Source organism: Paenibacillus montanisoli, assembly GCF_003268025.1.
Classification (GTDB): domain Bacteria; phylum Bacillota; class Bacilli; order Paenibacillales; family Paenibacillaceae; genus Paenibacillus_Z; species Paenibacillus_Z montanisoli.
In genome coordinates, this window is the sequence record NZ_QLUW01000001.1 from 1,267,343 (window position 1) to 1,382,685 (window position 115,343).

The 115,343-nt window shown below is 53.6% G+C and carries 109 protein-coding genes and 1 tRNA gene (2 of these 110 running past the window's edge); 97 read left to right on the plus strand and 13 right to left on the minus strand.

The window, feature by feature from the left end; translation table 11 throughout:
* The 14 genes from DL346_RS05570 to DL346_RS05635 all read left to right on the plus strand — a co-directional run.
* Window positions 1-546, plus strand: partial view of an NAD(P)-dependent oxidoreductase gene (locus tag DL346_RS05570; protein WP_112881048.1) — the 3' portion only. 489 nt of this gene lie to the left of the window's left edge; 546 of the gene's 1,035 nt are visible here — the last part of the coding sequence; the start codon falls outside the window, past its left edge; it ends in the stop codon at window positions 544-546.
* A 27-nt stretch (window positions 547-573) separates the two neighbouring features.
* Window positions 574-1,368, plus strand: a complete 795-nt coding sequence (locus DL346_RS05575; protein ID WP_112881049.1) for an HpcH/HpaI aldolase family protein — start codon at window positions 574-576, stop codon at window positions 1,366-1,368.
* Window positions 1,369-1,405: 37 nt separating this feature from the next.
* Window positions 1,406-2,872, plus strand: coding sequence for a DUF6298 domain-containing protein (locus DL346_RS05580; protein WP_165822382.1), 1,467 nt, complete (start codon window positions 1,406-1,408; stop codon window positions 2,870-2,872).
* A gap of 22 nt (window positions 2,873-2,894) precedes the next feature.
* Entirely contained in the window at window positions 2,895-3,656 is a 762-nt protein-coding gene (locus tag DL346_RS05585; protein WP_206098474.1) for a phytanoyl-CoA dioxygenase family protein, read from the plus strand.
* Between the two features lie 34 nt (window positions 3,657-3,690).
* A complete protein-coding gene (locus DL346_RS05590) occupies window positions 3,691-4,962 on the plus strand; it encodes an alpha-amylase family glycosyl hydrolase (protein WP_112881052.1) in 1,272 nt (423 codons plus the stop codon).
* Window positions 4,963-4,989: 27 nt separating this feature from the next.
* Complete coding sequence (locus DL346_RS05595) at window positions 4,990-6,183, plus strand: mandelate racemase/muconate lactonizing enzyme family protein (protein WP_112881053.1); 1,194 nt, start codon at window positions 4,990-4,992, stop codon at window positions 6,181-6,183.
* Window positions 6,184-6,235: 52 nt separating this feature from the next.
* Window positions 6,236-8,698, plus strand: coding sequence for a glucosidase family protein (locus DL346_RS05600; RefSeq protein ID WP_112881054.1), 2,463 nt, complete (start codon window positions 6,236-6,238; stop codon window positions 8,696-8,698).
* A 56-nt stretch (window positions 8,699-8,754) separates the two neighbouring features.
* Window positions 8,755-11,439, plus strand: a complete 2,685-nt coding sequence (locus DL346_RS05605; RefSeq protein WP_165822383.1) for a glycoside hydrolase family 38 N-terminal domain-containing protein — start codon at window positions 8,755-8,757, stop codon at window positions 11,437-11,439.
* Window positions 11,440-11,490: 51 nt separating this feature from the next.
* The gene (locus DL346_RS05610) at window positions 11,491-12,678 is read left to right on the plus strand and encodes an AGE family epimerase/isomerase (protein ID WP_112881056.1); all 1,188 of its coding nucleotides are present in this window, start codon (window positions 11,491-11,493) and stop codon (window positions 12,676-12,678) included.
* Window positions 12,679-12,798: 120 nt separating this feature from the next.
* The gene (locus DL346_RS05615; RefSeq protein WP_165822384.1) at window positions 12,799-14,091 is read left to right on the plus strand and encodes an MFS transporter; all 1,293 of its coding nucleotides are present in this window, start codon (window positions 12,799-12,801) and stop codon (window positions 14,089-14,091) included.
* 40 nt (window positions 14,092-14,131) lie between these two features.
* Window positions 14,132-15,508 carry a Sapep family Mn(2+)-dependent dipeptidase gene (locus tag DL346_RS05620; protein ID WP_112881058.1) on the plus strand — a complete coding sequence of 459 codons (1,377 nt, stop codon included), beginning with the start codon at window positions 14,132-14,134 and terminating at the stop codon, window positions 15,506-15,508.
* A gap of 57 nt (window positions 15,509-15,565) precedes the next feature.
* Window positions 15,566-16,408: an NAD-dependent epimerase/dehydratase family protein gene (locus DL346_RS05625; RefSeq protein WP_112881059.1), complete on the plus strand. Its 843-nt coding sequence runs from the start codon at window positions 15,566-15,568 to the stop codon at window positions 16,406-16,408.
* Window positions 16,409-16,447: 39 nt separating this feature from the next.
* The gene (locus DL346_RS05630; RefSeq protein WP_206098475.1) at window positions 16,448-17,443 is read left to right on the plus strand and encodes a mannonate dehydratase; all 996 of its coding nucleotides are present in this window, start codon (window positions 16,448-16,450) and stop codon (window positions 17,441-17,443) included.
* Between the two features lie 157 nt (window positions 17,444-17,600).
* Window positions 17,601-18,461 (plus strand): DUF421 domain-containing protein, encoded by an 861-nt coding sequence (locus tag DL346_RS05635; protein ID WP_112881061.1) that lies wholly within the window; start codon window positions 17,601-17,603, stop codon window positions 18,459-18,461.
* A gap of 57 nt (window positions 18,462-18,518) precedes the next feature.
* On the opposite strand, the gene DL346_RS05640 is transcribed toward DL346_RS05635, so the two are convergent.
* Both DL346_RS05640 and DL346_RS05645 read right to left on the minus strand, forming a co-directional pair.
* Entirely contained in the window at window positions 18,519-19,385 is an 867-nt protein-coding gene (locus DL346_RS05640) for a phosphatase PAP2 family protein (protein WP_112881062.1), read from the minus strand.
* Between the two features lie 108 nt (window positions 19,386-19,493).
* Entirely contained in the window at window positions 19,494-19,895 is a 402-nt protein-coding gene (locus tag DL346_RS05645; protein WP_112881063.1) for a TIGR04086 family membrane protein, read from the minus strand.
* Between the two features lie 254 nt (window positions 19,896-20,149).
* Here DL346_RS05645 and DL346_RS05650 point away from each other — a divergent pair, with 254 nt between their 5' ends.
* Window positions 20,150-20,833, plus strand: a complete 684-nt coding sequence (locus DL346_RS05650) for a YetF domain-containing protein (protein ID WP_420849537.1) — start codon at window positions 20,150-20,152, stop codon at window positions 20,831-20,833.
* A 42-nt stretch (window positions 20,834-20,875) separates the two neighbouring features.
* Here the strand turns inward: DL346_RS05650 and spoVB are convergent, their stop codons facing one another.
* Window positions 20,876-22,483: a stage V sporulation protein B gene (gene spoVB, locus DL346_RS05655; RefSeq protein WP_112881065.1), complete on the minus strand. Its 1,608-nt coding sequence runs from the start codon at window positions 22,481-22,483 to the stop codon at window positions 20,876-20,878.
* Between the two features lie 174 nt (window positions 22,484-22,657).
* Here spoVB and DL346_RS05660 point away from each other — a divergent pair, with 174 nt between their 5' ends.
* The 16 genes from DL346_RS05660 to DL346_RS05730 all read left to right on the plus strand — a co-directional run bounded on the left by DL346_RS05660 (window position 22,658) and on the right by DL346_RS05730 (window position 42,838).
* Window positions 22,658-22,918 carry a post-transcriptional regulator gene (locus tag DL346_RS05660; protein WP_112881066.1) on the plus strand — a complete coding sequence of 87 codons (261 nt, stop codon included), beginning with the start codon at window positions 22,658-22,660 and terminating at the stop codon, window positions 22,916-22,918.
* Between the two features lie 88 nt (window positions 22,919-23,006).
* Window positions 23,007-24,269, plus strand: coding sequence for a protein translocase subunit SecD (gene secD / locus DL346_RS05665; RefSeq protein ID WP_112881067.1), 1,263 nt, complete (start codon window positions 23,007-23,009; stop codon window positions 24,267-24,269).
* Window positions 24,259-25,191: a protein translocase subunit SecF gene (secF, locus tag DL346_RS05670; protein ID WP_112881068.1), complete on the plus strand. Its 933-nt coding sequence runs from the start codon at window positions 24,259-24,261 to the stop codon at window positions 25,189-25,191. Before secD ends, secF begins: the two co-directional genes overlap by 11 nt.
* Before the next feature lie 79 nt (window positions 25,192-25,270).
* A complete protein-coding gene (locus DL346_RS05675) occupies window positions 25,271-26,182 on the plus strand; it encodes a cation diffusion facilitator family transporter (RefSeq protein WP_112881069.1) in 912 nt (303 codons plus the stop codon).
* Window positions 26,183-26,222: 40 nt separating this feature from the next.
* Entirely contained in the window at window positions 26,223-28,634 is a 2,412-nt protein-coding gene (recJ, locus tag DL346_RS05680) for a single-stranded-DNA-specific exonuclease RecJ (protein WP_112881070.1), read from the plus strand.
* The gene (locus DL346_RS05685) at window positions 28,631-29,143 is read left to right on the plus strand and encodes an adenine phosphoribosyltransferase (protein WP_112881071.1); all 513 of its coding nucleotides are present in this window, start codon (window positions 28,631-28,633) and stop codon (window positions 29,141-29,143) included. The genes recJ and DL346_RS05685 overlap by 4 nt, the downstream gene beginning before the upstream one ends.
* A gap of 212 nt (window positions 29,144-29,355) precedes the next feature.
* Window positions 29,356-31,542, plus strand: coding sequence for a RelA/SpoT family protein (locus DL346_RS05690; RefSeq protein ID WP_112881072.1), 2,187 nt, complete (start codon window positions 29,356-29,358; stop codon window positions 31,540-31,542).
* Between the two features lie 56 nt (window positions 31,543-31,598).
* Window positions 31,599-32,042 (plus strand): D-aminoacyl-tRNA deacylase, encoded by a 444-nt coding sequence (gene dtd, locus DL346_RS05695; protein ID WP_112881073.1) that lies wholly within the window; start codon window positions 31,599-31,601, stop codon window positions 32,040-32,042.
* Between the two features lie 117 nt (window positions 32,043-32,159).
* The gene (locus DL346_RS28945) at window positions 32,160-32,333 is read left to right on the plus strand and encodes a hypothetical protein (RefSeq protein WP_165822385.1); all 174 of its coding nucleotides are present in this window, start codon (window positions 32,160-32,162) and stop codon (window positions 32,331-32,333) included.
* Between the two features lie 1,308 nt (window positions 32,334-33,641).
* Entirely contained in the window at window positions 33,642-34,889 is a 1,248-nt protein-coding gene (gene hisS / locus DL346_RS05700; RefSeq protein ID WP_112881074.1) for a histidine--tRNA ligase, read from the plus strand.
* Window positions 34,890-34,934: 45 nt separating this feature from the next.
* A complete protein-coding gene (gene aspS, locus DL346_RS05705) occupies window positions 34,935-36,752 on the plus strand; it encodes an aspartate--tRNA ligase (protein WP_112881075.1) in 1,818 nt (605 codons plus the stop codon).
* Between the two features lie 103 nt (window positions 36,753-36,855).
* Window positions 36,856-37,611 (plus strand): tRNA threonylcarbamoyladenosine dehydratase, encoded by a 756-nt coding sequence (locus DL346_RS05710; protein WP_112881076.1) that lies wholly within the window; start codon window positions 36,856-36,858, stop codon window positions 37,609-37,611.
* Window positions 37,608-38,270, plus strand: a complete 663-nt coding sequence (locus DL346_RS05715; RefSeq protein ID WP_112881077.1) for a YdeI/OmpD-associated family protein — start codon at window positions 37,608-37,610, stop codon at window positions 38,268-38,270. The genes DL346_RS05710 and DL346_RS05715 overlap by 4 nt, the downstream gene beginning before the upstream one ends.
* A gap of 197 nt (window positions 38,271-38,467) precedes the next feature.
* Entirely contained in the window at window positions 38,468-39,814 is a 1,347-nt protein-coding gene (locus tag DL346_RS05720; RefSeq protein ID WP_112881078.1) for an Nramp family divalent metal transporter, read from the plus strand.
* Window positions 39,815-39,945: 131 nt separating this feature from the next.
* The gene (locus tag DL346_RS05725) at window positions 39,946-41,250 is read left to right on the plus strand and encodes a replication-associated recombination protein A (protein ID WP_112881079.1); all 1,305 of its coding nucleotides are present in this window, start codon (window positions 39,946-39,948) and stop codon (window positions 41,248-41,250) included.
* Window positions 41,251-41,488: 238 nt separating this feature from the next.
* Window positions 41,489-42,838, plus strand: a complete 1,350-nt coding sequence (locus DL346_RS05730; RefSeq protein WP_112881080.1) for a hemolysin family protein — start codon at window positions 41,489-41,491, stop codon at window positions 42,836-42,838.
* A gap of 50 nt (window positions 42,839-42,888) precedes the next feature.
* On the opposite strand, the gene mnmA is transcribed toward DL346_RS05730, so the two are convergent.
* Window positions 42,889-43,989 carry a tRNA 2-thiouridine(34) synthase MnmA gene (gene mnmA / locus DL346_RS05735; RefSeq protein WP_112881799.1) on the minus strand — a complete coding sequence of 367 codons (1,101 nt, stop codon included), beginning with the start codon at window positions 43,987-43,989 and terminating at the stop codon, window positions 42,889-42,891.
* 245 nt (window positions 43,990-44,234) lie between these two features.
* Between mnmA and cymR the strand changes: the two genes are divergently transcribed.
* The 14 genes from cymR to DL346_RS05805 all read left to right on the plus strand — a co-directional run bounded on the left by cymR (window position 44,235) and on the right by DL346_RS05805 (window position 58,041).
* Window positions 44,235-44,654 carry a cysteine metabolism transcriptional regulator CymR gene (cymR, locus tag DL346_RS05740; RefSeq protein WP_112881081.1) on the plus strand — a complete coding sequence of 140 codons (420 nt, stop codon included), beginning with the start codon at window positions 44,235-44,237 and terminating at the stop codon, window positions 44,652-44,654.
* Window positions 44,655-44,667: 13 nt separating this feature from the next.
* Complete coding sequence (locus DL346_RS05745; protein WP_112881082.1) at window positions 44,668-45,822, plus strand: cysteine desulfurase family protein; 1,155 nt, start codon at window positions 44,668-44,670, stop codon at window positions 45,820-45,822.
* A gap of 15 nt (window positions 45,823-45,837) precedes the next feature.
* Complete coding sequence (locus tag DL346_RS05750) at window positions 45,838-46,389, plus strand: PRC-barrel domain-containing protein (protein WP_112881083.1); 552 nt, start codon at window positions 45,838-45,840, stop codon at window positions 46,387-46,389.
* Complete coding sequence (locus DL346_RS05755; protein WP_112881084.1) at window positions 46,386-46,580, plus strand: hypothetical protein; 195 nt, start codon at window positions 46,386-46,388, stop codon at window positions 46,578-46,580. The genes DL346_RS05750 and DL346_RS05755 overlap by 4 nt, the downstream gene beginning before the upstream one ends.
* Window positions 46,581-46,750: 170 nt before the next feature.
* Window positions 46,751-47,821: an AI-2E family transporter gene (locus DL346_RS05760; protein ID WP_112881085.1), complete on the plus strand. Its 1,071-nt coding sequence runs from the start codon at window positions 46,751-46,753 to the stop codon at window positions 47,819-47,821.
* A gap of 358 nt (window positions 47,822-48,179) precedes the next feature.
* Entirely contained in the window at window positions 48,180-50,816 is a 2,637-nt protein-coding gene (alaS, locus tag DL346_RS05765; protein WP_112881086.1) for an alanine--tRNA ligase, read from the plus strand.
* Between the two features lie 49 nt (window positions 50,817-50,865).
* Entirely contained in the window at window positions 50,866-51,129 is a 264-nt protein-coding gene (locus DL346_RS05770; protein ID WP_090983162.1) for an IreB family regulatory phosphoprotein, read from the plus strand.
* A gap of 30 nt (window positions 51,130-51,159) precedes the next feature.
* A complete protein-coding gene (gene ruvX, locus DL346_RS05775; protein WP_112881087.1) occupies window positions 51,160-51,576 on the plus strand; it encodes a Holliday junction resolvase RuvX in 417 nt (138 codons plus the stop codon).
* An 8-nt stretch (window positions 51,577-51,584) separates the two neighbouring features.
* A complete protein-coding gene (locus DL346_RS05780) occupies window positions 51,585-51,896 on the plus strand; it encodes a DUF1292 domain-containing protein (RefSeq protein WP_112881088.1) in 312 nt (103 codons plus the stop codon).
* Window positions 51,897-51,935: 39 nt separating this feature from the next.
* Window positions 51,936-52,235 carry a DUF1292 domain-containing protein gene (locus DL346_RS05785; RefSeq protein WP_240633037.1) on the plus strand — a complete coding sequence of 100 codons (300 nt, stop codon included), beginning with the start codon at window positions 51,936-51,938 and terminating at the stop codon, window positions 52,233-52,235.
* A gap of 110 nt (window positions 52,236-52,345) precedes the next feature.
* On the plus strand, window positions 52,346-53,467 hold the full coding sequence (mltG, locus tag DL346_RS05790) for an endolytic transglycosylase MltG (RefSeq protein ID WP_240633038.1): 1,122 nt from the start codon (window positions 52,346-52,348) through the stop codon (window positions 53,465-53,467).
* 11 nt (window positions 53,468-53,478) lie between these two features.
* Window positions 53,479-54,423 (plus strand): peptidase U32 family protein, encoded by a 945-nt coding sequence (locus tag DL346_RS05795; RefSeq protein WP_112881089.1) that lies wholly within the window; start codon window positions 53,479-53,481, stop codon window positions 54,421-54,423.
* A 34-nt stretch (window positions 54,424-54,457) separates the two neighbouring features.
* Entirely contained in the window at window positions 54,458-55,708 is a 1,251-nt protein-coding gene (locus DL346_RS05800; RefSeq protein ID WP_165822386.1) for a peptidase U32 family protein, read from the plus strand.
* Between the two features lie 257 nt (window positions 55,709-55,965).
* Window positions 55,966-58,041 (plus strand): methyl-accepting chemotaxis protein, encoded by a 2,076-nt coding sequence (locus DL346_RS05805; protein ID WP_112881091.1) that lies wholly within the window; start codon window positions 55,966-55,968, stop codon window positions 58,039-58,041.
* A gap of 98 nt (window positions 58,042-58,139) precedes the next feature.
* Here DL346_RS05805 and DL346_RS05810 read toward each other — a convergent pair whose 3' ends face one another.
* Window positions 58,140-58,820, minus strand: a complete 681-nt coding sequence (locus DL346_RS05810; protein ID WP_112881092.1) for a zinc metallopeptidase — start codon at window positions 58,818-58,820, stop codon at window positions 58,140-58,142.
* Between the two features lie 28 nt (window positions 58,821-58,848).
* Window positions 58,849-59,289, minus strand: coding sequence for a MerR family transcriptional regulator (locus tag DL346_RS05815; protein ID WP_112881093.1), 441 nt, complete (start codon window positions 59,287-59,289; stop codon window positions 58,849-58,851).
* Between the two features lie 399 nt (window positions 59,290-59,688).
* Here DL346_RS05815 and DL346_RS05820 point away from each other — a divergent pair, with 399 nt between their 5' ends.
* From DL346_RS05820 to DL346_RS05830, 3 genes are all read left to right on the plus strand, one after another.
* Window positions 59,689-61,059, plus strand: coding sequence for an ammonium transporter (locus tag DL346_RS05820; RefSeq protein ID WP_240633039.1), 1,371 nt, complete (start codon window positions 59,689-59,691; stop codon window positions 61,057-61,059).
* Between the two features lie 144 nt (window positions 61,060-61,203).
* Window positions 61,204-62,274 carry a DUF294 nucleotidyltransferase-like domain-containing protein gene (locus tag DL346_RS05825; protein WP_112881094.1) on the plus strand — a complete coding sequence of 357 codons (1,071 nt, stop codon included), beginning with the start codon at window positions 61,204-61,206 and terminating at the stop codon, window positions 62,272-62,274.
* A 20-nt stretch (window positions 62,275-62,294) separates the two neighbouring features.
* A complete protein-coding gene (locus tag DL346_RS05830) occupies window positions 62,295-63,029 on the plus strand; it encodes a 3'-5' exonuclease (RefSeq protein ID WP_112881095.1) in 735 nt (244 codons plus the stop codon).
* Here DL346_RS05830 and DL346_RS05835 read toward each other — a convergent pair.
* Window positions 63,003-63,494: a M67 family metallopeptidase gene (locus DL346_RS05835; protein WP_165822387.1), complete on the minus strand. Its 492-nt coding sequence runs from the start codon at window positions 63,492-63,494 to the stop codon at window positions 63,003-63,005. The genes DL346_RS05830 and DL346_RS05835 overlap by 27 nt on opposite strands.
* Before the next feature lie 87 nt (window positions 63,495-63,581).
* The gene (locus tag DL346_RS05840; protein WP_112881097.1) at window positions 63,582-64,877 is read right to left on the minus strand and encodes an MFS transporter; all 1,296 of its coding nucleotides are present in this window, start codon (window positions 64,875-64,877) and stop codon (window positions 63,582-63,584) included.
* A 136-nt stretch (window positions 64,878-65,013) separates the two neighbouring features.
* On the opposite strand from DL346_RS05840, the gene DL346_RS05845 reads away from it, so the two are divergent.
* The gene (locus DL346_RS05845) at window positions 65,014-65,574 is read left to right on the plus strand and encodes a TlpA family protein disulfide reductase (RefSeq protein ID WP_112881098.1); all 561 of its coding nucleotides are present in this window, start codon (window positions 65,014-65,016) and stop codon (window positions 65,572-65,574) included.
* 54 nt (window positions 65,575-65,628) lie between these two features.
* Here DL346_RS05845 and cimA read toward each other — a convergent pair whose 3' ends face one another.
* On the minus strand, window positions 65,629-67,242 hold the full coding sequence (gene cimA / locus DL346_RS05850) for a citramalate synthase (protein WP_112881099.1): 1,614 nt from the start codon (window positions 67,240-67,242) through the stop codon (window positions 65,629-65,631).
* A gap of 184 nt (window positions 67,243-67,426) precedes the next feature.
* Here cimA and DL346_RS05855 point away from each other — a divergent pair, with 184 nt between their 5' ends.
* The 10 genes from DL346_RS05855 to DL346_RS05900 all read left to right on the plus strand — a co-directional run bounded on the left by DL346_RS05855 (window position 67,427) and on the right by DL346_RS05900 (window position 76,426).
* Window positions 67,427-68,701, plus strand: coding sequence for a DNA polymerase IV (locus tag DL346_RS05855; protein WP_276311509.1), 1,275 nt, complete (start codon window positions 67,427-67,429; stop codon window positions 68,699-68,701).
* Between the two features lie 66 nt (window positions 68,702-68,767).
* Window positions 68,768-69,004: a ferredoxin gene (locus tag DL346_RS05860; RefSeq protein ID WP_112881100.1), complete on the plus strand. Its 237-nt coding sequence runs from the start codon at window positions 68,768-68,770 to the stop codon at window positions 69,002-69,004.
* A gap of 620 nt (window positions 69,005-69,624) precedes the next feature.
* A complete protein-coding gene (locus tag DL346_RS05865) occupies window positions 69,625-70,725 on the plus strand; it encodes a quinone-dependent dihydroorotate dehydrogenase (protein WP_112881101.1) in 1,101 nt (366 codons plus the stop codon).
* Window positions 70,726-70,740: 15 nt separating this feature from the next.
* Window positions 70,741-71,547, plus strand: coding sequence for a GTP diphosphokinase (gene yjbM, locus DL346_RS05870; RefSeq protein ID WP_112881102.1), 807 nt, complete (start codon window positions 70,741-70,743; stop codon window positions 71,545-71,547).
* Entirely contained in the window at window positions 71,548-72,006 is a 459-nt protein-coding gene (locus DL346_RS05875; protein WP_240633040.1) for a DUF309 domain-containing protein, read from the plus strand. It begins immediately after the preceding gene.
* Window positions 72,007-72,009: 3 nt separating this feature from the next.
* Window positions 72,010-73,044: an ABC transporter ATP-binding protein gene (locus DL346_RS05880; RefSeq protein ID WP_112881103.1), complete on the plus strand. Its 1,035-nt coding sequence runs from the start codon at window positions 72,010-72,012 to the stop codon at window positions 73,042-73,044.
* Window positions 73,041-73,859 carry an ABC transporter permease gene (locus tag DL346_RS05885; protein ID WP_112881104.1) on the plus strand — a complete coding sequence of 273 codons (819 nt, stop codon included), beginning with the start codon at window positions 73,041-73,043 and terminating at the stop codon, window positions 73,857-73,859. Before DL346_RS05880 ends, DL346_RS05885 begins: the two co-directional genes overlap by 4 nt.
* Before the next feature lie 6 nt (window positions 73,860-73,865).
* Window positions 73,866-74,654, plus strand: a complete 789-nt coding sequence (locus tag DL346_RS05890) for an ABC transporter permease (protein ID WP_112881105.1) — start codon at window positions 73,866-73,868, stop codon at window positions 74,652-74,654.
* A 153-nt stretch (window positions 74,655-74,807) separates the two neighbouring features.
* Entirely contained in the window at window positions 74,808-75,560 is a 753-nt protein-coding gene (locus tag DL346_RS05895; protein ID WP_112881106.1) for a pseudouridine synthase, read from the plus strand.
* A 38-nt stretch (window positions 75,561-75,598) separates the two neighbouring features.
* A complete protein-coding gene (locus DL346_RS05900) occupies window positions 75,599-76,426 on the plus strand; it encodes a Cof-type HAD-IIB family hydrolase (protein WP_165822388.1) in 828 nt (275 codons plus the stop codon).
* A gap of 47 nt (window positions 76,427-76,473) precedes the next feature.
* Here DL346_RS05900 and DL346_RS05905 read toward each other — a convergent pair whose 3' ends face one another.
* Complete coding sequence (locus DL346_RS05905; RefSeq protein ID WP_112881107.1) at window positions 76,474-76,566, minus strand: dihydroorotate dehydrogenase; 93 nt, start codon at window positions 76,564-76,566, stop codon at window positions 76,474-76,476.
* 271 nt (window positions 76,567-76,837) lie between these two features.
* Between DL346_RS05905 and DL346_RS05910 the strand changes: the two genes are divergently transcribed.
* From DL346_RS05910 to queC, 23 genes are all read left to right on the plus strand, one after another.
* Entirely contained in the window at window positions 76,838-77,251 is a 414-nt protein-coding gene (locus DL346_RS05910; protein ID WP_112881108.1) for a GNAT family N-acetyltransferase, read from the plus strand.
* A 17-nt stretch (window positions 77,252-77,268) separates the two neighbouring features.
* Window positions 77,269-77,784, plus strand: coding sequence for a GNAT family N-acetyltransferase (locus DL346_RS05915; RefSeq protein WP_112881109.1), 516 nt, complete (start codon window positions 77,269-77,271; stop codon window positions 77,782-77,784).
* 28 nt (window positions 77,785-77,812) lie between these two features.
* Window positions 77,813-78,292 (plus strand): SRPBCC family protein, encoded by a 480-nt coding sequence (locus DL346_RS05920; RefSeq protein WP_112881110.1) that lies wholly within the window; start codon window positions 77,813-77,815, stop codon window positions 78,290-78,292.
* Complete coding sequence (locus tag DL346_RS05925) at window positions 78,276-79,022, plus strand: alpha/beta fold hydrolase (RefSeq protein WP_112881111.1); 747 nt, start codon at window positions 78,276-78,278, stop codon at window positions 79,020-79,022. Before DL346_RS05920 ends, DL346_RS05925 begins: the two co-directional genes overlap by 17 nt.
* A gap of 9 nt (window positions 79,023-79,031) precedes the next feature.
* Entirely contained in the window at window positions 79,032-79,595 is a 564-nt protein-coding gene (locus DL346_RS05930; protein ID WP_112881112.1) for a pyridoxamine 5'-phosphate oxidase family protein, read from the plus strand.
* A complete protein-coding gene (locus DL346_RS05935; protein WP_112881113.1) occupies window positions 79,585-80,145 on the plus strand; it encodes a nucleotidyltransferase family protein in 561 nt (186 codons plus the stop codon). The genes DL346_RS05930 and DL346_RS05935 overlap by 11 nt, the downstream gene beginning before the upstream one ends.
* Before the next feature lie 27 nt (window positions 80,146-80,172).
* Window positions 80,173-80,784 carry a LysE family translocator gene (locus DL346_RS05940; protein ID WP_112881114.1) on the plus strand — a complete coding sequence of 204 codons (612 nt, stop codon included), beginning with the start codon at window positions 80,173-80,175 and terminating at the stop codon, window positions 80,782-80,784.
* Between the two features lie 22 nt (window positions 80,785-80,806).
* Window positions 80,807-81,382 (plus strand): GNAT family N-acetyltransferase, encoded by a 576-nt coding sequence (locus DL346_RS05945; protein WP_240633041.1) that lies wholly within the window; start codon window positions 80,807-80,809, stop codon window positions 81,380-81,382.
* A gap of 60 nt (window positions 81,383-81,442) precedes the next feature.
* Complete coding sequence (locus tag DL346_RS05950; protein WP_112881115.1) at window positions 81,443-81,916, plus strand: GNAT family N-acetyltransferase; 474 nt, start codon at window positions 81,443-81,445, stop codon at window positions 81,914-81,916.
* A gap of 41 nt (window positions 81,917-81,957) precedes the next feature.
* Window positions 81,958-82,434: a TcaA NTF2-like domain-containing protein gene (locus DL346_RS05955; protein WP_112881116.1), complete on the plus strand. Its 477-nt coding sequence runs from the start codon at window positions 81,958-81,960 to the stop codon at window positions 82,432-82,434.
* A gap of 33 nt (window positions 82,435-82,467) precedes the next feature.
* Window positions 82,468-82,965 carry a GNAT family N-acetyltransferase gene (locus DL346_RS05960; RefSeq protein ID WP_112881117.1) on the plus strand — a complete coding sequence of 166 codons (498 nt, stop codon included), beginning with the start codon at window positions 82,468-82,470 and terminating at the stop codon, window positions 82,963-82,965.
* Between the two features lie 32 nt (window positions 82,966-82,997).
* Entirely contained in the window at window positions 82,998-83,597 is a 600-nt protein-coding gene (locus DL346_RS05965) for a hypothetical protein (RefSeq protein ID WP_112881118.1), read from the plus strand.
* A gap of 13 nt (window positions 83,598-83,610) precedes the next feature.
* Complete coding sequence (locus DL346_RS05970; RefSeq protein WP_165822389.1) at window positions 83,611-84,030, plus strand: VanZ family protein; 420 nt, start codon at window positions 83,611-83,613, stop codon at window positions 84,028-84,030.
* Window positions 84,031-84,086: 56 nt separating this feature from the next.
* The gene (gene hisA, locus DL346_RS05975) at window positions 84,087-84,839 is read left to right on the plus strand and encodes a phosphoribosylformimino-5-aminoimidazole carboxamide ribotide isomerase (RefSeq protein WP_112881120.1); all 753 of its coding nucleotides are present in this window, start codon (window positions 84,087-84,089) and stop codon (window positions 84,837-84,839) included.
* Window positions 84,840-84,887: 48 nt separating this feature from the next.
* Window positions 84,888-85,289 carry a DUF2500 domain-containing protein gene (locus DL346_RS05980; protein ID WP_112881121.1) on the plus strand — a complete coding sequence of 134 codons (402 nt, stop codon included), beginning with the start codon at window positions 84,888-84,890 and terminating at the stop codon, window positions 85,287-85,289.
* Window positions 85,290-85,387: 98 nt separating this feature from the next.
* The gene (locus DL346_RS05985) at window positions 85,388-86,161 is read left to right on the plus strand and encodes an aminoglycoside adenylyltransferase domain-containing protein (protein ID WP_112881122.1); all 774 of its coding nucleotides are present in this window, start codon (window positions 85,388-85,390) and stop codon (window positions 86,159-86,161) included.
* 92 nt (window positions 86,162-86,253) lie between these two features.
* Complete coding sequence (fdhA, locus tag DL346_RS05990; protein ID WP_112881123.1) at window positions 86,254-87,471, plus strand: formaldehyde dehydrogenase, glutathione-independent; 1,218 nt, start codon at window positions 86,254-86,256, stop codon at window positions 87,469-87,471.
* A gap of 160 nt (window positions 87,472-87,631) precedes the next feature.
* On the plus strand, window positions 87,632-88,084 hold the full coding sequence (locus DL346_RS05995) for a GyrI-like domain-containing protein (protein WP_112881124.1): 453 nt from the start codon (window positions 87,632-87,634) through the stop codon (window positions 88,082-88,084).
* A gap of 52 nt (window positions 88,085-88,136) precedes the next feature.
* Window positions 88,137-89,081: a DMT family transporter gene (locus DL346_RS06000; protein WP_112881125.1), complete on the plus strand. Its 945-nt coding sequence runs from the start codon at window positions 88,137-88,139 to the stop codon at window positions 89,079-89,081.
* A gap of 26 nt (window positions 89,082-89,107) precedes the next feature.
* On the plus strand, window positions 89,108-89,908 hold the full coding sequence (locus DL346_RS06005) for a PhzF family phenazine biosynthesis protein (protein WP_112881126.1): 801 nt from the start codon (window positions 89,108-89,110) through the stop codon (window positions 89,906-89,908).
* Window positions 89,909-89,991: 83 nt separating this feature from the next.
* Complete coding sequence (queD, locus tag DL346_RS06010) at window positions 89,992-90,474, plus strand: 6-carboxytetrahydropterin synthase QueD (RefSeq protein WP_112881127.1); 483 nt, start codon at window positions 89,992-89,994, stop codon at window positions 90,472-90,474.
* Window positions 90,464-91,174, plus strand: coding sequence for a 7-carboxy-7-deazaguanine synthase QueE (locus tag DL346_RS06015; RefSeq protein WP_112881128.1), 711 nt, complete (start codon window positions 90,464-90,466; stop codon window positions 91,172-91,174). The genes queD and DL346_RS06015 overlap by 11 nt, the downstream gene beginning before the upstream one ends.
* 4 nt (window positions 91,175-91,178) lie before the next feature.
* Entirely contained in the window at window positions 91,179-91,871 is a 693-nt protein-coding gene (gene queC / locus DL346_RS06020) for a 7-cyano-7-deazaguanine synthase QueC (protein WP_112881129.1), read from the plus strand.
* A gap of 77 nt (window positions 91,872-91,948) precedes the next feature.
* On the opposite strand, the gene DL346_RS06025 is transcribed toward queC, so the two are convergent.
* A complete protein-coding gene (locus tag DL346_RS06025; protein ID WP_112881130.1) occupies window positions 91,949-93,154 on the minus strand; it encodes a GGDEF domain-containing protein in 1,206 nt (401 codons plus the stop codon).
* A 151-nt stretch (window positions 93,155-93,305) separates the two neighbouring features.
* On the opposite strand from DL346_RS06025, the gene DL346_RS06030 reads away from it, so the two are divergent.
* From DL346_RS06030 to DL346_RS06040, 3 genes are read left to right on the plus strand one after another with little or no spacing between them, the layout of a single operon-like run.
* Entirely contained in the window at window positions 93,306-94,448 is a 1,143-nt protein-coding gene (locus DL346_RS06030; protein ID WP_112881131.1) for a glycosyltransferase family 4 protein, read from the plus strand.
* A 12-nt stretch (window positions 94,449-94,460) separates the two neighbouring features.
* On the plus strand, window positions 94,461-95,840 hold the full coding sequence (locus DL346_RS06035; RefSeq protein ID WP_112881132.1) for a metallophosphoesterase family protein: 1,380 nt from the start codon (window positions 94,461-94,463) through the stop codon (window positions 95,838-95,840).
* A complete protein-coding gene (locus DL346_RS06040; RefSeq protein ID WP_112881133.1) occupies window positions 95,837-99,175 on the plus strand; it encodes an AAA family ATPase in 3,339 nt (1,112 codons plus the stop codon). The genes DL346_RS06035 and DL346_RS06040 overlap by 4 nt, the downstream gene beginning before the upstream one ends.
* Before the next feature lie 32 nt (window positions 99,176-99,207).
* On the opposite strand, the gene DL346_RS06045 is transcribed toward DL346_RS06040, so the two are convergent.
* Window positions 99,208-100,230, minus strand: a complete 1,023-nt coding sequence (locus tag DL346_RS06045) for a YkvI family membrane protein (protein ID WP_240633042.1) — start codon at window positions 100,228-100,230, stop codon at window positions 99,208-99,210.
* Window positions 100,231-100,361: 131 nt separating this feature from the next.
* On the opposite strand from DL346_RS06045, the gene DL346_RS06050 reads away from it, so the two are divergent.
* Entirely contained in the window at window positions 100,362-101,648 is a 1,287-nt protein-coding gene (locus DL346_RS06050; protein WP_112881135.1) for an ArsB/NhaD family transporter, read from the plus strand.
* On the opposite strand, the gene DL346_RS06055 is transcribed toward DL346_RS06050, so the two are convergent.
* On the minus strand, window positions 101,640-102,350 hold the full coding sequence (locus DL346_RS06055; RefSeq protein WP_112881136.1) for a hypothetical protein: 711 nt from the start codon (window positions 102,348-102,350) through the stop codon (window positions 101,640-101,642). The genes DL346_RS06050 and DL346_RS06055 overlap by 9 nt on opposite strands.
* Before the next feature lie 163 nt (window positions 102,351-102,513).
* On the opposite strand from DL346_RS06055, the gene DL346_RS06060 reads away from it, so the two are divergent.
* The 11 genes from DL346_RS06060 to DL346_RS06110 all read left to right on the plus strand — a co-directional run.
* Entirely contained in the window at window positions 102,514-103,083 is a 570-nt protein-coding gene (locus DL346_RS06060) for a xanthine phosphoribosyltransferase (RefSeq protein WP_112881137.1), read from the plus strand.
* 90 nt (window positions 103,084-103,173) lie between these two features.
* Window positions 103,174-103,494, plus strand: a complete 321-nt coding sequence (locus DL346_RS06065; protein WP_112881138.1) for a hypothetical protein — start codon at window positions 103,174-103,176, stop codon at window positions 103,492-103,494.
* Between the two features lie 82 nt (window positions 103,495-103,576).
* Entirely contained in the window at window positions 103,577-103,786 is a 210-nt protein-coding gene (locus DL346_RS06070; RefSeq protein ID WP_112881139.1) for a hypothetical protein, read from the plus strand.
* A gap of 74 nt (window positions 103,787-103,860) precedes the next feature.
* Window positions 103,861-104,220 (plus strand): TFIIB-type zinc ribbon-containing protein, encoded by a 360-nt coding sequence (locus tag DL346_RS06075; protein ID WP_112881140.1) that lies wholly within the window; start codon window positions 103,861-103,863, stop codon window positions 104,218-104,220.
* Between the two features lie 140 nt (window positions 104,221-104,360).
* A tRNA-Leu gene (locus DL346_RS06080) sits at window positions 104,361-104,447 on the plus strand.
* A gap of 1,205 nt (window positions 104,448-105,652) precedes the next feature.
* A complete protein-coding gene (locus DL346_RS06085) occupies window positions 105,653-107,083 on the plus strand; it encodes an ABC transporter substrate-binding protein (protein ID WP_112881141.1) in 1,431 nt (476 codons plus the stop codon).
* A 94-nt stretch (window positions 107,084-107,177) separates the two neighbouring features.
* Window positions 107,178-110,129, plus strand: a complete 2,952-nt coding sequence (locus DL346_RS06090; protein WP_112881142.1) for an extracellular solute-binding protein — start codon at window positions 107,178-107,180, stop codon at window positions 110,127-110,129.
* Window positions 110,130-110,140: 11 nt separating this feature from the next.
* A complete protein-coding gene (locus DL346_RS06095) occupies window positions 110,141-111,058 on the plus strand; it encodes a carbohydrate ABC transporter permease (RefSeq protein ID WP_240633043.1) in 918 nt (305 codons plus the stop codon).
* Between the two features lie 22 nt (window positions 111,059-111,080).
* A complete protein-coding gene (locus tag DL346_RS06100) occupies window positions 111,081-111,935 on the plus strand; it encodes a carbohydrate ABC transporter permease (protein WP_112881807.1) in 855 nt (284 codons plus the stop codon).
* Between the two features lie 19 nt (window positions 111,936-111,954).
* Window positions 111,955-114,024, plus strand: a complete 2,070-nt coding sequence (locus tag DL346_RS06105; protein ID WP_240633044.1) for a YIP1 family protein — start codon at window positions 111,955-111,957, stop codon at window positions 114,022-114,024.
* 43 nt (window positions 114,025-114,067) lie between these two features.
* Window positions 114,068-115,343 carry the 5' end (the start) of a DUF5696 domain-containing protein gene (locus tag DL346_RS06110; RefSeq protein WP_112881144.1) on the plus strand. Its footprint extends 1,322 nt past the window's final position, so only the first 1,276 of its 2,598 coding nucleotides appear in the window; it begins with the start codon at window positions 114,068-114,070; its stop codon lies beyond the right edge, outside the window.

Sequence of the window (115,343 nt, forward strand, 5' to 3'; positions counted from 1 at the left end):
GCGCGAGAGATGTTTCATATGACCGCGGGGTTCGAAATGCGGAGGCTGGCTTACGATCCGTATATCGATCCGAAAATCGCGAAGGACATCGGCGTCGAGCTCGTTTCGCTGGAGGAATTGTTCGAACGGTCCGACTATATTGCGGTGAACTGCTTCCTCTCCAAAGAAACGTACCATCTAGTGTCCGACGCTCTGCTCGGTCTGATGAAGCCGACAGCTTATATTATCAATACGGCACGCGGGGGCATAATCGACGAAGCGGCGCTGATTCGCGCGCTAGAGGGCGGCAAGCTGGCAGGCGCGGCTCTGGACGTGTTCGAAGAGGAGCCGTTCGTAGCGGATTCGCCGCTGAAGCATATGGACAACGTCATTCTGACGCCGCACAGTCTGTGTTGGACGGATGAATTATATCAGGGCATGTGGGCGGATAGCATCGCGTCAGTCTCCTCGTTCGCGAAAAGGCTCCCGACAAGCAACGTCGTTAATAAAGAAGTGCTTCAAAAAAATAGCTTTTTAAACAAAATGAAGCGGCTCTGTTACGAATAAGAGATCTGCGTGCCGGAGGGGAAAAAGATGGAGAAGAACACGGCCAGAAATCATTTGCGCAGAAAATGGCAAGAGGGCAAGCAAACCGCAGGTTTATGGGTGACGATGGACGACCCGTCGATTACGGAAATCGCCGTTACGCTTGGACTGGACTGGGTTACCATCGACATGGAGCACGGCCATCTCGATTTCAAAGATGTCATGGGGCACATCAGAGTCGTCCGCGATTCGGAAACGGCCGTGCTTGTTCGCGTTCACGATATCGAGCAAGGACTGATTAAGCGGGCGCTTGACATGGGAGCGCACGGGGTTCTCCTCCCGCTCGTGCGCGAAAAGCAAGATCTGGAAGCCGGATTCCTTTTCGGTCGGTATCCGCATCAGGGGGTAAGGGGAATCGGCGGCGAGCGAAACGTAAAATGGGGACTCGGAATGGAAGAGTACCTGAGTTATGCGAATGAGGAAACGCTGATCATTCCGCTGATCGAAACCCGCGAGGCCGCCGAGAACATCGATGACATCCTCGGCGTGCCCGGGTTGGAAGCTATTTTCTTCGGTCCCGCGGATCTATCGGCAAGTCACGGTTTTCTTGGGCAGTGGGAAGGACCCGGCATGGCCGAGCTTATCGTGGACATTCGAGATAAGGCTAAAGCGAAGGGCATTAGCGCGGGCGTCATGACGATTGACGCCGCCGATGCGGTAAAGCGGCGCGAGCAGGGTTTCGATATGATCGGCCTCGGCTCCGACGGCGGCTTGATGATTCGTTCCGTACGCCATTCGCTCGGAGCGATGAAGGTGGAAGCAAAAACACATGCTTGGTTTTAAGAAAAAATCATGACCTTGAATGGTCAAGGAGCCTGTCATGACAACAACCATCCGAATCCACCCGGACAATCCGAAATTATTCGAGTTTCGAGGCAAGCCTCTAGTGCTGGTCTGCGCGACAGAGCATTACGGGGCTGTAATGAACCGTCCCTTTCAGTTCGAACGATACTTGCTGGATGCCTATGAGAAGAAACAGACGCTGACTCGTCTGTTCGTCTTGTTCCGCGAGCAGCAAAGTCCGTTTAATCCATACTCCACATGCAAGCCGGAATCGCCGGACTTTATTGCGCCTTTCGCTCGAACCGGAAAAGGCAAAGCGCTTGATTGGCAGACGTTGTACGATCTCGAACAGTGGAATCCCGAATTTTTCGAACGTCTGCACCGGTTTCTATCACTCGCCTCTACATATGGCATCATTGTTGAGCTGACCCTGCTAAGCAACACGTACGGTCCGGATGTATGGGCGCTAAACCCGCTAAATAGCAAAAACAACGTCAATAACCTCGAGGAGATCAATTGGCCCGAGTATATGTCCCTTCGCCATCCGAAACTGCTCGAATGGCAGCTTCGCCATGTTCGAAAAATCGTCGAGGAGACAAATGGCTACGATAATTTGATCTACGAGATTTGCAACGAACCCGGAGGCGGTTTCGCGGCCGACCCTCGGAATCCGACCCCGAGCGAAGTAAACGAATGGCAAGCGGTTATTGCGCGAACGATTCGCGAGACGGAAGCTGCGCTGCCCAACAAACACCTCATCGTGGGGCAGGAGGCGTTCACTTACGAGCCGTGGGAGCAGACGTCGGATCTGTCATTCCGGGATGAGTTGTTCGATGCCGTCAATATTCACCCGCTCCCGAACACGACTTATGCCGGAACGGCTTATGAGCTTGGCGAATTCATGTCCAAACAATTGAAGCTGCGTTCGTTCCGCAACTACTGTTTAGCCGTTTATGATGAGCGAAAACCGCTGAATATGGACGAAGATAACATCGCCAGTCAGTATAAAGACCCGGACGGCTGGACGATACACCGTAAGCGGGCATGGACGGCGCTGCTTAGCGGAGCGCATTATGACGTCATCGATTTTTCGATCATCAATTATTGCGAAACCGGGACACCGCAATCGCAAAAGCATCTCCGCACCTGGATGAGAATCCTTTCCGAGTTCGTCCATTCGATCGATCTTATCCATGCGAAACCTCTGCCGTCATTTGTAACCGCCGTTTCCGCTCCTTTGCTGGATGCTGCGTTTGGGGTCGTAGGCAAGGAAATCCATATTTATCTTGCGGACGAACGCGAGCTGGCAGAAGGATCCGGCGAGTCGATCCGGCACGCAGAAATCTCGTTTAAACTTCCGGCCGGTGCATGTAGAGTGTCTTACTTCTCGCCGGTGTCGGGGCTGCCTTCTCCGTCCATAACCGTACAGGGCGGCGGTGAAGTTTGCCTAAAGCTGCCCGAGTTCCGGCATGATCTGCTTGTTCGAGTTACTTCTGAAGAGTAGTCCATGAATGGAGGCAGTTGCAGTGACCTATGTCGAACAGTTTGAAAAAGACGGTTATGTGGTGATTCCGGACGTATTGGATGCCGAGTTAATGGCTGAATTTCGCAGCCATGTCGAATGGCTCGCGAGGAAATATCCGAATCGCCGCGAAACGCTCGATCATACGCTGGTTCAGTTCGATCCCTTTTGGCTCAGACTTGTTGCGGACCCCCGCTTGCTTGATATTGCGGAGCAATTTATCGGACCCGATATCGCCTTGTTTGCCTCCAGCTACTTCAACAAGAAAGCTTTCGAGGGAGAGGCCGTCTTATGGCATCAGGATGGGGTGTATTGGCCGCTTGAGCCGATGAATGTCGTCACGCTCTGGCTCGCAGTGGACGATTCAACGCCCGAGAACGGATGCTTACGCGTCATTCCCGGATCCCATAAATTGGATTTAAAAGAGTATTTCGTAAATAAAGAAGTTCCGAACGCGCTTGAATCTCAAATTGACTTGAAACATGTCGATGAATCGCAAGCCGTTGATCTTATCCTCAAAGCGGGCAGCGTATCCATACACCATCCAAACATTATCCACGGTTCCAACGCGAATCTATCTCCTCATCGCCGATGCGGATTGACCATCCGCTATATTCCAACTAGCACCCGAATCTCCATACAACCTTGGCCCTGCCAATTCCTATTAAGAGGAAAACCGATTCAAGGAATCAATGAATATATGCCATTCCCCAAATATGCCGAAGGAGCATCGATCCAGTTCCGCGGGATGGAAGCTTGGAAGTGAATCTATTAAAGAAGCTGTTAGGAGGCCAACTGAAATGGCAACGGCTACATCAAAGGAACTAAGGAAATCGCTGATCTATGAATTAAGCGTCGATAAATACGGTTCTTTCCACGAGATTCATGCAGACTTGCCGAGAATCAAGGAACTTGGAGTCGATGTCGTCTGGTTCCAGCCCTTCTATCCCAAGGGGATCAAGGATGCGTTCGGCTCATGCTACTGCATTCGGAATTTCCGGGAGATCGACCCTGCATTCGGCACGCTGGAGGATTTCAGGATATTGGTCGACCGCGTTCATGAATACGGCATGTTATGCATGATCGACATTGTGTTCCACCATGCATCCAAAGATTCGTATTTATTCGAGAATCATCCGGAATTCTTCCTGCGCGGGCCCGACGGATTGCCGATGCGGAAAGAAGAAGGCTGGGCCGACATTTATGACCTGGATTATTCCAATAAAGAGCTGTGGCAGGAACAGATCGATGTGTTGAAACAGTGGATCGGCCTGGGGGTTGACGGGTTCAGGTGCGATGTCGCTCCCATGATGCCGATGGAATTCTGGGAAGAAGCGCGCAGGGAAGTCGATAAGATAAAGAAAAACGTGATATGGCTTGCGGAAAGTCTATTGAATTTTTATGCCCTCAAGTATAGAAAGAACGGCTTTATTACGGCATCGGATTGCGAGACCTACCGTGTGTTCGACATGACCTACCGCTATGACGTTTGGCCCGAATTCATGGATTACTTGCACGGGAAGATCGCCCTCGAAGCTTATGTTGAAAAGATCAGAATGCAAGAATATATCTATCCGGAAAACTATGTGAAAATGAGCTTTATCGAGAATCATGATACGCCTAGAATCAAGGAGTTTATTCCGGATGAAAGACTGCTGAAAATCTGGACGGCTTTCACCTATTTCCAGAAAGGATCGGTTTTGCTTCACATGGGCCAGGAGGCGGCCCACGATCTTAAGACAACCGAAGACAGCCAAGTGAGGCTGGATCTGGATGTTTTGAACGGCAGCTTTTCGGACTATTTGAAAAGGCTTAAAACAATAAAAGAAATGGATATCTTCGCCCACGGTTTCTATGAAGTTAAGAAGCTTTCCACGCTGGGGGTCATCTTCTGCACCTACGAATACAAAGATCGAATTATCGCGGGCATTTTCAATGTTGAAAGCAAGACGGGATTTATTGAAAGCGGTCTTAAGGACGGAACCTATAGCGATTTAATTGAAGGAACCGCCGTTGAAGTCATAGACGGCAAGATCAAGCTTCAAGGCAAAGCGATCATATTCGAGGTATGATTTTCATCCCGGTAGAGGAGTGTTTGTATGAAGATATCCGCAATCGAAACGATCCAGCTGCCCGAGTTTCCTCTTTCCTGTTTTGTCATCGTCGAAACGGACAGCGGCATCATCGGCATGGGAGAAGCCACCAATTTTCCGGATGTCATCTCAGCGGCCATCCACCATGTATTTGCACCCATGCTGATCGGTCAGGATCCGACCTGTATTGAACACCACTCGGCGCAGTTTTACCGTTATTGCAACGGCTCGGGCAGCGCAGGCGGGGAAATGCGAGCGGCAAGCGCGCTAGATATTGCCCTTTGGGACATATTCGGACAAGTGACGAACCAGCCGGTGTACGCGCTCCTTGGCGGAAAAGTGCGCGACAGCGTGAAAATTTACAACACGTGCGGCAGCCACGGCGGGCGCATCACAGGCCGCAGGGATGACGAATGGCATATGGAAGATGCGGGGACTTTGGCGGAGGATTTGCTCAAGAGCAATATAAGGGCGATGAAGATATGGCCTTTTGATTACGCCCATCCAACTTACCAGGGCCAGCATATAACGAAGGACGAAATCAAGAAATATATCGAGCCGGTTAAAAAGATCCACGACGCGGTCGGCGATGAAATGGAAATCGCGATGGAGATGCATTCCTGCTGGAATATCACTTCGGCCGTTCGCATTGCGGAAGCGCTGGAGAAATACAACATCAAGTGGATCGAAGACCCCATTTACGTCGACGATGCGGACAATATGGCGATGTTAAGGGAACAAGTCAAGATTCCTGTCTTGGCAAGCGAACGTCTCTTTAACCGTTCGCAATTTAAATCGTTCTTCGAGAAGCGCGCGGCCGATATCATCATGATTGACTTAGGCTGGACCGGCGGACTGACCGAAGGCAAAAAAATCGCATCGATGTCCGACGCGTACAGGCTGCCGATTACGACCCACAACTGCGGCGGCCCGGTCTTGACGCAAGCCAGCGCCCATTTCTGCATTTCAACTCCTAACGCAATCGAAACCGAGACGCTCCGCGCGATTTACGGGACATTCCCCGAAGTCACCGACGATCTCGTCGATATCAGGGACGGACATATTTATCTGGATTCAAGGCCCGGCCTCGGCGTTAAGCTCGGCAAAAACGTGTTTTTCCGTACCGATACCATCCGCTACCGCACCGACGCGGAGCGGAAATATCTTCGCATCGCAAGCGGCGATCCCTGGAACAGATAAGAAAAATGAGCGGGAAATTGTTCTTGTCAGCAACTATAGGGGAGGGATTTAAATGAATCTGCTGTTGGATTCACAATCGAGTCAATCATTTTGCAAAGCCGTATGGACCAAGCCGGCCGCCTGGGAAGCAGGTGCCCCGGATCAGCGAATCATCCATATCCGGGGAGCGAATTTTACCCGTCCGGCTCGAATTCGCCGGCTCGGATTGCGCCTTGGTCTCGGTTATTTCAAATGCGGCAGTCAGAACGACATCGATTGGGTAACGGATTTCCGGTTGCTTGCCCGTGACGGCATGGAATGGAAGGAAGTACTGGCAACCCAGGGACAGAGCCGGCCTGTTCATAGAAACGTTCGGAACAGCGAGATCAAGGATGAGGAAATCATGTGGTACGATCTGCAAGCCTCGGACATCGTCACAGAGTCTGTCCTGGTAGAAATTCGCCGTTGCGGCATAGACGGATGGTGGACGCCTTGGAATTTGGCGATGACAGGCGTTGTACTCGAGGGGGACGTGGAAGAGCCGCCGACCGAAACGATCCGGACTTCATCGTGGAAGGTGTCCGGGATCGATCTGAGCGGGCTGCCTGTTGGCGTTTCCGCGACAAAAACCGAAACGGGGATACGGTATAAGACCCGTTATCTGGAGGTTGGATTCCGTCTGGATCGTCCCGCGTTCTCCAGCTTGGAGATAGACGATGACGGAAACGGGAATACAGGCACCAACTTGCTGGTGACGGACGAGAATCCCGAGCCGTGGGGCCATAGCTCGGCCGGGGCGGCGGAAGGCTTGAACCGTTTTGCGGCGCAAGGCTTTCAATTGCGTTCCGTCGGCATGCAGGACGTGAACGGCATTCCAACTGAATGCGAGGGAGAAACAAGCGTGGCTGGCAATATCGTCACCTACGAATTTAAAGCCCAGGAGGGCTTGAACTTTAAATTGCAGTGGGTGGTAGAGGAGGATCGCTTGCAGTTGAAGGCGGAGAGAATCGGCGACAAGGCGATTCGCGCCTGGCACAGCAGCGTCTGGCAATTCAGCTTTGACAGCAAGGCAACCCCGACAGGAGTGCTCGGATCCATTACCCGCTTCGGAGAAACCGGTCTCGTGCGTTTGCCGGCGCTGATCCACGCCCCGCGGTTGGGAGATTTGGAGATTCGGACCATCAGCGGATCCGGTCTGCTCCGGTCGGACTCCGTAAGGCCGATTCTCGCGACGACCGCGGAGATCAAAGTCGGCGAAGAGCCTCAGCCGGAAGGCGATTATTTGCTGCTGCCCGGGAAGCACTCGGCCGTCTTCGAATTAAAGGCCGGCCGGCCGCTCCGCGTCATCAGCGACATTCCGCAGGAGAATATGCCGCCGGTTGTTAAGGACGCATTAGTAAGAGCGGTGTTGACTTCGCTTCCGTACCGGCCCGATATGGCGACCTTCGCCAATAATAACAATGCGATGCCCGCCCAGATTTGCATGGACAATTGGTCCGCCCTGTCAACTCGTCTGGGTAGTCTGACCGACGGTTTGTCCGCTTTGGATTTGCTGCGGGATACGCTGGAGCGCTGGCTCGACGGAGGCGTAGGTTATGCCTGCGGGCCTTCGCCGAAGGGCGATCATCTGATGGAAGACGAATATTTGATGACCGGAGTCTCCTGTTTGCTGGGGATAGCGGAATATTTGGAGTCGAGCGAAGACCGGGCGTGGCTCGAACGTTACGGTGCAAAGATCAGGCATCAGCTTAACCTCATGCTGGCTCGGGATTTGGATGGAGACGGACTGATCGAAAGCAAATACCGGCTCGGGATAAGCGGACAATTTCAATGGAGCACGAACTTCATGGACGTCATCTCATTCGGGTGGAAGGATGCCTTCACGAATGCCTTGTTATATTCTTGCCTGCGCAATCTCGCTGAGGTTCTACCCCGTCTCGGGCGGCCGGACCTGGCTGAAGGACTGGCGGAATGGGCGGATACACTTCAAGCCCAATATATCCCTGCCTTCTTCAATCCGGAAACGGGCTGGGTGGCCGGTTGGCGCTGCAAAGAAGACAAACTGCATGATTACGGCTTCTTGTATGTGAACAGCGCTGCCGTTTGCGGCGGACTCATAGATGATACCCTCAGCCGCGATATAATCGGGAAGTTGTGGGGGGAGCTGGGGAAGGCGGGATTAAAAGAGTTTCATCTCGGGCTCCCCGGCAATGTATGGTGCATTCCCGACAGCGATATGGCCACGTATCAGCACAATCAGTCCTATGGATATTACGCTAACGGAGGATTGTCACTTACCCAGTCCCGCCACTTCGTGAACGCTCTATATAAGGTAGGCATGATTGAGGAAGGGGATCGAATCCTGCAAGGCATCTGCCAAAGTCTTTCCAACGGCACCGCTTACGGAGGGGTAGGGTCAGGGGTCGATTGGCGCAGGTGGGACGGCACGCCGACAGGCTATGAAGGCTTGCTGTGCGACCAGCTCGGAATCGTGCAGACGATCGTGGACCGTTATACCGTCTATCAATATGCATAGCGCATTGTCTCTATCAGAAGATATGGCGATCAGAGCCTATGTATTGGAGTGTTGAAATGGAAATGGATAATCGGAAGAAGACCATCTATTATTTCTCAAGCACCCACTGGGACCGCGAATGGTGCCAAAGCTTTCAAGGCTTTCGCAACCGCCTGGTCACAATGATGAACGAAATGATCGAAGTGATGGAACAGAATCCGAATTTTCGGCTGTTCCATCTGGATGGCCAAACCGTCATGCTCGAGGACTATTTGGAAATCGAACCCGATCGAAAGTGGAGACTTGCCGAGCTCATCGGCGATCAGCGGCTGCTGATCGGACCGTGGTATGTCATGCCGGATGAATTGCTGCTCTCGGGCGAAAGCCTGATCCGCAATCTCATGACGGGTGCCCGAATTTGCAGAGACTGGGATACGACGCCATGGAAGTACGGCTACGTGTGCGATATGTTCGGCCATATCGCTCAAATGCCGCAAATCTTCAACGGGTTCGACATCCATTACGCCGTGCTGGGCCGGGGAACCAACGAGCATACCCATCAAGCGCATTTGAGATGGAGGTCTCCGGACGGAAGCGAATGCATCACCTTTAAACTGAACGATCTTGGCGGCTACAGCAGCTTCTCCTTTGGCGTCGGCTATGAAATGGAGCAAAAGAACCTTTCGATCCGGGAAATCGAACCGCTAGTCAAATCGTTGATCGATTATGAGCTGGCCCGGTCGCCCGTACCGATTACCGTCATCATGGACGGAATGGATCATCAACCCATCCGCAAAGCTACGCCGGAGATCATAGAGCTGATCAGAAGACTATATCCGGATGCGGAGGTCAAGCACGTCAACCTGGAGGAAATGGGGCGGCAGCTCGAGAGTTACCGGGATCAGCTGCCGATTCATCAAGGCGAAATATACGATACGGCCAAGGCAAGCGTGCCCTACAATCATGTCATCCGGCATACGCTGTCAAGCCGCTACCCGCTCAAGAAGGCCAACGACGAGATTCAATGCCTGCTGGAAAAATGGGCGGAGCCTCTGGCGGCCCTTGCGGACTTAAAGGGCTATTCCGTTCAACCGTCCTATGTGAATTTGGCCTATAAGCATTTGCTGCTGAACCACCCCCATGATTCGATCTGCGGCTGCTCGATCGATCAGGTTCACAAGGACATGGAGTACCGTTTCGATCAGGCAAGAATGCTAGGCGAAAATGTCGTATCCGACATTATGGCGTTCGAGAAAGCCGTTTATCGAATCGATAAGACGAGCCGGAATCTGCTTCTGGCCATCTGGAACCCGCTGCCCTATCCGCGCAAAGAAGTGGCAACGCTCGATATCGATTTCCCGCTTCAATACCCGTCACGTTATTCCGAACCATTCGGATACGAATCCATCAACAGCTTCAAAATTTACGACGCTGGCGAAAAAGAGATTCCGTACGGGTTGAAGTCCATTAGAAAAAATCACGTTGTCAAAGTGTACAATCAGACCGGAACCGAAACCGTCGACCGGTATACGTTGTCCATGGAAATCGAGCTTCCGGCGATGGGGAAGGCCGAATACAGCATTGTCCCTTTCAGCGCGTCTTCCCGTTATTTGGACCGATTGTCCCAGCATGAAAGCGAGGCGGAGAACGAATCCATCAAGCTGAAAATCAATCCCAACGGAACCTTGCGGATTACGGACAAGAGATCGAACAAGGTCTATGACAATATGCTCAGCTACATGGACGACGGTGAAATCGGGGACGGCTGGTATCACGCCAATCCGGCGGAGGACCGGTTAATCAGCAGCTTGGGCTCCGAGTGCCGGATTGAACGGGTTGAGAACGGACCGTCGAGAACGGTCTTCCGCATTACTCACCGCATGATGGTACCGGAATCCATGAACTGGGATTCTCACGGAATCCGCCGTTCGGAGGAATTGGTACCGCTGCAAATCATCTCGCAGATCGGGCTCTCAAGAGGCGCGTCCTGCGTCGATGTTGAATCGAAGATCGTCAATCGGGCGAAGGATCATCGTCTTCGGTTAAAATTGCCCGCCGGAATCGAAGGCAATCATTATTTCGTGAACCAGCCGTTCGCATTCGTGGAACGCAAAACCGGAATCGACCTGACGACACAGGAATGGCGGGAATACGACGTGCCGGAGAAACAAATGGGTGGAATTGTCGGCAAGCGGGCTGCGGACGGCACCGGACTGGCGTTTGTCTCGGCTTATGGTTTGCATGAATGCTCTGCCTTGGACGATGAAGAGCAAACGATAACCGTCACGATGTTCCGGGGGTTTCGGACGACAATCATGACGAATGGAGAAGAGGGAGGGCAAATTGTCGGCGATCTGCAATTCAAGTATTGCCTTGCCTTGATGGAGGCGGATACGAGCTTTGCGGATTTAGCGAAGCTGCAAGAACGTCTGCAAACGAACGTTTATGCAGCTGCTTGGCCAATCGAAGAGACCTATAAGCCGGAAGATCCCGTCAGCTACTTCGAGCTTTCCGAATCGTCGATCTGCATGAGCGTCATCAAAAGGCCGGAGAATAGAAAGAAAAACAGCGTCGTCGTCAGATTGTACAACATGTCAGATAAGCATGACGCTTGCCGGTTGACTTGCTTCAAGGAAATCGCGGAAGCCCATATCCTTGGCCTCGATGAAGATATAATCGCCTCATACCCGCATCATGAGAAATCGCTGGACGTACAACTCGCGCCTTGGAAAATCATGACTTATCAATTGATTTTCAAATAGCGTTTTCAAGCTTCAACCATTCATTTTTTATGCACGTACGGGGGGCGGATTATGGATATACCAACGTGGAAATCGCGCATTGAGAGAGAATTGAAGGAAAACATCCTAGGTTATTGGGCGGCCAACACCGTTGATCATGAGAATGGCGGCTTTTACGGTAAAGTGGCGGATGATCGTCTTGCCGTGAAGGAGTCGCCGAAATCGCTGGTTCTGAATACGCGCATTCTATGGACGTTTGCCAAGGCGTACCGAAGTTATGGAGATCCGCTATATTTGGCGTTGGCACAACGAGCCAGCGACTATTTAAGCAATCATTTTCTGGACCCGCGGCATGGGGGCTATTACTGGATGGTAGACAGCGAAGGACGGGCGCTGAATCGGAACAAGCAAATCTATGGGCAAGCATTCGCCGTCTATGCATTCGCCGAGCATTATCTGGCAACCGGCGATGCCGGCAGTCTGCAGCAGGCCATCGATGTGTTCCGCTTCATGCGCGAGCACGCCTATGACCCGGAAAACAATGGGTATCGGGAGGTTTGCTCGGAAGACTGGGCGGCATCGGATCAATCCGGATTAGGCCCGGACATTCCCGGGATGAAGAAGGGAATGAATACTTCACTGCACGTTCTGGAAGCTTTCACGAATCTGTACCGTGCCTGGAAGTCTGAAGAGATACGTTATGCCTTGAAGGAAATGATTGAAACGATGTTGGAACGAATCATTGATCCGGCCACCTGCCGCTTTCAACTCTATTTTGACGAAGCCTGGAATTCGCTGCGCCCGAATCTATCCTCTTCCGGCCATGATATCGAGGGGAGCTGGCTCCTGTACGAGGCCGCGCATGTACTGGACGACGAATTGCTGCTGCAGGCTGCGAAGAGGACCGCGATCGGGATGGCGCAAGCGATTTACGAAAAAGGGATTGCACCGGACGGCGGCATTATCGAGGAATCCGACGAGCATGGACCGGTCACAACCGATAAAACGTGGTGGCCGCAAGCGGAAGGCGTCGTAGGCTTCGTGAACGCCTATCAGATGACGGGGCAGCCGCATTTCATGGATGCGGCGGTCGCCTGCTGGCGGTACATTGAAGAACGGTTCAGCGACCGCCTAAACGGCGAATGGTTCGCCATGGTGGCGGCGGATGGCAGGACCGACCGGAGCTTGCCCAAAGTCGACGCCTGGAAATGCCCCTATCATAATGCAAGGGCCTGCTTTGAACTCGTAGAGCGTTTATAGGCAGCCGCAGCCGAATCCGGAATTCCGCCGTCGAGGAGTAGACTTATGCTTTACGGAAGGTGGTCAAACCCTATTTTCAGTCAACTCCGCAAGTTAAACGGCAAAACGGAGGAAAGACCCATGAGACGGCTGCTCGGCACGATCCGGTTCGGCGAGGTGAAAAGCCGGATGCCGAACAAGAAGAGGTCCGTATTCCGGGAAGGCATGGTAAACGCTCACTATGAGGCCGTCAGCTCCACGATATTCATGAATTTGATCGCCGGTCCCTATTTAACCGGATACTTGCTGTTTCTGGGCGCAGATGCAAGCCAGCTCGGTCTGATCCTTTCGATACCGCTTTTGGCCAACGCGATCGTCGTTATTTTGTCTGCTTATCTGATGGAGTACTACCCGAACCGTTACCGGACTACTCTTATTTCGATTTTATTCCACCGCATTTTTCTGCTTGGGACCGGCCTCATTCCTTTTGTTTGGCCGAAGGCGGATTGGGTTCCAGTGTTTATTGTCCTCTTCGTCATCGGGTGTATGTCAGGGTCGTTGTCGGCAACTCCTTCGGTGACGCTGCTGGCTGATTTGGTGCCGAGAAAATTCAGGGCTAACTATTTCGGGATCCGCTTTACGCTCGGGGGAATCGCCGCATCCGTTACGCTGCTGACAATCGGCTGGGGGCTCGACCGGTTGCCCATGTCAACCGGCTTCGCTCTCCTGTATTGCTGCGGACTCGCGGTGTCGCTGCTTAACATGGTTCATTACGGGAGGTATCCGAATCTTCTCTATTCGAGCGCAGGCAACAGCTTGTCATGGAAATTTATGTTCGAGCCCTTGCGCGATCGAAGCTTTTTCAAAGCCGTTCTGTTCGTCTCGTTTTGGCTTATGGCACAGGGCGCAACGATTTCGCTCTTCAGCTATGTCATGCTGGAGCTGATGAAGACTAATTATGCGTGGATGGGCATCTCCAATACCCTTCTGACGGTTGTTTCCATCGGCGCGACCTTCATTTGGGGCAGGCTGAACATGAAATGGAGCACAAGAAAATTATTGTTGTGGGTATTCCCCCTGAATGCCATCGCGGTGTTGTTCTGGGGGCTGCAAGCTTTCCTGCCGGATACGTTGATGCTGATTATCGTCTATACGATGCTCGGGATCAGCCTTTCCGGGTTCAATCTGCTGACGTTCCAATACGTTATCAGCGACACCCCCAAAGAAGGCCGGTCCATGTATTACGCAGTCTGGGTCTCCATAACATCCCTGTTCGGATTCTTTGGCCCGCTTGTCGGCGGAAAGCTGTTGAATTCGCTTAAGTCATGGCCGTTCTGGTTTCAGGAATACGGGCTGTTCGTCTGCATAGGCGCTTTGATGCTGGCTGCTTCCCTATCGATATCGTTTATCGTATTTAGCGCCAAACAACGATAAGAGGAAGACTAAAAAGGTGCTAAGCTGAGGAGGGATAACCTTGTTGATCGGTCATCACATGGCCCGGTATCGAGAAGAAATCGTTCATCACATTGCCGAATTGGTTCGAATCAGAAGCGTTAGGGAGGAAGGAGAACCCGGCAAGCCGTATGGTCCGGGGATAGACCGGGCACTCCACTATATGCTGTCCTTGGGCGAAGAGATGGGCTTTCGCACGGCCAACATCGACGGTTACGCCGGTCATGCGGAATACGGCGAGGGGGAAGAGCTCGTAGCCATCCTCGTTCATCTGGACACCGTTCACGAGGGCGAAGGGTGGACCTTTCCTCCGTTCGGAGGCGAGATTCATGACGGCTCCATTATCGGCCGGGGCGCTTCCGACAATAAGGGGCCGGCCGTTGTTGCCTTATATGCGCTTAAGGCCATTCGTGAACTCGGGATTCCGCTGCATAAACGAATACGGATCATCTTCGGAACGAACGAGGAAAACGATATGTCGGATATGGATGTTTATTTTTCCAGGGAGCCCTTGCCGGACCAGGCGTTTATGCCCGATGCCTGCTATCCGCTCTTTAACGTCGAGATGGGGAATGTAAATGTATTGCTGTCTCAAACGTTGGACCGAAATACGGAGCCGGAGTCGCTCCGTATCGTGGAATTATCCGGCGGAACCCCGCGCATGCTTGTGGCTGAAACCTGTATGGCCCGAATCTCGGCGGATCCTTCCGTATGCGGCGACATCGAAAGGCTTCAGGCATCCCGGCACAATCTGAAGGCGGAGCGGCTGGCCCCTGATCAAGTTGCATTAACCGCGAACGGCACCCTGTCGAATCCGCCGGTAAACGCGATCGCCGAGATGGCGGGATGGATCAGCGGTCTGCAATGCTCTACCAATGCAGACGGACTTCTTGCTTTTCTGAAGGATAAGATCGGACACGAAACGAACGGCGAATCGCTCGGCATCCGTTACAGTGATGAATATTCGGGAGAAACGCTCGTGTTTCTGCGGCAAATCGTCACAGAGCAGGACACCGTAACCGCGACCGTCGGTATTCGATATCCCGTCACGTATAACGGGGATGAGATTATATCCTTTGTAGAAGAACAAGCCCGTTGTTATGGCGTTCGTTTGGACTTGGGCCGGCATTTTCGCCCCGTCTATTTCCCTCCCGATCATCCGCTCGTATGCAAGCTCGGGCTGGCCTATGAGAAAATGACGGGAGAAAAGCCGTTCCTTCTCCAAATGAGCGCGAGCACCTACGCACGCAAGCTGGGGAACAGAGGTCTTGCCTTTGGAGCAAGCCTTCACGGCGGCGTTGACAACAATGTCCACCGCGCAGATGAGTTTGTCCGAATTGACGATATGATGAAGCATGCGGAAATCTGCTTGCAAGGCTTGTACGAACTCATTATTTGACGGACGGATATGCTGCAATAGTACCAATGACTCCATTGCGGGAGGAAGAATATTAAAATGGGGAATGTTGTTGTAACCGGAGGCAGCGGAAGGCTTGGTTACTGGGCGATTCGCGAATTATTGCAAGAAGGGCATCATGTGATCAGCGGCGATCAAGCGGCTCCGAAGCATTCACTTTGTCCTTCCGTTCTTGTGGACTTAAATCAGATGGAACAAGTATTAAGACTGCTTGAACAGGCTGACGAAGTCATTCATTTGGCTGCGATACCGGCTCCGGGTATTTTGTCGAACGAGGAAACGTACCGGAACAATACGATTTCTAGCTATAACGTGTTGGAAGCCGCTGACCAACTAGGAATACGGAAAGTTGTAATCGGTTCCAGCGCATCCATTTATGGATTCGCTTATGCCAAACATCCTTTCTTGCCCGATTATTTTCCTGTCGATGAGAATCACCCTCTGCTGCCTCAAGAATGTTACGGTTTATCCAAGATTGTCAATGAACAAACGGCTGCGATGTTCAATCGACGCTCCGATATGCAAATTGTATCTTTACGCATGTCTTGCATCCTTTCAGAGGATGTCTACTTCGATTTCTGCAACCGTCCAGACTTGGAGAAGATCATGTATCCGCTCTTTTGGTCATATGTCGATGTCCGGGATGCCGCTCGCGCTTGCAGACTAGGCATTGAAGCCAGCGGTCTGGGAGCGATGCCGCTTGAAATTTGCGCCAACGACACGCTTTCCCGTGAAAAAACGAAAGATCTTTACTCTAAGTACTACAGTCAGGTGACTGATATTCGAACCACATTGGAAGGGCATACGTCGCTAAGCAGCAATCAAAAAGCAAGACAAAGCTTGAATTGGCAGCCTCAATTTAGTTGGCGTATGTACGTGTAATAGCGTGATTCCAAATAAGAAATTGGACGGTGATTAGGAGTGAAGCAGAACATGCGAATCGCCCTAGGTCAAATGCAAGAACTGACTCATGAAACAATGACTTTTGCCAAGCAATTAGGCGTATCGAGTATCCAACTCAACACCCCGAATATTCCAGGAGAACATTGTTGGGACTATGAAGATTTGCTTACTATTAAGAAGACTTGCGATGAAAATGGTTTGTTCTTGGAATCGATCGAGAATGTCCCTATTCGTTTCTACGATAAAATTATGCTCGGCTTACCCGGCAGGGACGAGCAAATCGAAAATTATTGCACGATTATACGCAATATGGGGCGCGCAGGAATTCCGATATTGGGTCACCATTTCATGCCGAACTTTGTTTGGAGGACATCCTGGGAGCCAGGCCGGGGCGGAGCCTTATGTTCCGCATTCGATTCCGAAGCCGCGGCCAGCGGCATCAATCTTGTGAAGTATGATTCAAATCGGGAAGTGAGGGTGCCGGACGAATCGATCATGTGGGAGAATTACGCTTATTTCTTAAAGGCGGTGCTTCCCGTTGCAGAAGAATCGGGCGTGCGGCTTGCGCTCCATCCGGACGATCCGCCAATTGCTATGCTCGACGGAACAGCGAGAATTTTCTATAAAGTGGAGAATTTTAAAAAAGCGGAGGCCATAGCGAACAGCGATGCGTGGGGATTGAATTTGTGCCTTGGCTGCTGCTCGGAGATGGTATACGGAGCCGCTAACGTAATGGAAATGATTCGATATTTCGGATCGAGAAATAAAATATTTTATGTTCATTTCCGTGATGTTCAGGGCACTATGCCGAAGTTTCAAGAGTGCTTTCTCGGGGAAGGAAACTATCATCCCGCAGAAGTCTTGCTAGAATTGAAACGTTCCGGTTTCACAGGTTTCTTGATGGACGATCATGTGCCTGGCGTTATTAATGATTCTGCATGGGGCCACCGCGCACGTGCGCATGCCGTGGGTTATATGCAAGGGCTGATGAAAGCGTTGGAACTTCTGGATTAAGTCATATATCGGAGGACAAGAACATAGAGGCATGAAAATCCGCGGCTTCCGCGGATTTTTTATTTTAGGTTCCCTAAATTGATCTATGCTCATAGTTTCCAGCATTTGTGCGCATACTAGAACCCTGCGAGCCTTGAGCTGATGGAGGTTGTAAATCATGAATACATGGCTGGAAATCATGATGCGGACGTTAACGGCCGTCATCTTCTTGCTCCTGATGACAAAGCTGCTTGGGAAGCGGCAGGTAACCGAGCTGTCTGTCTTCGAATACATAACCGGCATCACGATCGGTAACATTGCGGGTTATATATCGCTCGATACGGATGCGAAATGGTATTTGGGCATGCTGTCGCTGGCGGTTTGGGTTGCCGTATCGCTTATCATCGAGCTGGTTCAACTAAAGAGCAAACGCGTCCGGAATTGGATTGACGGCACGCCGACGGTATTGATCCAGAAAGGTAAGATTCTTGAGAAGAATCTGAAAAAAGAGCGGCTGACGATTGACGAGCTGATGCAGCAGCTTCGCTTGAAGGATGTGTTCAGGGTGGCGGACGTGGAGTTCGCGATTATGGAAGCGAGCGGCGCCATAAACGTACTGCTCAAGAAGGAAAACTTGCCGCTAACGCCGAAGCAGCTGGGCATTAAAGTTCAGTCGGAGCGGGAGCCGATGGTGGTCGTTATGGACGGGCAAGTTCTGAACGATGCGCTGCAGGTGAGGGGCTACAACATGCAATGGCTGGAGAAGGAGCTGAAGAAGTCCGATCTCAGGATCGAGGATGTGTTTCTTGCCCAGATCGACGATTTTGGCGCGCTAACGGTGGATTTATACGACGATAAAGCGAAGCAGCCGAAGAGCTATAGCCAAGCGACGTTATTGGCTTCACTTAAAAAGTGCGAAGCGGATATGGAGATGTACGGACTGATGACGGCCGATGAAGACGAGAAGCAGAAATACGCGGCATGTTCCAAGAAGCTGCAGCATTTGATCGATGAAGTGCGGCCGCTCATTTATCAATAACAACAAAAGAGACCGCCAACCGGCGGTCTCTTTGTGTTATTGCGGATATGCTTGATTTTACTTGGCGTCTTCACGTAAATAGCCGAGCTTAGCAGACGTTGCAAGCGAACCGCTGCGGCGCCGGCGAAGCTTCCAATCCACCGCGCTTAAACGCATGCCCATCGCGGAAGCGAATGTGCCGAGCATCAAGCCGCCGACCATATCGGTCAACCAATGGATGCCCAAGTAGAAAATCGCGAAAATGATGATCCCCGCGCAAATGCAGCAGAACCATGCCCAGCGTTTAATTCCCGAGCGGACAGCCAGGATCGCCAGCGTAACCGAAATCGACGTATGCAGGCTGGGAAAGCAATTATCCAAGCCCGACAGCGCGCGGTATTGGTTCTCGAAATCCGGGAACACGTTCAGCATCAGGAACGAAACATTTTGCGGATCATGGTACCAGACCTCGTTTACCGGCAAAAACAAATAGAACGGAATGGCAACAAGGTAGTTGATCATAATCGCGTAGCAGATCGCATAGAACATCCGGCGGTCTTTGCTTAGGTTCGTATAGATGCCTATGGAAGCGATAAGCAGCGCCTGGAAGACGACAACGTACATAAAAGCAAGAAAAACGGTAAGGTAGCTGTTCTCGAATGTATGCTGCAGGTTGGCGACGAAATTCCCTTCAATCGATTGGAAAAAGGTCGCAAAGTCATAGGTCTTCGTCAAATGTTTCTCGACTTGGAGCTCAAGCTTGTTACAGAACAGAATCAAGATCAAGGCTGCGAAATGAAGCATGTATTTGCGATTGAATACCATTTCTCTGAGAAACAGTCCGCCGACCTTAAACGGGTTCGTTGCAGCTCCATACCAAATCAGCAGCGTAACGGTAATGGCCGTATAGATCGCGACCGTCGTCATGTTGTCAAACAAAGTCATGATACGTACTTTCCTCCTAAAGCTTTGTGCCAGCGGCTCGATCTAGTTAGTATAGCACATTCCGGCTTGCCGTGAACGTTTTCCAAATTTGTTCACATACGGAAGCCCTCAGGAGCGCTTCATATTGACGCCGAAAATGCCGCCGAACGCGCCGCAAAGCAAGGCTGAGATCAGCATGGTAAATGTTCTGCCGCTAATGCCGGTATTCATGGATAGGAAGCTGACCAACAGGATCAGCAACCCATAAGCGATGCCCAGAATTCCGCCATAGTACCAGCCGCGCATGCCGGACCTTTTGCCAGCAACGAAGCCGCCTGCCAGCGAGGCGCAGCCGTGCACGATTAAGCTGTAAAGCGGAAGCTGGGTCTCCTGCATGCTCCCCCAGCGCAGCATCGTCGAGAGCAGCAGCGCGCCGACCGCCAGCCAAATCGATGCGTACAAAAGGCCGGCCAGCATCGGTGAAGCCATGTGTGCCTTCGGAACATTTTTCATGGCATTGATCGGTTTCATGTACCTATCCCTCCAATTATTTACACTCGAGTCCACGATTATTACAACATATGGTCAAGCCGGTCAGAATAGTACAAGGAGCCTCGAAGCCGCAGGGAATCCGTTTGTTTACCAGAAATTCGAATATCCCCCTTCGTATGACGAGCATTGCATCCGGTGACAATAGTTGTACTTTAAAGCTGGAGGCGGTTCATGTGGAATACTGGGTTCTGGCGTTCCGGACGCTTCTCATCTACTTTATCGTGTTTCTGATTATGCGGCTTATGGGCAAAAGGGAGATCGGCAAGCTGTCCGTATTCGATCTCGTGATTTCCGTCATGATCGCCGAAATTGCCGTCGTGGTCATTGAAGATACGAAGCGGCCGGTGCTCCATGGTGTTTTGCCGATGGCTTGTTTGCTTATCATCCAAATTCTGATTGCCTTTATCTCGCTGAAGAGCCGCAAGCTGCGCGTATGGTTCGACGGCGAGCCGGTCGTGCTAGTGGAGCGGGGGAAGCTGAACCGGGAGGCGATGCGCAAGCAAAGGTACAATTTGGACGATTTGCTGCTGCAATTCCGTGAAAATAAGACCAATATCGCGGATGTCGAGTTTGCCATCCTGGAGACGACAGGCAAGCTGTCGATCATTCAAAAGGACATGAAGGGGCGCGATTCGAACGGGCATTCTTCTTCAGAAGGCCATGCCCCTAGACAGGATTCGCAATTTCCGAAGCCGTTCCCCAAAAACTATCGTTTCGAAACGCTGCCGGTGCCGCTCATTATGGACGGCGAAATCCAGAAAACAAATCTGGAGCAGCTCGGCAAAGACCGCTTCTGGCTCAACAATCAGCTCAGGCAGCGGGGGATTACCGACGTGAAGCAAGTCTTCTTGTGCACAATCGATCACCGAGGAAAAATTTTCCTTGATTCCAGGCGCGGACGGGGACCCTATAGGTAAATGCGAAACACCGGCTCGGATAGGGCCGGTGTTTATTGCGCATTAGGAACGGAAGAATCGGCCGAGATAAGGGATGCGCTCCACATCGTAACGGTCGATGATGCGCAGGACCACCATGAGGATCAAGTAGACGATAATGCCGGCCGTGCACGCGATGATCAAGTTATGCCAAAGCGCGGGCAGCGCCTGCAGGTTCATGACCCAGAGCGACGCGGCTCCCATGATGAGCATGGCCACGCCAACTTTAATGAAATCCAAAATTTCCATGCTGAAGCCGACATAACGGACAACCGCGATCCAGTGCAGGACCGTGACGAGGACGATGTTGACGTTTATGGCAATTAGGGCGCCGTATATGCCAAGAGTCGGATCGGAGGCCAGTTCGATGATGAGCACCAGCTTGACGACAGCTCCGACGAAGGTGTTCATCAGCGCGGTAGCCGGTTTATCCAGCGCCTGCAATGCGGCTTGCAGCGGCGCCTGAAGGTAGATGAACAAACCGACGGGAGCCATCCATTGCAGCATCGGCGCGATCTCTACATGGTTATATAGTATGCGGCAGAGCGGCTCTGCGAACAGCATCATGACGACAACGAAGGGACCTCCCGTTACCAACGCAAGGCGCATGGATTGATGGAGCCGCTTGTGTATCGTGGCTCGGTCTCCTTTAGCGGCGGCTTCGGAGAGCGAAGGCACGAGCGATACGGCAAGCGAGTAAGTGAGTGCGGTCGGGAGAAGTAGAATCGGGACGATCATCCCTTGAAGGGCGCCGTATTGCGCGGTTGCTTTGCTCACTGCGATACCGGCGGCCTGCAGCGCTCTTGCGGTCAAGATGGACTCGAGCAAATAGGAGAGGGAACCGATCATCCGGCTTGCGGTTACGGGCACCGAAAGACTGATGAGCCGGCGCACGACCGGAACCCGCTTGCGCAGCGGAGCAGGCGCTTTCGGCTTCGAGTCCGCTGTCGGTATATCCGCTTGCTTATCGGACTCTCGCGCAATGCCGAGTTTCACGCGTTTTCGGTCTTTCGCATACTGCAAGAGAAGCACGGCAAGCCCGCCAAGTTCGCCGGCAACAACCCCTAGCATCGCCCCGGCAGCCCCCCAGGCTAGTCCGTATTGCAGCAGCCACTTCGCGAACAGGAGCGCTAGAACACACCGGATAACCGTCTCGATCGTTTGGGAGAGCGCGGTAGGAATCATATTTTGCTTACCTTGGAAGTAGCCCCGGTACACCGAAGAGATCCCGATGATGAGCAACAACGGACTCATCATCAACAACGTTTGGTGTACCCTCGCATCCGTCATCAAATGCGTCGTGATCCAGGGCAAGAGGACAATGAACATCGCGGTCAAAAATAACGACAGCAGCACGGTCAGTGCCATCGCCGAGCGGAAAATCTGCTTTACCCGCTTGGAATCGCCCTTGGATTCGGCCTCGGCGATCCACTTGGCGACGGCAAGCGGAATGCCGCCGGTAATAATGGTGAGCAGCACAATTAGAAACGGGTAGCCGAGCTGATACAAGCCGACGCCCTCGGCTCCTATAATGCGGGGAAGCGCGATCCGCGGCACAAAGGCAAGGATGCGGTTCACGATGCCTGCAAGCAGCAAAATTAAAGCCCCTTTAATAAACGTTTGCTTGGTCACGGTCGATTCCTCTCCCCTTAACATTCGATCCCAGTACTTGTTTCCGGTCAACCTGTCCTATCGTTATGTTTATGCGCAGCATGTCCGCTTCCATGTCATTTTTTCAAGATGCGGCGTTTTGTTGCAGGAATGTGCGGTCCGGCATCGAATGCATAGAGCAAAGGAGGTCGTGGAATGACAGACGAATCAAAACCATTGTCGGAGGAAGAATGGGTCGCGACCATCGAGCATCTGTGCAACAGCAAGGCCGAGGAGTTCAGAATGATCGGCTATGAGTATGTCACGGGAAACGAAATTTGGCAGTGCGTAAGCGATCGGTATACGAAATCGGGCATGCCGGCGGTTCATCAGGTCGTCAACGACATTTTGTCGCTCAAAGTGACAAAATTCATGAATTTTTTGACGCTAAGCGCCTATAAAGGGACCCATTTTTGACGGATGGGCTCTTTTTTTTGACTCGTTTTTGAGGCATCGGTATAATAGGAATGTTGACACAAGATTTTAAGGGGGAACTGAGGGTAATATGAATCGTCTGCTAGCATTCATTCTCATCGTCGTGTTATCGGCCGGCGTTGTAGCGGGAACAAGCTCTTGGATTTTCAACGATGTGAAACTCGGACTGGATTTGAAGGGCGGTTTCGAAATCCTGTATGAAGCCCAGCCGATCGAGCCGGGCGGGACGGTGACGAAGGATTCTCTGGTCGAAACGGCTAAGAGTCTGGAAGCGCGCGCCAACGCAACGGGCGTAACCGAACCGGAAGTAACGACTGAGGGCAGCAACCGGATCCGCGTAAAGATCGCCGGTGTGACTGACGAAACCAAAGTAAGGGATATCCTCAAGAAGCCTGCCGAATTGACATTCCGCAGCGCGCGCGGCTGCGCGGCTGATAAAGGATACTGTAAGGTCGAGCTTCGCGGCAGCGACTTTAAGCAGAACGGCGCTTCCGTGAATCAAACGAACTTGAATGCTTACGAAATCGCGATCAAACTGAAAAGCGCGAAGCAATTCGCTGAAGTGACACGTGAAATCGCCAAGCTGAGCCCGAACAACCAGCTTGCGATCTACTTGGATGAAACTCAATTGTCTGCACCTAACGTTTCAAGCGAAATCAACAGCAACGAAGCTGTCATTACCGGCAATTTCACCCGTGATGAAGCAACCGACCTGAAAAATACGATCAACTTGGGCGCTCTGCCGCTTAAGCTGACCGAGAAATATACGCAAAGCGTAGGCGCTACGCTTGGTAAACTGTCTCTGCAGGAGACCGTTTGGGCGGGCGTAATCGGTACTATTCTGATTCTTCTCTTCATGATGGCGTTCTACCGTTTGCCTGGCATTATCGCAAGCTTCTGTATAATCGTGTATATCTGGCTGCTGCTACTGGGCTTCAACCTGATCGATGCGACGCTGACGCTGCCAGGTATTGCAGCCTTCATTCTCGGGATCGGGATGGCGGTTGACGCCAACATCATTATGGCGGAGCGGATTAAAGAAGAAATGCGCAGCGGCAAGAGCATTCTTTCGTCGCAGAAAGCCGGCTCCAAGCATTCGTTCCGTACCATTATCGATGCGCACGTGACGACGACAATTGCCGCGCTCGTGCTGTTCTTTATAGGCGTGGGCTCTGTTAAAGGGTTTGCAGTCATCTTGCTGCTCAGCATCATTATCAGTGTATTGACAAATGTATTCTTCTCGCGCTTGCTCCTCACTTTGATTATCCGCAGCGGCATTGTGAAGAAGAAATCCTACTTCGGTGTCAAGGAGAGTGAAGTACGTGCGCTTTAGTGGATTTGGAGAAGTATCCGAAGGAAAGTTCGATTTCGTGAAGAACGCCCGTTACTTCTTTATTTTCTCGATTATTATTACGGTGCTTGGCGTTATTACGCTGGGCATTCACGGCCTTAATTACGGCGTCGATTTCAAAGCCGGTTCGAACGTGGACATTGCCGTGAAGAAAGACTTGACCGGACAGAAGGACGCAATCGAGCAGTATTTGAAGGATAACGACTTCGGCAGCCCGGCTCTAACAGTAGGTGCAAACCGAGTTACAGTCCGTTTCGACGAAGTACTCACAGATCAGAAGGAGAAGGCGCTCAAGGAAGGCTTTGCCGCTAAGTTCGATAAAGAAGCTTCAGCCGAGGTCAACACGGTTGACGTCGAAATCGCGAAAGAGCTTCAAACGAATGCGTTGTATGCGGTCCTTGTTGCCAGCATCGGTATTGTCATTTATGTCAGCATCCGCTTTGAATGGCGTTTTGCTATCGCAGCGATCGTCTCTTTGCTTCATGACGCGTTCATCGTCATCAGCTTGTTCTCGATTTTCAAATTGGAAGTGAATCTGCCGTTCATCGTTGCGATTCTGACCATTATCGGTTACTCGATTAACGATACGATCGTTATTTTTGACCGGATTCGGGAGAACCTGCGCTTTGCCAAAATCAAAACAGCAGCAGATGTTGCCCGTCTTGTAAATGAGAGCATCTGGCAAACGCTGACGCGCTCCATCAATACAGTCATGACCGTTGTTGTAGCCGCAGCGTGCTTGCTGATCTTCGGCAGCGAATCCATCAAGCTGTTCTCGCTGGCCATTCTATTCGGTCTCGTAAGCGGCGCATATTCGTCGATCTTTATCGCGAGCCAGCTGTGGCTTGTCCTGAAAAATAAACAAAAACCGAAGGCGGCAGTCAAGTCTCCGGCAGCCTCGTAGTATGATAGAAAGAGGGTAGCCCCGCGGCGCATCCTCTAGTACAATAATTTAAGCGCAAATGCTTTATCGGGAGGCGTCCATGACAGCGACACAACGATATGCCAATGCCGAGTCCGCCGCATGGACCGGACTGATTGGCAATGTCTGTATTGCAGCAATGAAAGGCGGTATCGGCGTGCTTGCGGGCAGTCAGTCGTTGATGGCGGATGCCTGCCGCTCCGCATCGGATGCAGCCGCTTCGTTCGTCTCCTTGACTGGCGTGCGCAGGTGCCGCCAGCTAGGATCGCCTCATGCGCCGGTTCCGGCGGCAAGAGGCCGGGCGGAAGCGGCAACCGGCGTGATGGCATCCATATTGCTTATGATCTTAGGCCTGGAGATCGGCATTTCCGCCATTAAATCGATTGCCGACGGCGTGGACGAAGGACCGGGCTGGCCGGCGGCAGCCGTCGTCATCCTTGCCTTTCTTCTAAAGGAAATCCGTTTCCCGAACAAAGAACGGGGAGCGGATTTATATGCTTCGCTTGCGGCGCTTGTGGGAACGGGCGGCGCGCTGCTGGGCAAGCCGCTCGGCATGCCTGTCCTGTATTACCTGGATCCTGCGGCATCCCTTATCATCGTCGTTATCGTCTTCACGAGCGGCTATCGGGTCGCTTCCGCATCCGTCATGCGCAGCCGGTTTCTGGAGGTTGAGCCGGCGGATTTGTCGGAGCTGAAAGCGGTCGTGCTGCGGATGGAAGGGGTAATCAGCGTTGAGGTGCTGCGGGCACGCGAGCATGGCCACTACGCGGTGGCCGAAGTGGTCATCTGCGTCAATCCGCGCATTTCGGTGCTGGAAGGCAATGAGATCGCGAAGCGCGTGAAGTATTTTCTGATGAAGAGATTCAGTCATATGACCGAGGTTGCGGTTCATGTCGAGCCGTACGATCCGGGTTATCCATACAAAACCAATCATGATCCAAGCCAGGAACAACTACCGACGCTACTGCAATAGCAGCAGCGTTCATTTTTTTGTGAAAGAGGTGTCAGGCCATATGCTGCAATCCAAAACACGCTGGCGGCTCGCTCCGTTCGACCTGGAGGAAGAAGCCCGTGCGACCGGCTTGGCCAGAAGCTTGGCCCTCCCGCCGCTCGTTGCGCGGCTGCTCGTGCGGCGCGGCTACGATCGGGTCGAATCGGCAAAACGGTTTTTGAACGGAGGCGTCGAATGCTTGCATGATCCTTTTCTATTGAAGGGGATGAGAGAAGCCGTCGAACGTATTCAAGCAGCGGTCAGGCAGGATGAGCGGGTACGCATTTATGGCGACTATGATTGCGACGGCGTGTCCTCCACAACCTTAATGACATACTTGTTCACGCGGCTTGGGCTAAACTTCGATTACTATATCCCGCATCGGACGCTGGAAGGCTACGGGCTGAATAAGGCGGCGCTCCGTGCCGCGGCTGATATCGGCGTGACCTTAATCGTGACGGTCGATACCGGCATCAGCGCGGTTGAAGAGATCGCTTACGCGAAGGAGCTCGGAATCGATATCGTCGTAACCGACCACCATGAGCCGCCGTATGTTTTGCCGAATGCTTATGCGATCATCAATCCGAAACAGGAGGATTGCGGCTATCCGTTCAAGGGGCTGGCCGGCGTCGGCGTCGCGTTCAAGCTGGCGCAGGCGCTGCTCGGCGAGCCGCCGGCGGAATGGACCGATGTGGTGGCTCTCGGTACGATCGCCGATCTCATGCCGCTTATCGATGAGAATCGGATTTTGGTCAAATTAGGACTGGAGCAGCTTCGCCTAACGGACAAGCCGGGGTTTCGCGCTTTGGCGGAAGTGGGAGGCATCGATCTGGCAACGATTCAGTCGACGAACGTTGCTTTCGGCATGGCGCCGCGAATTAACGCGGCCGGAAGGCTGGAGCATGCGAAGCTGTCCGTCGGCCTGCTGACGGCGACGGATCACGATGCCGCCGCAGCCGATGCGTTCCAGTTGGATTTGCTCAACAAACAAAGACAGCAAATCGTTGATGTTATCGTCTCCGAAGCGCAGGAGATGTGGGAAGCCAAGTGCAAGGCTGCCGAGGAAGCGGGCAAACCGGCTCCGTCCGTCATCGTGCTTGCAGGCGAAGGCTGGAATGTCGGCGTCGTCGGTATCGTGGCCTCGAAGCTGATCGAGCGCTACTATAAGCCGACGATCATTCTCGGCATGGATGGCGAAACCGGCAAATGCAAAGGCTCGGCCCGCTCGATCGAAGGCTACGATCTCCACGCGGCCTTGACCGAATGCGACGAGCTGCTCGATCATTACGGCGGCCATCAGGCGGCTGCGGGAATGACGCTGTACAAGGAGCATTTGCCAGCATTCGAAGAAAGGCTAGGCATGCTTGCGGACAGCTGGCTGACGGAAGAAGACTGGATTCCGAAGACGAGCATTGATTTGAGCTGCAAGATGGAGGATGCGACGCTTCGGGTAAGGGAGCAGCTCGCTCTGCTTGAGCCCTTCGGCATCGGGAATGAAGCGCCCAAGCTGCTGTTAACCGGCATAACGCTGACCGACCGCAAGTCAATGGGGAAAGAAAGCAAGCATTTGAAGCTTGCCATAAGCGGGCAAGGCAAAATGCTCGATGCCGTCTGTTTCGGAAGCGGTCATCTGACCGAAAGACTCGCGCACGGCGCCGCGATCGAGCTTGTCGGCGAGCTTTCGGTGAACGAGTGGAATGGCCAGCGCAAAGCGCAGTTCATGGTTTCCGACTTGCGCGTGCCGCATATCCAGTTGTTCGATCGGCGTGCAGACAGCGACTGCGAATCGGCAGGCGCCTTATTGAAGCTGATCCAAGCTGGCCGTTATGCTGAGGCTGCCGTTCTCGTCCCGGGATCTGCGTGGATCGATGCGGCCGAATCAGCTGATGGCAGACCGGTTGGCTTGCCGGTCATGACTTATGACGATCTAGCACGGCAGGGCAGAGTCCGCTGCGCCCATTTGTTTGTATGGGGCAAGCCGGGATCAGCTGATAAGCTTTCGCGGGCAATAGCAAGCTGCGAAGGACTTGAAGCGGTTCACCTGCTTTATGACGAGCGAAAGGCAAAGTCCATCTTCCCGACAAGGGAGCAGTTCGGGCAGCTCTATCAATTGCTTCGCCGCGAATGTCCGTTGCCGGAAGAGGGAATAAGTAAACAATTGGCATTAAAGCTTAACGGGACGGACGACGTCATTACGTTCATGCTGAAGGTTTTTACCGAACTGGAATTTATTCATACCGATCAGGGCTACATACGGCTTAGTCCCGTAACCGGAAAGAAAGAACTGTCCCATTCGGCGGCGTATCGCGACGCGCAGCGCAAATTCGAAGCGAACGAAGTGTTAAGCGCACCGGCCAAGGTACTGGCCGATTGGATCGTCTCGCAAGCCCAGCATTCATTATTACACCTAAACGAAGGAGTCGTTGGTTCATGAATTTCAAAGATTACATCCGCATCATCCCAGACTACCCGCAGCCGGGCATCCGCTTCAAGGACATCACAACCTTGACGAACAACGGTCAAGTTTACGCGCAAGCGATCGAGGCGATCAAGCAAGCGGTTGCCGACAAGCAAATCGATCTGGTTGCAGGTCCTGAGGCACGCGGCTTCATTGTCGGCGCACCGCTGGCTGTTTCGCTTGGGGTTGGCTTTGTTCCGATCCGCAAAAGCGGCAAGCTTCCGGGCGAAGTGATCGAAGCCAGCTACGATCTTGAGTACGGCAAGGACAAGCTGGCCATGCACAAAGATGCGATTAAGCCGGGCCAGCGAATTCTGATTGCCGACGATCTGCTTGCGACCGGCGGCACGATCGCGACGACGATCAACCTGATCCGTCAGCTGGGCGGCGAAGTGGTAGGCGCGGCTTTCCTGATCGAGCTCGGCTATCTGGATGGACGTTCGAAGCTGGACGGCATCGACGTTTTCTCGCTTATGACGTATTAATTGCTGCTTGCGGCCAAAGCGCCGGACACGGAAGGTTTCTTCCGCTGTCCGGCGTTCTGTATATATGGAGTAACATAGGTTGACGGAAAGGCTTGAAAACAGGCATAATAGTAGGAAAACTCGGGCGCTGTATTGAACCGAATTCATTTTATTTTATTGATTTGGAAAAACATGTCGCGCCTGGCAGCGCGCTTTTCCGGAAAGGGACGTTCATGGGCATAGAGCAGCTACTCGACAAAGCATCGACTTATATGAAGGAACAAGATTTGACGCGGATCAAGGAAGCTTATGAGTTTGCGGATCAAGCCCATCATGGTCAGGTGCGCAAATCAGGCGAGCCGTATATCCTTCACCCCGTCGCCGTCGCGGAAATACTCGTCAACATGCAGATGGACGTGTTGTCGATTATTGCCGCGCTTCTTCATGATGTCGTTGAAGATACGACTGTCCCGCTCGAAGAGGTCAGGTCCCGATTCGGCGAGGCATGTGCGGCGGTCGTCGACGGACTCACGAAGTTGGAGAAGATCCAATTCCGCTCCAAGGAAGAGCAGCAGAACGAGAATTACCGTAAAATGTTCGTCGCCATGGCGCAGGACATGCGCGTTATTCTCATCAAGCTGGCGGACCGGCTTCACAATATGCGGACGTTGAAATATCAATCCGAGGAAGCGCAGCGGCGGATCGCGTACGAGACGCTGGAGATTTTCTGTCCGATTGCGCACCGGCTCGGGATCTCGGCGATCAAGTGGGAGATGGAGGATATCGCGCTCCGATACTTGAACCCGCAGCAGTATTACCGGATTGCCAACCTCATGAAGAAGAAGCGCGCGGAGCGGGAGCAGTACATTGCCGACGTCATCGGCCGCATTCGCGAAAAGCTTGAGGACATGGGCATCGAAGGCGACATTTCCGGCCGCCCGAAGCATATTTACAGCATTTACAAAAAAATGACCGCGCGCAGCAAGCAGTTCAATGAAATCTACGATTTGCTTGCGATCCGGATCATTGTTGACAATATCAAAGACTGCTACGCCACGCTCGGCATTATTCATACGTTGTGGAAGCCGATGCCCGGCAGGTTCAAAGATTATATCGCCATGCCGAAAGCGAACATGTACCAGTCGCTGCATACGACGGTCATCGGACCGACCGGAGAACCGACGGAGGTGCAGATCCGGACATGGGAAATGCACCGCACCTCGGAATACGGGATCGCGGCGCACTGGGCCTATAAGGAAGGCGGCGTTGTCCCGGGTGGCTCGTTCGAGGACAAAATGACGCTGTTCCGCGAAATTATCGAGCTTCAGCATGAAGCGAGCGACGCCTCGGAGTTCGTCGAATCGCTGAAGATGGACTTTTTCTCTGACCTTGTATTCGTCTTCACGCCGAAGGGCGAAGTATTCGAGCTGCCTGCCGGAGCGGTACCGCTCGACTTTGCGTACCGGATTCATACCGAGGTCGGCAACCGGACGATCGGTTCAAAGGTCAACGGCCGCATCGTTCCGCTTGATTACAAGCTAAGGACCGGGGATATCGTCGAAATTTTGACCTCTAAGCATTCTTACGGGCCGAGCCAAGATTGGATCAAAATCGCCCAGTCTTCCCATGCCCGCAGCAAGATCAAGCAGTGGTTCAAGAAGGAGAAGCGCGAGGAGAACGTCATTAAAGGCCGTGATAGCATCGAGCGGGAGCTTAAGCGGCTCGGGCTGGAGCCGGCGAGCTTCATGTCCGACGCCCAGCTTCAAGAAGCGGCTGGCAAGTTTACGTTTAACGATATCGAGGATATGCTGTCCGCGGTCGGGTTCGGCGGCATTACAGCAGCCCAAATTTGCACCAAGCTGACGGAAAAAATGCGCAAGGAAGCCGAAGAGGCGAACCAAATCGAGCTTTCGAGCGAAATGAAGGAAATGAAGTCTTCCCCGACGCTGCGCAAATCCCGCCCGACGCACGGCGTATCCGTCAAAGGCGTCGATAACTTGCTGGTCCGTTTCGCACGCTGCTGCAACCCGGTTCCTGGCGATGCGATCGTCGGATATATTACCCGCGGGCGCGGCGTTTCCGTTCACCGCACGGATTGTTTGAATTTATCGTCTACGAGCACCGACGGCGAGGAAGCGGCTCGCGTCATCGAAGTGGAATGGGAACAGTCCGTCGAAGCGAACTACAGCGTCGATATCGAAATTACCGGCCATGATCGTCCGGGTCTGCTGAACGAGGTGCTGCAGGCCGTGTCGGAGAGCAAGACGAATATTTCCGCCGTATCCGGCCGTTCGGACAAGAACAAGCTGGCGATGATCCACATGACGATCCTCATCAGGAACATCGAGCACTTGCAATCCGTGGTGGAACGGATAAAGCGGGTCAAAGACATTTATTCGGTGCAGAGGATTATGCAATAGCATCCGTTCGTTATCGTAGAACATGAGTTTATAGGGCAGGGAGAGTTAGTAAGGTTATGAAAGTAGTTGTACAGCGCAGCAAACAGGCGTCCGTATCGGTCGATGGCGAAACGGTCGGCGCAATCGACAGGGGTCTTGTGCTGCTTGTCGGCGTCACCCATGAGGACAATGAAGCGGACGTCCGCTGGATGGCGGAGAAGGTAGCCGGTTTACGGATTTTTGAAGACGCGGACGGTAAAATGAATCATTCTGTACAGGACGTTGGCGGCGCGATTTTATCCGTCTCGCAGTTTACCTTGTACGGAGATTGCCGCAAAGGAAGACGTCCGAACTTTATGGCGGCCGCCCGGCCCGAGCAGGCCGAATCGCTTTATGATGCCTTTAACGCGCAGCTTCGTGCGATGGGATTCGTCGTCGAAACGGGCAAGTTCGGCGCGATGATGGATGTGTCGCTCATCAACTGGGGGCCTGTTACGCTGATTATCGATAGTAAAGCTTAAGCGAAGGAAGATTGAGGCTTAAGTGTTAGAATAGCTGGAAGCGGGAACACTAGACCGTAGACGTGCACGGCCGGCTTGGCACGGCGCGGCACGACAACGGTGGAGGGATTCTCGACAATGCATCAGTCGCGCAAGGAACAAGGCGTGGAACGCATCTCGCGGAGGCTGCTTCATGCAGACCGCCGCGAAGCGCTGATTTTCGCGGAGCTTGAGGAACAGATCGAGGCCGCGGCCGAATTAGGCGGCTTTGCCGCGGCGCCCAAACGCTCCCCGAGAGGCGAGCATATGTGAGGAAGGGACGGATAGTTGGTCGCTTAATGGCGAAACTGTCCGTCTTTTGCCGTCGTTTGGCAGGGAAACAGGGAGAAATCGCTTCCCTTTTTGTAATCAAACTGTAATCTATTTTCAATGATTCTCTAACATGGCCTGCCTATAATAAAAGTCGACCCCCTTTTTTGAATATATATTTTGTTGGACCTACGACCGGTTGTTGTGTTGTAGGTTTTTTTCTTCCCCCTAAATCCCCCTCTCCAGGGGGACCCCAAGGGTCTCCGACCCTCTGGACACCCGGAATGGTATAACGTGGAAGTTACAGAGTACCGCTCGCGAGTGTAGTAACGTGCTAGTCCTCGCTTTACGTCCCATTCGGGACCCGCTTTACGTTTGGCGCTGTTTATCGACCTGTTGTCTCTTGCGAGACACATCATAACGTAGACCATTCAGAGGCGCGTTGTACGTGGGTGCGTGCTTGGCTCGCTTTCGTCCCGTTCGGGACACGCTTTACTTTCGGCGCGGAAAAGATGGGGTTACCAGGTGCCTCGTTGCACTCGGCACGGTAACCTAGGGCCCGCTCTTCGCCTTCGCGGGGAAGTTAGTGTGAAGGAAAGGTTACCGGGTGCGTCGCTGCGCTTTGGCACGGTAACCTAGGCCCGCTCTTCGCCTTCGCGGGGAAGTTAGTGTAAGGGAAGGTTACCGGGTGCCTCGTTGCACTCGGCACGGTAACCTAGGGCCCGCTCTTCGCCTTCGCGGGGAAGTTAGTGTAAGGGAAAGGTTACCGGGTGCGTCGCTGCGCTTTGGCACGGTAACCTAGGGCCCGCTCTTCGCCTTCGCGGGGAAGTTAGTGTGAGGGAAGGTTACCGGGTGCGTCGCTGCGCTTTGGCACGGTAACCTAGGGCTCGCTCAGAATCGTGGGATATACATAAATAATGGCAAATTTTTTGCTTCCAGCACTTGACACGTGCTTACTCGGGAGATACAATAAAGGTTATATTATGTCGATCCATTGAAGGGACCGATCCGTTCTACCCCGCACCGATTCAGAGAGGGATTCCTAGGCTGGAAGAATCCTTGGCGTGCATGAGCGGACAGACTTCCCAGAGGACATACGGTGAACCTGTAGGCTGCATTCTCGCTTACTCATTAGCTGTACTGCGTAGTCGGGCGTTAACCGAATGAAGCGAATCAATTCATTGATTCGGAATGTGGGTGGTACCACGGTAGCTTTGAATCCGATAAGCTCTCGTCCCTTTGCCTTGTTTGAGGCGGAGGGCGGGGGCTTTTTTTGATGATGAATAACAGCAATTTTGAGGGGGAATGGACATGGGCTTTCAGAAGCCTCCGGGCACGCAGGATTTTTTGCCGGGCTCGGTAGAGAAATGGCAGTTTGTCGAGAGTAAAGCGCGCGATATTTGCCGCCGGTTTAACTTCCGGGAAATTCGGACGCCGATGTTTGAGATGACCGAGCTCTATAAGCGCGGCGTCGGCGAAACAACCGACATTGTAGAGAAAGAAATGTACACGTTCACGGACCGGGGCAATCGAAGCCTCACGCTCCGTCCGGAAGGAACGGCAGGCGCGGTTCGCGCGTACGTGGAGAACAAACTGTACGGCGAGCCGGACTTGACGAAGCTATACTACATTGGGCCGATGTTCCGCTATGAGCGTCAGCAAGCCGGCCGCTACCGCCAATTCCACCAATTCGGCGTCGAAGCACTGGGCGCCGTCGATGCGGCGCTGGATGCGGAGGTTATCGCGCTAGGCTATACGTTCTACAGCGAAGTCGGGTTGAAGGACGTCCGCGTGGAAATCAACTCGGTCGGCACGCCTGCCGTTCGCGCGGCATTCCGCGAGCGGCTGCTCGGCTTCCTCGAGCCGAAGCGGGAGCTGCTCTGCAAAGACTGCCAGTCTCGCATGGAACGCAATCCGCTGCGCGTGTTGGACTGCAAAACCGATCAGGCGCACTTCGAAGACGCGCCATCGATCTTGGATAGCCTGGATGAAGAATGCCGGACGCACTTTGAGGCGCTGCAGGAGCATCTGACGGGGATGAACATCCCGTTCTATATCAACCCGCGGCTTGTGCGCGGTCTCGATTACTATACGCATACGGCGTTTGAGTACAAGGCCGAAGGCATCGGCGCGATCGATACGATCGGCGGCGGCGGCAGATACAACGGTCTGGTTGCCGATATCGGCGGTCCGGATCAGCCTGGCGTAGGTCTCGGACTTGGCCTGGAGCGTACGGTCATGCTGCTGGAGAGCCAAGGTGCGGAGCTGGATAACCTGCACCAGGTCGACGTGTACATGGTCGGGCTCGGCGAAGCGGCTGAACGCGAAGTGACGCGTCTGCTTCACGGGCTAAGGCTCCGCGGCATATCGGCGGAACGGGATTACCAGGGCCGCAAAATGAAAGCGCAAATGAAGTCGGCCGACCGGCTGCAGGCTCGGTTCACGGCCATCCTAGGCGATGACGAGTTGAGCCGCGGGGAGATCGCTCTGAAGAACATGGCGACCGGCGAGCAAAAATTTGTCGCATTCGAGCAGCTGGCCGATGAAATTTTGAAATAGGGCGTCGCCCATTATCCCATTATAAAAAAGGAGCCTCTACCCATTATGATGCTAAAAACTCATTCTTGTGGAACACTGACGAAAGCGGAAGTAGGACAAACGGTTACTTTGAACGGTTGGGTGCAGCGCCGTCGTGACCTGGGCGGCGTATTGTTCATCGATCTGCGCGACCGCACAGGCATTGTGCAAATCGTATTTAACCCGGATTTCTCCGGAGATGCGCTGGCGATCGCAGACCGTGCCCGCAATGAATATGTACTGGCCGTTCGCGGTAAAGTCGTCGAGCGCGACGCGGAAACCGTCAACGCAAACATTCCTACAGGTGAAATCGAGATTCGCGTAACCGAGATCGAAATCATGAACGCGGCTAAAACGCCTCCGTTCCCAATCGAGGATGGCGTCGAAGTGGACGAATCGCTGCGTTTGAAATACCGCTACCTGGATCTTCGCCGTCCTGAAATGCAAAAAACGATGCTGCTCCGTTCCAAAGCGGCTAAAGTATTCCGCGATTTCTTGGACGGAGAAGGCTTCATCGATGTAGAAACGCCGATCCTAACGAAGAGCACGCCTGAAGGCGCTCGTGACTACCTGGTTCCTAGCCGCGTCCATCCGGGCGAGTTCTTCGCGCTGCCGCAGTCGCCGCAAATTTTCAAACAGCTTCTCATGGTCAGCGGCCTTGAGCGCTACTACCAAATCGCGCGCTGCTTCCGTGACGAGGACCTCCGCGCAGACCGTCAGCCGGAATTCACGCAAGTCGACATCGAGACCTCGTTCCTGTCCCAGGATCAACTGCTTGACATGCTCGAGCAGCTCGTCGTCAAATTGTTCCGAGAAACGATCGGCGTGGAAATTCCGACTCCGTTCCAACGCATTACGTACCAAGATGCGATGAACAAATACGGCTCCGATAAGCCCGACCTTCGTTTCGGCATGGAAATGGAAGACATCACGGACATTGTGGCAAACAGCGACGTGAAAGTATTCGCGTCCGTGAGCGCGAGCGGCGGCGTCGTCAAGGTGCTGAACGCCAAAGGCTGCGCGACCTGGAGCCGCAAGGAGCTTGACGACCTCCAACCGTTCGCTGCCCGTTACGGCGGCAAAGGCTTGGCTTGGGTTACGGTGAAGGAAGGCGAGTGGCGCGGTCCGATCGTGAAGTTCTTCAAGCCGGAAGAGATCGCGGCGATGACCGAGCGTCTTGGCGTCGAAGAAGGCGACCTGCTGTTGTTCTCCGCGGACAAGAAGAAAGTCGTGGCGGACGTGCTCGGCAACCTGCGTCTGAAAATCGGCAAGCAGCTCGGCTTGATCGACGAGTCCAAATTCAAGCTGGAGTGGGTCGTAGACTTCCCGCTGCTCGGCTACGACGAAGAGGCGAAGCGTTACGTGGCGGAGCACCATCCGTTCACGCGTCCGCACAACGACGATATCGCGCTGTTCGAGACGAATCCGGGCGCAATTCGCGCGCAGGCGTATGACCTGGTGCTGAACGGTTACGAAGTCGGCGGCGGTTCCATGCGGATCTTCAAACGCGATGTGCAAGAGCTCATGTTCAAAGCGCTCGGCTTCTCGGCAGAGGAAGCGCACGAGAAATTCGGCTTCCTGCTCGACGCCTTCGAATACGGCACGCCTCCGCATGGCGGCTTCGCATTCGGCTTCGACCGTTTGGTGATGCTGCTTGCGGGCCGCACGAATCTTCGCGAGACGATCGCGTTCCCGAAAACGGCAAGCGCGACGGATCTGCTGACCGATGCGCCGTCCGAAGTGGATATTTCCCAGCTTCAGCAGCTGCATATCCGTACGATCCAGAAGCCTGTGAAGCAGCCTGAGGCTGCTGCAGCCGGCGCTTCCGCGCCGCAGGCTAACTAATCCTACGATAAACCGGCTTTCGCTCGCTTTGCCGCGGCGAAAGCCGGATTCTTTTCGTTACATAGCAGGTTTAAAATACGAAGCCAAGAGGTGTGTTCAAGACATGCTGCACCAATTTTCCCGAACGGAGCTTGCCATCGGACCGGAAGGCCTTCAGCTGATGAAAGGCAGCACGGTTGCGGTGCTCGGCATCGGCGGCGTCGGCTCGATTGCCGCGGAGGCGCTGGCGCGAACCGGCGTGGGACGCATCATCCTCATTGACAAGGATGTCGTCGATATTACGAATATCAACCGCCAAATTCATGCGCTGACGACGACTGTCGGCCAGCCGAAGGCCGATCTGATGCGCGACCGCATCAAGCTGATTAACCCGGAATGCGATGCCGTCTCGCTCCGGATGTTTTACACGGAGGAAACGTACGAGAAGCTGTTCGAATATCCGCTGGATTATGTGGTCGACGCATCGGATACGATTTCGTACAAGGTCCATTTGATCAAACAGTGCCTGGAGCGGAACATTCCGATCATCTCCAGCATGGGCGCCGCGAACAAAATGGACCCGACCAAGTTCCAGGTGGCGGACATCTCCAAAACGTCGATGGATCCCATCGCGCGCGTCGTCCGCCAGAAATTGCGCAAAGACGGGATCAAGAAAGGCGTCAAGGTGGTCTTCTCGACGGAAGAGCCGATGAAGCCTCGCGAGGACGTGACGCAGCGCATCGTGCCTGAGAACGCGCCGGAAATCCGCAAAGCGCAGCAGCCGCCTGCCAGCAACGCGTTCGTCCCGCCAGTAGCCGGCCTGATTATGGTGGGCGTAGTCGTGAAAGACATGCTTGCCAAGGGAGGTCAAACGAAATGAACGCCGAACTCGTAAACAAGCTGCGGCTGTCGCTGGACATGCGCGCTGCCGTTTTGGAAACGCCCGAGCCGTCCTACTTAGAAGAACTCGGCGTAGAGGATCAACCGCCGTTCGACGAGATGGACGCAGGCACCTATGATTTTGTCATGCTGTTCGCAAAAGATATCGCGAGCTTGAACGAGCATGCTCCGAAAGCGCTCAAGGCGGTTAAACGAGATGGTCTGCTGTGGATTTGTTACCCGAAGGGAACGGCCAAAATTCGCACGGACATTAACCGCGACCGCGGCTGGAAGGCCGTCAAGGACGAAGGCTGGGAGGGCGTTTCGCTCGTCTCCGTCGACGAGACTTGGTCGGCGATGCGTTTCCGCCCCGTAGGCATGGCGCAGAGGAGCGCACGCGCAAGCCGCGCCGCCGATATCGGCAGACCCACGGCGACGGTCGCCAAGGAGCTGGTCATCCCGGACGACGTGACGGCCGCGCTTGACGCTAAACCCGAAGCTGCGGCGTTCTTCGCCGAGCTGGCTCCATCGCACCGTAAAGAGTACATTCGTTGGATCAATGAAGCGAAGCAGGAAGTGACGCGCGCGAAGCGAATCCATGAAATGACCGACAAGCTGCTGCTAAAGCTGAAGCGTCCGTCGGAGAAGCCGAACGCTTGATCCTGAAAAAGAAGCCCGGACACTCAGCATGGCTGCAAATCCGGGCTTTTTTTACCGCTGGTTTTGTCCTCATCAACAAAAGTTGCCTTTGACAAACTTTTTTGTGCGTGTACAATGAAAGTAGGCAACAAAGAGTGTAGTCCAGCATATTTGTAAGATGTATACAGGATGATGGATGCCTAGAAGAGGTGAAACCGATGAGTGATCAGTCGACACCGCTGGCCCAAGAGAAAGGCTGGCGTTATGCACGAACCCAACATACACTTCCCGAAGTTTACCGTTCGTTAAAAATTCCGAAATCAGGTTCTTGGATTCGCAAATTTCTGGCTTTCGCCGGTCCGGGCTATCTTGTAGCCGTCGGTTACATGGACCCTGGCAACTGGGCGACTGATCTGGCAGGCGGATCCATGTTCGGCTATACGTTGCTGTCGGTTATTTTGCTATCCAATTTGATGGCGATGCTGTTGCAAGCATTAGCCGGCAAGCTTGGCATCGTAACCGGACGCGATCTTGCGCAAGCCTGCAAAGACCACTACAGCAAGCCCGTCGCGATGGGGCTGTGGGTGATTTGCGAGCTGGCCATCGCCGCTTGCGACCTAGCAGAGGTTATCGGTACGGCGATTGCGCTCAACCTGCTGTTCGGCATCCCGCTCATCGCAGGTGTCGTGATTACCGTGCTGGATGTCCTGCTTATCCTGCTGCTGCAAAATAAAGGCTTCCGTTACATCGAAGCGCTCGTCATCGTGTTAATCGCTACGATCGGCGGCTGCTTCCTGATCGAAATCTTCTGGTCGCAGCCTCAAGCAGGCGAAGTGATGAAAGGCTTCATTCCGAGCGCGGAGATTATCTCCAACCCGGCCATGCTCTACATTGCGATCGGTATCCTAGGCGCAACCGTTATGCCGCATAACTTGTACCTGCATTCCTCCATCGTGCAGACGCGTCAATTCGAGCAGACTGAGCTTGGCAAGCGCCAAGCCATCAAATACGCAACTTGGGATTCGTCCATTGCTTTGTTCTTTGCCTTATTTATTAATGCGGCGATCCTGATCATTGCTGCGGCGAGCTTCAATACGTCAGGCCACAGCGACGTCGCGGAAATCGGCGAAGCCTATCATCTGCTCGCGCCGATGCTTGGCACAACCGCGGCTAGCATCCTGTTCGGCGTAGCGCTGCTGGCAGCCGGCCAGAATTCCACGCTGACCGGGACGCTAGCGGGTCAAATCGTCATGGAGGGCTTCCTGAACATCAGGCTTGCCCCGTGGCTGAGACGGTTGATCACGCGCCTGATCGCCATCGTTCCCGCCGTTATCGTTACCTGGCTGTACGGATCGAGCGGAACGGCCCAGTTGCTCATTCTGAGTCAGGTCATCTTGTCCTTGCAGCTTTCCTTCGCCGTTATTCCGCTCGTCAAATTTACGAGCGACAAGCAGAAAATGGGCCGGTTTGCCAATCCGCTTTGGCTCAAATTGCTCGCCTGGACGGTTGCGATCGTGATTGCCGCGCTTAACGTGTATTTGCTATATCAGACCTTCTTTGGCTAATCTTAGCGCCAGCAAGCATACAAGACCTTCTCCAGACCGGAGAAGGTCTTCTTGCATCTACGGCAAGCGAAGGAACATGGCGAACGTGTGTGCTAGTGTGCTATGATAGGCGGGAAAGGAATGTGGGAGCAATGGACTTATTTACGTATCAGAATGAGGAGCAGATGCCAAGAGCGAAGCTGCTGGCCGACCGCATGCGGCCTCAAACCATTGAAGAATATATCGGGCAGTCCGACATTGTCGGTCCGGGCAAGCTGCTCCGCAGAGCGATCGAAGCGGACCAAATTACGTCGATTTTGCTGTATGGTCCGCCAGGCTGCGGTAAAACAACGCTCGCGCACATCATTTCGAAGCGCACGCAAGGCGATTTCGTCAAGCTGAACGCCGTGGATGCGTCCGTGAAAGACGTTAGAGAAGTAATCGATCAGGCGCGGATGACGAAGAACATGTACGGCCGCAAAACGATCCTGTTTCTCGACGAGGTACACCGCTTCAATTCATCGCGTCAGGATGCGCTGCTGCCTGCGGTTGAGCAAGGCATCATTATTTTCATCGGGGCTACGACGGAAAATCCGTTTCATTACGTAAATGGGGCGCTGCTGTCGCGTTCGACTCTGTTTCAGCTGCATGCCTTGACTCGCGATGACGCTTTAACGGCGATGCGCCGTGCGCTCGGCGACCGTGATCGGGGCCTTGGCTTCATGGACCTGCGCGTGGAAGAGGAGGCGCTGCAGCATATCGCTTCCATGGCCGGCGGCGATATAAGGCGCGCTTTGAACGCGCTTGAGCTTGCTGCGGTAACGACGCCGTCGCAGCCGGACGGTTCTGTTCGAATTACGCTCGCGGTAGCCGAGGAATCGATCCGCAAACCGACCATCCGCGCTGACGAATCGACGCAATACGACGTCCTGTCCGCTTTCCATAAGAGCGTAAGAGGCTCGAGCGACGCCGCGCTGTTCTGGTTTCTTTATGCCGTGGAGAAGCTGGGGATGGATCCGATGACGTTCGTGCGCCGCTTGATCGTCGCGTGCAGCGAGGATATCGGGCTTGCGAATCCGCAAGCGATGGTACAGGCCGTAACGGCGATGGATGCCTATCACAAGATCGGTTGGCCGGAAGCCAAATACAATATTGCGCAAGCGATCCTATTTGCCGTGGAAAGCCCGAAATCCAATGCCGCGGCCATCTCCATCGGCAATGTCATGCAAACGATCGAGCAGATCGGCTCGGCCGAAGTGCCGCATCATTTGCGGGATACGCATTACAGCGGCGCCATGCGGCTTGGCCATGTCGGCTATAAATATCCGCATGACTATCCCGGCCACTATGTGAAACAAGCTTATCTGCCTGAGCGAATCGCCAAAAAAACGTTTTATCATGCCACTAATCAAGGGATGGAGGACAAAATCCGACAAAACCAGGAGCGCCGAAAATGAGTGAAAATACAGCCAAATGCTTCAAAAACGATAGCAGGAGTTAGAAAATAGCGCATAAAGGCCGACCTTCATTGAATAAACATTACTAAAACCGCGAATACGGGCCAGAAGGTGGGATGACGGCATTTGACGTAAAGTTGTTTCATCGACTAAGCTAGTAATATAACGTTTCTTTATAATTTCAAGTCCGAGAAGGAGGTGCACCTGTTCGTCGCAGCATGCGGCTGGCAGGGAATCATTGAGTAGCGACCCGTTACCCATATTTTTAAATCTCATATTAATTGCAGTACTCGTATTTTTAAACGGATTTTTCGTAGCAGCAGAATTCGCGATGGTGAAGGTGAGAAGCAGCCGGATTGATTCTCTTGTGCTAGACGGTAATCGGCAGGCCCGATTTGCCTCCAGACTTACAAGCAATTTGGATGCTTATCTGTCGGCATGTCAACTCGGTATCACGCTTGCATCGCTTGGTCTTGGCTGGGTCGGCGAACCTGCAATCGCATCGATCATCACGCCGGTGTTGGAAAAATTCAATTTTAGTCCCGTTGCGGTTCACACGGTTGCATTTATCATCGCATTCTCGATTATTACGGTCTTGCATATCGTACTCGGGGAGCTCGCTCCCAAAACCATTGCGATCCGGAAATCCGAGCCGGTTACGCTATGGACAGCAATGCCGCTTATCGCTTTTCACAAAATCATGTATCCGTTCATTTTCCTGCTTAATGGCACGGCCAATTGGATGCTGAAGCGTATCGGCATCGAACCGGCGGCAGAGCATGAATCTGCCCATACCGAAGAAGAGATTCGCATTCTTATGAAAGAAAGCCACAAGTCCGGTCTCATAGACAATACGGAGCTCACGCTTGTCGATAATATATTTGATTTTGCCGAAACGCACGCAAGGGAAATTATGATTCCGCGGACCGAGATGACCTGCTTGTATGCAGAGCTTTCGTTTGACGAGAACCAAGCCATTGCGCTGAAAGAAATGCATACCCGCTATCCGGTTTGCGACGGCGACAAGGACAACATTATCGGTTTTGTCCACATTAAGGATTTGCTGAAAGTAACCCATCAAGGTCTAACGGATATTCGCGCCATTACCCGTCCGATGACGACGGTGCCCGATTCGATGCATATCAGCACGCTCCTTAAGCTGATGCAGAAGAAGAAGACGCAGATCGCCATCCTCATCGATGAGTACGGCGGCACCTCCGGCCTCGTTACGCTGGAGGACATCATGGAAGAGATCGTCGGGGAAATTCAGGATGAATTCGATGAAGAGCGTCCCGATATCGAGCCAAGAGATGACGAGTCGCACTCGATCAACGGCATGATGCTGATTGAAGAAGTGAACAGTTATTTCGGCTTGGAAATCGAAAGCGACGACTACGATACGATTGGCGGCTGGATGTACGCTCAGATCGAGAATCCGCCGACCAAGGGCATGCGAGTTACTCATCCGGACGGCTTCGAGTTCATCATTGAAGAGACCGATCATCTGCGCGTATCCAGGATCGTCATCCGCAAGCTAACCAGCGAGGAAGTAGAGCAAGATTTTGAGCTGCAGGCTGAAACAGGCTAACCGCTATCATAAAATAAAGGGCATTCGCATATGCGAATGCCCTTATTATTTTAGCCTTTATGAACGATATCGATCGTACCTCCGCCCAAGCATATATCGCCGTCATAGAAGACGACGGCTTGGCCGGGCGTGATCGCTTTCTGAGGCTTCTCGAAAACGACTTCTCCGGTCGTACCGTCCTCGCCTAGCGTCAAGGTCACGGCTTGATCGGGTTGCCTGTAGCGGAATTTGGCTGTGCACGAAATCGGACCCTGCGGTTTAGTCGGCGAAATCCAATTGATGCCGGTCGCTGTCAGGCTGCCGGAGTACAAGCTCGGATGTTGATCGCCTTGAACGACATAAAGAATATTCTCTTTCAAATCTTTATCGGCCACGAACCAAGGTTCGCCGCTTCCGGAGCCGCCGATACCGAGCCCTTGGCGTTGACCGAGGGTATAATACATCAAGCCGTCGTGACGGCCTTTCGTTTCGCCGGTTACGATATCGACCATCGGGCCAGGCTGTGCCGGCAAATAGCCGCTCAAGAACTCCTTGAAATTGCGTTCCCCGATAAAGCAAACGCCGGTACTGTCTTTCTTCTTGGCTGTATGAAGGCCGAATTCCTCGGCGATTCTGCGCACCTCCGGCTTCGGCAGATGACCGATCGGGAACATCGCCTTGGCAAGCTGGTCTTGACGGAGGGCATGAAGGAAATAGGTTTGATCCTTATTGGAATCAACGCCGCGCAGCAGCTTCGCCTCGCCGTTCACAGTGCGCTCCAGTCGGGCATAATGGCCGGTTGCCAGATAGTCGGCGCCCAGCTCGATCGCCTTCTGCAGGAAGTCGCCGAATTTGATTTCGCGGTTGCACATGACATCGGGATTCGGTGTCCGGCCGCTACGGTATTCATCGAGAAAATAGGCAAATACTTTATCGAAATAGGCTTTCTCGAAATTGACCGTATAATAAGGGATGCCGATCTGGTCGCAGACGCGGCGAACGTCCTCTGCGTCCTCTTCGGCCGTGCAATGGCCGAACTCGTCGGTATCGTCCCAGTTTTTCATGAATATGCCGATGACGTCATATCCCTGCTGCTTGAGCAGCAGCGCTGTCACGGAAGAATCCACGCCGCCGGACATGCCGACAACGACTCGAATGGATGAATTGCTCATTTTAATTTCACCGCCTTGATAGTACAAAGCCGCTAAGGAGGCGCAATAAACCGCCGTTTGCCGCTTCAATTCCTCTATTGTAACATAGTTTGCATAGGATTTTCATGAAAGTGTCATCGATTTCTCAACATATTGTCCTCCAATTATGTTAACATAGATATGATATGGGAATACCATGAATTGTAAACGATGATTGCTCCAGCCTTTAAATAAGATACAGTTTAGCCCGGGAAGAGGTGTCGCAGTTGAAAATTTCAACCAAAGGCCGGTACGGTCTAACCATTATGATGGAGCTTGCAGCAAAGTTTGGAGAAGGTCCTACCTCGCTGAAGAGCATCGCAGAACGGAATCATTTGTCGGAGCATTATTTGGAGCAGCTGATTGCTCCTTTGCGCAATGCAGGTTTGGTCAAGAGCATCCGCGGCGCATACGGCGGCTACATCCTGTCGAAGGAACCGCAGGACATTACGTCAGGTGACGTGATCCGTGTTTTGGAAGGGCCGATTTCACCGGTCGATTTCACCGAAGAGGATGATCCGGCCAAGCGCGATTTATGGCTGAGAATCCGCGACAGCATCGCTGAGGTTCTGGATTCCACGACGCTGGCGGATCTCGTATCGTTCAAGGAAGAGGAGCCTCAGGACTCCTATATGTTCTATATTTAAGGATGATTGCATAATGGATCGAATTTACTATGATCATGCGGCTTCTTCGCCTCTGCATGCCGAGGCGGCTAAAGCGATGCTCGAGGTCATGACCGGCACGTACGGCAACGCTTCGAGCACGCACAGCTTCGGTCGAGCGGCAAGGCAGCTGCTGAACCGCTCGCGCGATGCGATCGCGTCCGGCATCGGCTGCACGGCAGGCGAGCTGGTATTTACTGGCGGGGGAACCGAAAGCGACAATGCGGCGCTTATCGGCGCAGCCAGAGCTGCCCGCAAACAAGGCAAATCCCATATCATAACCTCCGCGACTGAGCATCAGGCCGTGCTCCAAAGCTGTGAAGCGCTTCAGCGCGAAGGCTTCCGCGTTACGATTGTTCCGGTTGACGAACAAGGACTGGTCGATGCGGCGGAAGTTGAGCGAGCCATCGCAGCGGATACGGCGTTAATTAGCCTCATGCATGTCAACAACGAGACCGGCACGATTCAACCGATCGAAGAGATCGGTGAGCTCGCCCGGTCTAATAGCGTTCTGGTTCATGTCGATGGCGTACAGGCGCTCGGAATATTACCGATCGATTTGCGACAGCTTCCTGTTGACTTGATGAGCTTCTCCTCGCACAAAATCAACGGTCCGCAAGGCATTGGCGCTCTGTATATCCGTAAAGGAACGCCATTCGAGCCGGTGCTGTTCGGCGGCTCGCAGGAGCGCAAGCGCCGCGCGGGCACGGAGAACGTTGCCGGCATCGTCGGATTCGCCAAAGCGTTTGAACTTTCTGTGAATTCACTGGCCGAACGGAAACCTTTCATGGAAAGGCTTCGTTATACATGGATAGAGCGCATGCGCGAAATCGCAGGTGCGGAGAACATCGCAGTCAATGGACATGCATCTCTTTATGCACCGCATATTTTGAATTTGAGCTTTATTGGCGTCGGCACCGAGTCCATGCTGATGAATTTGGACTTGGCCGGCATTGCGGCTTCCGGCGGATCTGCATGCACGGCTGGCGCGCTCGAGCCCTCATATGTTCTCAATGCGATGAACGTTTCTCAAGAAAGACAAGCATCTGCTGTTCGGTTTAGCTTCGGGTTGGGAAATACTATGGAGGAACTCGAACGGGCCGCGAAAAAAGTTGCAACCTTTATGGCTCGTGTTCGTACTAATGCCTAGGAGGCTCTGCCCAACTTGTTGCGTTTACAGCATTTGATTGGATTGCCCGTCATTGAGATGAGCGGCGGCAAGCATGTCGGACATGTGAAGGATGCATGGTTCGACGAGCATTGGCAGCTTGGCGGCATCATCTTGGACGCCGGCAGACGGTTTCTGACTGCGATCAAGGCAGTGCTCTGGAACGATGTGATGGTTTGCGGCGAGGATGCCGTCATCATTATGAACGAAGCATCCGTCAGAAAGACGAAGCAAGCCGAAATCATGCGTTCCTTTCATACCGGATCGATCCGGTTGAAGGATTTGCCCGTCATCACGGTGGATGGCGAGCAACTTGGACGTGTATCCGATGTTTATTTTGACGAAATACAGGGTACACAGATAGTAGGATACGAGCTGACAGACGGTTTCATAGCGGATATTTTGGAAGGCCGCAAGTGGCTTCCTGCTCCGCAGCCTGTCGAAGAGGTCATGCTCGGCGAAGATGTCATTATAGTACCGGCCGGCAGTGAGGCGCGTCTGGCGCCGGTCGCAGTTTCTGAGTCGGATATAGGGAGAAATGTACGATGAAATGCCCAAATTGCAGTTCCAAGGATATCGGAAAGATCGGATCTCACCAGTATTATTGCTGGGGCTGCTTCATTGAATTGACGGTGAACGGCGATAAAATGTCGGTGTACCAGGTGGAAGAAGACGGTACGCTGAGCTCGCTGGACGATCTGTTCTTTGAAGACGATATGCCGCAGGTTCACGCGAACTGAACGAATAGCTAGCTTATCAATTAGGCGACCTTGCTGAGGTCGTCTTTTTTGTTTCCGACAGTCGCTCGTACTTGCCGGGATGATTTGTACAAGTAGTACATATACTGACAATAGTATCGGTTGCGTCTGCCCGCAAGGCGAGGCAGACGCCGGAATCAGGGGGTGGAGCCGTGGAACGGTTTACGAACAATCGTCTGTTTGCATGGCTTGTCTATCTCATATTAGGGCTGACCGCCCTTTATTTATTGCTGCTGCTCAAGCCGATTATCATCCAAATCTACGTGTTTCTGCGCGCGGTATTGGCTCCGTTCTTAATAGCGATGATCATTTCATACGTCTTGAATCCGATTGTTAGCTTGCTGAACGAGCGCAAAGTTCCCCGCACGATTGCGGTGCTGCTCATCTATGCCGTATTCTGCGCTTCGCTCGCCGTCGTGCTGATGAACGCTATCCCGATGTTTCTGGAACAGCTGCAAGAGTTGAACCGCCACATGCCGGATTTTACGATTAAAGCCCAGAACTTCGTGAACGACATCAACAACACGTCGTTTCTGCCCGAGAGCATTCGCTCCGGAATCGATAAATCGCTCTATAAGCTGGAGAAGCAAGCATCCGAAGCCATTTTTGCGTTTATCAACAATATCGGGCAAATGATCAACGTCGTCTTTATCGCGTTCATCATCCCATTTCTTGCGTTCTACATCTTGAAGGATTTCGAGGTGTTCGAACGGACGCTGCTGACGTATGTGCCGAAATCTCACCGTAAGCATGCAGTAAGGCTTCTTAAGGATATCGATCATGCGTTGGGAAGTTACATTAGGGGCCAGTTCATTGTCTGCGTCATCGTAGGTACGCTGGCTTACATCGGGTACTTGATCATTGGCATGCCGTATCCAATCCTGCTGGCAAGCGTCGTAGCCATCACGAACATCATTCCTTATCTCGGACCGTTCTTCGGCGCGGCGCCGGCGCTCATCATGGCTTCGACCGTATCCATCAAAATGATGCTGCTCGTCGTGGTCGTCAACACCGCTTGTCAAATCCTCGAAGGGAATATCATTTCGCCGCAGGTGGTCGGACGGACGCTGCATATGCACCCGTTGTCGATCATTTTTGCCTTGCTGGTCGGGGGAGAATTGGCGGGCATTGTGGGGATGATTTTGGCTGTTCCGATCTTTGCGGCATTGAAGGTGATTGTTCAGCACATCTTCGCTTACTACGTTAGGCGGAAGACGATTTGACAACGCATGCCAATCCTCGGTATACTAATGACAATTACGTTTATTATTGGCAAAGCGTTGATGAAACCGTAGTAGGCCATAGACCGCCAAGCAGAGAAAGAATTCCTTCGAGGGCACATGTACCGTGAAGCGCTCCCGTCGGCTGCGAGAATTCTAAGGGCGAAGGATGGCTGAAGGCTTGTTTCGGAGCGTGAACGAACTTCACCGGCTCAGACCCGTTAACATCTGTCTAAGGAGATCGCATGTCCAGCCTCGGCTGTACTTAGGTGCGATAACCAGGGTGGTACCGCGAATGATTCGTCCCTGCATGTTGGGGGCGTTTTTTTGTTTTTATTTTATTATTGGAGGATGAACCGTGATGAAAGCAAGCGAAATCCGTTCGAAGTGGCTCGCATTTTTTGAGAGCAAAGGACACAAAATCGAGCCAAGCGCTTCCTTGGTTCCGCATAACGACCCGTCGCTCTTGTGGATCAACGCAGGGATGGCGCCGCTTAAGCCTTATTTTGACGGCCGTGTCATTCCTGACAATCCGCGCATTACGAACTCGCAGAAATGCATCCGCACCAACGATATCGAGAATGTCGGCAAAACGCGCCGCCACCAAACGATGTTCGAGATGCTCGGCAATTTCTCGATCGGCGATTATTTCAAGGAAGAAGCGATTACTTGGGCATGGGAATTTCTGACCAGCCCGCAGTGGATCGGCTTCGATCCGGAGCGGCTTTCCGTTACGGTATATCCGGAGGATGAAGAAGCATTCCGTTACTGGAATGAAAAAATCGGACTTCCGGAGAAACGGATTTACCGCCTGCAGGACAACTTCTGGGATATCGGCGAAGGCCCGTGCGGACCGTGCACCGAGATTTTCTACGACCGCGGCGAAGCATTCGGCGACCTGAACGATCCGGAATGCTGGCCTGGCGGCGAAAACGAGCGGTTCCTGGAAGTATGGAACCTTGTATTTTCGCAATATAATCATAATAAAGACGGCAGCTACACGCCGCTGCCGAATAAAAACATCGATACGGGCGCAGGCTTGGAGCGTCTGACTTCGATTTTGCAAAACGTCGACTCCAACTTCGACACCGATCTGTTCCGTCCGATTATTGACCGCACCTGTCAAATAGCGAACGTCACCTATCATGCGAATTTGGAAATCGACATCGCGCTGAAAGTAATTGCCGACCATATCCGGACTGTAGCGTTCGCCGTTGGCGACGGCGTCATGCCGTCCAACGAAGGCCGCGGCTATGTCATCCGCCGCCTGCTTCGCCGCGCGGTCCGGTACGGCAAGACGCTCGACGTCGACCGTCCGTTCCTTTTCGAACTCGTAAGCGTCGTCGGCGGCATTATGGGCAGTCACTATCCGGAAGTTGTCGAGAAGCGGGAATTTATCGAGAAGGTGATCCGTACCGAAGAGGAGCGTTTCCACGAAACGCTGTCGGAAGGCTTGGCGCTGCTTGGCGAGCTCGTAAAAACAGCCAAAGCGAGCGGACAAACGCTGATCGGGGGTACGGATGCGTTCAAGCTATACGATACGTACGGCTTCCCGTTCGACCTTACGGAAGATTATGCGGCTGAGCACGGCATGACCGTAGACCGCGAAGGTTTCGACGCTTCGATGGAAGAGCAGCGCACTCGAGCGCGCGCGGCGCGCCAAGATACGGGCGGCATGAACGTGCAGGGCGGACCGCTTGCGGATTTCACGGCCAAATCGGAGTTCGTCGGCTATCAGGATCTGACGCTGCAAGGCGCGAAGGTCATTGCGATCGTGAACGGGGATTCGCTGGTGGAATCGGCTTCCGAAGGCAGCCAAGTGCTTGTCATTCTGGACCGCACGACATTCTATGCGGAGAGCGGCGGTCAAGTGGGAGACAGCGGTACGATCGAAGGCGAGAGCTTTGCATTGACGGTAGAAGACGTGACGAAAGCGCCTCACGGCCAATCGGTGCATCACGCTGTCGTGAATAGCGGCACCGTTTCGGTCGGCGACCAGGTTCAAACTGCCGTATCGGCGCAAACTCGCGAAGATACGATCAAGAACCATACGGCTACGCATCTGCTGCACCGCGCGCTGAAGGACGTGCTCGGCGAGCATGTCAACCAAGCGGGCTCGCTCGTTGATCCTGATCGCCTGCGTTTCGACTTCTCGCACTTCGGCAGCATCAGCGCCGAGGAACTGACTGAAATCGAACGCAGAGTCAACCAGCAAATTTGGCTCGGCACGACCCTCCAGATTGATTACAAATCGCTGACGGAAGCGAAAGAGATGGGAGCAATGGCGCTCTTCGGCGAGAAGTACGGCGATGTCGTGCGCGTCGTGCGCGTCGGCGAATACAGCCTCGAGCTTTGCGGCGGCTGCCACGTGGCAAATACGGCGCAAATCGGCTTGTTCAAGCTCATCAGCGAGAGCGGTATAGGCTCCGGCGTACGCCGGATCGAAGCGGTAACAGGCCGCCATGCGTACTTGTACATGGAAGGCCAGCTGGACCTGCTCAAACAAGCGGCAGCTCTGCTGAAGTCGAACCTAACCGATGTGCCGAAGCGGATCGAGTCGATGCACGCGCAGGTGAAGGAGCTTTCCCGCGATAATGAATCGCTGCAAAGCAAGCTGAGCCGGATAGAAGCGGGCTCCCTGGAGTCGCAAGCGAAGGTTGTCGGCGGAGTGACGGTACTTGCAGCACAAGTCAGCGCGCCATCGATGGATGCGCTGCGCGGTATCGTGGATGAACTCAAGACCAAGCTTAGCAGCGCGGTTATCGTCCTTGGCGCTGTAGCCGAAGACAAAGTAAACCTCGTCGCTGCGGTCTCGCCTGAGCTAGTGAAACAAGGCTTCCATGCCGGCAAAATCATCAAGGAAGCGGCAGCCGCTTGCGGCGGCGGCGGGGGCGGACGTCCTGATATGGCGCAAGCCGGAGGGAAAAATCCGTCTAAATTGGGTGAAGCCCTCCAAATTGCCGAAGAACTGGTTCTCTCACAGACAAATGTGATATGATATGAATATCATTCGGCTGTTAAGCGGCTTGGAAAGTGAGGTGCTGGCGATGAATTCGATGGACAAGACAATGAAATTCGACGTGAAAGCGGAAGGGCTTCAAGCTTCCTCAAGGGAAATTATGTTGTCGGTGTACGATGCGCTTCTCGAAAAGGACTATAATCCGATTAATCAGATCGTAGGTTATCTTTTGTCCGGAGATCCCGCATACATTCCGCGGCATAACAATGCTAGAAGCTTAATTCGCAGGAAAGAACGAGACGAGCTTATTGAAGAATTAGTCCGTTCCTATTTGAGTCAGCACAGCAAATAACCACCTTAAGGAAATGAGGCATCTGGTCGTATGCGTCTTATGGGATTGGATTACGGCGACCGCAGAATCGGCGTCGCCGTCAGTGATGCATTCGGTTGGACCGCTCAAGGGGTAAGCGTCGTTGAGAAGCGCCGTGACAACGGCGAGGACGAAGTCATTGCCAAGCTCGTAAAGGAACACGAAGTATCCGAAATCGTAGTCGGCTTACCGAAAAACATGAATGGCACCATCGGGCCGCGTGGCGAAATTTGCATCGCATTCGCACAACATTTACAGCAGAAGCTAAATGTACCCGTACACCTTTGGGACGAACGGCTGACGACCGTTGCCGCAGAGCGTGCGCTGCTCGAGGCTGACGTCAGCCGTAAGAAGCGAAAGTTAGTGGTGGACAAAATGGCGGCAACGCTAATTTTGCAAAATTATCTCGATTCTAAAACGAAAAGGTGAGGGTAACGATGACAAAGGACAACATGCAGTTTGAAGAGCCGGAAATCATCTACATTCCGGATGAAGACGGCAACGAAGAGGAATTCGAGGTAGTCATGAAGTTTGAGGTAGACGGCTCCGATCAGAAATATATGATGGTCGTTCCGCTCAACGTCGATTCCCAAGACGAACAGGACGAAGATTCCGACGAAGTCTACGCATTCCGCTATGAGGAAGACGGGGACGACTTGAAGCTATACACTATCGAGGACGAAGAAGAGTGGAACATGGTGGAGGAAACCTTCAACACCCTTCTCGCTGAGATTGACGATAACGACTAGAACGTTTAGCGTTCTACAGTCGAAGGGAGCTTAAACGGCGTGTCAGAACTGAAACGGATTTCCGTCCTGAAGGATATTTACGGTACGGAAGTGGATCTGATCGGCGAGGACGGCGGGACGGAACCGTTCCAAATCGTCGCTGAATTCCAATTGGGAGACAACTCCTATGCAGGATTGCAATCGCACGAGATGCGCAAAGAAGACGAAGTAGCATTCTTCCGCATTACGATGAAGGAAGGCGCCGATCCGGAGCTCGAATCCATCGAGAGCGATGAGGAATGGGAAGCCGTCGCGGAAGCATACGATGATTTGCAGTTCGAAGGCGATGAACAGCCTTGACTTGCACCTTTAACGGGGCGGAAATCAGCCCGGTTTTCTTATAGGAGTACGGAAGGGGCGGCGAATACCGCCCTTTTTCCGCGCGGATATGGAAATGGAGGTTAGGTTGCTTGAGCATCGAAGAGCATCAGTTCGCAGAAGACGACAGCGATATGCGTCCCGCCGGACCAAGGCGAGGACGTATTACGTTTTGGGTCATCACAACCATACTCGGCCTCATGATCGTAGCGGCCGGCAGCGTTTATCTTTACATTTGGAACGGCCTTCGTCCAGCGCCTGCAGGGAAAGCCGTCCAAGTCGAATTGAAGAAAGGGACATCGCCGATCCGCTTCTCCGAAGTGCTTGAGGACAATGGCATCATTCGAAACGCATTTATTTTTAAATATTACCTTCGTTATAAGAATGAAGGGCCGCGTTTCCAAGCCGGCGTATACGAGCTGACGCCCGGAATGGATAAGGATGCAATTATCGCCAAGCTTAATGCCGGTGAGACGATGAAGGCGGAAATGATGCGTTTTACAATCCCTGAAGGGTTTACGGTGGAGCAAATCGCGGAAACGATGGAGAAGGCTGGATACTCGGACAAAGCGACCTTCCTTTCCCTTGCGGATAAAGACCGGACGTGGAGCGACACGGACGCAGTGAAGCATATTCCGAAGAATAAGGATCTGCTGCACCGTCTTGAGGGCTATATGTTTCCGGAAACGTACGAGCTGAAGAAAGAAAGCAAACCGGAAGAGATTATCCAAAGACTGCTCCAAGAGCTGGATCGTAAGCTTGACTCGCTGCCCGGCAATTGGGAAGATTCGCTTGCTGCTCACAACGTTGATTTTCATGGGATGATGACGATCGCTTCTCTCGTGGAGCGCGAGGTCGTTGTCGATGAAGAACGCCCGATCGTCGCCGGAATCATCTACAACAGGCTTAAGAAGGGCATGCCGTTGCAAATTGATGCGACGGTTCAATATTTGCTCGACAAACAGAAGGAACGGCTGCTTCTCGACGATCTGAAAGTGGACAGTCCTTACAACACTTATAAAATCAATGGCCTTCCGCCTGGACCGATCGCTTCACCTAGCTTGAAATCGATTGAAGCGGCGCTGTTCCCGAAGGAAACGGATTATTTTTTCTACGTGACCAAGAAAGACGGGAGCCATGAGCATCTATTCGCGGAGACGCTTAAGGAGCACAACCGCAATATCGAGAAAAGCAATCAAACGGCAGGACAATAGGAGGATTTACAATGGCAACAAAACCGGAGCTGCTTATTGACGCGGGTTCGCTTGCCGATATGGAGCGGCTCATCGCCGCAGGTGCGGATGCGTTTCTCATCGGCGAATCGCGCTACGGCATGAGATTGCCGGGCGATTTCGATCTCGCGATGATGGGCGAAGCAGTCAAGCTGGCTCATTCGCATAACGTATCCGTGTACGCGGCTGTCAACAATTTGATGGACAATGACACGGTCGAAACGCTGCCGGCTTACATTCGCGGCTTGGCGGAAGCGGGCGTAGACGCAATCGTCTTCGGCGACCCTGCCGTGCTGATGGCTGCGCGCGCGGAGGCGCCGGGCATGAAACTACACTGGAATGCGGAGATGACATCCACGAATTTCGCGACGGCGAATTATTGGGGGAGGCGCGGAGCGACGCGTTTCGTTCTGGCGCGGGAGCTCAATATGGACCAAGTCATTGACATCAAGAAAAATACGGAGCTTGAAGTTCAGGTTCAGGTACACGGTTTGACCAATATCTATCATTCCAAGCGGCCGCTCGTGCAAAATTATTTTCAACATCAAGCGAAAAACGGCGAGACCGTCTCGGTTCCCGTTTACGGCAGACGTGAAGACGGCTTGTATTTAGTGGAAGCCGAACGCCCTGGCGAGCGGTTCCCTATCTACGAAGACGCAGGCGGCACGCATATTATGAGCTCGGATGACCTCTGCATGATCGAAAATTTGCATGAGCTGATGGAAGTTAATATCGATAGCTTTCGGATCGAAGGGCTGTTAAAATCAATTGAGTACAATGAAACCGTCGTTCGGGCATACCGCGCCGCTATCGATGCTTATTGCGCCGATCCGGAAGGATATGCTTTCAACGAAGAGTGGCTCGAAGAGATTGTGAAGGTTCAAGATCCGTCCCGGGAGCTTTCGTACGGATTTTTCTATAAAGAACAAGTTTATTGAGATGTCACCCATGGAAGTCGTGGAGGTGAAGCAGGTGACAACAAAGACAGCTCCCCGCTTTACGGGGAAACGTTATCGTCTAGATAAGCCGGAGCTGCTTGCTCCAGCAGGAAACTTGGAGAAGCTCAAGTTTGCCGTTCATTATGGCGCGGATGCGGTTTATATCGGCGGGCAGAAGTACGGCCTTCGCTCCAATGCCGACAACTTCAGCTTCGAGGAGATGAAGGAAGGCGTTGAGTTCGCGAACCGTTATGGAGCCAAGGTGTTTGTGGCGACGAATATTTATGCCCACAATGAAGATATCAGCGGCCTCGAGGATTACTTGCGCGAGCTTGAGGCAGCCGGAATTGCGGCGATTATCGCTGCCGACCCGGTCATTATCGAGACGGCGCAGCGCGTAGCGCCAAAGCTGGAAGTACACTTGAGCACCCAGCAATCGACGCTGAACTGGCAAGCGGTGAAGTTCTGGAAGGACGAAGGCTTGCCGCGCGTCGTGCTTGGCCGTGAGACCAGCATTGAGGAAATCGCCGAAATCAAGGCGCACGTGGACATCGAGATCGAAGCGTTTATTCATGGCGCGATGTGCTCGTCCTTCTCTGGACGCTGCGTATTATCGAATCATTTTACCGATCGTGATTCAAACCGCGGCGGCTGCTGCCAATCATGCAGATGGAAGTACGACATTTACGAGGACGACATCCAGATGGTCGGCATGGATGCGGACAAATTCACCATGAGCTCCAAGGATTTGTGCATGCTTGAGCACATTCCGGATCTGATCGATGCCGGCATCGACAGCTTCAAAATCGAAGGCCGGATGAAGAGCTTGCACTACGTAGCTACGGTCGTTAACGCGTACCGTCAAGCGATCGATTCCTATATGGCCGACCCGGAAAATTACGAGCTGAAGCCAATTTGGCTGGAAGATATTCAGAAGGCGGCGAATCGACCGGTAAATACGGGGTTCTTCTATGACACACCTGGTGCCGAAGACCATATCTACGAACCGGAAGACAAAGCCGTGCCATACGATTTCGCAGGCGTTGTCGTTTCCTATGATGAATCAACCGGACTTGCCGTGGTTGAGCAGCGTAATCACTTTAAGCCAGGAACAGAAGTGGAGTTTTTCGGGCCGAATGGAACCTTCTTTAAACAAGTCGTTGGCCAAATCACCGACACAAGCGGCAACGGGCTGGATGCGGCTAGACATCCGCTGCAGCATGTAGTCATGAAGACCGAGCATCCGGTCAAGCCAATGGACATGATGCGCAAAAGGGTTCGTTAAAAAGCGGTTTCTAAATCATCCTAATCATCAATGATTAGGATGATTTTTTTTGTGAAAATAATTCCTTTTTCCCTAACATTACGAAGATGTTAAGCCGATATTAAGGATATTGCGTTTACCCTATACGAAAAGATCCGCACTCGGAAAACTATCCTCAATCAGGTGGTGTCTAGTCATTGAAATTGAAGCTTAACGTGAAGAGAGAGAAAACGAGAACACAAACTCAAACGCAAACAAATGAAGGGGCTATTTCAAGTATGAAAGCGCTCTATTCGTCGTCGGTAGACGGACTGAAGAATGTGAAGGTGTCCAATCCGATCAAATCGGTCGGCCTTATGCTGTTTCTTATTATTTTCAGCGCCATTCTCGTCTGCGTTCTTGTGGTTGGATTATTCTCCTACTCGACCTCGAAAAACATCATCAAGCAAAAAGTAGCGGATTCCAGCGCAGTCGCCATCGCGCAATCCAAAAGCAAGCTGGACCTCATGTTCAAGAACTACGAAGCGTTATCGATGCAAATCCTGCTTGATAAGACGGTTCAAGATAACTTGGCGAAATATGAAACGGCCAAGGACGATTACGACCGCTTTGATGTCATGAAGAAGCTTAGCGATTCGATTCAATCTTACATCCTCGGCAATTCGACGATTGTCGGAGCATCCATCATTCCGCTTGACGGCAAGTCCGCCTCCGTTACGGTCGGTTCTGCCAGCATCACTACGGAGGATGCTAAAGGTACGGAATGGATGAAGAAGATCGTTGACGGCGGCGGCAAGCTTATCTGGCTTCCGTCACAGGTTAAAGGCTATAGCGGCAGCGCATCGGAGCCAACTTTCGGCATGGGGCGGGTCATGAAGAATACGGTTACGAACAAAGGCAAATATATCATCGTTGTCGAGATTTATTTGAAAGAGTTTTCGAAGCAGCTTGAGGATTTGAATCTGGGAGAAGGCAGCGATGTTACGATCGTTGACAGCTCGAACAACCTGGTCTTCAGCAAAGATCCGGCATTGATTGGACAACCATCGCCAATTGAGTTCCCAGCGGATCAAGATTCCGGCAACTCGACTGAGGAATTGGCTAACGGAGAAGAAGTGCTCGCAATTTATAACCAGTTTGCGTCGGTAAATTGGAAGCTGGCCGGTTCGGTACCGGTTAATCAGCTTGTGAAGGATGCCAAGCAAATCCAGAATGCGACCTTTATCATCGCCGGTATCGCTGCGATGCTCGCCATTGGCATCGGAATGCTCGTAATTCGAATGGTTGCGATTCCGCTTGTCAGCCTGCGAAACCTCATGAACGAAGGAGAACGAGGTAACCTGACCGTCCGTTCATCCATCAATAAAAAGGATGAAATCGGTCAATTGGCACAGAGCTTCAATCAGATGATGTCGCAAATCACGGTGCTTGTCGCCCAAACGAATCAATCCGCGCAGGACGTGCTGGCAACAGCGGGCGAGCTTTCGGACGCCTCGAAGAAAACGGCTATTTCCGCGCGCGAGATCGCGGTGGCAACGGAGGAAATCGCCAATGGCGCAACCAGCCTTGCGATTGAAGCGGAGAAGGGCAGCGATTTAACAACTGAAATCGGCCGGCAAATGCAGCAGGTCATGCGTGCGAACCAACAGATGGGCTCTGCGGCTTCCGAGGTAGAGAAAGCAAGCCGTCAAGGTACGGCTTATATGAACGGCTTGATCGAGAAAACGGGCATGACGGAGGAAATGACGCGTTCGATGGTGGAGAAAGTAGACCGCCTGAAGGAAAGTACGCGTTCCATACGAAAAATTCTCGATGTACTTAACAACATGACGAAGCAGACCAATATTTTGTCCTTGAATGCGACAATCGAGGCAGCGCGCGCAGGTGCTGCGGGCAAAGGCTTCATGGTCGTAGCGGACGAAATCCGTAAGCTGGCTGACCAATCCCGTCAATCGATTGATGTTGTTGGCCAAATCACGGAAACGATCCAAAAGGAAATCGACGAAACGGTTCATGTATTGTCCGATGCTTATCCGATCTTCCAAGAGCAAATCCAATCGGTCAAAGAAGCGAATCTAATTTTCTTGTCCGTACAAGGCCAAATGGGCGACTTCGTCGGCAGCCTTAGCTCGGTTACCGAATCGATCAGCAGGCTGGAGCGCTCGCAATCTGTGCTCACCGATGCAATGGGCAACGTAAGTGCGGTTGCGGAGGAATCGTCCGCGACGTCTGAAGAAGTTGCGTCCTTGAGCAATGAACAAAACAGCATTAGCGAAGGTTTGGTGCGGTTGTCCGACAAACTGGAGACCGTCTCGACGGGGCTGAAAGAAACGCTCAGCCGTTTCCGGACCTAAATAGGAAAGGCTGACACTGCTTGGTGTCAGCCTTTCTGGTTGGTGCAAGAAAGAGGCGTGGGATTTATCCCACGCCTCTTTACGCGTTCGAATATGAATTAATCCCGGCTCTGCGTGAAGATCATAATGTACTTGATGAGCTCCAGCAGGGAGATAAGTGCGGCTGCGACGTAGGTCAGCGCAGCGGCATTGAGCACCTTGGCGACACCGCGCTCTTCTTCGTTCGTAATGAAGCCTTCGGCGATCATGATTTCTCTGGCACGGTTGCTTGCATTGAACTCAACCGGCAAGGTGACGAGCTGGAACGCTACGGCACATGTGAAGAACAGAATGCCAAGTCCGATCAATCCGGTCGCCTGGAATAGGAAGCCGGCAATAAGCAGAAACGGAGCTATGCCGGAAGCGAATCTTACGACCGGGAAAATCTTATGACGCACAACCAGCATCGGGTAGTGAACGCTGTGCTGAATCGCATGGCCGACCTCGTGACAGGCTACAGAGACCGCCGATATCGAGTTCTCGTAGTAGACTGGCTCAGACAGCCTTACGACGCGGTGGATCGGGTCATAGTGGTCGGAAAGCCTTCCTGGCACCGGCTCGATAGGAACATCATGCAGGCCGTTACGATCAAGCATCATGCGCGCGGCCTGGTAGCCGGTAAGCCCGCTCATCGTTTGTACGTCGGACCAACGGTTGAACGTGCCTTTGACTCTAAACTGCGCCCACAACGATAGAATAAAGGCGATAATAATTAGAAAATCCATTGGGTGAAAAAACATTGTCGTTCCCTCCATTGAAAGTTGAGTTCTACATAATACCGCCTTTGTTAAGGAGCAGCATCAGCGCTTCGACGCATGCGGCGGTTTGAGGCACAAGACGTTTAAACACCTGCTTGGCCTGCCCAGGCTTCAGCTGGTTGAGCACCGGCTCAATCTCTTGTACCTCGCGCTGCAGCTGTTCAAGATGCAGCTGCAGCTCCATGAGCTTGCCTGACACTTGTTCCTCCGACGAAACTTTACGCCAGCCTGACATCGTTGTTTTGATTTCGTCGAGCGTATATTTGTCTTGCTTCAACTGTACTATACGTTTGAGCCGGTGCAAGGTTTCATCGCTGTATAAGCGATAATTTTTTGCCGTCCGCTTCTCAGGTTCGATTAAACCCATTGAGGTGTAGAAGTCAATGGTGCGGGGACTCACACCGGCCATTTTGGACAATTCGCCAATCCGGTACAGCAACGGTTCGGACAATAGGATCACCTCTTTCACTAAAAGGTATGTAAATAATGCTCCTAGTTCCTATGATACAGAATCTATAACCATACAGTCAAACGTAATGCTTTGGCGGAATTTGCAAGTTATAAACCTGACATGAATATTCAACCCTTCAGGGCATTCGTAATTTAAAAGTAGAAACTGACATAGGATAGGGTAGAATGGCGATCAAAACGCGAAGAATAAAGCAATGGAGATGCAGATTTTACATAATTACTGTGAAAAAACTTAACATTCGCTTCAAACGAAGAAGCTAATGTTAGATTTTTTTCGGTAAAATGAAAAAACTGTATTGTCAAAAAAGGCACTTCTGACTATAATGACATTAAGTCTTTCCTTTCGTGTTAAGAAACATTACATTAGGGAGTGGTCGTAGTGGTCAAAAAGTTGATTTTGTCTTTAGGTGCTCTTTCGTTGTTATTTCCGGCAATGGCTTTCGCAGATGACCCATCTGCGGGCACGCTCAACATGGGACTGAACTCCATTTGGGTAATGATCGCCGCGATTCTGGTTATCTTGATGCAAGGTGGATTTATTCTTCTCGAATCCGGTTCGACACGCATGAAGAATGCCGGTCACATTGCCGGTAAGACGATTTTCACAGTAGGTCTTTGCACATTGGTTTATTGGGCGGTAGGTTATGCGATCGCTTTCGGCTCCGACAACGCGGAGAGCTCGATCAGCAAATTCATCGGCTGGGGCAGCTACTTGTTCTCTCCTGCGGTAGCGGCGGCTGACGGTGAATCGCTTCCATCGACGATCTTCTTCGTCTTCCAGCTTGCATTCGCAGCCGTATCCCTCTCCATTGCTTGGGGTGGATTCGCTGAGCGCGCCAAGCTTTCCGCTTATCTTGTCTTCACAATCTTGTTTACTGCACTTATTTACCCTGTTATTTCTCACTGGATTTGGAGCCCAAGCGGCTGGTTGTTCGCTGAAGGCGCTCAAGACTACGCTGGCTCCACAGTCGTCCACCTAACCGGTGCGCTTGCGGCCTTTGCGGCGACGGTGCTGCTGAAGCCTCGTATCGGCCGCTTCAACAAAGACGGCTCCGCCAATGAAATTCTCGGTCATAACCAAGTATTCGGCGCATTGTCCGTTCTTATTCTGTGGGTCGGCTGGTTCGGCTTCAACGCAGGCAGCGCGCTTGGCGTAGGCGATGGTTTCTTCGGTTATGTAGCATTCAATACGCAGCTTGGGGCTGCCGGCGGCGCGGTTTCCGCACTTCTGATCTCCTGGCTCGTAAACGGAAAAGCTGACATTCCTACGACATTGAACGGCGCTCTGGCCGGCCTCGTAGCCATCACTGCAAGCTGTGCTTTCGTTGATCCGTGGGCTGCTGTTCTCATCGGTTTGATTGCAGGCGTACTCGTCTTCTTCAGCGCAAAATTTTTCGAGAAAATCAAAGTCGACGATCCGATTTATGCGCTTTCCGTACATGGTGCGGCAGGGGTTTGGGGTACGCTGGCGAATGGTATCTTTGCAACGGAGGAGCTGGCTACGAAGCTGAATGTCGGCAGAGGCGGCATCATCGACACAGGCAGCTGGCACCAAATGTGGGTACAGCTTGAATCCGTGCTCGTCTGCGGCGCCTACGTGCTCGTCGTTTCGTTCATCCTGCTCGGCATCATGAAGGTCGTTATGGGACTTCGCGTAACGGAAGAGCAAGAGATTATCGGCCTTGACCTGTCCGAGCACGGTACTTTCGGGTATCCGGAGCAAATGAAAAAAGCGCAGCAAAGCCTGTAAGCCGTGTTTTGCGTAGCAAAGACACAACCATAGAAATGCGTAGCAAAGACACAACCATAGAAATGCGTAGCAAAGACACAACCATTGAAATACGAAGCAAAGATACAACCATAATACGTTGACTGACATAGGGGTGAGCAACGCATGAGCGATCCGGTTCGTGCAAAGCTGCTGTCACGCATCGGGAAGGCCGATGATGTGGTTACGCTGCGAAGCTTGCGGGATCAAATCCATGAGCGCATGGAAGCTCTGCATGCCGAACAACCGGCAGAACAATTTTATACGGATCTGAATGAGGTGCATGACGCGTTTATTCGGCGGGCGATCTCACTTTCAGAAGGGCAAATGGCACGGCTGGGGCATGGTTCCCCACCCGTGCCTTACGCGTATTTATTGTTCGGCAGCGGGGGCAGACAAGAACAAACGCTATCCAGCGACCAGGACAGCGGCATGATTTATGGCGATCCGGAGGAGGAGTCGGAGCTTGAACGGGTGAGGGACTATTTTCATACTTTCGGCAAAATGGTCGTTCAAACGCTGGAGCGACTCGGCTATCCGCCTTGTGAAGGCGAAGTGATCAGCGCAAACCCTTTCTGGTGTCAATCTCTGACGGAGTGGAGGGCGAAGTTAGACGGTTGGTTTGAGGAGCCTGGTTGGGAGGTTGTCAGGTATCTTCTCATCGTTGCAGACAGCCGGTTAATCTACGGAGAGAACCGCTTATTGCAAGCGCTTAAGGATCATTTCTTTTCCGATCTGCTGGCAAATCCCGTTATCGCGCGTCACATGTTGAATAATACGATGCGCCACAAGGTATTGATCGGCGTGTTCGGCCAGCTGCTTAAGGAGCAATACGGCGAAGATGCCGGCGGTCTGGATTTGAAATACGGGGCTTATATTCCGATGGTCAACGCGATTCGATTGTTGAGCATTCAAGCGGACATACGCGAAACGTCGACGTTAACGCGAATCGACCGCTTGTATCAACAGGGGGTCGTTTCAAAGGAGGATCATGCGCTGTATGCGCATATTTTTGCATTATTTTTGCGGCTGCGGCTGATGAGCACCTTGAAGAGGGATGACGGTTTGTATACGAATAACGGGAAGCTGCCTCGCGCCAAGATGACGAAAGAATTAATTGATGAGCTCAAGGCGGGGCTCAAAGGGGTGAAGAAGCTGAGGCGGTTCGTGCAGCGGCAGATGACGGGCAGGCAGTAGGCTAGGCGGAGGGGAGTAGCATGAAGGAGCAGAAAAGTGTTGGCAGGATGTGGCATTTATACAAAATGGGCGGGATAACGCCGGCGATCGCTTCCATGATGGGCGCTCAAAACGCGCAGCAAATGGCCTTCATTCGTTCCATGTCGAAGGAGCAGCGGAAGGATTCCGTCATGGACCAGCCGCTTCACGAAATGGAGTATGTCGTCTTTGATCTGGAAACGACCGGATTTTACCCGACGAACGGGGACGAAATTTTGTCGGTCGGAGCCGTACTCGTCCAAGGGGACCGGATTGCCGAGGATCGCACCTTCTACAGCCTGGTTAACCCGAAACGCAAAGTACCCAAGCATATTGCGGAGCTGACCGGCATCACGAATGAAATGGCGGGGGATGCGCCGGATCTCATGCAGGTCCTGCATGATTTTATGGAATTCGTCGGGCGGAGGCTGCTTGTTGCGCATGCGAGCGGACATGACAAGCAGTTTCTGAATGCTGCGCTCTGGCGGACCTCGAAGGTGTATTTGACCCACAGGGTGCTGGACACGATGATGGTTGCCAAGTGGCTGGAGCCGAATCGGGAATCCTATAGTTTGGATGACTTGCTTGAGCTGGCGGGAATTGATATAACGCAGCGGCACCATGCGCTGGAGGATTCATTCATGACGGCGAGGCTGTGGGTAAATTACTTGCAGCGCATTCAAAGCCGGAACGTCATCACGCTCGGGGACTTATATGCTTATTTGAGTCAGCATTAAAGGAATGAAGGTGCCGCCATCGACCCGGTAGGGCTGAATGCGCGGCATGTCCGGGTCTAGAAGCGAAATAATCCAGTAGGTTGTCGATGAGGCGTGAAGACCGTTCAGATCGGATGGGCTAGGCAGCGGAAGCGACGAAGGATGGGAATGAAAATAACCGACAAGCGATTGTCGGTTTTTTTGCATGCGGTAGCAAGTTTGGATCCATGCTGCCGGATCGAAATCAAAGCGGCTTCGTGGCTGCCGCGACCGGTTCGGAATCGGATATACGCTGGTAACGGTAAGGATCGGCGATGCGGACTGCTCGCTGTCTCCGATAGGCAGAATTGCGTCGCTGGCGAGAATGCCGCATGCCTCGTTCGGCAATGCGCGTACGCAGCTGTCGATCATGCGTTGATAGGCATCGGCCGTAATTGTCGCATACGCTTGCTGAGCATGCAGCCGGTAATCTCCTGCTTCGTTCATCCTGTCCATAGCCTCGTTTCTTGCATGTTTCAAAGTTTAACTCTTTTCTTCATTATAACGGGTTGATGCCCTCCTTAGTAGTCCGGCCTAGACATCGCCTGCGGTCTTAGGCGGGTGCACGAGGAAAACGATGATGAGCAGCGCCCCTAGGGAGAGCGCGGCTACAATGCCGTAGAGCAGCGTATCGGAGCGCTTGGCTATCCAGCCGAATAACGGCGGGCCGAAGGCGACGCCCAGGAAACGCAGGCTGCTGTAGAGCGAAGTGACCATGCCGCGGTGCTCGCGGTCGACCGCGCCCGTGATCAGCGTATTCAAGCAAGGGAGCAATAGCCCTGTACCCGTGCTGCTTAGCGCGGCGAAGCCGATCAGCGCATATATATTGGCATGCATGAAGGCGGCGGCAGCGAGCGCGCCGCTCATGACGGTCAAGCCGATCATCATCAGCCGGCGCATCAATTTGCCGTTGTTTTTAATATGGCGGCCGGTTACGTAAGCTGTAACCACAAGAAACAGAAGCGGAATGGCTAGAACGCCGCCTTTTGCGACGCCGTCCACGCGGTAAGGAGCTTCCTCCAGAACGTCCGATAACCGGAACAGGACGCCGAACAGAATAAAGAGCCCTAGCGAGCCCGACACGAAGGCGGATATGAGCCAACGTCCCTTTTCCTTAAAGACCTTCACGATATCGGAAATGTACTGCTTAACAGGTGTTTTTGTTTTATTTTCGTTTGGCGGTTCTTTAATAAGGAACATCATCGCTGCGAAAGAGCCGGCGCAAAATAGCGGAAAAGCAAATAAAGGCGCATACCATGCCATCAATGCCAGTAGGGAGCCGATAATCGGGCTTATCACTTTGCCTGCGCCGTTAGAGGCTTCGATGAGGCCCAGTGCCTCGCTCTCGCTGCCGTCTCTGTACATGTCGCCGACGAGCGCCATGGCGATGGGCGATGTGCCGGCTGCGCCGATTCCTTGAAGCGCTCTAGCCGCAATTAGCAGCCAGTAGGAGTGCATCACGGCACCGACTCCCGCTGCGATACCGGCGATTCCGTAGACGGCTAGAGAGGGCAAAATGACGGCTTTGCGGGTGAAGCGGTCGGACAAGTAGCCGGAGATCGGGATAATCAGGCCGGCAGCCACGGAAAACAACGTAATGACAAGGCTGGCTTGAAAGGTGGAAATGCCTAGCTCGCGTTCCATATCAGGCAAAATAGGAACGAGCATCGAGTTGCCCAGCACGAGTACGAGCGGTACGGTTGCCAGGGCGCTATATTCAAGCCATTTTCCTTTTCCTTTGCTTTGACCGGCATCGGCGCCACCGGATTGCACCGTCCGCAGGTTGCCTTTCGATCCTTGCGACCAGCCGGATTTCGTCGATTGCTTCATTAGAACAGCTCCCATGGCGATTTTGTGTCATCCCGCCCCTAATGTGCCCACGAACTTGAGCATCCATTCCCAAGCGTGGTAACATGTAGTGAGGTTGTACAAGATAAGTAAAACGCATAAGAGAGAAGGCGCAGCTATGAAACGATCTATGGTGCTGATCGTCATCGTGCTCATTCTGGCAGGTGCGGCAGTATACCAAAATAAAGGCAAGCAAAGCGAGGCGCTTGCAGCTTCCGAAGACATGCTGCCGAAGCCGGGTTACACGGCTCCGACGCTCCAGCTTCCGGATTTGAACGATAAAGAGACCGCGGTCGGCGGCAAAAGGGAGAAGCTGCTTCTTGTGAACTTCTGGGCGTCCTGGTGCGGACCGTGCGAGATAGAAGCACCCGATATGCAGGCGCTGGCGGAGGAGTATGGAGACAAGCTGGAGCTCTACGGCATCAATGCGACGAGCATGGACAGAGAGCGGCAAGCGAGGGAATTCGTGGTTCAGCAGAAGCTGACCTTCCCGATTTTAATGGACCGCGACGGCAAAGGGACCGATTTGTATAAAGTCAATCAATTCCCGACCAGCCTGCTGATCGACAGCAAGGGCATCGTGAGGGAGCGAATCGGCGGCGCGATATCCAAGGGGCAGTGGAAGGCCATTATCGACAAATGGCTAGCCGTGGAGGAAGAACAGAGCAGCAGCACATAGAAATAAAAAAGAACGCCGGATCAGCCATTAAGGCCGATGCCGGCGTTCTTTCTATTAGTGGTTCACCAAGCCAAACTGCTCGCGGGGCTCATCGTGCGCGTTATCGATCTTGGACATATTCAGCAGCGCGTAGCGGATGCTGTCCACCAGCGCCTCCCAGCTGGCTTCAATGACGTTGCTCGAAACGCCTACGGTGCTCCAAGTGTTCTTGAAGTCCGTCGATTCCATCAGCACGCGGACTTTAGCGGCTGTAGCGTCCTTCTCGTCGATGACGCGGACTTTATAGTCGGACAGATGGAAATCGTTAATGCTTGGATAAAATTGCTCCAACGATTTGCGCAGCGCGTTGTTGAGCGCGTTGACAGGTCCGTTGCCTTCGGCGGCCATGTAAACGGTCTGGCCGTCGACGTTGACTTTCACGATCGCTTCGGCATTCATGCTGCCGCTTGTTTTTTCCACGATCATTTTGAGCGATTCCAGCTTGAAGATTTCCTTCATCTCGCCGAACGCATCGCGCAGCAGCAGCTCAAGCGACGCATCGGCGCCCTCGAATTGATAGCCCTGATGCTCCAGATCTTTGATCCGCTCCATGATTTGCTTCGTCTTGTCGTTGTTTGCGTTCACGTCAAGTCCAAGCTCTTGCGCCTTGGAGATAATGTTGCTTTGGCCGGCCAGCTCGGATACGAGCACGCGCTGTTTATTGCCGACAAGCTCCGGACGGATATGCTCGTACGTTTTGGAATCTTTCATGATCGCGGATACATGGATGCCGCCCTTATGGGCAAATGCCGCGTTGCCGACGTAAGGCTGGCCGACAGGCATATGGACGTTCGCGATTTCGCTGATATAGCGGGCCGTCTTCGTCAGCGATTGCAGCTGGTCGTCGCTGATGCAGCGGTAGTCCATCTTAATTTGCAGGTTAGGGATGATGGAGCACAGATTTGCGTTGCCGCAGCGTTCGCCATAGCCGTTGATCGTTCCCTGCACCTGACGCGCTCCGGCTTGTACCGCGGCGAGCGTGTTGGCAACGGCCAGCTCGCAGTCGTTATGGGTGTGAATGCCGATCGGCGCGTTCAGCTCCATGCGGATGCGGGAGACGATATCGTAGACTTCCGTCGGAAGCGTGCCGCCGTTCGTGTCGCACAGAACGATCCAGTCCGCGCCGGCATCCTGTGCTTTGCGCAGAACCGATAGAGCATATTCGGGGTTATGTTTGTACCCGTCGAAGAAATGCTCGGCATCGAAAATCGCTTCAACGTCGTTGCGTTTCAGGAACGCGAAGGAGTCGTAAATCATCGACAAATTTTCTTCTAGCGTCGTTTGCAGCGCGGTGTGCACGTGGAAGTCCCACGACTTGCCGACGAGCGTGGCTGCAGGAACGCCGGATTCTACGATGCGCACGAGGCTGCTGTCTTGCTCGGCAAGCGAGTTTTTGCGCCTAGTGCTGCCGAAAGCCGTAATTTTGGCGCCGAGCTTCAAGTTCTTCGCGCGTTGGAAAAATTCAATGTCTTTGCTGTTGCTGCCTGGATTTCCGCCTTCAATATAATGAACGCCAAGTAAATCTAGCTTCTGGGCAATTTTTATCTTGTCATCCGCGGAGAGGCTGATACCTTCGCCTTGCGTGCCGTCACGCAGCGTTGTATCGAAAATAGAGATTAAGTTTGCCATCCTATGTAAGAGCCCCCTTCACTACTGAATCCAATGCTAGTCATAATTTTTTATTATAGCATTACTTATGCGGTGCGTAAATGTTCCGTTGTTTGCGCTCCACGGCCGCGAGTTGACGGGCTATTTTGGCGATTGTATGCTGAGCATAAAGGACTTTTGCGCATATAAGGAGAGGAATGCCGCCGTGGATAAGCCGGCCGCCAAGAACCGAGTCATTCTGCACCTGGACATGAATGCGTTCTACTGCTCCGTACACGAAGCCGAGGAGCCGCATAAATATAAAGGAAAGCCCACGGCAGTCGCCGGAAGCGTCGAGCTGCGCAAGGGCATCATCGTTACCTCGTCCTACGAGGCCCGGAAGAAAGGGGTGAAGACGGGGATGACCGTGCGGGAAGGAATGCGCAAGTGCCCGGAGTTAATCCTTATTCCTCCCGACTTCAATCTCTACCGGACCTATTCGCGCGGGTTCATGTCGATTGCCAGACAGTATACGCCGCTCGTTGAAGCGACGTCCATCGACGAATGCTACCTGGATATTACGGGGTCCTCCGCCTTCGGGGAGCCGCTCGAGATCGCTCACGCTATCCAGGACCGTATCCGAAACGAGTGGAACCTGCCGTGCTCCATCGGTATTGCGCCTAATAAGCTGCTGTCGAAGATGGCCTCGGATTTGCAGAAGCCGAACGGCTTTACGGTGCTTCGCATCCGCGATGTCCCGAGGCTGCTCTGGGATAAGCCGTGCGACGCGCTGTTCGGCATCGGCCGCAAGACGGCCGAGAAGCTCATTAAGCTGAACATCCGCACGATCGGGCAGCTGGCGGAAGCCGACGAGGCGATGCTGACGAAGCATTTCGGCGTCGTCGGCTCGTGGATGAAGGCCGCATCGCACGGATACGATTATTCGCCCGTCAATGCGGAACGGGAGCGAAACAAATCCGTCGGCCATACGACGACGCTGCCCACTGATGTAAAGGACCGTGCGGAGGCGCATCGCATCTTCTTGAATCTGGCCGATCAGACGGGCCGCAGGATGCGCCGCCAGAACATGATGGCGTCCACGGTGCAGATCGTCATCCGAAGACCGGATATGACCACGCTGAGCAGGTCGGTGACGCTTCCCGTACCGACGGATTCCGCTTCCGATATCCATAAGGAAGCCTGCAAGCTGTTCGATAAGCACTGGCCGGATGGAGAGCCGGTCAGGCTGCTCGGCATTACGCTGCAAAATCTATCGCTGCAGGAAGAAACGGCCGTCCAGCTAGATTTGTTTGAGTATAAAGAGCAGCCGAAGAAGGCTGCTTTGACGAAGACCATGGATATGCTGCGAGATAAGTTCGGCGAGGATGCCGTGCTGACGGCAGGCATGCTTGGCGACGATCCTTCGGCCCTTATCCGGAACAAACGAATTCGAGGGACATCCTTGCAAATAGACGAGCATATGTTATATAGTGATGAATGAGGGTTGTTCGCTTAATGAGCACACATGAGTAAGCTTACTGGCTTACAATTAATAGGAGGGAATACGATGTCGAAGTTTACTTGGGTTGAGAAAGATACGTGCATTGCATGCGGTGCTTGCGGAGCAACGGCACCTGACATTTACGACTACGACGATGAGGGTCTAGCAGAAGTCATCTACGGAAACGACGGTAACCACGGTAATACGGAAATTCCATCGGATCTGTACGACGATTTGCAAGATGCGGCTGATGGCTGTCCGACGGACTCCATTAAAATCGCTGACGCTCCTTTTAATAACTAATTCTTTTCATAGGAAGTCATTTCACTCAAGCAAATCCCGTTTCTTGTTTCTACAAGAGATGGGATTTTTCTTGTACTAGAGGGATGCTGCGTTCGGATGGAACTGGAGGATCTGGAGGATCCGTATGACCTGATACCGCTTGGAACGCGTGTCGACATAAAAAGCGGTGTTCTTCCCGCCCCGCGGAAATCGCCGGACGACAAGCGTTAAAGCTTGAAGCCGAGGGCAGGATGAGACGAACACCGCTGTCATTTGCAAATGGTTAGGTTAACTTAGCTTTGCACCGTATCCTATTTATCTAGAATCAGCAATATGGCCATAACAATGACGATGACGATGAAGATAGAACCGATCCATACGAGCGCTTTCTTGTTGGTTTGCTCCTTTTGCTTGCTTTTTAGAATAGGGGGTCTTTTCTTGACATGGCTCATACGGCTCAACCTTTCTTTACAAATGGGTTTGTACTCTTATTGTAATCGTTTTCTTGCAGGGATACAACATCGCAATCGGTTGCGGGTGAAGAGCGAGTGCGCACGAAAGAGGCGCCTTGCTCTTTATTTTTCCCTGCCGACACGTTAAACTGTTCGATAGAGCTAACACGAAGAACGGAGTGAATTTCATTGCTATATACGAAAATAGCCAAGCCCTATTTCTTCCGGATGGACGCGGAGAAAGCCCATCATACGGTCATTGACGGTCTGCATGCGGCAAGCCGTATGCCGGGCGTCCCTGCGCTCATGCGCGCCATGTACGGCGTATCGGAAACAAAGGAGCTGGCGGTCGATCTGTTCGGCTTGCATTTCCCGCATCCGATCGGCCTTGCGGCAGGACTGGACAAGAATGCGAAGGCGGTTGATATGTTCGCAAATATCGGCTTCGGGTTTGCCGAGGTCGGAACCGTTACGCCGGTTGGACAAGCCGGCAACGATCTGCCGCGCTTGTTCCGGCTGCCTTCCGACGAAGCGCTGATTAACCGGATGGGCTTCAATAACGACGGTGCGTCCGTGCTGGCGGAGCGTCTGTCGAAGTATAGGAACCGTCCGATTCCGATCGCGGTCAATATCGGCAAGAACAAAACGACGCCGAACGAGCTTGCCCACGAAGATTACAGGGCATGCTTGCAGGCGCTCTATACATACGGCGACTTTTTCGTCGTCAATATCAGCTCTCCGAATACGCCGGACCTGCGGGCGCTGCAGCATGGCGATGAGCTGAAGCTGCTACTCTCCACCGTGATGGACGAGATGGCGGTTCAATCAAAGAAGAGCGGAAAGACGCGCAAGCCGGTGCTTGTCAAGATCGCGCCGGACATGACGGACGAGCAGCTCGACTATACGGTCGATACTATCGTCGCGAGCGGCGTAAACGGCATTATCGCGACGAATACGACGATCAGCCGCGAGGGCCTTGGGCATCCGAACGCGAAAGAGACGGGCGGCCTCAGCGGCAAGCCGCTCAAGGAACGGTCCACGGAGGTCATTCGCGACGTTTACCGCCGGACGGGCGGGAAGCTGCCTATTATTGGCTCAGGCGGCATTTTTACGGCTGCCGATGCATACGATAAAATTCGCGCAGGTGCGAGTCTTGTAGAAATTTACACGGCACTCATTTACAAAGGGCCGGAATTGCTGCGCGAGCTTGCGGAAGGGCTAATGGAGTGCTTGCGCAAGGACGGGTTTCAATCCATTAAAGAAGCGGTTGGAGCAGATCATCGGTCTTAGACAGGAGGCGGACGGATGGACGGAAGAGACTGGGGATTATTTTTGCAACCATACGAGCAAGCGGTAGAAGAATTGAAGGTAAAACTCAAAACGCTGCGCACGGAGCTGAAGAATAGAGAGGCTTACTCGCCGATCGAGTTCGTGACCGGACGGGTTAAGAAGATTTCGAGCATATTAGAAAAGTCGAAGCGGTTATCCGTACCGATGGAGAAAATAGAAACCGGCATCGAGGATATTGCGGGCATCCGCATTATGTGCCAATTTGTAGACGATATTCACCGCGTCGCTGCGCTGATTCGGACGCGCAAAGATTTGAAGCTCGTCTACGAGAAGGATTATATTACCAATTTCAAGGAGAGCGGCTATCGAAGCTACCATATGATTGTCGAATATCCGGTTCAGACGGCGATCGGATTGAAGCATGTGCTGGCTGAAATTCAGATCAGGACGCTCGCGATGAATTTCTGGGCGACGATCGAGCATTCGCTCAACTATAAATATAAAGAGAGCTTGCCGGACGAAGTTCGCGAACGGCTGAAGAAAGCAGCGGAAGCGGCATCCGTGCTGGATACGGAGATGTCGAGCATCCGCAACGAAATTCTGGACGCGCAGCGGGATTTCGAAGAGAAATCGAATATGGTATCCAGCATCCTAAGCGACATTCAGGAGCTGTATTTCTTTCACCGCGTGCGGGAAGCCGTTCAATTCCAGCTGCGTTTTAACGAATTATGGGAGCAGGAGGATGCTTACGCGCTCCGCATGCTGTCCGATGAAATCCGCACGGCGATCAACCGGGCGGCGAAGAAGGGCGGCACCAGCTAAGTGGCAGCGGATCAGACGTATGACGAGCGTTTCGTTCATTTTATCGTGCTGTTCAACGTGGACGAGGATTATTTCGAATGCCATGAGGTGATGGAGGAGCTGTGGCTCGAGGAGGGCCGCAATGTCCTGTACCAAGGTTTGCTGCAAGCAGCGGTCGGGCTTCACCATTACCGAAATGACAACTTCTCGGGCGCCGTCAAGCTTTTTACCCAGGCCGAGAATAAGCTGATCCAGTATCCGGATGCCATGATGGGGCTTGATCTGAAGCAGCTTCGGGCTGACATTGCGTCCAGTCTGACGCCGCTGCGCGAATGGCTGGAGCGGGATGCCGCCTCAAGCAGCGCTCCTCCGCCTCCGTTCGCTCCATTCCGGCTAGTCGTGCTCGATGAAGAGCTGCGCCAACTTTCGAAAGCGCTTGCTGAAATTCCGCTTGAAAATCGTCTTCATGGAGAGGATTAGCCGATGATTGATGTGCAGGGGTTAACGAAGATTTATCAGGTTCATGTCCGGAAGCCTGGCTTCGCTGCTTCGCTGCGGAGCTTATGGCATCGCGAATACCGGGAGGTACGGGCGGTGGACGGGATCGATTTTCATATTCCGGAAGGCCAAATTGTGGGCTTCCTGGGTCCTAACGGCGCTGGGAAAACAACGACGATGAAGCTGCTTACAGGACTTCTGCACCCGACTGCGGGTCAGATCAGGGTAGGCGGCTTTATTCCGTTTCAGCAGCAAAACGCGTTCAAGAAGCGCGTCAGCCTCGTGATGGGGCAAAAAAGCCAGCTGATCTGGGATATACCGGCGTCGGAGACGTTCTTGATCCATAAAGAAGTGTACGAGATCGCGCCTGCCGACTACCAGGAGAGGATCGATTATTTTACGGACATGCTCAATCTTGCCGCGGTAATCGATAAGCCGGTCCGGCAGCTGTCGCTTGGCGAACGGATGAAATGCGAGCTGGTGGCGGCGCTGCTGCACCGTCCGGATCTGGTGTTTCTGGACGAGCCGACCATCGGGCTCGACGTCAACATGCAAGAGGCGATGCGCAGGTTCATCGAAGCTTATAACCGCGATTACAAAGCGACGATCCTGCTTACAAGCCACTACATGGCGGATGTGTCGGCGCTGTGCGATCGCGTGCTGGTCATCAACCACGGCAAGCTGCTTTATGACGGGGCCATCAACAGCTTGATCGACCGGTTCTCGCCGTACAAAAGAATCGCGCTGGTGCTCGGCGATCCGGTAGCGGCCGAAACGGTACAGGCGGCCGTACATAGCGGCGGCGGACGGCTCGTCTCCTATGCTTATCCTCAGCTTGAGGTGGAAGCCCCGCGCGAAGAGGTTACGGGCTTGTCTGCGAAGCTGCTTACTTCGCTGCCGGTCGTCGATTTGACGATTGAAGATCCTTCGCTGGAATCGGTCATCGGCATGGCTTATGCCAATACGGATGAGCCGCAGCCGGCGGAAGCGGCTAGTGAACCAAAGGAGATCGGCGTATGATTGCCGCAACAATGGGGTTCTGGCGCAAGTATATGGTCGTCTTCAAAGCGGATTGGGCGATCATGATGGCCTACAGGAGCGAAACCTTGATCTGGATGTTCGGCGCGTTCGTCCAGCCGCTCGTCAGCCTGGCGGTATGGACCTCGCTCAGCGGCACCGGCTCGATCGCCGGTTACCGCGCTTCCGATTACGTGCTTTACTTCTGCGCGGTTCTGCTGGTCGACCGGCTTACGCGGTCATGGGACGTGTACGAGCTGGACAGCGACATTCGGCAAGGGACCTTCTCCGGCAAGCTGCTTCGGCCGTTCCACCCGATTCATTGGAGCATTAATGGAAATTTGGTGTATAAAATATTTTGGGCTGCGCTGATGATTCCGGCGTGGCTTCTGTTGGCCCTATTCATTCCCGCTATGCGGACGCCAGCCGGAATCGGCACGATCGGACTAGCCGTGCTGGCGATCGCCTTGTCTTCCGCGCTGCGGTTCCTGATCGGCTACATGTTCGGTCTGCTTGCCTTCTGGAGCAACCGGGCTACGGCTGTCTATGCCTTATATGAAGGCGTCCATTTGTTTCTCGCTGGACGGATCGCGCCGCTGTCGATGTTTCCGGATTGGGTCGCCGAAGCGGCAAAAGTGCTGCCTTTTTACGTGACGGTTGCGTTTCCGGTCGATCTGCTAACCGCTCGACTCGCCGGAGAGCCGCAGCAGATTGCGATCGGCTTCGCCCAGCAGCTAGGCTGGCTGATGATTCTACTGCTGGCGTTTCGTCTCATGTGGCGGCAAGGGCTTAAACGCTACGGCGCATCGGGAGGGTGAGCGAAGATGGTGAGAGCTTATCGGTTAATCCGGACATTCTTTCATGCGTGCCTAGCGGAAGAGTTCGAGTACCGGGCCAATTTCGCGGCCAATATCGGTTCGACCTTGTTCTCGATCGCCATGTCGGTACTGACGGTGATTCTATTCTTCTACCGGTCGCCGTCGCTCGGAGGCTGGTCCTTTGACGAAGTGCTGGCGCTGCTTGGCATCTTCAATGCTTTACACGGTTTTGTAGAGCTGTTTCTTCAGCCGAATATGTCGCGGCTTGTGTCGCACATCCGGCAGGGGACGCTCGACTTCGTGCTGCTGAAGCCGGTGGACAGCCAGTTCTTCGTCAGCTTCCGTCATTTAGTGCTGTGGCGGTTTGCCGATATCGCGCTCGGGCTAGGCTTAACCGGTTTTGCTGTATGGCGGTTAGCGGGCTGGCCGAGTCTCAGCGGCATCCTTCTGTTTGCGCTGCTCTTCATAGCATCGTTAATGATCGTCTATGCGCTTTGGACCGGGATGATGGTGATGTCGTTCTGGGCCGTTAAGGTGGATAATTTGGCGTTTCTGTTCGGCTCCTTGTTCGAAACGTCCCGTTATCCCGTGACGGTGTATAAAGGAGCGCTTCGTTTAGTGCTGCTCTACGTGCTGCCGATCGGCCTCGTTACGACGGTTCCCGCAGAGGCGCTTATCGGGCGTTTAGGCTTTGTAAATGCAATAGGCGCGTTAGCGCTGGCGCTGCTCTTTCTACTGTGTGCCAGGTTGCTGTGGAAGCGGGCGCTGCGGTCGTATACGAGCGCTAGCAGTTAATCCGATATGGCGGTAGTCCCCGCATATGGCCGTTTGGCCTGGCGGGGGCTTTTTTTATGGAAAATCACGGACGCCGGTTGGTCAAGCTTGCGGCTTTATTATACAATGGGATGATAAGGTTGATCATGAAGCGTGTTGGAGGCAGGGAGCAATATGGCAAAAAGAATGCGGCTGGACAAGCTGCTGGCTAATATGGGATTCGGTACGCGGAGCGAGATCCGGCGTGCCGTAAAGCAGGGACGGGTGACCGTGAACGGCGATGCCGTCAAGGATTTCGGAATGCAGCTCGATCCGGAAGAAGCGGCCGTACAATTCGACGGAGAAGAGGTTGTCTATCGCGAGACCATCTATGTGATGCTGAACAAGCCGCAAGGCGTCGTGTCGGCGACGGAGGATAACCGAGACCGTACGGTCATCGATCTGCTGGAACCGGAGGACCGCGTACTACAGCCGTTCCCGGTCGGCCGACTGGACAAAGATACGGAAGGGCTGCTGCTGCTGACCAATGACGGCAAGCTGGCGCATGAGCTGCTGTCGCCTAAGAAGCATGTGCCGAAAACGTATGAGGCGCTTGTGCATGGGGACGTCGGCGAAAGCGACCGAACGGCATTCGCCGAAGGCGTTACGTTGGATGACGGCTACGAAACGATGCCGGCCCAGCTTGTCATCGGAGAGAAGGAGTCTCGCGGCGAGGACGGCGTGTTCAGCCGAATTACGCTGACGATTCATGAAGGCAAATTTCACCAAGTGAAGCGGATGTTCGAGGCGGTGGGCAAGAAGGTTGTCTATCTCCGCCGCATTTCCATGGGACCGCTGCAGCTTGATCCGGCGCTGCCGCTTGGGGAATACCGGCCGCTGACGGATGAGGAATTAACGATGCTGCAGTCGGTTCAACTTAACGGATGATAGAATGGCCGCGGCAACGAGAGAGGCAGGAACTAGCAATGGGAACAATCAATTATGATATTATCGCGCTAGATGTCGACGGCACGCTGCTGACCGACGACCATGTGTTGACGCCTGCCGTACGGGAAGCTGTGCGCGAAGCTCATGCGCGCGGAGCGGAAATCGTCTTGTGCACGGGCAGAGGGCCGGCATCCGCGCTGCCGGTGCTGGACGCGCTTGGGCTTTCGGGCACGATGATTACCCATAACGGCGCTGCGACCATCGATGCCGCGCAGCGCAAGGTGCTGCACCAATACAGCATCGAGGCAACCGAAGTGGAGCGGTTTCGATCTTATTGCTTGCGGAACGGGCTTCATTTTGACGTCAACACGGCCCTCGACATGCTGATAGAAGGGATCACGCCGGAAGCGGAAAGCATGTATCGGATGTTCAAAGCGAAGCCGGTTATGCGCGACCCGAAGGAGCCGCTGCCGGACGGACTCGTAAAGTTTACGCTGTTTGGGACCAAAGCCGATCTCGATATCGTCGAAGCGGAATGGAACGGCTGGACGCACGGGCTTCAGCATATCCGCAGCGGCGACATGTTCATCGACGTGCAGCACAAGGAAGCGAGCAAAGGAACGGCGCTGCGGGAGCTGGCCAAGGTGAGAGGCGTTGATCCGAGCCGCGTGATGGCGATCGGCAATTATTTTAACGATGTCGGCATGCTTGCATTTGCGGGACTTGGCGTCGCAGTCGCCAATGCGCCGGACGGCGTGAAGGAAGCGGCGGATGCGCTGACGCGCTCCAATGAAGAAGACGGCGTCGCGCATGCTCTTCGGACGTATGTATTCGCATTACATGAAAAACCGTCGAGGGGTCTGTGACGCCCCCGACGGTTTTTGCATATCAGATCACGGATGAGTCCTCAGGATTAAAACACAGCCCCGCGGAGTACGATGACCAGCAGTATAAACAGAACAAGGATTATGCCTGCGGAAGTAAAGCCGCCGTGTAGACCGGACATACGAGTTCCTCCTCTTAAGGTATTTACGGTGCCTTTTGTAGCATGATCTCGTCGAATGATGGCACTCGGTATATTGTATAGTATGAAAAAAAGGCTCCAATGATTGGACAGCTGCCCGGCTTTCATGACAATTGGGCAAATGCTGCCTGCCGTTTGTCCTGATTTCGTGACGGTTGTACGCGAGGCATTCGCTGGCTAAGAAATACCTATAGACGTTTGTGATCCCGTCTAGTATGCTAGCAAAAACATGGAAAAAAGGGAGGGTATTAGCATGAACGTGACCTATCGGGAGTTTGAGATTAGCGACGACCGCGCGCGGCTTCAGATGGACAAGGTCCAGCAATTTCTGCAGGAAAGCTACTGGGCGGGCAACCGCCCGCAGGAGCGGATCGAGAAGTCAATCGAGCAGTCGCTTGTGTACGGCATTTACACAGCCGGCATCCAAGTCGGCTTTGCGCGCGCCGTAACGGATGGAGCCACGATGTACTGGCTTTGCGATGTATTTATCGACGATCGCTACCGGGGCCATGGGCTGGGAAAGAAGTTGATTGAGGTCATTACCCAATCGGAACCTCTCAAAGATTTAATGGGTCTCCTTGGCACGCGGGATGCACACGGGCTGTACGAGCAGTACGGGTTTGTCCGCGATTCGGAGCGTTTCATGCGTAAACCGCCAACCTATTGAAGGAGTGACCGAATGCTATGATCATTCGTACAGAGACTCAAGCCGACTATGAACGGGTTAGGCAGCTCAATATCGAGGCGTTCGGCCATCGGAATGACGAGGCCGAGCTAGTGGAACGCATCCGGCAATCGGATGGATTCATCCCGTATCTGTCCCTAGTCGCAGAGGCGGAGGAAGGCATGGTCGGCCATGCCTTATTCAGCAAAGCGAGCATCGTCAATGAGGCCGGCAGCCACGAGGTCATCGTTCTGGCTCCTATCGCCGTGGCGCCTTCGCATCAGAAGCAGGGAATCGGCAAGAGGCTGATCGAAGAAGGGCTTACGCGCAGTCGGGAGCTGGGCTATCCCGGCGTGCTGCTGATCGGCCATCCGGACTATTATCCCCGGCTCGGATTTCAGCCAGCCCGTACGTTCGGGCTTGTTCTGAAGCAATTTCAGGTGCCGGACGACGTATTTATGGCTATCGAGCTGCGAGAGAACGGGCTGCGGCCGCTGCAAGGCGAATTGCGGTATCCGGCTGCGTTCGGAGTATAGCGACTTGTTTCGGAAAGGGGGAGCCCGGTTGGTTACGGTTGAAACCGAAATATGGATCGAAGCGCCGATCGAAGCTTGCTTTGATTTAGCCCGGAATATTGATGTGCATACGCGCACGGTATGGCGGCATACGAAAGAGAAGGCGGTTGCGGGAACGACAAACGGGCTGATCGAAGGCGGGGAGACCGTCACCTTCGAAGCGACTCATTTTCTGATCAGGCAGAGGCTGACGTCCCGAATAAGCGAATTCCGTGCCCCGTTTTATTTCGTCGATGAGATGCAGCGCGGCGCTTTCAAGTCGCTGCGGCATGAGCATCATTTCGAAGCCGTTCAGGGCAAAACGCTGATGAGCGACAAGCTGACCTTCTCGGCGCCTCTGGGGTGGCTGGGCCTTATCGTGGAACGAGCCGTGCTAAAGAGGTATATGAAGCGATTTCTGGAGCACCGCAACGAGCAGCTTCGGCTGCTTGCGGAAGAGGGGGGCGGCAGGTATGAAGGCGGCCGATAGGGGCTTTACGTCTGGATGGGCCAATAGCGGCGGCGTGCGTGTTCATTTCTATGATTCCGGCGACCGCGCAAGGCGGGAACTGAAGCCGCTTCTCATTTGTCCAGGTCTGTCGGAAACGGCCGAGGAATATGCCGATTTGCTGGAGTTTCTACTTCCTAGGCGCTGTATCGTACTGTCATTCCGAGGCAGGGGGAGGAGCGACACCCCGGCAAGCGGATATGATCTAGACGAACATGTTGCGGATATCGCGGCTGTCGTCCGAGAGACGGGGCTTCGGAAGCTGCATCTGTTCGGCCATTCAAGAGGCGCTTCCTACGCCCTGGGCTATGCCAGACTGCACGCATCGAGCATCTTGTCCCTCCTCGTCAGCGACTATCCCGCGGAGCATCGCCAAATGCCGGAAGGCTGGGCGGCGTCGTATTACAATGATTATTTGATCCCGCATAATCGGACCGGCAACATACGTTTGGAAGCCGTGCAGGGGATTCAACAGGAATCCAAGCCCATCCTTCTTGACGGACAGCTGCCCATGCCGGCGCTTGTGCTCCGGGGAAAGCTGGACAGCTCGCTCCTGTCCGATTCCGATTTGGAACGATATCGAGCGATGTTTCCAAGCCTGAGCTTGGCGGAGTTCTACCGCTCCGGCCACGATCTGATGGGCACGGAGAGACCCGGCTGTTTTTTGGCGATTCACGACTTTTTGAATTTGCAATCCTATCTTTCATATTGAGGTGATCGTATGGGAACCGCTTATCCATCCATTTTACCGGAGCACGCTGAATTTATTGCCCGGCAAAAAATGTTCTTCGTCGGAACGGCGGCAGCAGAAGGACATGTGAATCTATCGCCGAAGGGGCATGATGTGTTTCGCATCTTATCGCCTAATCAGGTGGCCTACTTGGATTTGACGGGAAGCGGCAATGAAACGAGCGCCCACTTGTCGGCAGCCGGCCGCATTACGTTCATGTTTGTCGCCTTCGAAGGGAAGCCGCTGATCTTGAGGCTTTACGGCAAAGGCCGGGTCATCTTACCCAGCTCCCCGGAATGGGACGACGCTGCGATGGGGTTTAACCTTTATCCGGGCTACCGGCAAATCATTGTCGCGGACATCGACATCGCCAAGACCTCCTGCGGTTTCAGCGTTCCCCATTATACCTACGAGGGCGAACGTGACTTATTGTTGAACTGGGCCGTCAACCAGGGGGACGAGAAGCTGAAGCAATACCGCGCAAAGAAAAATGCGGCCAGCATGGACGGCTACATGACGCCGATCGGGGAGGAGCTTGCAGCTGATGAGTCCTGAGGCAGCGCTGACGCTGAGGCTGATGAAGATCGTTGCCAATAACGAATCATTGATGCAGGACCTTGAGACGGCGCGCAGCCTTCGGTTGCCTCAATGCTATATTGCAGCGGGCTATATCCGCAACCTGGTGTGGGATTATTTGCATGGCTTTGGGAACCGTTCGTTGCATGATGATATCGACGTCGTTTACTATGATCCAGCGAATTGCGGCGAAGGGCGCGACCGGGAGCTCGAGTATCTGCTGCGAAGCGCCACCGGAAATGCCAAATGGTCGGTCAAAAATCAAGCAAGAATGCACCTCCGAAACGGTACCTCGCAGTATCTCTCCACAGAGGATGCAATTAAGCGCTGGCCGGAGACGGTCACTTCAATCGGAGCCCGATTGAATGACGATAATGAACTGGAGCTCTGCCATCCGAACGGATTATCCGATCTATTTCGGTTGGAGGTGCGGAAGAGCCCGTACTTTGAAGATCGGTCGCATTATTTAGAACGTGTTCGCAAGAAACGGTGGCAGGAGCATTGGCCGATGATTACAATCTACGAGTAGACAGAACAGAAATTGAGGCAGAGACAAATGAGCATCGCATTAAAAGGGATCATCATCGGCCTATCCATCGCCGCGCCTGTCGGGCCGATCGGTATTTTGTGCATGAAGAGAACGATAAATCAGGGACGGCTATACGGCTTGATGGCCGGATTAGGCGCAGCGACGGCAGACGGCATCTACGGGTTAATCGCCGCGTTCGGGTTCGACGCGATTGCGAGCGGTTTAATGGCGCAGCAGTTATGGATTCGTTTGATCGGCGGATTATTTCTATGTTACTTAGGCTATCAATCTTTCCGATCAGGAGCGGCGGATGCCGGAGCGGAGCCGCGGCTGAGCCGAAATGCCGCTGCCGCGTATGCGACAACCTTTCTGCTGACGTTGACCAATCCGATGACGATTTTGTCATTCCTCGGTATTTTTGCCGGGTTAAACGTCATGCAAGCCAGCGCGGCGGACTCGATTACGCTTGTGATAGGCGTTTTTGCAGGCTCTATGCTGTGGTGGTTGTTTCTGAGCGTTGTCATCGGCGCGATCAGACAGACATTGAACGCTCGCGCGATGCGCTGGATCAACCGGCTTTCGGCTGTCATCTTATTAGCCTTCGGGCTCTATTCGCTATATCAGGTTGTCATTTCGTAATGGCATGATGAAGGATGAACAAATGATGGAAAAGTTGAACGTTACGCTCCGTACGGAGCGGCTTGTGCTTCGGATGATAGACGAATCGGACGCGAAGAGGGCCTATGAATTTGTGTTGCGCAATAAGGAAGCGCTCCTTCCATGGGAACCGGCCAGGAAGAGCGACTACTATTCGCTGTCGTTTCAGAAACAGCTCATTCGGGACGATCTGCAAAGTATGAGCAGCGGACAGAGCGTTAAATTTTGGCTAAGCAAACGCGATGAAACGGATCCGCCCCTGATCGGCACCGTCACCTTGAACAATATAGTAAGAGGGGCGTTTCAATCCTGCCATCTCGGCTATCGGATGGATGCCCGAGAACAAGGGAGAGGGTATATGTCCGAAGCGCTTGCCCGAATCATTTCCTTTGCTTGGAGCGAGCTGAAGCTGCATCGCATCGAAGCTAATATAATGCCGCGAAATGCCGCATCGCTTCAAGTCGTGCGGAAGCTGGGCTTTCAAGACGAAGGTCTGGCCCGGGATTATCTCCGGATTAACGGGAAGTGGGAGGATCATATCCATATGGTGCTCCTTAATCCTTCGTGGCGTGAACGGTAGGGTCATGGTAAAATGAAAGTTATCACGAGTGAACGATAGCGAAAGCGGCGGTAAGCTGACATGTTAACCTTAATAAGATCTTCGCATGCACTACTGGCAAGCGAGCTTGCCATCTTGAACTCAAACCCGTATTTCAATTCCATTTCCAAAGACAAAGAACAGCTGACGGAAGCGGATCTTGCAGCCGAACAGAAGGATGCGGAGCAAGCCGGCGCTGAACGATATATCATTCGGGACGACGGAAAAGATATCGGCATTCTCGAATTTCTGATGACGAATCCGAATGACTCCTGCACATGGATCGGATTGCTGGTTATTAACGGAAACTATCAGGGTCGCGGTTACGGAAACGCAGCCCTGATCCTCTTTGATGCCATGATGCGTGAAAGAGGCGTTAAGTCCTACAGGCTGGGCGTTCTGGCAGCGAACGAGCCTGCGCACGCATTTTGGCAGCGCAACGGCTGTACGCCGGTCAAACCGGCGGTGCTGCCGGACGGGAAAGACATTATCATTTATGAACGAACCGTCCGATAAGAGGATGAGGAACAATACCAAATGACGGGAGCAAACAAGCGATGTACAGAACGGCGACGCTCAGCCTGCTGCTTAGCCTCATTCTGCTGCTCGGTGCTTGTACGGCAAAGGATGGGCCCGGCAATGACGGGACGGCAACCGGCGAGCAAATCGACTATCGCGATACCGGCGCGAACCGGGTCATGAACGCTTACGAGGAATCCATGGTTGAGGCGGTTAACAAAAACCGGTTCTCGCTGGTGGAAGGACTCCTGGATCCGAACGGGCCCCTTTACAAGCAGCAAGAAAGCTTGGTTCAGCGGCTAAGCGCCAAAAATATCAAAGAAAAGCTGATCCGCTATCAAATTATGAATATCCAGAAAATCGGCGGCGAATATAAGTTTTACATTATCGAGAAAATCGGCATCTATTATCCTGACGGCCGTTCGGCGGTCAACGAATATAAATGGATCTATACGGTAACCGAGAACAAAGAGACCAATGCGTTCAAGGTGTACAGTATCGAGCGTTGGGAATAGGTCGGTCCAAAACATCCAAGAGGAGCAGCGAGCATGAGAGATCTAACGTTTGAAGCATATACCGAACCATTTCTGGAAGACGTACGCCGCACATATAATTATTTTGTAGAACATACAACCGTTTCTTTTGACATGAATCCCTATTCCCCCGAGCAAATAAAGCAGCTGATCGAACCCTTGGCGGAGATGTATCGTTCTTATGTCGTCAAGCTGGACGGGCAATATGCAGGCTACGCGCTGCTGACGCAGCATAAGAAGCGTCCGGCGTTCAACGTTACCGCCGAAGTGACCATTTACTTGGAGCCTTCGTTTACCGGTCAAGGAATTGGCAGAGAAGCGATAACGTTTATCGAGTCCGTTGCAAGAGAGCTGAATTTTCATTCCCTGGTGGCGACCATTTGCACCGAAAACGAAAGCAGTATGGCGTTATTCCGGAAGCTGGGCTACGAGCAGGTTGCATGCTATAAGGAGATTGCCTACAAGTTTGACCGCTGGCTTGACTTGGCTTCATTCCAGAAGATTTTGATCTAATTCGGTTGGATGGCGAAGGCGGGAGGGGTTGCATGACGCACTCGTTTCGGAAGAGAACAGCCGGACTGGCGGCGGTCATGGCGGCAGCCGCTCTCCTGCTGACGGCAGGCTGCAGTAACGAGTCGGACCGGCTGGAGAAGCAGATTTCACTGCAGCAGAAGCAACTTGACGGACTGGAGCAGGAGAACGGCAGGCTGACCGCTCAGCTGAACGAAGCGGACGGCAAGCTGAAATCGCTCACGGAACACGCGGAGCAGCTAAAGGCGCAAGCCGAACAGCTGGTGAAGGAAGGCGAGCAGGAGCTGCGCATTGACAAACGACTCCCGCCGGACGCCGTAGCGGTAATCCTGAATCTCATGAGAACCGCCCAAACGAAGCCGGGAGCGCATGCAAAAGAATGGGACCTCTACTTTGCGGACAGCGACAATATCAGATGGTTCATTGAAAATGTGTTGGAAAAACAGGAGTTAAACTATGCCAAGCTGGAAACCGGCATGGATCAAACGTACAAGAAGCCGGGGAAGACGAACCGTATGATCGTGGTCAATGCGTATACGCCGCAAGATGTCATTCATGCGTATGCCCTGTCCAACGTCAACGATACCGGCTGGAAGATCATCGATGTCGACTAGCGGGATGATGGCCATGATGAAAAAACTAATCGGACTTATTACTTTTATCTATTTGATGCTGCTGTTTTACTGGATGTTTATCGGTTTTGGAAGGTCGGCGGGGCATTGGTCGGGCTACCGGTACAATCTGGTTCCGTTCAGGACGATCCGATTGTATTTCGATCATGCGGACAGCTTCAACGCCGTCTACTGGCTTGTGAATATCGTCGGCAATGTGGCGGTGTTCGTGCCATTCGGATTAGCGATTCCGTATTTGTACCGCATCCGCTTTATTCGTTTTACGCTGTTGTGCATCGTGGCATTAGTTACGCTGGAGCTGCTCCAGCTGCTGCTGCATCGCGGCAGCTTCGATATTGACGACGTCTTGCTTAATACGGTGGGGGCGCTGCTGGGGGCCGTTATATACCGCCTCATTCGGAAGCGGGTAACTTAGCGTGCTGATCCCCTATCGCCAGTTACGAACGAGAAGCAGAGGAGAAGAGAACAGCGATGAAATTCAGACCTTGTATTGACCTGCATCACGGCAAAGTAAAGCAAATCGTCGGTGAAACGTTGGGAGCCGGCAGCAACCAAGTCGTGGAAAATTTTGTTTCCGAGCATAGCTCCGAGCATTACGCATCGATGTTCCGCCGCGATCAACTGACCGGCGGCCATGTGATCATGCTTGGCGGCGGCAACGAAGAAGCGGCTTTTGCTGCTCTGCGCGCCTACCCGGGCGGTTTGCAGATCGGCGGCGGCATCAATGCGGAGAATGCGGCGAACTATCTCGAGGCCGGTGCAACCCATGTCATCGTAACCTCGTATATTTTCCGGGATGGCGAGCTGGACATGAACAACCTGCAGCGGATCGTTTCTGAAGTGGGCAAGGAGCGGCTCGTTATCGATCTCAGCTGCAAGAAGCGGGACGGCGAGTGGTTCGTCGTGACGAATCAATGGAAAACGTTCAGCGATTTCCGGGTAAATGAAGCCCACCTCAGCGAGCTGGCGCGGTATTGCGACGAGTATCTGGTTCATGCGGTCGATGTGGAAGGCAAACGCACGGGGATTTTGGCGGATTTGGCGGAGCGGCTGGCTGCTTGGGTAACCATTCCGACGACGTATGCCGGCGGTGCAAGGTCGTTGCAAGATTTGGAGTTGTTCCGTTCGATTACCGGGGGCAAGCTCGATATTACGATCGGAAGCGCGCTCGATATATTCGGCGGCAGCCTTTCCTATGATGAAGTTGTAACTTACTGCCGCTAACCTCCGTAATACTGGAAGAAATCTTCATGTCGAAGGGCGGTCCGACAAATGGGCAATATGGATCCATTCACGGCTGGGGAACGGATGTTCAACATCATGTCGATTATTTTTCCGGCCATGTTTCTTCTCGTATTCGGTTTGATCATTTTCGGGATCGTCAGTTCGATCCGGCAGCGGCAGCGCAACAATAAGCAGCCGGTGCTGTCCGTGCAGGCTAGAATCGTCAACAAACGGTCGAATGTCAGAAGCACGACGCATCATCACGATCCCCATAACGGCATTCACAATCATTCCACGAGCACGCGCACCCATTACTATGTCACGTTCGAGGTGGAAAGCGGCGACCGCATGGAGTTTCAGGTAAGCGGAGAAGAATCCGGCCTGCTCGCGGAAGGCGATAGAGGCAAGCTGACCTTTCAAGGCACCCGTTATTTAGGCTTTCAGCGGTAGCGGAAGCCGGCTGCCGTTCAAGCCCGTATCTCGGTTCGAGATACGGGCTTTTTCGAATAACATGCGTTTGTATTCGGATTGAAAGGAGTCGAGGGTAGATGAATGCGCAGGATATACTGAATCAACTCGTCGATTTGTTTAAAGAAGAGCTGGACCGGTCATTAGTCGGCATTTATCTGCACGGTTCACTGGCGATGGGCTGCTATAATCAGGAGAAGAGCGACATCGACCTGCTGATCGTCGCGCAGCACAAGCTGACTGCAGAGACGAGTAAGCGAATTGCCCGAAAATTGGTTGCCGTGCGCGAACGCATGGATGGAGCAAGCGGATTCGAGATTAGCGTTCTAGTAGAACAAGACTTGATCGATTTTAAGCATCCGACCCCGTTTGAGCTTCACTATTCGGACGGGCATCATGCAAAATATAGCGCGGACGAAAACTATCTGTGCGGCGGGTTTGACGACCCGGACCTCGCGGCGCATATCGTCGTCACCTATCGGCGCGGAATTACGTTATGCGGCAAGCCGATTAGGGACATTTTTCCCGAAATCGACAAGAAGCATTATGTGCATTCCATTGTTTCCGACGTAGAGTACGCGCCGAGCGAGATTCACAGCGCACCCGTCTATTACACGTTGAATCTATGCCGGGTGCTCTATTTTCTGAAGGAAGGCGTCGTATCCTCCAAGAAAGAAGGAGGAGAGTGGGGCGTAAGGGTTCTTCCGGTCGAATATCGGGACGTTGCCCAATATGGCTTGAACGCGTACATAGGATCGCCGGACAAGCAAATTCCGAACGATGAGCAGCTTACCCGTTTTGCCGGCTACATGATCGATCGAATCAAGGAAGCAATTAACCCTACTATTTTTTGAGAATAGGATAGATTTTCAATCTGCAAGCGATTACAATGATAGAGTGAGTATTTTCTGGATTTAATTATGGACAAAAGAGGAGTGGCTGACTAATGGCAGGAAATCGTGCAGTTGTATATGTTGAACCCGGTAAAGTAGATGTACGGGATATTTCGTACCCCGAGCTGATCTTGCGTGACGGACCTGGAGTTAACCCGCTCAATGTAGGCAGAAAATGCGATCACGGCGTTATTCTGAAAGTCATTACGACAAACATTTGCGGCAGTGACCAGCACATGGTGCGCGGCCGTACGACAGCTCCGAGCGGCTTGGTGCTCGGACATGAGATTACCGGTGAGGTTATCGAAGTCGGCCGGGACGTAGAGTTCATCAAGAAGGGAGACCTCGTCTCCGTTCCTTTCAATATTGCTTGCGGACGCTGCCGTAACTGTAAAGAGCGCAACACTAACGTGTGTTCGAACGTGAATCCGGACCGTCCGGGCTCCGCGTACGGCTACGTTGATATGGGCGGCTGGGTCGGCGGCCAATCGGAATATGTCATGGTTCCTTATGCAGACTTCCAACTGCTGAAGTTCCCGGACAAAGACCGCGCGATGGAGAAAATCCTCGATCTGACGATGCTCTCCGATATTTTCCCGACCGGTTACCACGGTGCAGTGAGCGCAGGCGTTAAGCCGGGCTCCACGGTCTATATCGCCGGTGCGGGTCCTGTCGGTCTTGCCGCGGCGCACTCCGCGCAATTGCTTGGCGCGGCGGTCGTCATCGTAGGCGACTTGAACAGCGAGCGTCTGGCGCAAGCGAGAAGCTTCGGCTGCGAAACGGTTAACCTGCGCGAGCATCCGAATCTGGGCGAACAAATCGATCAAATTCTCGGCGTGCCGGAAGTGGACTGCGCCGTTGACTGCGTAGGCTTCGAAGCGCACGGACACGGCAAAGCGCACGGCGAGGCTCCTGCTACCGTGCTGAACTCCATCATGGAAGTTACGCGCGCGGGCGGCAGACTCGGCATTCCGGGCTTGTACGTAACAGGCGACCCGGGCGCTGTTGACGCAGATGCGAAGATCGGCACGCTTAAGATCCGCTTCGGCCTCGGCTGGGCGAAATCGCACACGTTCGTCACCGGTCAAACGCCGGTTATGCAGTACAACCGCGAGCTGATGACGGCGATTCTAAGCGGCCGCGCGCAAATCGCGAAAGCGGTAAACGCGACGCTCATCTCGCTGGATCAAGCTCCTGCAGCTTATTCGGAATTCGATCAAGGCGCTTCCAAGAAGTTCGTCATCGATCCGCACGGCTCCGTTCGCCGCTAATTGCATGCAGAACCGCAAAGTCTATCAGACTTTGCGGTTTTTTTTCTGGCATTTATCCAATAAAAAGGCAATAAATAGTTACCATACAAGCTTGCGATCATGGTAAACTGATAAAGGGTCAACCTAAAGCGTCACAACACTTTATGGGAGGTCATTCGCGATGCACAATTGCACATTAGTTACGAAACCTGCCTTAAACATGGTTGGAATCAGCTATTGCGGTCCGTATTCTTCGTTTCCGGATGAAGCGATTTTACTGCAAAGCGAGTTTCTTTCCAGAAAGCATGAAATTGAAGGAGAAGTGAAGACAACCGTGCTTTACAGCCCTTATTTCGGCAACGAAGTGTTTGCGACATATTGGGCTTGCTTCGAGGTTCCCCATCTGAAGAACGTACCGAAAGGCATGGTTCAGTTTACCGTTCCATCGCGCACGTATGCGATGGTGACCTGTACGAATAAACGCATCGGTGAAGGCTATGAGCAGCTTACCGCCTGGATGAACGAGGAGAAGCTGTTGAAGAGGGAAAACGCGGTATCCCTTGAAATCTTTTATATTGATGAACATTTGGAGGAAGAACAGGTCGAACTGCTCATTCCCATTGTAGAACAATAGAGCTTCGTTCAACTGGCTGCCTTCACTGAAGATAGAGAATGGAGAAACAGCAATGACAGCAGCCAAATTTTTTACGCATCCGTTAGGCATTTTCGGAGCTTCCGTCAGCGCAACCTTGCTCTGGGGAAGCTCTTACCCGTTTATTAAGCTAAGCTACGAGCGGCTTGGCATTGGATCGCACGACACGCTGGAGCAAATTATTTTCGCCGGTTACCGCTTCTCCTTAGCGGGCCTGTTGATTTTGCTATTTATGTTGATCCGCAATGAAAAGCTCTACTATCAGCGCGGAAGCGGCGGGATGGTCGTTTCGATCGCATTATTCCAGACCGTGCTTCAATACATGTTCTTCTATGTAGGCTTATCAATGAGCGCAGGGGTCGTAGGAGCGGTTATTGCCGGGACGATCTCTTTCTTTCAGATTCTGCTGGCCCATTTCCTGTACAAGAATGATAAGATCAACGGCGCAAAAGGCGTCGGCTTGCTTGCCGGATTTATCGGGCTTCTCGTGCTTGGGCTATCCAAGCATGACGGTAGTTCCGGACTGCATTTTTCGCTAGGAGAGGTGCTGCTAATTGCAGCATCGCTATTTACCGCAATCGCAAACCTGATGTCGAAGAAGGCGGCAGCATCCTATAGTATCCCGTATATTAACGGCTATCAGATGCTGGTCGGAGGTATTGTCCTCTGCGCGATCGGCGCGTGGAGAACAGGCTGGTTTCCGTTTCATTTCGACGGCATTTCCTTCCTAATGCTGCTCCATCTGGCGCTCGTATCGGCGCTTGCATTCATGCTTTGGAACAATGTCATGAAGTATAACAGCGTAGGCAGCGTGTCCATGTACCTGTTCCTCATCCCGGTGTTCGGCGTTCTGCAATCCGCCTTATTCCTGGGAGAGCCGCTCTCGGCAGCCGTACTTGCGGCGCTGGCTCTGGTCAGCATCGGAATCATAATCGTCAACAGACGCAAACTAAAGGCAGCAGCCACGCGGGCGGCTTGAAATCTGCTGGAGGGAGTTATAAACTCATGTCCATTTCAATTGCAATCATAGATGCTTTTACTTCCATACCGTTCCGCGGCAATCCGGCTGCGGTATGTTTGCTGGAGGAACCTCGTAATGAGCAGTGGATGCAGGACGTTGCCGCAGAGATGAACCTATCGGAGACTGCCTTCCTGGAGCCAAGAGAGGATGGAAGCTACGGACTTCGCTGGTTTACGCCGACGGTAGAAATGGAGTTATGCGGGCATGCGACGCTGGCGAGCGCCCATTATTTGTGGGAAAACAGCCATCTGCCGCAAGGAAGGATCGCAGCGTTCCATACGCGAAGCGGGCTGCTCACGGCCGAGCAGACGGAAAATGGGATCCGGCTTAATTTCCCTGCGGAGCCGGCTGCGCCGGTGAAGGCGCCGGAGGAGCTTATTCAAGGTCTTGGATTGATCCCGCGGTATGTCGGCCTTAACCGGATGGATTATTTGGTCGAAGTGGACAGCGTGCAGACGGTACAGTCGCTGAAACCGGATTTTGCCATGCTGGCGCGCGTGGACGCGAGAGGGATCATCGTGACTAGTAAAGGGACCGGCAAACCAGGCGACTACGATTTTATTTCACGCTGCTTCTACCCCGCGTCCGGCTGCAAGGAAGACCCGGTCACAGGCTCTGCGCACTGCGCGCTTGCTCCATACTGGCAGCGGCGGCTGCGCCAAAACGCGTTTACAGCCTATCAAGCTTCCGCGCGCGGCGGCGAACTATATATTGAACTCGCTAACGACCGGGTGCTGATGACAGGCCAAGCGGTAACCGTCTTGAACGGACAGTTAAACGGCTGACAGGTAAAATCCTTCTCTGGATACAAGCTGCGATTTGTGGTATAATAGCATATTGCAATTGCATAAAGGGGAAGGTGTGGAACGTGACTTACGAGATTCCCAAACAGATTGAACGGCTCGGTGAAGAGATTCAGGAGCACCAGCTCCGCTATCATAACCGGCGTGTGATCGTTTCCAAGGAATTTACTTTTGACAGCGCGCATCATTTGCATTTATACGAAGGCAAGTGCAAGAGCTTGCACGGCCATACTTATAAGCTTCAAACGATCCTGTCCGGCAAGACGGATCATCGCGGACTCACGATCGATTTCGCCGATATGAAACGGATTGCCAAGGAGCGTGTCATCGACAAGCTGGATCACCGTTATTTGAACGAAGTGCTTCCGCCGATGAATACGACGGCAGAGAATATGGTCGTTTGGATTTATGAACAGATTCACCATGCTCTAATTGAAGAAGGGCATTATCCGAATATCCGCATTGAAGAAATCCGACTATGGGAAACGCCGACCAGCTTTGCGGCAGTAACACGCGAGATGATGGAGGCTGACGAGAATGACGGATAACGTTGCTGCTGCGGCAGCGCGCTCCTTTCGTCTGCCAATGGTGGAAATTTTCGAAACGGTCGAAGGCGAAGGCACGCGTGCCGGGTTTCCGACCGTTTTTGTGCGTCTGTTCGGCTGCAACTTGCGCTGCGTATGGTGCGACACCAAGTACAGCTATCCGCCGGCGGAAGCGGAGTTTACGATGTCGATCGAAGATATTGTTGCCCAAGTGGAGAAGCAATATAAAGCCGAGCATATTTGCATGACCGGAGGAGAGCCGCTGCTTTACGGAAACAAATCGGCAGCCCTCCTACAGGCATTATGCGATATCGAACGTATTAAGGACGTGCACGTGGAAACGAACGGCGCCATCGATCTTGAGCCGTTTCTGCGCGGCGTGACCTCGTCCAAGGCTCGTTATATTATGGATTACAAACTGCCGGATTCAGGCGAGAATGAAGCGATGCTGCATCACAATTTCGCGCTGCTGCGGGAGCAGGATGAAGTGAAATTCGTGATTGCGTCGGATCGTGATTTTGACGCTGCCGTTCGGACGCTGACAACCTCCCCGACCGCTGCGCTGGCGTTGTTTAGCCCGGTATGGGAGACGATGCCGCCGGCTAAGCTGGTCGAGAAGATGCTGGCGAGCGGGCTTACGGGCGTAAAGCTGAATATGCAGCTGCATAAAATCATTTGGGACCCGGCTCAGAGAGGTGTGTAAGAGAATGAAAAAAGCAGTCATTATTTTGAGCGGCGGGTTGGACAGCACGACTTGCATGGGCTATGCCAAAGAAGCGGGATACGAGCTGTACCCGATCACGTTCAATTACGGGCAACGCCATATAATCGAGCTGAACAACGCGCGCGCGGTTGCGGAGTTTTACGGCGTAAGCGACCGTTTTAAGGTCATAGAGCTCGGATTTTTGCGGGAGTTCGGCGGCAGCGCGCTGACGGACGATACAATTGCCGTACCGAAGACGGGCGCTGATCCGGTTCCGGAGGAGGCAGGCGAGATTCCGGTAACTTATGTGCCAGGGCGGAACTTGCTGTTTCTCTCGATTGCGACTTCGTTCGCCGAAACCGTCGGTGCGGAAGCGATCTATATCGGCGTGAACGCGCTTGATTACAGCGGTTATCCGGACTGCCGACCGGAGTTCATCGCGAAGGTGGAAGAGGTCATCGCGATCGCAACGAAAATCGGCGTCGAAGGCAAGCCGATATCGATCGAGACGCCGCTCATCCATTTGACCAAAGCGGGCATCGTAGCGGAAGGAATGCGCATGGGCGTTCCCTATCAGTTGACAACGTCATGCTACAACGGCGAGCTCGAGGCGTGCGGCGAATGCGATAGCTGCAGATTGCGGTTGAAAGGCTTCGCGGAAGCGGGCTTAACGGATCCGATTGCGTATAAGAAATAGGAAAAGACAGTTCATGCAAGCTGCTTGTTGCATCGCATGAACTGTCTTTTTTGCGAGGGAATGGAGTTGTATGGAAACTAAGCTTGCAAGCGTTTCTTTGCATTCGTCTCCTCGGAAGAAGAACGTTTTCGTTCCTTCATGGAAGGGTGCAGCGTGACCTTATTCTTGCCTGCCGACTTGGACTGGTACATGGCTTCATCCGCTTGCCGGACGACTTCCGCAATGGAGGTACCTTCACGCGTTATGCTGACACCGATGCTGATCGTAACCATCGTTTCCTTCTCGACCCGGCTGCGGATCGTTTCCGCGACGCCCTCAGGCTTAACCTCTGGAGCGGCGATGAGTGCAAGCAGCTCTTCTCCGCCGTAGCGGCCTGCGGTACCGATGCCGGCCGTTTCTTCCTTCAAAATATCGGCTACCTGCTTCAGCACGCCGTCCGCTTTATGGTGGCCTGCCGAATCATTAAGCTTCTTGAAATTATCGATGTCGCAGAAGATGATCGCGATCCGCTTTGTCTCCCGCAGCATTTGCTCGGCTTTCTTGTTGAAATGGCGTCGGTTATACAGGCTCGTCAAGCCGTCCGTGATGGACGATTGGAACGTCATGAGCAGCCGCTCGAGCACCCATTCGAACAAGAGCAGGAACAAAAGCGTATAATAGACTACAGGGAGCAGATGGCCCAGGATGACAAGCATCGGAACTTTCCCGTGGTATACATAGCTGTCCGCCAAAACGGACAGCTGATAGATGAAATAAACGATCAAGCTGGCTGAATAGTTGAAGCGCTGGTCGATGCCGCGCAAATTAAGCAAGATGATCAAGTTCAGAACAAGGCCGTAGAAATCGATGGCAAGCAGCCCCGTTTCGCCCCGGGCGGTTGAATCGTCAAGCAAGTCAGGCGAAGGAGGAACCTGCGCGCCTACGATGAGCAGCAGTCCGATCACCATGAGCAGAAAAGGCATGCCCTTTAATCTTGCACTGGGGCCGGTATACAATTTCATGAAGACAAAGTTTATAATAATAAATGAGAGCAAACTGACGAAGGCATTCGTCAGCTCCAAGTACGCCGATGAAGCTTGGCTTGGAAACGACAGCGAAATAAGCGCTCCGTTCTGCGCCAGCATGACCGCGAGCAGGATGATAAGAATGAGGTAAGTGCGGTTGCGCCGATAGCTCTTGTACAGCTTAACGGCCATGAAGAGCATCAGCGCCAGAATCGTCATTACAGACGCGGAAGCGAAAATTTGGCCGGTCGGACCGGCAAGCCAATCTAGAATTGTCATGGGTTCAACCACCTAAGCAGAAAGTAATGGCAGGGTGTAAGCACGCCTGGCAGCGCGGGTTGTCCAACTTTACAGAAACATATGTTCTAGTATATCATAATTTTGGCAGGTCGAGAAGTATCATGCAGGTTTGATTGAGGAGGCTTTGCGCATGAACATTTTGCAGGCATTGTTTTTTCCGCCGGAACAGCCGGGCGGCGTGTCCTCAATGGTTCCATATATTCAAGAGAGATTTAACAGAATCGGCTGGCCGATGGAGCTGTTCTCGCTCCCGAAACGGGTAAGGGGCAAGGGCCAAGAGCCGGTCGCATTCGACACGTTCGATATCAGCGAATATGCGGGCAACGCCATTATCGATAAATATTTGCAAACCTATCGCGACTACGTCTGGTGGACGAAGCTGCGAATCCAGAAGACGTATGATCTTATTCATGCGCATCATCCGATTCCCGCTCTTGTCATGAAGCAGCTGTTTCCGGAAACGCCGCTGGTGATGACCATACACTCCAGTTATGAACGCGAGCTTGTTTTGAACGGCAAAATCATCGAAGGCGGCATGGAGCACCGGTTCCTGACTTCGATTTACCGGGAACTGGAGTCGAAGGCAGACAGGATCATCACGCCGTCGGAATCGTTCCGCAACTATATGCGCAGTTTTGTCAATGACGCGGACCGCATACAAGTCATTCCGAACGGGTTTGACGAGAAGCGGTTTAAGCCGATTTCCCATGAGAACGAAGTCGTCCAGCTGATTACGGTTTGCCGGCTCGTTCCGGCCAAAGGTCTGGATATTCTGCTGAAGGCATGCGCGCAGCTGAAAGAGCGCGGGCATACGTTTGTCTTGCACATCATCGGCGACGGTCCGATCCGCCCCGAGCTGGAGCAGCTGGCGCAGAATCTGAATTTGTACGACGACATTATTTTTTACGGCTATATGCTGCATCCGGAAGAGTTTATGCCTTTCTTCGACGTTTTCGTGCTGCCTTCGCGGGCTGAAGCGTTCGGCTCCGTATTCGCGGAAGCGGCGCTTTGCTGGCTGGCGCTGGTCGGTACGAACGTAGGCGGGATCGCGGAGCAGATCGATGACGGCGTGAACGGGCTGCTAGTGGAGCCTGAGAATCCGACGGCGCTGGCGAACGCGCTGGAGAAGGTCGTGTCGGATCAGGATTTCCGCTATAATATGGCCCGCGCCGCTTGGAATAAAGCCAAACGGGACTACTCCCTGCAGCGGGTCATAGCGCAATTGAAACAAGTCTACACGGAAATAAATCCGGAATCGGACGTGACGGAGTAGGGGAGCGGGAACATGGGAGTCTCATTTCGATTTATTCATGCGGCGGATTTGCACGTCGACAGTCCTTTCCGCGGATTGGCGGAGGCGCCCCCGCATGTGCGCGAGGCGCTCCAATCCTCGACGTTTCAAGCGGTTCGCAATTTGGTCGAGACGGCGTTGCGGGAAAAGGTTGATTTTGTTGTCGTTTCCGGGGATCTCTACGATACGGCCGACCGGTCGCTTCGCGCACAGCTTACGCTGCAGCGCGAATGGCAGCAGCTGCACGCCCAAGGCGTGCGGTTATTTGTCATTCACGGCAATCATGATCCGTTGTCCGGCGGCAAAGCCGACCTGGCATGGCCGGAGTCCGTCCATTTCTTCGGTGCGGACAAGGTGTCTAGCGTCCCTGCCTATACGAGGAGTGGAAGCTTGGCCGCTTATGTACATGGCATCTCTTACGGGACGCGGGCCGTAACCGCTAACTTAGCATCGGGCTATAAACCGGCGAACATGGAAGGCGTCTACCAAATAGCGCTGCTGCACGGCAACGTGGACGGCCATGCCGGGCATGATCCGTATGCCCCGTGCAGTTTGCAGGAGCTTGTCGGCGCGGGATTCCATTATTGGGCGCTTGGGCATATTCATCAGCGCGCCGTGCTGCATACATACCCGCATGTCGTTTATGCCGGAAATACGCAAGGGAGACATGCGAAGGAAACGGGAGCGAAGGGCTGCTATCTCGTCGATGTATCCGCATCGCATGAGACGAAGCTGCAGTTCATCCCGCTCGATGCGGTGCGCTGGGAGACGCTGCGCGTCTCAATCGAAGGTCTTGCGGCAGAGCAGTCGCTGATGGATGAGCTGGAGCGGACTGCTTTGGACGCATTGGAGCGCTGCGAAGGGAGACCGTTAGTAGCGAGAGTGTGCTTGGAGGGCCGAGGACAGCTGCATGGGCAGCTTACGAACCCCGGTTTCGCGCTGGAGCTGCTTGACGGCTTGAGGGAGCGCATCCGTCAAATGGAGGGGCCGGCGTCTCTGGCAGAAACGCCTTGGTGCTGGATTAGCGGCTTGGCGGCGGAAACCGGCGCGGAGCTGGATTTGGCCGTGCTGTCCGAAGAGGACAGCTTCATAGGGGAGCTTCTGCGGGGCAGCTATGCCTTGGAAGTGGACGAGCTGCAAGTTCTATTGGGCGAGGCGCTGCAGCCGCTATCGGCCCAAGCAAGATTGCGCAAGCTTGTCCGTTCGCTTCAGGAAGAGCATGCACAGCTGTGGCTGCAGCAAGCCCGCGAGATTGCTGCAGGACTGCTGATCGAGGATGCGGCGCCTCAACGCGAAGAGAAGCGACGTGACGAAACGGGGCAGAGCGCGGAGAACCGGCACGATGATGCATGGCAGGAAGGTGAACCGGAATGAAGCTGAACGGTCTTCAAGTGGAAGGCTTCGGGAAGCTGAGCGGTCTCGAATGCCGGTTGGATGCGCCCGTTACGGTCATTTTCGGGAGCAATGAAGCCGGGAAGAGCACGCTGCTGGCTTTTATTCGCGCCATGCTCTACGGCTTTGCCAATAAAGGCAATCCGGCAGAACGGCTTGAGCCGGTAAATGGCGGCCGGCATGGCGGACGATTGTTCTTTGAGGACCAATCCGGTCATTTTGTATTGGAACGATACAGCAGCGCTTCGGGCAAGGTCAACGTACGGCGGATAGACGCCGGCGGCGGGCCGGTGAACGACCGGATGGAGACGCTGAGTCAGGCGATGTGGGAGCGGCAGTTTCTGGGCGGCATCGGCGAGCGTCTTTTTCGCGAGTTATTCGCGATATCTCTATCGGAGCTGCAAGCGATCGGGATGTTGGAAGGGGATGAGCTGGGCAAGCAGCTCTATCATGCTGGCTGGAACGGCGGAAGCGCCATTGCCAAGACGGAGAAGCTCTTGAGCGGACAGCTTGATCTTCTGTTCCGGCCGCGCGGCAGCACGCAGCAGATGAACAAGCTGCTCAAGACGCTGGAAGAAATCGAAGCGCAGCTGCGCCAAGCTGAGGATGGCATTACGGCGTTCAATGAGCTGAGCATAGCTCTCGCTGATCTTGAAGCCGAGCAATCGGAGGCGGATGCGGGGTTGCCTGAGCTTCGCGATAAGGCGGATCTGCTGCGTCGAGCGCTTCAGCTTCGCGAAGCATGGTTGAGCCGGGAGGCGCTTATGCGTGAACAGGAGACGTTAGTCGCAACGCCGAAGCTGGCCGCGGATGCCCGAGTTAAAATGGAGGCGCTAGTGGACGAAGCTGAACGTTTGCGGGCCGATCGGCAGCTTACATCCGATGCTGCGGATCACCATTCGCGGCTGCTTACTGAACTGGTCTATAATGACGAGCTCATCGCCTGCGCTGCCGAAATCGAATCGCTGCTGCTCTCAGCGGAGCATATCGACGCATCCAGGCAGCATTCGGCAGAGCTTGCAGCGGAGCTGCTCGAGCATGAGGAGGCGGTCGAGCGGCTGCTGCATCGCATTTCACCGGGCTGGACAGAGCGGGAGCTTCGCGATTTGCCGCTCGGCGTGGCTGATCGCGAGGCAGTCCGGGCATTCCGGTCCTCGCTGCAGGATGGAGCGAAGGCGTCAAGCGCCGCTCAAGCGGAGCTGCGTGCCGCTTCGCAGCAAGCAGCAGAAGCCGCGGCTCAACTGGCGGAGCTGGATTCGGCGGATCGGAGAGGGCCGACAGCATTCGGCGCAGCTGGCGAATTCGAGCTGCTGCCGGATTCCGTGGAGTCGCTGCGTCTATCGATGCGTCAGCTCGAAGAGGTATGGCATGAGCTTGAGCTGGCGAAGCTGCGCGTTCTGCAGGAGGCGGAGGCGACGGTGCGCGGCAGGGAAGAGGCATCGCCGCTGCGGGCCCGCGACGGCGTTTACTGGGCTGCCGTCGGAGTGGCCGCCGCCGGCGCGGCCGCGCTGGCCGCGGCGGGCGAGCACGTCGCCGCGGCTGTCGCGGGCGCTGCCGCAGCCGCGTTCGCGGTCCCTGCGCTGCTGCGGCTTGCCGCGAAGCCCGGCAGCGCCGGGGCGCGCCGCAGGCAGGCTGCGCCAGGCGCTGCAGCGATGGCGCGAGGCAGCGGACGCGCGAGCCGCGGACGCGCCGGCGCATCGCACGAGGCGGACGCCCGTGCGATGGCAGCGTCAGCGGCGGCGGCGGTGCTGGCCGACGCCGAGAAGCGCGTCGCCGCCGCGGTGCGCCGGCTTGTGCGCGAGCCGGAGGCAGCGCTGCATGCGCTGCTCGCGCGCGAGGCGCCGCCCGGGCCGCAGCAGGCCGAGCTTGCCGCGGCGTACCGCCAGGCCGCGGCCGCGCGCGAAGGCGCCGGCGACGCCGGGCCGGCGCGGCTGCTTGCGCGCCTGCGCGCGGCGGCTGACGCGCGCCAGGACGAGCTGCGCCGGCGCGCCGGCACGGCCGAGCGCCGCGGCGAGCTCGCGCGCCGGCATGCGCGGCTGCGCGCGCAAGAAGAAGCCGCCCGCGCCGCGGTGGACCACGCGGCCGAAGCGGCTGATGCCATCGCGGCCAGATGGCGCGAATGGCTGACCGAATGCGGCCTTCCGCCTCAACTAACGCCGGAAGGGGCCGCCGAAACGCTCGACCTCGCCGAGCAGGCGCTGCACCGGTTGCAGGCGCACAGCCGCGCAGCGGGCAAGCATGCCCGGCTGCAGGCGGAAATCGCCGCCTTCGAATCGGCGGCGGAGCAGCTGGCCGCAGCGTTCCCCGCTGCCGCTGGCCGCGCGCATGGCGATGCCTTCGCGGCCGTAAGCAGCCTGCATGCGGAAGCTGGCCGGCACATGGCGGCTAGCGTCAGAGCCGCAGAGCTGCAGGAAAGGCTGGGCGAGTTCGAACGCGAGGCAGCGCGTCAAGTTCAACACATTTCGGAGCTGGAAGAGAAGCGGCAGCGGTGGTACCTCGCCGCGAAGGCGGACAACGAGCTCCAGTGGCTGGCGGCGCTGCAGCGGTCCGAACGGCTCGCCGTCATTGAATCGGAGCTGTACAAGCTGGAAGCGGAGCTGGCGGCAGGGTTGACAAGCGGACAGCGTGAGAAGCTTGCCGCATGGTATGCCGCTTGCGACGACAATCAGCTTGCCGCGATGCTTCAGGACTGCAGCCGTGAACTCGAGCGGCTCGAGGCGCGGCGAAGCGAGCTGCTTGAGCTCATCGGACGCAAACGGCAGCGGTTGGAGCAGCTCCTGCAAAGCGGAGATAGGGCGAGGCTCATCATGGAGCGCGAGCAGGCGGCTGCGGCGCTGGAACAGCTGATTCACCGCTATGCGGCCAGGTCGCTAGGGATGACGATGATCCGCAGGACGAAGCGGATCATGGAGGAGCAGCGGCAGCCTGGCGTGCTTCGCGAGGCGTCGCGGCTGATGAACCGCTTGTCCGAAGGCCGTTACATGCGGATTTCGATGCCGGAGGGAGAACAGCGGATCGCGCTTGAAACGAGCGACGGCCGGCTGGTGGAAAGCAAACTGCTCAGCAGAGGAACCGCTGAGCAGCTGTATTTGGCGATGCGATTGGCGCTTGGTGATGAAGCGTCGGCTGCGCATGAGCTGCCGTTATTGCTGGATGATCCTTTGGTCAATTTCGATCTGGCCCGGCAGAAGGCGGCGATTGAAGTGCTTAGCGAACTGGCCGGTCGCCGTCAACTCGTGCTGTTCACCTGCCATGACCATATGCGGGATCTAGCCCTTGCGGGCTTGCCGGACGCACAGCTCATTCATCTCACTTGAACTTGAATCACCATCTCGCTTGATCAGGATGATCACGAATCTCCGGCAGGCGGACGGTGCCGGATCAGCAGCGCGAGCCAGCCGAGGCTAATGAGTCCAAACAGCGGATAGAGCGTGGAGAGAAGCGGGCCGAATCCGATTTGGCTTGCGATGTAACAAGCGGCAAGCGTTATGATCGTGAGCAGGGTCCGGGAGATTTTCAGCCGTTCCTGCATTTGCAGCGTCAGGCCGTAAACGTCGGCGATCAGCGTCGTGAAGATTTCGGCGAAGATCAGAAAAATATAAATCCACTGGATGCCATGGCCAAGCTGCCTGGCAATGCCGCCCATCGGGATTTCGAACTGCTGTATGCCCGGCATATAGACGGACAGCGCAATGTGGCCCGCCAGCAGCATAAAGCCGATCCCGATGCCGCCGATCCAGGAGCCGTAGACGATCGTTTTACGGTCCTTGATTTCCGCTCCGAGCGGGACGAGCACCGCTTGAGCCATGGAGAGATTGAAGGCGGCATACAGAAAGGGCGACGCCCAGATCGAGATATGGGAATGATCGCTCGAGAGCAGCATCCACCGTTCTGAACCCGGGGTTTTAACCGTGTCGATGATAATCAGGACGGTGAAGAGCAGCATGACGGGGACGACGATCGAGTTGACCGTCAGTATCGCGTTCATCCCTTTGCGCAGCAGCAGAAAGCAGCCGAATATGGTGATCAGCAAGCCGGACTGATACGATATATTCCAATTCTCGGAGAAGATCGCTCCTGCTCCTGCCAGCATGACCGCGCACACGCCGAACAGGACGATCAGCATAAAGTGGCTGATCCAGCCTCCGAACCGGTCGCCGAAGAGCACCTTATTGACGTCCTCGTACGATCTGGCGCGGACGTCGCTTGCAATCAGCATCATTTTGGCCCCGAGCCACACGAACATCATCGTGGCCATCAAGATCGTGATGGCGCCCAGAAACCCGAACCGAGTAAAAAACTGCAATATTTCTTGTCCTGTCGCGAAACCGGCCCCAACGACCGTGCCCATGTACGTAAATGCGACTTGCATGATTTTACTCGCTCTTTTCATACTTCGCCATGACCTGCCTTTCGTACAATCACCTACTAAATAGGGTATGTCCGACCGGGGACAGGCATGACTATTATCCTGTTTGGACAGAAAGCGGTGCATGAATTTCCATGGCTATGTTAGTCGCCGTAAGTGTTTTCACGGCTTCGCTCGCGCTGATCGTTTGGAAGCCGAAAGGCGTGCACGAAGCTGTCGTCGCCCTTATCGGCGCAGCCCTGCTGTTTGGGGCCCGGCTGCTTGCGCCTGAAGATGCGGCCTATATTTGGGGTTTTGTATGGAATGCAACCTTTTCCTTAATCGGCATCATGCTATTTACGACGCTGCTCGACGCGAACGGATTTTTTCGCTGGGCCGCGCTTCATATCGTCAGAACCTTTCATCATAAGCAGCTTCGGCTGCTCATCGGTCTCTGCGCGCTCGCTGCTGCCATTACGGTATTCTTCAACAATGACGGCACGATTCTCATTATGATTCCGATCGTGCTGGAGGTGACCGCGCTGCTTCAGCTGTCGCGCCGCAGCCGGATCGCGTTTCTGCTTGGCGTGGGCTTGATGGCGGATACGGCCAGCGCGCCGCTGATGATGAGCAATTTAACGAATATTTTGACGGCGGACTTCTTTGATTTGAGCTTTGGGGAGTATGCAAGAACGATGTTTATGCCGGGGCTTGCCGCTATCCTGGCGACCATCACGGTGACGGCCGGTTATTTCGGCAGGAGCATACGCAATGAAGAGGGCAGAGCCCATGCGCCTGAATCGTTTCCTGAGCCGGCTTCGGCCGTAAGTCATAAGGGGTTGTTCTACTTATCCTGGCTGATCATCGCAGCCATAATGGCCGGTTATTTGCTCGCTGAGAAAATAGGCGTACCCGTGGCCGCTATCGCGCTTACCGGCGCAGCCGTGCAGTGGCTGGCCGGCATGGCGGTTGGGCAGGGGAACATAAAAACGACGCTCCGCGGAGCGCCGTGGCTGATCGTCGTATTCGCGCTTTCGATGAATTTGATCGTGTACAGTATGTATCTGCATGGAGCCGTAAGCTGGTTCCCGCGAGTGTTAGAGCCCATGACGGAGCAAGGCCCGTTACTCGGCATAGTTGGTTCAGGCGTCCTGTTCTCGCTGCTAAGCGCCGCCGTCAACAACCTGCCTGCCGTGCTCGTGTCCTCGCTTGCGATCGAACAGACGATAGGCCCGCATTATTTGCCGTTTGCCAGCCTGCTCGGCACCTCGGTCGGCGCTAAGCTGACGCCGATCGGTTCGCTTGCGACGCTGCTTTGGCTGCAGCTGCTGCGAAGAGGCGGCATCGAAATGACCTGGCGGGAATACGCCAAGTATGGACTACTCTTGACTGCGCCGATCTTATTGTGCTCGCTCCTGACCCTATGGCTGATCTTAAAGTAGGAACAGCTTGATCGAGAGCACCCGTTTGTTCTGAGGATCCAGGTCTAGCTTGAGCAGCGCACCGTTCGCTTTATACGCAAGCACGCTTGAGGTGTGCGTGCTCGGCTTGCCTAACGCCTCCGTAACGGCACTCTCGCTGTCGCCGACCCGTAGACCGCTCAATCCCGTTGAAGCGCTCTTCTCGAACACTTCTACAAATTTGACTCTTTTGTCCGGGCCATAACCGACGGAAAATCCTGCGTACTCTAAGACGGCGATTGACTCTTCTCCGTCATCGATCGAATAGCTGTCGCTATGCTTGCCGAGTTTGATATCCAAGACTGTTTTAGCGTCACCGATGGCAATGCCGTGAAGCTTTGGCGCCTTGGCGTCCCATTTCAGCTCTTCCTTGGCGGTTGCTTGCTTCGTGCCGGTTTTGCCGGAGGATGATTCCGTCTTGGCATCATGCACCGCCGTGCTATCGCTAGGCGCGTTCTCAATTAATGCGGTTTCTTGTCCGTCATCGTTGGCGGCATAGGATTTCTGCGGACTGTCCGAATGATCGGCGGAGAGCGAGGAGGCGGACTGCCCCGTGTTCTGGTGATCCATTATCGTCTCGCCAGCGCCGATCACACCGAGCCTGCAGCTTGAAAGCAGGACAAGCAGTGTACATGCGGCGGCTGTAAGGGCAGCTTTTTTGGCTATATTGATTTTTTTCATCATGAATCACTTCCTTCTTGTCCGCTTTGCAAACCGGTATCTATTAGACAAACGGGAAGGGTAAAAAGTTGCAAGCGCTGCATACTATTTTTCGCCGGTTGTTGCCGTTTGGCGTACCTTATGGTACCTTTAACGGAAAAGATTTTTTTTGGTGGAGGGAAAGCGAATGGACCAGCTCAAAGAACGCATTTTGCGTGAAGCTTCTATTCTAAATCAAGACGTATTGAAGCTGGATGCTCTGCTTAATCATCAGGTCGACCCGCTGCTAACCCAAGAAATGGGCAAAGAATTTGCGCGGCTTTATGCGGAATCGCCGATAACGAAAGTCATTACCGTTGAATCTTCCGGCATTCCAGTCGCATATGCGACCGCACTGGCGCTCGGCGTGCCGCTCGTGTTCGCACGACGGAAAAAAACGCTCATTGCCGATCCGGACGCTTATTGCGAACGCGTACCGTCATTCACGAAAGGAATTGTAACGGACATTATGGTTTCCCGTCAATTCTTATCGCCTAGCGACACGGTTCTTTTTATCGACGATATTATCGCAAACGGCGATGCCGCGCGCGGCTTGATCAAGATTATCGAACGCTCCGGCGCCAAGCTTGCCGGACTTGGCGTTGTCGTGGAAAAATCGTTCCAAGCCGGGGCTCGCACGATCCGCGAACAAGGTGTCCGCGTAGAGTCGCTCGTCCGGATCGCTTCGCTGGAAGGCGGCAAAATCCGTTTTGAATAGGCTGCCTGATAAATTCCAGCTCCTTCATCTTTTCGGGATGAGAGAATTGGCTTATAATGATCGTAAGTGACGGATTGGAGGCGCTAGTGTATGGGACAATTATCTGCTGATTATCTAATGACTAAATTGTCGGAAGCGAAGAACCATTTCGAACGTGCGCTTGATTGCAAGCATACGGATTTTGATGACTTGTACCCTTATATGATCGAGCATCCGCAGTTTTTCTGGTATAAACGCTATGTGGCGTGGTCGGAACTTCTTACGATCGTGAAGCTCTCGAGTGAGCTTGAGATGGACTGGAGAGATCAGTTTACGGAGAAACAGGCCGAATACATTACGAGCCGGGTTATGTCTTCCCGCGTCCTTGACGAGTGGTTCGAAACGAACGATTCCAAGGAGCATGTCGGCTAACGGCTGGCAATCATATCGAAATGCCTCAATGACGGCGTGCACGCCGTCATTGAGGTTTTTTTATAGAATGGAGCGTATGCACATGATATCTGAAGAACAACTGGATCAGTATCGAATTGAAGGAACGGCTCTGCGCGTCGTCCGGGACGGCATGGAAGCCAATGACGTGTTCGGTATTGTTGTCGCATGGGATGCGGAGTCCGTCGTGATCCGCAAACGCAGCCGCAGAGTCGTAAAACTGAGCAGAAGCTATGTGTACGAGCCGGTCGACTCGCCGCGTACGCAGCTGTGAGGCGTCGTAATTAAATGAAACCTTCGGCTATTGGCTTCGTATAGGTGCTAATAACGGAACTGGAGGCTGGTTGAATGAAATGTCCTGTATGCACGGATGTGCGCATGAGAGAAGTCGAGAGAGACGGCGTTCTGATCGATATTTGCCCGGACTGCAAAGGCGTTTGGCTCGACCGGGGCGAGCTGGACAAGCTTGTGAAAGGCGTACGGGAAGTTCGTGATGAGTACGAGCGTCTGGAGCGCAGCGTCCATGCCAACCCGAATTACCCGCCTAACGATCCGTATCGCGACCGCAGCCACGATCAAGGCTATAATACCGGTAAAGGCTACGGCCAGCATGGTTATGACTCGCATGGATACGGCCAGCACGGCAAGCACGGAAAGCCGCACAAGAAGAAGACGATGCTTGATGTTTTCGGAGATTTGTTCGAATAAACCGATCCCGTTTCGGAGGTCAAGGCATCCGCGCTATTGTTAGAAAATTTCAACTTCGGCGGCTTGTCTTGACTTCGCTGCGAGCGGATGATATTATAAAAAACGTGATTGCGGCTAGTACGCGGGATCATCTGCCAGATGCGGTCGTGGCGGAATTGGCAGACGCGCTAGATTCAGGTTCTAGTGGTGTAACAGCCGTGGAGGTTCGAGTCCTCTCGACCGCACCATACTTAAAACGAAGCCCTTCGAACTTAGTCGAAGGGTTTATTTTTATTTGGCTGTTTTCGTGTATGTTGTTGCTGCTAATGGTTCATGTGTCATTTACAAAGATTGCAACAATGCTTCAACGAAATGAAAGGTACGCCAATGGCGGGAACCCAGAAGCATCGTGGCAGCCTTTGACCTAAACGGCTGCATTATTTGTCAAATGGGAGTTCGTAAAAATGACGTGTTAAGATCAATCGCGAGTCCGGATGTTTCGCTGACCTCAGGCTTGTTTGTCGATTTCAAACGTGAACGACTTCGCGAATCGAAGTTACCATGTGCTAACGAGCATATGCTAACGGTTGCCACGCAGGCTATTTAGCCTCGAATGGCCCTTTTGAAAGGCTAACGGTTCTCAGAAAGGCTATTTGGCGATTGGGGCAGCGAATTCTTCCGATATGGGCCAAATAACGCCTCTGGCGACCGTTAGATGTAAAGAAAGGGTATTTTAGTCACAAATAAGCACTGGAGCACCCGTTAGAATTTATCGGGCGCTCTCTCATGCTACCGCGCACTCGCCAACCATATTAAACTCGATAAGCCGCCAATAAAACAATGGTGTGATTCTCTACAATTTGACTATCCTAATCAAGGATAGTCAAATTGTAGAGAAAGGCTCGAGGACCTAGCCTGAAACGACTAACGGACATCCATGTCCGTTAGAATCTATAGGTTCGCTCTCAATAGAATTGACAGGCCCATCGGACTGTCTCGACTTTCTTTGCGTGCTACTCGCACGCCGTTTGCTGTTGTTTCACTTTTTCCCATCAGCTGTTGCTAATCCGTCATATCCATATAGGACACCTCTGCACGAGTTCGGCGGAGGTGTCTTTTTTACGTTCCGAATTTAATATAAAAGACATATCAAAAAGATATACTCAAATCTCCCGAAAACGCATAACGGCCGGCATTTTTTCACATTATTTAGAGTCGACTCATAAAGATTTGGTTAAAAGATATATTCACTCTTTACAAAAATAGAAATTAGTCATAAAATGAAAACGCAACCAATGGAAGGGTATATCTAATATACCGAATTAGGATATACCATATGTGCACGCTACATAAAGTGGAACAACTGGAGGGGAGGTAGCCAAGCAACAAAAGCGGCTAGAAACGGGTTTCGAATCAACCTTACTTTTTCCATTCATAGGGGAGGACTAAACAAATGCGTATTACTCGTACACGTAATTTGATGATCTCGGCAGCAGCGTTGATTGTGGCTTTTTCCATGGTAGGTTGTTCCAGCACGAAAGATTCGAATAATCAAGCAAGCGAAAATACACCGGCGAACACGAACACGGCGGCGACGAACGCAACCAATACAGACAATGCCGCGACTACGGATGAGGCTCCGGCCGAAAATGCGGCGGATTTGAAAGGCGCAACGGTCAAGATCGGCTTATGGTGGGACGGCGCCGACCCGCGTCTGATTGAAGAGAAGGATCGCGGACCGGCGGAAGACGAGCAGATCGCGCTTATCGAGGCGGCCGAGAAAAAGTACAACTGCAAAATTGAATTCGTGAAGTTCGGCGATTACGGCAAATATGTCGAGAATCTGACAACGACCTCGCTTGCAGGCGATCCGTTCGCGGACGTCGTGGTTCTGGAGTTGTTCTGGTCGTTCCCGGGTCTCGTAAACAAGAACTTCATTCTTCCGATCGACGACATGCTGGATCTGAGCGATCCGAAATACATTTCATGGATGAAGAACGGCGGCAACTTCCAAGGCAAGCAATACGGTTTCGTCGATTCCCCTCCTTCGCCGTACGGCATCTTCTACAACAAGAAGCTGGTTCAGCAGCTGGGCTTGGACGATCCATACGAGTTGCAGAAGAGCGGCGGCTGGACATGGGATAAGTTCCGCGAGCTAGCTAAGGCGGCAACGAAGGATAACGACGGCGACGGCAAGACGGACGTGTTCGGCTTCATCGGCGACATGAAAGTGAGCACGGAGCAATTCGTATACGGCAACAAAGGTTCGTTCGACCAAGACGAGAACGGAAACATGAAGTTCGCGATGGACAGCGCCAACACGCTTCAGGGCTTGCAGTTGGTGTCGGACATGTACAACGTCGACAAATCGATTCTGCAGCCGGCTCCTAAGGACGGAAACGACAAAGCGTTTATTGCGGGCAAGAGCGTCATGTACGGCGGCTTCAGCTGGGAGCTCGGCGGCTTGAAGGACAACATGAAGGATACGGAGCTGGGCTATGTTTTCTTCCCGAAAGCGCCTAACGCATCCGACTATATGTCCTATACGCCATTCGGCAACATGTACATGGTTTCCAAGTACTCCAAGCACCCGGAAATCGCTATGAAGATCATGGATGAAATCAGCTTGCACGGCAAGAACAAAGAGCTTGCGGTAGAAGGTTGGAAGAACCAGTACACGCCGGATGGGCTGGATACTCGCACGCAAATGTACGACAAAATCGGCTACAGCGGCAGCTATATCGCCATTCCGGATGCGGATAAGCTGGTTGACGGCGTGCTGAAGGATATTACGGAAGGCAAAGTCGCACCTGCGACGGCAGTCGAGAAAATCAAGAGCCAATTCGAGTCGGGCATCCAGAAGCTGCAAGCGGATACGAAGTAACGCAATCATTCTTCATGTAATTTGAACGGATACCCCTAAATCGGCGCTGCTTCATAATCGAACGATTTAGGGGTCCGTTGTTGTGAGGGGAACTATGAAGCGATCCTATGTCAAAACGATTTCGATTCTCGCGGTCCTAGTCGCGCTCGTTATTGGTGCAGCCTCAGTCTTTGGCGGCGGTTCTGGCCATCCGGCAGCCGCCGAAGACCGGCCGCTCGATACCGCAAGCCTTGCGAAGCTGTCTGCTTCCTATAAGAAAGGGAGCTATGATGAATACTTGTCGAAGCACAAGGGAGAAACGCTGCAAGACGCCGATATTCGGATTGAAGGCGAAAGTTACGTAGCCGCAACGGGAATGGATGCATCCGTCGCCAGCAATTACGAGGGCGAGCAGGGTGAAGCGGTGGTGACAGGCGACACGGGCTCGATCACATGGTCCGTCGACGTTAAGCAGAGCGGCATGTATCAGATCGGCATGAGATATTACACGGTCAAGGGCAAAGAATCGGATATCGAACGCGGGCTTCTGATCGACGGCGAGACGCCGTTCAGCGAAGCGAGAAGCCTCGTATTCAGCCGGATTTGGAAAAACGAGAAGGCGGCGTTTGACCGCGATGACCGCGGCAACGACTTAACGCCGAAACAGATTGAGGTTCCGATGTGGCAGGAGACGGCGTTTAGGGACGCACAAGGCTATTATGAGCAGCCGTACCTCTTCTACTTCAGTGCAGGCAAGCATGAAATTACGCTTACTTCCAGCAGAGAGCCGCTAGTGATCGATTATTTGAAGCTGACCAAGCCGGAAAATCCGGCACCCTACGAGGAATTGGCGAAGCAGTATCAAGAGAAGGGCTACAAGCCCGCAGAAGGCTCTTATTTGAAAATCCAAGGGGAAGCCTCGTCGCTGAAATCGACGCCGATGCTCCTCCCCTACAATGACCGCTCGGACCCGGCCATCGAGCCTTTCCACGCCTCGAAGCTGCGCAACAATGCGATGGGCGGCTGGACATGGCGCATGCCGGGCCAGTGGATAGAATGGGAAGTTGAAGTTCCGGTCGACGGGCTTTATCAGATTGCCTTCAAGAACCGGCAAAATTATTTGACCGATATGTCCGCGCTTCGCACGCTCACCATTGACGGCAGCGTTCCGTTCAAAGAGGCGCAGAGAATCGGCTTCGCATACGCCAGCGATTGGCAAATGAAGGTGCTGGGCAAGAATGCGGAAACGCCTTATCAGTTTTATTTGACGGCCGGCAAGCACGCGATCCGGCTTGAAGTGACGCTTGGCGAGCTGGCGCCGGTTCTGCGGACGGTAGAGAACAGCATTTTGAATTTGAATGCCATCTACCGGAAGATCATCAGCTTTACCGGCGTCGTTCCGGATCAATTCCGCGACTATGCGCTGGATAAACGGATTCCCGAAATGACGGATGTTTTCCGCAAGGAAAGCGATCGTCTCTACGCGATCGCGCGGATGCTCCAAGCGCCGGGCGTAGGAGGCAATGACCGTTCCGCGCTGCTGAACACGCTGGCATACCAGCTCGCCGATATGGCGAAACGGCCGGATACGGTGCCGAGCCGGATCGATACGTTCAAGAGCAACGTCGGCGCGCTTGGCTCCTGGATGCTAATGATTAACGAGCAGCCGATCGCTATCGATTATTTAATCGTGTCGGCGCCCGGGGCGAAGCTCCCGAGCCCGGAAGCGACGCGCCTCGAGTCGTTCAGATCCAGCATCGCTTCGTTCGCGGCATCGTTCTATGAGAACTACGACGATTTCAGCGGCGATGAACAGGGAGCGAAATCGATCACGGTCTGGGTCACTTCCGGGCGCGATCAAGCGCAAATCTTGAAACGGCTGGTAGACGACAATTTCACGCGGGATACGGGCATTCATGTGAACCTGAAGCTTGTTTCCGCCGATATCTTGCTCCCTTCCACGGTTGCGGGCAAAGGCCCAGACGTGGCGCTGCAGGTCGGCAACGAAGTGCCGGTTAACTTCGCGACCCGCAATGCGCTGCAGGACCTATCTATTTTTGAGGATTTCAAGGAGACCGCCGCGAGGTTCACGGAAAGCGCCATGGTGCCGTACAACTATAACGGTAAATATTACGGGCTTCCCGAGCAGCTGACGTTCCCGGTGCTGTTCTACCGGAAAGATATCATTGAAGACGAATTGAAGCTGAAGGTGCCGCAAACCTGGGATGACGTCTACGCGCTCATTCCGGAGCTGCAGAAGCATAATCTTCAATTCGGGCTGCCGCAGCGGGGGCTTAACGCGCAGGGCAACGACGTCGCGACGACGGATATCATTACGCTGCCGCCAAGCCCGACCTTCGCGATGCTTCTCTATCAGAACGACGGCCGTTTCTACAAGGACGGCGATCAAGCCAGCGGCTTGGATGAAGAAGCGGCAATCCGCCAATTCAAGAAATGGACGGACCTGTACGTCAACTACAAGATTCCGATCCAGACGGATTTCGCCAACCGGTTCCGTACAGGCGAGATGCCGATCGGCATCGTCGATTATACGATGTACAACAAGCTGTCCGTCTACGCGCCTGAGATTAAAGGGCTGTGGGGCTTCGTTCCCGTTCCAGGCACGACGCAGAAGGACGGCACCGTTCGCAGAGACGTCGGGGCAGGGGGCAGCGCGGCTGTCATGTTCGAGCATACGAAGAACAAGGACGAGGCATGGGCCTTTATGAAATGGTGGACAAGCAAGGAAACGCAGCTCGCTTTCGGACGGGATATGGAAGTACGGCTAGGAACCTCCGCCCGTTATCCGACGGCGAATATCGATGCGCTGCAGCAGCTTGCGTGGCCTGTCCGCGATTTAAACACGCTGATGGAGCAAATGAAATGGACCAAGGGCATTCCGGAAGTGCCGGGCGGTTACTTAACCGGGCGCAATATCGACAACGCTTTCCGGAAAGTGGTCGTGCAAGGCGCGGATCCGCGCGAAACGATGGAAGATTACGTCCGGGCCATGAACGATGAGATCAGCGCGAAAAGACAAGAATTCAATCTTCCCTATGAGAAATGAGGGGATCATCAATGACTGCCATATCCATGAAGAAATTGCGGTATATAAAGGCCGAGCTGATTAAGAACAAGCACGCGCTCGTATTGTTGGCTCCCTTTTTCATCCTGTTCGGCATATTTACGGTCATTCCGGTATTCATGTCGGTTGTTTTGAGCTTCACTTATTTCAACATGCTGGAGATGCCCCGTTGGGTAGGGTGGGACAACTACGCGCGTCTGTTCGTTGCGGACGACGTGTTTCTCATCGCGCTCAAGAATACGTTTTTATTCGCTTTCATTACGGGGCCGATCAGCTATATCGCATGCTTCCTGTTCGCTTGGCTGATCAACGAGCTGCCGCCGAAGCTGAGAGCGGTGCTGACGCTCATTCTGTACGCGCCATCCATTGCCGGCAACACGTACCTCATCTGGCAGACGCTGTTTTCCAGCGATTCCTACGGGTATATGAACTCGTTTCTGGTCAAATGGGGCTTCATTCTGGAGCCGATCCAATGGCTGCAGGATCCGCGGTACATGCTGCCGATCCTGATGATCGTCCAGCTGTGGCTGAGCCTGGGTACTTCGTTTCTTGCCTTCATCGCCGGCCTGCAAAACGTCGACCGTTCCTTGTACGAAGCCGGCGCGATCGATGGCATACGCAACCGTTGGCAGGAACTGTGGTTCATTACGCTGCCGGCTATGCGGCCGCAACTGATGTTCGGCGCGGTCATTCAGATTACGTCTGCGTTCGCGGTTGCGGAAATTTCGATCTATATGATCGGGTTCCCTAGCGTGGACTATGCCGCGCATACGATCGTCACCCACTTGGTCGATTACGGGACAATCCGTTTCCAAATGGGGTACGCGTCCGCCATCGCAACGATTCTGTTTGCCATTATGATGGGGACCAATTTGATCACGCAGAAGCTTCTTAGAAAAGTAGGTGAGTAGGGCGTTGGCACTCAAGTTTCTAATGAAAAAAAGGCTGAATCGCTCTTGGTCCGTCGATATTCTGTTGTTCCTGCTGCTTGCGGGCGTCGCCGCTTTCATGTCGCTTCCGCTCGTGTACACGATCAACCGGGCGTTTATGCCGCTGGACGAAATATTCGCGTTTCCGCCGAGATTCATCGTGCGAAATCCGAATTTCAAAAATTTTACCGATCTGGTCAACATTTTCTCGGACTCCTGGGTACCGTTTTCGCGTTACGTGTTCAATACGTTTTTTATCGCGATCACGGGAACGACCGGGCATGTCATTATCGCTTCGGCAGCAGCTTACTCGCTTGCGAAGGCAAAGTTTCCTTTCCGGAACGTGCTGTTCAGCCTGGTGGTCATGTCGCTGATGTTCACGCCGTACGTCACCCAGGTGCCGAACTATATGACGATTTCTTGGCTTGGCCTGATCAACACCTATTGGGCCATCTTGCTTCCGGCCTTCGCCTCGACGCTCGGGCTGTATCTGATGAAGCAATTCATGGAACAGATACCGGATGCGCTGATCGAAGCTGCCAAGATCGACGGCGCATCCGAATACCGGATCTTCTGGCAAATCGTCATGCCGATCGTCAAACCGGCTTGGATGACGCTCATTATTTTCTCGCTTCAAAGCTTGTGGACGAACGGCTCGGTTACGAGCCACAAGTATATTTACAGCGAGCAGCTGCGTACCGTGGATGCCGTCTTCGGCCAAATCGCAAGCGGCGGCATCGCCAGAACAGGGCCCGTGGCGGCTGTTACGCTGCTGATGATGTCCGTTCCGATCATCGTTTTTATCGTTACGCAAAGCAGAGTCATTGAAACGATGTCGACATCGGGGCTGAAAGAGTAAGCATGGGGGGAGCCGGATTGTGACAGCCAAACGAACGATCGTAACCTGGATGCTGGTCGTCCTCTTGACCGGTATCTTCGCTCCGGCGGCTTTCGCCTCCGAGGACGACGGGTACAACTACTCGTATTGGGGGGAAGCCGTGCCGGCGCCGGATCCGTACCGCGCCGAACGGGTCGTATACGGGAAGGATTTGGGGATCGGACCGATGTCTGCGCCGCAGGATCTGTATATATCAGAAGCAGGCCTTGTTTATATCGCGGATACGGGCAACAGCCGAATTATTGTCCTTAATAAGAAGCTTCAAGTGGAGCGGGTAATTGACGGATTCGATAACGGAAGCAATCACGACGCGTTCAATCAGCCGGAGGGCGTGTTCGCGGACGCGGACGGCCGCCTCTTCGTGGCGGATACGCAAAATCGGCGTATCGTTGAGCTTGCCGCCGATGGCGCATTGACACGCATTATCGCCGAGCCGAAGTCATCGCTTATCCGCGAAGGATTTCAATATGCGCCGATTAAGGTCGTCGCCGACAAGGCGCAGCGGCTGTATGTCATCAGCCGCGGATCGTACGAAGGGATTATGGAGTTTGATTCGGGCGGCGCCTTCAGCGGGTTTGTCGGCACGAACCGCGTCAAATTCAATCCGATGGATCTGTTCTGGAAACGGATTTCGACGAAGAAGCAGCGGGATCAAATGGAGCAGTTTATTCCGCTTGAGTTCAATAATATAGCCATCGATACGGACGGCTTCATGTACACGACGACGGTGGAGGAGAATTCAAGCCGGCCGATCAAGAAGCTGAATCCTTCGGGCGTCGATATTTTGCGGAGCGAAGGCTATTTTCCGCCTAAAGGGGATATCCGGACGCTGGACACGGGAAGCATTCCGGGCAGCTCCATCTTCGCGGACGTTACGCAGGATGTAAGCGGCATGTACAGCGCGCTCGACTCGAAGCGCGGCCGCATCTTCACGTATGACAAGGACGGCAATCTGCTCTACATGTTTGGCGGATTAGGCGCCGAACAGGGGAAATTCCGGTCGCCGGCCGCAATCGGCATGCTTGGCGAGCAGGTTATTGTGCTGGATAAAGATAACAACCGGTTGACCGTGCTTGAGCCGACTCGTTACGGCAGCCTTATTCGCGAAGCTGTCGTTTCGCTAGATAACGGCAAGGTCGATCAGTCAAGCGAAGCATGGGGAAAGGTACTGCAGCTGAACAGCAACTTTGAAGTCGCCTATATCGGCATCGGGAAATCGCTGATGAAGCAAGGCGACAACAAAGCAGCAATGGAATATTTCAAGCTCGGCAACAACCGGGAGAAGTATTCGGAAGCATTCAAGCGCTACCGGAAGCAAATCGTGATGGACCACTTCGGCACCATCGTGCTTTGTATTGCGGCCGCTGTCGGATTGGCCTACGCAGGCACCAGGTTCGCGCGCAGACGGGCGGCAAGCGGCTATTACTCCGAGATCGGCGCGCTCAAAAACCCGTTCTATACGATGATTCATCCGTTCAACGGCTTTTGGGAGATGAAGTTCGAGCGTAAAGGCCGTATCAAAATCGCCGTCGGCATCGTGCTTCTGCTTGTCCTGTTGACGATTATCAAGCGGCAATACAGCGGTTTCGTGGTCAATTTCAACAATCCAGCCGCGCTGAACAGCATTAATGAATTAAAGTATATCCTCCTGCCGTTCCTGCTCTGGTGCGTAGCCAACTGGTCGTTAACGACGCTGATGGACGGCGAAGGCAAATTCAAGGAAATTGTCATGGCCGCCGGTTATTCGCTTATGCCGTTTGTCGTCATCTACTTGCCGCAAACGTTATACAGCAACGTGATTACCAAGGATGAAAGCTCGTTCTACTATTTGCTCGATACGGTCGCCATTGTGTGGTTTATCGCGCTGCTGTTCGTCGGTACGATGACCGTCCACCAATATACGGCAGGAAAGACGGTCGTTACGATGCTGCTTACGCTTTTGGTGATCGGCATTATGCTGTTCCTCGGTGTCCTGTTCTTCAGCATGCTTCAGCAAATGATCAGCTTCGCGGTGTCGTTCTATCAGGAGATGTCGTTCCGGATCCAGTGACGAACCGGCGGAATTTACGTGTATGACATGGAGGGAAACGGTTGTGGTTAAACGTAAACTAGTCGTCATCGCGGCCCTCTGCGCCAGTTTGGCGGCAATCAATGCCGCTGGCAGCTTCGCGGACGGAGATGCAAATAACGCCGCCGAAGATCGGATCGAAGCGTCAAAAGCTGCACGGTCCGTGAGAGGAGCCGCCGCTAAGGAGGTGTCGGTTGCCTCGCTGGATGCCGGTCTTGAAGCCGCAGCGCATACCGCGAATACGAAGGCAGAGCATGAAGCGCTAAACGGGATGGAGCAGCTGTCCGAGACAGAGTCGCTCGCTTTGTTCATCAACCGGGAAACGGCTGAAATCGCGGTGAAGGATAAGCGAACCGGCTACGTATGGTTCTCCAATCCAGCCGAGCGGGCTAACGATCCGATTGCTTCCCCGCTCTATAAGTCGGAGCTGTCTTCGCAGCTGCTGCTTACCTACTATAACGAGAAGGGGCAAGTCAATCGTCTCAACAGCTATGACGACAGCGTCAGCAAGAAGCAGGTTGTCATCACGCCGACGAAGACGGGCGCGAAAGTCGTCTATCAATTCGGGAAAGCTGCGGGGGGCACCGACAATATACCGGCGATCATCAGCAAGAAGCGGTTTGAAGAACGCATCTTGGCGAAGCTGCCGGACGATGATACGCGCAAGCAGGTCACTTATAAATACCGCTTTAATGAGGACAAGCAGGTTTACGAAGTCCGGAACCTGCAAGATAACGTCAAGCTGGAATTGTCCGGTTACTTGACGGCTGCGGGCTATACGAAGGAAGACGCTGCGCAGGACAACGAGGAGAACGGCGTTGCCGGCGAAGCCGCGGAGGAGTCGGCGCAGTTTACGATCCCCTTGGAATACAGCTTGGATGGCGATCAATTTATCGTATCCATCGATACGAAGGAAGTAAGATACAGCCCGGCATTCCCGCTCGCATCCGTGCAGGTGCTGAAGCATTTCGGTGCGGCGGACGTGCAGAAGGACGGCTATATCTTCGTCCCTGACGGCTCCGGGGCGCTGATCCGGCTCAATAATAAAAGGCTGAACGCCGAGCCGTACAAAATGCCGGTGTACGGGGCGGACGGCACGTTTGACGTGAAGGAGCAGGTGCTTACCAGCACGCCGATCCGGCTGCCTGTGTTCGGAATGAAGCAAAATGATCACGCGATGTTCGGCATCATTGAGAACGGCGACGCGCTCGCAAGCGTGCTTGCGGACATCAGCGGCCGGTACGACTCGTACAACAGCGTAGGTGCCGAGTTCCAGTTCGTCGCGATGGACTACTACACGC

Coding starts and splice junctions, on each gene's coding strand:
- DL346_RS06050 (WP_112881135.1), top strand. CDS start 100,362: ATGGCTATGTTAGTCGCCGTAAGTGTTTTCACGGCTTCGCTCGCGCTG.
- DL346_RS05770 (WP_090983162.1), top strand. CDS start 50,866: ATGAATTCGATGGACAAGACAATGAAATTCGACGTGAAAGCGGAAGGG.
- hisA (WP_112881120.1), top strand. CDS start 84,087: ATGAAATTCAGACCTTGTATTGACCTGCATCACGGCAAAGTAAAGCAA.
- DL346_RS06040 (WP_112881133.1), top strand. CDS start 95,837: ATGAAGCTGAACGGTCTTCAAGTGGAAGGCTTCGGGAAGCTGAGCGGT.
- DL346_RS06090 (WP_112881142.1), top strand. CDS start 107,178: ATGAAGCGATCCTATGTCAAAACGATTTCGATTCTCGCGGTCCTAGTC.
- DL346_RS06100 (WP_112881807.1), top strand. CDS start 111,081: ATGAAAAAAAGGCTGAATCGCTCTTGGTCCGTCGATATTCTGTTGTTC.
- DL346_RS05985 (WP_112881122.1), top strand. CDS start 85,388: ATGAATGCGCAGGATATACTGAATCAACTCGTCGATTTGTTTAAAGAA.
- DL346_RS05595 (WP_112881053.1), top strand. CDS start 4,990: ATGAAGATATCCGCAATCGAAACGATCCAGCTGCCCGAGTTTCCTCTT.
- DL346_RS06065 (WP_112881138.1), top strand. CDS start 103,174: ATGGGACAATTATCTGCTGATTATCTAATGACTAAATTGTCGGAAGCG.
- DL346_RS05970 (WP_165822389.1), top strand. CDS start 83,611: ATGATGAAAAAACTAATCGGACTTATTACTTTTATCTATTTGATGCTG.
- DL346_RS05900 (WP_165822388.1), top strand. CDS start 75,599: ATGGGAACAATCAATTATGATATTATCGCGCTAGATGTCGACGGCACG.
- DL346_RS05780 (WP_112881088.1), top strand. CDS start 51,585: ATGACAAAGGACAACATGCAGTTTGAAGAGCCGGAAATCATCTACATT.
- DL346_RS05600 (WP_112881054.1), top strand. CDS start 6,236: ATGAATCTGCTGTTGGATTCACAATCGAGTCAATCATTTTGCAAAGCC.
- DL346_RS05610 (WP_112881056.1), top strand. CDS start 11,491: ATGGATATACCAACGTGGAAATCGCGCATTGAGAGAGAATTGAAGGAA.
- DL346_RS05840 (WP_112881097.1), bottom strand. CDS start 64,877: ATGAAGCAATCGACGAAATCCGGCTGGTCGCAAGGATCGAAAGGCAAC.
- DL346_RS06000 (WP_112881125.1), top strand. CDS start 88,137: ATGACAGCAGCCAAATTTTTTACGCATCCGTTAGGCATTTTCGGAGCT.
- DL346_RS05755 (WP_112881084.1), top strand. CDS start 46,386: ATGAAATGCCCAAATTGCAGTTCCAAGGATATCGGAAAGATCGGATCT.
- DL346_RS05845 (WP_112881098.1), top strand. CDS start 65,014: ATGAAACGATCTATGGTGCTGATCGTCATCGTGCTCATTCTGGCAGGT.
- DL346_RS06045 (WP_240633042.1), bottom strand. CDS start 100,230: ATGCAAGTCGCATTTACGTACATGGGCACGGTCGTTGGGGCCGGTTTC.
- queC (WP_112881129.1), top strand. CDS start 91,179: ATGAAAAAAGCAGTCATTATTTTGAGCGGCGGGTTGGACAGCACGACT.
- DL346_RS06030 (WP_112881131.1), top strand. CDS start 93,306: ATGAACATTTTGCAGGCATTGTTTTTTCCGCCGGAACAGCCGGGCGGC.
- DL346_RS06060 (WP_112881137.1), top strand. CDS start 102,514: ATGGACCAGCTCAAAGAACGCATTTTGCGTGAAGCTTCTATTCTAAAT.
- DL346_RS05605 (WP_165822383.1), top strand. CDS start 8,755: ATGGAAATGGATAATCGGAAGAAGACCATCTATTATTTCTCAAGCACC.
- DL346_RS05955 (WP_112881116.1), top strand. CDS start 81,958: ATGTACAGAACGGCGACGCTCAGCCTGCTGCTTAGCCTCATTCTGCTG.
- DL346_RS05645 (WP_112881063.1), bottom strand. CDS start 19,895: ATGAAACCGATCAATGCCATGAAAAATGTTCCGAAGGCACACATGGCT.
- ruvX (WP_112881087.1), top strand. CDS start 51,160: ATGCGTCTTATGGGATTGGATTACGGCGACCGCAGAATCGGCGTCGCC.
- DL346_RS05835 (WP_165822387.1), bottom strand. CDS start 63,494: ATGAACGAAGCAGGAGATTACCGGCTGCATGCTCAGCAAGCGTATGCG.
- DL346_RS05905 (WP_112881107.1), bottom strand. CDS start 76,566: ATGTCCGGTCTACACGGCGGCTTTACTTCCGCAGGCATAATCCTTGTT.
- DL346_RS05980 (WP_112881121.1), top strand. CDS start 84,888: ATGGGCAATATGGATCCATTCACGGCTGGGGAACGGATGTTCAACATC.
- recJ (WP_112881070.1), top strand. CDS start 26,223: ATGCTGCAATCCAAAACACGCTGGCGGCTCGCTCCGTTCGACCTGGAG.
- DL346_RS06070 (WP_112881139.1), top strand. CDS start 103,577: ATGATATCTGAAGAACAACTGGATCAGTATCGAATTGAAGGAACGGCT.
- DL346_RS05890 (WP_112881105.1), top strand. CDS start 73,866: ATGGTGAGAGCTTATCGGTTAATCCGGACATTCTTTCATGCGTGCCTA.
- DL346_RS06015 (WP_112881128.1), top strand. CDS start 90,464: ATGACGGATAACGTTGCTGCTGCGGCAGCGCGCTCCTTTCGTCTGCCA.
- DL346_RS05830 (WP_112881095.1), top strand. CDS start 62,295: ATGAAGGAGCAGAAAAGTGTTGGCAGGATGTGGCATTTATACAAAATG.
- DL346_RS05945 (WP_240633041.1), top strand. CDS start 80,807: ATGATGGAAAAGTTGAACGTTACGCTCCGTACGGAGCGGCTTGTGCTT.
- DL346_RS06025 (WP_112881130.1), bottom strand. CDS start 93,154: ATGACAATTCTAGATTGGCTTGCCGGTCCGACCGGCCAAATTTTCGCT.
- DL346_RS05995 (WP_112881124.1), top strand. CDS start 87,632: ATGCACAATTGCACATTAGTTACGAAACCTGCCTTAAACATGGTTGGA.
- DL346_RS05690 (WP_112881072.1), top strand. CDS start 29,356: ATGGGCATAGAGCAGCTACTCGACAAAGCATCGACTTATATGAAGGAA.
- alaS (WP_112881086.1), top strand. CDS start 48,180: ATGAAAGCAAGCGAAATCCGTTCGAAGTGGCTCGCATTTTTTGAGAGC.
- DL346_RS05810 (WP_112881092.1), bottom strand. CDS start 58,820: ATGTTTTTTCACCCAATGGATTTTCTAATTATTATCGCCTTTATTCTA.
- DL346_RS06005 (WP_112881126.1), top strand. CDS start 89,108: ATGTCCATTTCAATTGCAATCATAGATGCTTTTACTTCCATACCGTTC.
- mnmA (WP_112881799.1), bottom strand. CDS start 43,989: ATGAGCAATTCATCCATTCGAGTCGTTGTCGGCATGTCCGGCGGCGTG.
- DL346_RS05615 (WP_165822384.1), top strand. CDS start 12,799: ATGAGACGGCTGCTCGGCACGATCCGGTTCGGCGAGGTGAAAAGCCGG.
- DL346_RS06095 (WP_240633043.1), top strand. CDS start 110,141: ATGACTGCCATATCCATGAAGAAATTGCGGTATATAAAGGCCGAGCTG.
- DL346_RS05935 (WP_112881113.1), top strand. CDS start 79,585: ATGAGTCCTGAGGCAGCGCTGACGCTGAGGCTGATGAAGATCGTTGCC.
- secD (WP_112881067.1), top strand. CDS start 23,007: ATGAATCGTCTGCTAGCATTCATTCTCATCGTCGTGTTATCGGCCGGC.
- DL346_RS06075 (WP_112881140.1), top strand. CDS start 103,861: ATGAAATGTCCTGTATGCACGGATGTGCGCATGAGAGAAGTCGAGAGA.
- DL346_RS05580 (WP_165822382.1), top strand. CDS start 1,406: ATGACAACAACCATCCGAATCCACCCGGACAATCCGAAATTATTCGAG.
- DL346_RS05590 (WP_112881052.1), top strand. CDS start 3,691: ATGGCAACGGCTACATCAAAGGAACTAAGGAAATCGCTGATCTATGAA.
- DL346_RS05885 (WP_112881104.1), top strand. CDS start 73,041: ATGATTGCCGCAACAATGGGGTTCTGGCGCAAGTATATGGTCGTCTTC.
- DL346_RS05715 (WP_112881077.1), top strand. CDS start 37,608: ATGAACGCCGAACTCGTAAACAAGCTGCGGCTGTCGCTGGACATGCGC.
- fdhA (WP_112881123.1), top strand. CDS start 86,254: ATGGCAGGAAATCGTGCAGTTGTATATGTTGAACCCGGTAAAGTAGAT.
- DL346_RS05860 (WP_112881100.1), top strand. CDS start 68,768: ATGTCGAAGTTTACTTGGGTTGAGAAAGATACGTGCATTGCATGCGGT.
- DL346_RS05660 (WP_112881066.1), top strand. CDS start 22,658: ATGACAGACGAATCAAAACCATTGTCGGAGGAAGAATGGGTCGCGACC.
- DL346_RS05925 (WP_112881111.1), top strand. CDS start 78,276: ATGAAGGCGGCCGATAGGGGCTTTACGTCTGGATGGGCCAATAGCGGC.
- DL346_RS05960 (WP_112881117.1), top strand. CDS start 82,468: ATGAGAGATCTAACGTTTGAAGCATATACCGAACCATTTCTGGAAGAC.
- DL346_RS05940 (WP_112881114.1), top strand. CDS start 80,173: ATGAGCATCGCATTAAAAGGGATCATCATCGGCCTATCCATCGCCGCG.
- DL346_RS05685 (WP_112881071.1), top strand. CDS start 28,631: ATGAATTTCAAAGATTACATCCGCATCATCCCAGACTACCCGCAGCCG.
- yjbM (WP_112881102.1), top strand. CDS start 70,741: ATGGACGGAAGAGACTGGGGATTATTTTTGCAACCATACGAGCAAGCG.
- dtd (WP_112881073.1), top strand. CDS start 31,599: ATGAAAGTAGTTGTACAGCGCAGCAAACAGGCGTCCGTATCGGTCGAT.
- DL346_RS05915 (WP_112881109.1), top strand. CDS start 77,269: ATGATCATTCGTACAGAGACTCAAGCCGACTATGAACGGGTTAGGCAG.
- DL346_RS05930 (WP_112881112.1), top strand. CDS start 79,032: ATGGGAACCGCTTATCCATCCATTTTACCGGAGCACGCTGAATTTATT.
- DL346_RS05745 (WP_112881082.1), top strand. CDS start 44,668: ATGGATCGAATTTACTATGATCATGCGGCTTCTTCGCCTCTGCATGCC.
- DL346_RS05795 (WP_112881089.1), top strand. CDS start 53,479: ATGGCAACAAAACCGGAGCTGCTTATTGACGCGGGTTCGCTTGCCGAT.
- DL346_RS05950 (WP_112881115.1), top strand. CDS start 81,443: ATGTTAACCTTAATAAGATCTTCGCATGCACTACTGGCAAGCGAGCTT.
- DL346_RS05805 (WP_112881091.1), top strand. CDS start 55,966: ATGAAAGCGCTCTATTCGTCGTCGGTAGACGGACTGAAGAATGTGAAG.
- cimA (WP_112881099.1), bottom strand. CDS start 67,242: ATGGCAAACTTAATCTCTATTTTCGATACAACGCTGCGTGACGGCACG.
- DL346_RS05725 (WP_112881079.1), top strand. CDS start 39,946: ATGGACTTATTTACGTATCAGAATGAGGAGCAGATGCCAAGAGCGAAG.
- DL346_RS05910 (WP_112881108.1), top strand. CDS start 76,838: ATGAACGTGACCTATCGGGAGTTTGAGATTAGCGACGACCGCGCGCGG.
- aspS (WP_112881075.1), top strand. CDS start 34,935: ATGATGCTAAAAACTCATTCTTGTGGAACACTGACGAAAGCGGAAGTA.
- DL346_RS06055 (WP_112881136.1), bottom strand. CDS start 102,350: ATGATGAAAAAAATCAATATAGCCAAAAAAGCTGCCCTTACAGCCGCC.
- DL346_RS05675 (WP_112881069.1), top strand. CDS start 25,271: ATGACAGCGACACAACGATATGCCAATGCCGAGTCCGCCGCATGGACC.
- DL346_RS05625 (WP_112881059.1), top strand. CDS start 15,566: ATGGGGAATGTTGTTGTAACCGGAGGCAGCGGAAGGCTTGGTTACTGG.
- DL346_RS06085 (WP_112881141.1), top strand. CDS start 105,653: ATGCGTATTACTCGTACACGTAATTTGATGATCTCGGCAGCAGCGTTG.
- DL346_RS05825 (WP_112881094.1), top strand. CDS start 61,204: ATGAGCGATCCGGTTCGTGCAAAGCTGCTGTCACGCATCGGGAAGGCC.
- DL346_RS05635 (WP_112881061.1), top strand. CDS start 17,601: ATGAATACATGGCTGGAAATCATGATGCGGACGTTAACGGCCGTCATC.
- DL346_RS05965 (WP_112881118.1), top strand. CDS start 82,998: ATGACGCACTCGTTTCGGAAGAGAACAGCCGGACTGGCGGCGGTCATG.
- DL346_RS06035 (WP_112881132.1), top strand. CDS start 94,461: ATGGGAGTCTCATTTCGATTTATTCATGCGGCGGATTTGCACGTCGAC.
- DL346_RS05880 (WP_112881103.1), top strand. CDS start 72,010: ATGATTGATGTGCAGGGGTTAACGAAGATTTATCAGGTTCATGTCCGG.
- DL346_RS05720 (WP_112881078.1), top strand. CDS start 38,468: ATGAGTGATCAGTCGACACCGCTGGCCCAAGAGAAAGGCTGGCGTTAT.
- DL346_RS05895 (WP_112881106.1), top strand. CDS start 74,808: ATGGCAAAAAGAATGCGGCTGGACAAGCTGCTGGCTAATATGGGATTC.
- DL346_RS28945 (WP_165822385.1), top strand. CDS start 32,160: ATGCATCAGTCGCGCAAGGAACAAGGCGTGGAACGCATCTCGCGGAGG.
- hisS (WP_112881074.1), top strand. CDS start 33,642: ATGGGCTTTCAGAAGCCTCCGGGCACGCAGGATTTTTTGCCGGGCTCG.
- DL346_RS05575 (WP_112881049.1), top strand. CDS start 574: ATGGAGAAGAACACGGCCAGAAATCATTTGCGCAGAAAATGGCAAGAG.
- DL346_RS05640 (WP_112881062.1), bottom strand. CDS start 19,385: ATGACTTTGTTTGACAACATGACGACGGTCGCGATCTATACGGCCATT.
- DL346_RS05710 (WP_112881076.1), top strand. CDS start 36,856: ATGCTGCACCAATTTTCCCGAACGGAGCTTGCCATCGGACCGGAAGGC.
- DL346_RS05650 (WP_420849537.1), top strand. CDS start 20,150: ATGCGGCTTATGGGCAAAAGGGAGATCGGCAAGCTGTCCGTATTCGAT.